The following is a 115,343-nucleotide window of genomic DNA, read 5'->3' on the forward strand; positions in this document are numbered from 1 at the left end:
TTATTCACATTGATTGGAAGCATTGTCCTCCTTATCATGTCGTGTCAGCCAACGAAACCAGCACCTGAAACGCAATTTGATAAAGTGGAATAAGATTGTCATAACCCTAGGTTTAACCTAGGGTTATTTTTAAATTGAATTTTCAGAAATTAGTGATAAAATAGAGAGGAATAAGGCTTAAAAGGAGGAATCTTATGACTTCACTATCAACAGATTTCACAGATAAACTATTTGCAGACTATGAGGCCAATGCCAAATACAGTGCTATCGAAAATGCTGTAACTCACAATGGCTTGCTCAAATCCATCGAAACACGTCAATCAGAAGTTGAAAATGACCATGTTTTCTCAATCGATTTGACTAAGGATGAGGTGTCTAACCAGAAAGCTTCAGGACGTTGCTGGATGTTTGCGGCTCTTAATACTTTCCGTCACAAATTAATCTCAGACTTCAAATTGGAAAGTTTCGAGCTTTCTCAAGCCCACACCTTCTTCTGGGACAAGTATGAAAAATCAAACTGGTTCTTGGAACAAATCATTGCTACAGCAGGTCAAGAGATTGGCAGTCGTAAGGTTAAATTCCTTTTGGATACCCCTCAACAAGATGGTGGACAATGGGATATGGTCGTATCACTTTTTGAAAAATATGGTGTTGTACCAAAATCAGTTTATCCAGAATCTGTAGCTTCAAGCAATAGTCGTGAGCTTAATCAATACCTCAATAAGCTTCTTCGTCAAGATGCTCAAATTTTGCGTGATTTGATTGCTGGAGGTGCTGATCAAGCTGCTGTTCAAACTAAGAAGGAAGAGCTTCTTCAAGAAATCTTCAACTATCTTGCCATGATTCTTGGTTTACCACCACGTCAGTTTGATTTTGCCTACCGAGATAAAGATGACAACTATCAATCTGAGAAAAATATCACACCACAAGCTTTCTTTGAAAAATATGTGGGTCTAAAACTCAGCGACTATGTGTCAGTTATCAACGCTCCAACAGCTGATAAACCTTACGGAAAATCTTATACTGTTGAGATGTTGGGTAATGTTGTAGGTGCGCCAAGTGTTCGTTATATTAACCTTCCAATGGATCGTTTCAAAGAGCTTGCCATTGCACAGATGAAGGCTGGAGAGACTGTTTGGTTTGGTTCAGATGTTGGTCAAGTCTCAGACCGTCAAAAAGGTATTCTTGCAACTAATGTTTACGACTTTACAGCTAGCATGGATATTAACTTGACTCAAGACAAGGCAGGACGTTTGGACTACAGTGAATCTCTCATGACTCACGCCATGGTTTTGACTGGGGTTGATTTGGATGCCGATGGCAAACCTGTTAAATGGAAGGTTGAAAACTCTTGGGGAGACAAGGTCGGACAAAAAGGTTACTTTGTCGCTTCTGATGCCTGGATGGATGAATACACTTATCAAATCGTTGTCCGTAAAGACTTCCTCACAGCTGAAGAATTAGCAGCCTATGAAGCAGAGCCACAAGTACTTGCTCCTTGGGATCCAATGGGAGCCCTTGCTTCAAAATAAGACAATATATGAAACCACTGGAAAATGATGCCAGTGGTTTTTCATAGCTTCTTTAAAATTTATCTGTAAAAAAAGAGTTATCCATTCGGATAACCCTTTTTAGTTCTTATTCTTCTGCTGTAGCAGTGTTTGAATTTGAATGTTCAGAGCCATTAGAAGCTGATGTCGATGGATTTGTTGAAGCATCAGGCCCGTACTGTTGACTATCTTGTGAACTTGATGAGTCACTGCTTTGGCTTGAGTCTAAACTTGATGATGAGCTAGATGTTCCAAGTGATCCTGTGTAAACATTTGATGTTGAAGAACCAGTAAGGAAGACATAGCTACCATTATTATAAACACCGCTAGGCATATCGAAATCTTCAGAACCCGCACCATACATCTGGTTAAGGTAGCCACTTGTTACACCGTAGATTTGTTTAGCAATGTCAAGGTCTGAATCATGAAGTGGTGTTTTACGGTTTTTGTAACCTGTCCAAATCGCCATTGAATACTTAGTATTGTAACCAACGAAAGTTTCATCTGGAACCATAAGATAAGCATAGACGCCACTTTCTTTTTGTACCTTGTAGTATTCATCGTCACCATAGTTAGATGTACCAGTCTTACCAGCATTGAATGTACCAGGGACATAAGCTTCAGTCGCTGTACCACCTGTCATTACTTGTTTCAACATGCTTGACATCATGTAAGCTGTTTGTGGCGACATGGCCTCGACACCTTTAGAATCAAATGATTTTGTTGAACCGTCTTCAAATTTGATTGATTTAATGTAAGATGGTTTATAGTAAGTACCGCCATTTGCAAAGGCTGCATAGGCCGCAGCCATTTTCTCGCTTGATGCACCGTACTTAGGATCTGACGATGTTGTTGAAGATGAGATGGCATTTGAGTAATACATTTCTGGATACTCAATACCCAAATCTTTCAAGAAGGACTGTGCATATTCCAAACCAACAGCCTGAAGAGCTTTAACAGCTGTTACGTTACGTGATTGTTGAATAGCATAGGTCAATGATATACTTCCGTAATATTTACGGTCCCAGTCGTAAATTGGGGTTGAAGAGCCAGGGAAATTATAAGGATTATCGTAAACAGTCGTACCAGTGTTTGTATAAACACCTTTTTCAATAGCGGGAGCGTAGTCAGTGATAGGTTTCATTGTTGAACCCCAGTCACGGTCAGTTTGGACTGCTTGGTTGGTACCAAGGGCAACGTTCTCATCCTGATGGCGTGATCCTAGCTGAGCAACAACACGACCATTAGTAACATCAATAATAGTAGAGGCAACCTGGAAGCTATCATTTGGATAGTAGATATAGTCATCAGTATTATAGACATTCCAAATGTATTTTTGAATATCAGGATTAAGGTTAGTGTAGACGTCGAGACCTGCTGAGTAAATATCAGCATTGGCATCAGTAGATACCTGTTCGATAACTTGTTTGATGTAGTTATCTAGATATGGCTCGTAGCTAGCTTTCTTTGTGAGTGGAAGAAGACCATCTGATATGTCAGTTTCTTTAGCTTGTTCGTACTCTTCTTTAGAAATGTTTTTGTCTTCATACATTTCACTAAGAACAGTGTTACGACGCTTTTTAGCAGCATCCGGATTAGCATAAGGGTCATATTGTGTTGGTGCTTGTGGAATACCGGCAAGAAGAGCTGCTTGGGCAACAGAGAGGTCGCTCAAGTCTTTACCGAAGTAAGATTTAGCTGCAGTCTTCATACCATAGTAACCATTACCCATATAAACCTTGTTAACGTAGAAGGTCAAAATCTCTTGTTTAGTGAATTGACGCTCCATTTGGAGAGACAACCAGATTTCTTGTGACTTACGTTTAAGGGTTTGGTCCGAAGTGTTTGTTGAGAAGTAGGCCAATTTAATCAACTGTTGGTCGAGTGTAGACCCCCCCTGGGTACTACTACGACGAAGGTTATTAACAGCCGCTCCCATGATACGGTAGACGTCAATTCCACGGTGTGTGAAGAAACGTTTATCCTCAATAGAGGTGATGGCATTAACTAGAGTTGTTGGAATTTCATCTGTGGATGCACTCTCACGTTTCTCAGCTCCCAAGTCAGCAATAAGGCTACCATTGGCGTCGTAAATCTTACTTGAGCTTGTTGATTGTAGTTTGTTCTCGGTAAGTTTAGGAACACTGCTAATATAGTAGGCAAAGAGGCTACCACCAGAGATGACACACACTACAAAGAAAGTCAGTAATCCAATAAATCCGTATTTTGCAATACGCCAGCCCAAGCTTTGGTCTGAAGTAGCTGAGCGTTTTCCCTTGCTATAGCGAGAAGAATCTGAACGTTTGGCTTTGATGTTTTTAGCACGTTTAGTCAAACCGCTCAGCGATTCTTTAAAGTTGTTGAAATTAAATTTAGCCATTATGTGTTACCACCTAATAATTTTTCAATGATTTCTAAATAAGGAACTTGAGGATAAGCTGCTTCTGCAATTGCATAGCCTCTTTTTTTGATATAATCAAGAGGCATTGATTTCGTCCCCTTATCAATTTGATAAAAAGCGATTAAGTCTTTGGCAGGCAGAAGGTAGGTTTCCTTAAGCGTCGAGAAGTGAAGTAGCACGAAGCAGATCCCATCTTGACTGATGACCTGAGACATGTGCTCAATTTGATGCGCATGAAAGTTTTTCATAGGCATGGCTGTCTTTTGTCGTGTCTCTTTGGCTTCAAAATCAATGTAATATCCCTTGTAAACACCAGAGTAGTCGGTAGTAGAGGCTTGTCTAAAGTAAGCTTCCACAATCTTTGCTCGTGAGCGTTTGGGATAATCGACTTTGACAATTTGAACAGGAGTGGGTTTTTTATGAATAACGGCTAAACCACGCGACAAATAGTAATCATTAGTCGCGTTAATAGCAGATTCAAAGCTCATCCCCCGATTGGCAAAGTCAACTCTATTTGATTTTTTAGGACGTACTTGTGCTTTCTTACGAGATATCTGATGGGGATAGTTTACCATTTCTTTCCCTTCTTCTTTATAAGATATGCATAAAGACTATTTTATTATACCATAAAATGAACGAGGAAAACAATAAATGACATCACTACTGGTAACTGGTTATAAGAGCTTTGAACTCGGTATTTTTAAAGACAAGGACCCTAAAGTAACCATTATCAAGAAAGCAATTAAACGTGATTTTAAGCGTTTCTTGGATGATGGTGTGGATTGGATGATTTTTACCGGCAACCTCGGTTTTGAATTTTGGGCACTAGAAGTGGCTAAAGAACTTCAGAAAGAGTATCCTTTGAAGTTAGCGACACTCTTCCCTTTTGAAACGCACGGTCAGAATTGGAATGAAGCGAATCAAACAAAACTAGCAGCCTTTAAGCAGGTTGATTTTGTCAAGTATAGCTTTCCCGCTTACCAATCTCCAGCACAGTTTAAACAATTTAATCAGTTTCTCATTGACAATACAGATCAGGCTTATTTATTTTATGAACCTGAAAATGAAACAAATCTGAAATATTTTTACGGTATGATGATAGAAGAAAGGGATTATCCCGTATCTCGACTGACTTTTGATGACCTCAATGAGGTCATGTCGGAATAGGATATAATTGAGTTTTAAACTTGCATTTTTATCTTTTTTTCTGTATCATAAAAATATTAGACAGTAAAGTATTAGTAAGTTAGATAAGACAAGTATTGGAGAATAAAAATGGCTAAGATTAATTTAACGCCCAAGAAAATCTACGAACAAGAATTTAAAACAAGCATGCGTGGATACGATAAAAAAGAAGTTGATGAGTTTTTAGATGATGTAATCAAAGATTACGGTGTCTATATTGCTCTAGTTAAGGAATTGCAAGAAGAAAATGCAAAACTTAAGGCTAAAGCTTCATCAGCTCCTGCAAGTCGCCCAGCATACGCAAGTGCGACAAGTGAGCCATCACGTGCGAATGCCAATGTTGCTTCGGCTTCAAACTATGATATCTTAAAACGTATCAGTCGTTTGGAAAAAGAGGTCTTTGGAAAACAAATCGTCGAATAAAACTGGTTTGTGCAATTTTTGGATAATCGCATGGTTGCTAGTCTTCCATGAGGAAAGTCCATGCTAGCACTGGCTGTGATGCCAGTAGTGTTTGTGCTAGGTGAATTAATAAGCCTAGGGACTTGATTTTCAAGTTACGGCGAGTGAACTGGCTAAGTCTTCGGATAGGTTTTAGTAGCTCTGAAAGTGCCACAGTGACGGAGTTTTTAGGGAAACCTAAAAAGTGGAACGCGGTAAACCCCTCAAGCTAGCAACCCAAACTTTGGTAGGGGCATGGGATGGCTGGAAACGAACGGACCATCCTGACTGCTTTGCAGTAGACAGATGATTATCGAAGGAAGTGGTACCTAGTCACTTCTGGAACAAAACATGGCTTATAGAAAATTGCATATAGGTGAGGCTGGGACACATGTCTCAGCCTTCTTTTAGCAAGAATTCTCTCTTTTACAATTATATCTAAAGAAAAGAGTGGGAAAATAAGCCGTCAGTTAAGAAAGTTTGTACTCGTAACAATGAGATAAAAGGATGACAATGAAAGAAACATTTACATTAGTAGCAACTGCTGCAGCAGGTCTTGAAGCTGTGGTTGGACGTGAATTGCGTGAGTTAGGTTATGACACTCAGGTTGAAAATGGTAAGGTGCGTTTCCAAGGCGGTGTTCGTGCAATAGCTGAAACTAACCTTTGGTTGAGAGCAGCAGACCGTATCAAGATTGTAGTGGGGGAATTTCCAGCACGTACCTTTGAGGAACTCTTTCAGGGAGTTTTTGCCTTAGACTGGGAAAATTATCTTCCGCTAGGTGCAAAGTTCCCAATTTCTAAAGCTAAATGTGTTAAATCAAAGCTTCATAATGAGCCATCTGTTCAGGCGATTTCCAAAAAAGCTGTTGTTAAGAAATTGCAGAAGTATTTCCACCGTCCAGAAGGAGTGCCTCTTCAAGAAACAGGAGCAGAATTTAAGGTTGAAGTTTCTATTTTAAAGGATAAGGCTACGGTTTTGATTGATACCACAGGTGCTAGTCTCTTTAAGCGTGGCTATCGTACTGATAAAGGTGGGGCACCTATTAAGGAAAATATGGCGGCTGCTATCCTTGAACTTAGTAACTGGTATCCGGATAAACCGTTGATTGACCCGACTTGTGGTTCAGGGACCTTCTGTATTGAGGCTGCAATGATTGGTATGAACATTGCGCCAGGATTTAATCGTGATTTTGCCTTTGAAGCATGGAATTGGGTGGATAAAGATTTAGTACAGTCGGTACGTGATGAAGCAGATAGCAAGGCAAACTATGATGTTGAATTAGACATTATGGGTTGTGATATTGATGGCCGTATGGTTGAGATTGCAAAAGCTAATGCTCGTGAGGCAGGTCTTGAAGATGTTATTAAATTGAAACAAATGCGTTTACAGGACCTGAAAACAGATAAAATCAATGGTGTCATTATTTCAAACCCTCCTTATGGTGAACGTTTGTTGGATGACAAGGCTGTGGATATCTTGTATAATGAAATGGGTCAAACTTTTGCGCCACTTAAAACTTGGAGCAAGTTTATCTTGACCAGCGATGAACAATTTGAAAGCAAGTACGGTATGAAAGCCGATAAAAAACGTAAGCTTTATAACGGTACACTCCGTGTTGATTTGTATCAATATTTTGGTGAACGTGTTCGCCGTTCTGAGGCTAGAAAGGTAAATTAAACGTGTCAGAAGATAAAACACAAAATGGCTATGAAGGTAGCCAAGAGCTAGATTTCCAAGATGCCAAGGAAATGACAGTCGGTGAGGCTGTCCGCAAAGAAGCTGAGATTAATGCTGGTGTAACAGAAACAGATAGCATTTTGGATAAGTATATCAAGCAACACCGTGAAGAAGTTGCCTCACAAAAATTTTCAAAGAAAATTGAAGCTGACGGCGATACATCACCTTTGGATGCTTTTATTCAAAAGCAACGTCAGGAGTTTGCGGATTCAGGTTTGATTAGCCAATCAATGGCTAATGAGTCAATCAACTCAACAACAGCTACTGAAGAAGTAACACCGGTCACATTTGGTTTTGGTGCTACAGATAACAAAGCTGATGAAACTCAATCTCATATTGACAAGCAGTTGCCGAATGCTCCTGTTGAACCTGAGGTTATTGCAGAACCAGAAAGTCAAAGTTCTGAAGTTATCATTACGTCAACGAATGCTGATCGTTTCATCACGTCAGAAACAGAAAAATTTGACCTTGGTGATGCACTTGCTGATTCCTCTACTTTAACTAATCATCCAGCCTATAACGATGCATTGGTCGATAATATTGATGATAACAATCCTTTGATTGCTAACATTGATGATCCAGAACCACAAAATCCTGTTGTCGCCAATATTGATGATACTGAGCCACAAGCTTCAAACCCTTTGTTGGATGATGTTACTATCTCAGACACTATCGATTTGGCGGCTATTGCATCAACAGTGGCAGGGGTAACTGGAGTAAAAGCTGATGAAGAAAAGACAACACCAAAAGTGTCTATGGCAGTTAATCACCCATCTGCAGAAGACAGAATCTCTTCAGAATCTATTTCGCCATCGCATAAGAGTGCCTTTGATGGTGACATTCCAGTTTACCGCCGTAAAGGTGTTGTTATCGGTGCTCTAGCAGTTCTTGCTTTAGCTATTATTGGTGGTAGCTATGCTCTTTATAAGGGAACACATAGCCAATCGGCAAAAACAACAAGCACAGCTTCTTCAGCAGTGACGTCATCATCAAGCAAGGACACGGCAGCTGCTGATAATAAGGCCTTCGAAGAAATGTATAAGAATTTCTTCACAGATGACGAGCAAACAAAACTCGCTAATGATCAATTTGGTAAGCTATCAGATTTGGAAAAACTGCTCAAGAAATTGGAGAAAACCAAGTATTATGATGCAGCTAAGAAAAAATATGATAATTTGAAGAAGCAAATTGAAGCTGTACAAAAGATTAACAGTCAGTTTGAGTCAGATGCTCTTGTAGATGGTAGCTATAATGCCTCTATCGCTGTTAAATCCGATGCTAACTTTAATAATCTTCCAGAAAGTGTAACAACAACTGGGAATGCGAGTCTTGATAGCACTATTCAAGAAGCTATTAAGGGTGGTAAGACTCAGCTTGAAGAAAAAGCTAAGGCTGCGAGCGCAACATCTGCAGCGACAGCTGCTGATAGCGCCAATACTGCTAGTCCTGCTGCACCTTCAGGTGATAACACGTCTGGAGCAGCTTCTAATAGTGGTGGTTCGGCTGCATCAAATACTTCTGGAGCGCAAAATGGATCAGCTAACTCAGGTTCAACTGGTGCGACTGGAGGAACTACTGGTGGTTCGGCTGCAGCTTCAACAGTTGTAACACGCGGAATCACAAATTATAACCCATCAATCCTTCAACGTGACCGCTCACGTGTGCCTTATAATGCAAACGTAGTAGCAGATACAAGTAACCCAGCTTGGATTTGGGCTGACGGTGTTCTTGATAAGATTATCGAAACATCACACTCACGTGGTTACTTCTCAGGAGATAACTTCATCCTTGAGCCAGTTAACATCATCAATGGTAATGGTTACTACAACTTGTACCTTCCAGATGGAACTTACCTCTTCAGTATCAACTGTAAGACAGGTTACTATGTTGGTAATGGTTCAGGTCACTCAGATAAACTGGATTATTAATAATAATCTGCGACACTCCTTAGGGAGTGTTTTTTGTTTTATCTTGGTGAAGGCCTAGTTTATAAGGATTTTGTGCTATAATAGAGGGATAAGATAGGGGTGAATACTATGGCAAAATTGATGCCGGGTAGAGTCCGTAATGAGGGTATTGAACTTTTTGAAAAGGATCTCATTACCATTCATCAGGTCTCAGAAACTCAGTTGGATACAACAGTTGACCAACATCATTTAATTTATGCACTCAATGATTCTGAAATCACGTGTGACTGTGATTATTTTGCTCAAAAAGGCTATTGTCCCCATTTGGCAGCGGTTGAGTATTATCTAAAAAACGATAAAGAAGGCCAGCGCCTCTTGGCAGAACTGGAAGAGGAACAAGAGTCTTCTCAGGGCCAAGAGCGATGTCACTCTTTTGGTGGTTTATTTTTAGAAGGCCTTTCCCTGAATGAAGATGATACCGTTAGATATAGCTTGATGGTAGAGGGAGAGGAATCTACCTTTGGCTCAGAGATTTGGTGGAGTATACGTTTACGTCGTTTACCAGATGAACGTTCTTATGTTATTCGAGATATTCCTGCCTTCCTCAAACTTGTGGAGGCTGAAGGTTATTATCAGATAGGTAAGAACTACTATGAACCCCTATCGCTTATTCAATTTGACCAGGCTTCACAGGAATTTTTAGACTTCCTAGGACGGATGATTCCAGATGAAGCCAAGACTAATTTAGACTTTATTTTACCGAATAATGCACGTCACCTTTGTCTCCCTTACGGTTTTTTTGAGGAAGGTTTGAGACGGATGCAAGATTTGGATGGCTTTAGGTTTGAATGGGAAGGAACCGAATATCGCCAACTTTTGGTCGAGGATTTGACTGCTGATGCTCATCTCTTCTCGTTTGATATTTGTGTCGAGCCCAAGATGATTGAATTGACTGTCGCTGAGAAGAATAGTCAGGCCTTTTTTAATAATCGTATTCTCTTTTATCAAGGTGTTTTTTATCGTCTGAATAGAAAACAACAAAAACTTTTGGTTGGCTTACGCTCTCTTCCAATCGGAAGCGATTTGAATAAGCACGTCAGCTTTAATCTCGATGAACAAGCCATCTTGGCTGCTAGTCTTTTTGATTTTAAGACTATGGGGCCAGTTAAGGCACCAAAAGCTTTTAATATCAAGGATTTTACACCGAGATTTCACTTTGATCTGAAAGGTGACAGTGAGATTATTCTTACATTAGCCTTTGATTTTGATGGTTTCTTGGTACATGATCGCCAAGAGTTGAGTCATTTAGGATTTACCAGTAACTATCGTCATGAGCAGGCAGTTTTTCGTTTGATGTCTAAGCATGGATTCATCCCTGATTTTCAGTCATCTAAACGATTAAGTAGCAGTCAAGAGCTCTATGATTTCTTTACAAATACTCTATCAGATTTTGAAAATGCAGGAACGGTTCTGATTGGACAGGAGTTACGTGACTTACGGGTTGAGCAGAGTCCACAGGTTCAGGTAGAGCGTCAGGGAAATTTATTAGATATTTCCTTTGATTTTTCAAGTCTTGACGACGAAGATGTGGATCATGCTTTAGCAGCCTTGATGGAAAGCTCGCCCTATTTTATCAATCGTAGTGGTCAGTTGATTGTTTTTGACGAAGCGACGCATCGTATTAGTGAGAGTCTCAAAACTCTGAGAGCTCGTTACTCAGGAAAAGGTCACCTAGAACTCAATCAATTAACTGCCTATCAATTGATGGATGCTCTTTCAGAAAGTGATTCTGTTCGTTTTTCAAAAGATTTCCAACTCTTAACGCAACATTTGAGTAAGCCAGAGACCTTTGATTTGCCAACCTATAAGGTAGAAGCTGGCCTTCGTCCCTACCAGGAAAGAGGTGTTCAGTGGCTATCGATGTTGCATCACTATGGTTTTGGCGGTATCTTGGCCGATGATATGGGGTTGGGGAAAACTTTGCAAACTATTGCCTATCTCTCTGCACATTTAGAAGAAGGACAACGAGTTTTGGTTTTGTCACCATCAAGCCTGATTTACAATTGGCAGGATGAGTTTAAAAAGTTTGCCCCTCAGTTAGATGTAGCGGTTTCTTATGGACTCAAGCCAAAACGTGATGACATCATTGCTGAAGACCACCAGATTATTATTACAAGCTACGCTTCCTTCCGTCAGGATTTTGATGCTTACAAGGCTGGCAAATATGACTATCTCATTCTCGATGAGGCTCAGGTCATGAAGAATACACAGACAAAGATTGCCCAATATCTACGTGATTTTTCTGTTCCACATTGCTTAGCACTATCTGGAACGCCTATTGAAAATCATTTGTTGGAGATTTGGTCTATTTTCCAGATTATTCTACCAGGACTTTTACCAGCTAAGAAAACGTTTCTTAAGTTAACACCTAAGGAAGTGGCTAGGTATATTTCTCCCTTTATTCTAAGACGTAAAAAAGAGGAGGTCCTTCCTGATCTCCCAGATTTGATTGAAATCACTCACCAAAGTGAATTGTCAGATGCTCAAAAGGCTATCTATTTAGCACAATTGCAACAGATGCAACAAGGATTAATTTCGGCAAGTGATCAGGAAATCAACCGTCGTAAGGTGGAAATCTTGTCAGGAATTACCCGCTTACGACAAATCTGTGATACCCCAGCTCTCTTTATGGACTATGCGGGAGATAGCGGAAAATTAGATAGCCTTAGAGAGTTGCTTAGCCAAATTAAGGAGTCAGACCATCGTGTCCTTATCTTTTCACAATTTCGTGGGATGTTAGATATTACAGAGGGGCTCTTACAAGAATTAGGAATTTCCTCATATAAGCTAACAGGGTCAACACCATCTGATAGTCGTCAGGAGATGACCAGAGCCTTCAATCAAGGAAGTCGAGATGCCTTTTTGATTTCTCTGAAAGCAGGAGGAGTGGGACTGAATCTAACTGGTGCTGATACGGTTATTCTGATTGACCTTTGGTGGAATCCAGCGGTAGAAATGCAGGCTATTAGTCGTGCGCATCGTATAGGTCAGGAACAAAATGTCGAAGTTTACCGTTTGATTACAAGAGGGACTATTGAAGAGAAAATTCTTGAGCTTCAAGAAGGCAAGAAAAACCTGGTAACAACCGTCTTGGATGGCAATGAAAGCCGTGCCAGCATGACCGTTGAGGATATTAAAGAAATTCTTGGTATTGCAATATCTTAATTTGTTATATTTGATATTGGAATACTAAGAGGTGAAAATGCTACTAGGCAAATCTTTTGAATTAGGTTATAATAGAATATTGCAAGACGTATCTTCCCATTCCCGATTATTTATATTAAGATACGCATCATCTCGAAAATGAAAGGAAGTCTTTTATGCATCGCCAAAGACGACAATTTCCGCTGATTCCAGACGGGGAACCTTGCTTGCAAGAACCGGTCTCTATGCGCCTATACGAAAATGAAGATTTAATCACAAATATCCGTGGCCCTTACCAAGATAAGGACTACAATGATTTGTTGCCGAACTATGATTTCTTGTCAGCTAAGCCTAGCAATCGTAAGCAGGCTCCAAAACGAGTGGAGACACAAGAAGCTGGCATGACTTATGCTGAGGAAGCCCGTGAAAAGGCTAAGCGTGATGTACGTGAGAAACGCCAAAAATTCCTCCGCCAAGAAGTTCAACAAACCAAACATACTAATAGCCGTCAACTGACTGCTAAGCCTAAGGTAGAAGCTAAACCAAGCTTTGAGGCCACTGTTGAGCCAGCTGCTGTAACAACGGATAAAGGACCAGTGACAGCCTCTATCTTGGGAGCTCCTGTAAGTGCTATCAAGCGAACTTTAGCACCTAATGGGAAGCACTCAAAGATCCATCACTTGGCAAATCGTCTGCAACAAGATTCTTACATCTTGGCAGAAGTGGCTCCAACCTATCAACAGCCTAGTAACCCATCTCGTAAGAACGTCAAGAAAAATAGCTATGACTTCTTGAAACGTAGCCAGGTTTATAATTACCCAGAACGTCAAACTTACCGTGAACACCGAGTTGCTCAAGAATTAAATTTGACGCATTTAGAAGACGCAAACTAATCGCAGTGCGATTGTAAGGAGAAACTATGTCAAAAACTTATCATTTTATTGGAATTAAAGGATCTGGTATGTCAGCTTTGGCTTTGATGCTCCACCAAATGGGACACAAGGTTCAAGGTTCAGATGTGGAAAAATATTACTTCACTCAACGTGGTCTTGAGCAAGCAGGTATCCCTATTCTTCCCTTCGATGAAAAAAACATCACAGAAGATGTTGAATTGATTGCTGGAAATGCCTTTCGTGAAGATAATAACGTTGAAGTTGCTTATGCGATTAAAAATGGCTACAGCTTTAAGCGTTACCACGAGTTCTTGGGTCACTTCATGGATCAATTCACTAGCTTTGGTGTGGCAGGTGCACATGGTAAGACTTCTACAACAGGTCTCTTGTCACATGTTATGAAAAATATCACAGACACGTCATATCTTATTGGTGACGGAACTGGACGAGGTTCTGCTAATGCGCAATACTTTGTCTTTGAGTCTGATGAATATGAACGTCATTTCATGCCATACCACCCAGCATACTCAATCATCACTAACATTGACTTTGACCATCCTGATTACTTTACAAGTATCGATGATGTGTTCTCTGCCTTTGATGATTATGCTAAGCAAGTGCAAAAAGGACTCTTTGTTTACGGTGAGGATCCACACCTTCGTAAGATTACAGCCAATGCGCCAATCTATTACTATGGTTTCGAAGAAAATGATGACTTTATAGCAACAGACATTGTGCGTACAACGACAGGGTCTAATTTCAAGGTGAAACATGATGGACAAATCCTTGGAGAATTCCATGTGCCAGCCTATGGTCGTCACAATATCTTGAATGCAACTGCGGTTATTGGGAACCTCTATGTAGCTGGTTTTGACATGGACTTGGTTGCGGAACACCTTAAAACTTTCTCAGGTGTTAAACGCCGTTTCACAGAGAAAATTATCAGTGGTACTGTTGTCATCGATGACTTTGCCCACCATCCAACTGAAATTATTGCAACGCTTGATGCAGCACGTCAAAAGTACCCATCTAAAGAGATTGTTGCTATTTTCCAACCACATACCTTCACACGTACCATCGCCCTTCTTGATGAATTTGCTGAAGCTTTGAGTGAAGCAGATGCTGTTTATTTGGCGCAAATTTACGGTTCAGCGCGTGAGGTTGACCATGGTGATGTTAAGGTTGAAGATCTTGCTGCTAAGATCAATAAACCTGCCAAAGTGGTTACAGTTGAAAATGTCTCACCTCTCCTTGACCATGACAATGCTGTTTATGTCTTTATGGGAGCTGGGGACATCCAACTTTACGAACGCTCGTTCGAAGAGCTCCTAGCAAGCTTGCAAACACACATGTAATATATTAAGGGCTGTAGCGATTTCGCTCAGCTCTTTCTCTTAATAGAAAGGAATTTGATATGCTTATTCGACATGCCCGAGAGGATGATTGGGCTGATGTTGTTCGTATCGAACAAGAAAATTTTTCGCCTGAAGAGGCTGCAACTCCAGAGGCTATTGCAGAGCGTTTAGAGACGATTTGTGATACCTTTCTAATTGCTGAAATTGATGGCGTTGTAGCTGGTTACATCGAAGGACCTGTGATTGCGGAACGTTATCTCACAGATGACCTGTTCCATAAAGTGGCTCCTAATGCTAGTCAAGGAGGTTTTATTGCAGTGACTAGTTTGTCTATCTCCAAAGACTTTAAAGGGCAAGGTATTGGAACAGCCTTGATTGCAGCGCTTAAAGATCTGGCTATTGCTCAAAAACGCCAAGGTATTAGTTTGACTTGTCATGATTACTTGATTGCTTACTATGAGATCAATGGTTTCACTGATGAGGGAGAATCGGAATCAAATCATGGTGGAAGCTCTTGGTATAATATGGTCTGGGAGAACCCAGAAACCCATTGATTTCAGTGTTACGTTACTGTGACAAAGGACCAATTGATTTGCATTAACTGACTTTTTAAGATATAATGGCGTTTGTTACTATAGAGGAGGTATGCCTTGACGGACAAGTTTAATGAACACTCGGAAGCTTCTGAAGATAGCCTAAGCTTCAAAGATCAGATTCTCCGAGACTTACAAGAAGCGACACGGCTCCGTTCTCTTCGTGAGGAGGAGCATAATAAAAGTGCAACTATGCCCGAGACACCACTTTCAACGTCAGCTGAGAGCGCTACAACTCGTAGTGATTCAGTGTCTAATAAAGTAAGTAACCAAGATTTTAGTTCACATTCTGTTTCTCACAGTGCCTTTGCTAAATCTATGACTTCTGAGACAGCCCGAGATTCTCAACAAGATAGTCTTAGCTTGTTTTCAGATTCTCAAGCGGAGTCTTTAGTATCTGATGCTCATTCAAACCTAGCGTCTATTCCTAAAGAGCCAATTGAGGAGGAGAAAAAGGTAAATATTCCTCAGGAGACTGAAACGTCGAAACGTCGTTTTAAACGTCCAGTTTGGGAAACTAGCCTTAACGAAGCATCTGAAGAGGAGTATATTCCTGCAGATGTTGCCAAGGAGCTCATTGAAGCTAAGTCTAACGAAGCTATTTATACAGACCCTAAAGAATTGGAGGCCAAATTGACCTCAGAACGTCAAAAAGAAGCATTCTTGCAGGAACATCATGCAACAAGTGACCAAGCGTCGCAAGAAAAGGTTCAATCAGAGCTAGTAGCTGATGGTAATGAGGATGATGAGAGTATTTCTCTAGAACCCTCTGGAAAACCTAAGAAAAAGAAAGGCAAGAAAGTGAAGAAGAAAAAGTCTTCGCCAAAAGATGGTAAACAGGCTGACATTGTCGACGAAGAGCCGATTTCACGTTCTAACCGAAATCACAAACGCAATAAAAATAACCGTCGTGCTGGTAAAATTGCAAGAAACATTATCATCTTCTTGCTACTTATCTTGTCAGTAGCTACATTCTTTGGTTATCGCTATGTTAGTGATGCTGTTGGCGCAAAAGATGTTAATTCAACTAAGTTTGTTAGTGTTGAAATTCCTGAAAATTCAGGTAGCAGTTATATCGGCCAACTCTTGGAATCAGCTGGTGTTATTAAGTCTGGTAAGGTCTTTAATTACTATACCAAGTTTAAAAACATCTCAAATCTGAAAAGTGGTTACTACAACCTTCAGGCTAGCATGACCATGGATGAAATTATTGAGGCACTTCAGAAAAAAGGTAGTGATAAACCTCAGGAGCCATCTCTTGGTACGGTCTTAGTCAAAGAAGGATATACCATCGATCAAATTGCCAAGGCAGTTGAGGTTAATTCGTCAGCTAAAAAAGGCAAAAAAACATCAACTGGACTTAAGGCGAAAGATTTCTTGAAATTGATGAAGGATGATGCTTTCATTACTAAGATGAAAGCGAAGTACCCAACCTTGTTGGCAAACCTTCCAAATGCTACGGATGCTAAGTATGTCCTAGAGGGTTATCTGTTCCCAGCAACTTATAACATTCATGATGATACGACGGTGGAGTCTTTGGCAGAGGAAATGTTGTCAACGATGGATACCTACCTATCACCTTACTATGCGACGATTTCATCTAGTGGACACAATGTTAATGAGATTTTGACCCTAGCTTCTCTTGTTGAAAAAGAAGGAGCTACAGATGACGACCGTAAAAATATTGCGAGCGTCTTCTATAATCGTCTAAACTCAGACATGGCTCTACAAAGTAATATCGCAGTTCTTTATGCTCTTGGAAAACTTGGTCAGGAAACGACCTTGAAAGAAGATGCAACTATTGACACAAACATTGACTCCCCTTATAATGATTATGTTCATAAGGGGTTGATGCCAGGTCCTGTGGACAGTCCTAGTCTGTCTGCGATTGAAGCGGTTATCAATCCATCATCTACCAAGTACATGTACTTTGTGGCAGATGTAACCACTGGTAATGTCTATTTTGCTGAAAGCTATGAAGAGCATCAGCATAATGTTGAAACTTACATTAACAGCAAACTAAAAGATAAATAGTCTGATTGGCTAGTTAAAATCAAGCAAACGAATAGTGATTCTAACGATACAGCCAACGGCTCAAAAAATAGAAAAGAGAAAAAAATGGCAGAAAAAACATATGTAATGACACAAGCAGAGAAAGAACAACTTGAAGCGGAATTGGAGGAGTACAAACTCGTCCGTCGTCCAGAAGTTGTAGAACGTATTAAGATTGCACGTTCTTATGGTGACCTTTCAGAAAACTCTGAGTATGAAGCAGCCAAAGACGAGCAAGCCTTTGTTGAAGGACAAATTCAAATTCTTGAAACAAAAATTCGTTATGCAGAAATCGTTGATAGTGATGCTGTTGCTAATGACGAGGTTGCAATTGGTAAAACTGTTGTTGTTCAAGAAGTTGGTACAAACGACAAAGATACTTATCATATCGTTGGTGCAGCCGGTGCTGACATCTTTTCAGGTAAGATTTCAAATGAAAGCCCAATTGCTCAAGCCTTGATTGGTAAGAAAGTTGGCGACAAAGTCGCTATCGAATCACCAGCAGGTAGCTACTCTGTAGAAATCCTTAGTGTAGAAAAAACAGCCTAAGTGACTGTTGGCATTAAGGTGTCCAATATTTGAAACTAGTGGGAGTGAGACAAAACAGTTGTTCTGTCGCACTCCCTTTTTGGTTGCCGGCGCTATTAGGAGTTAGGCTAGTCTGAATTAATCTATAAGAAAAGCACTCTTGGTATTTGCCAAGAGTGCTTTGTAGCTTATTTACGATTTTGCTTACCGGCGTTACGGTTTTTCTTTGGTTTACTTGCAATTGCTTGAGTATTTTTTGGTGTTACATCTTTACGCTTGATTGGTGTAGTACGAGGTGCTTTTGGAGGGTTCTTTTTGAACTCTTCAGCAACTTTTTCTTTCAAGCGAGGTTTGATGATGTAGTTGGTAATCAACTGTTGGATAATAGAGAAGATACCACCAACGAACCAGTAGAGGATTACGGCTGCAGGTGAGCTGATACCAAAGAAAATCATCATGATCGGCATACTGTACATCGTCGCTGCCATTTGTTTACGTTGCTCTTCAGGAACTTGTTGAATAGACAACCAAGATTGGAAGTAGTAAAGAGCTGCGATGATGATAATCAATGGGAAGTCACGGTGACCAAGGTTAAACCAGAGGAAGTTATCTTGAAGTACACCAGGAGTGTAACGTGCTGCGTAGTAGAGTGCTGAGAAGAATGGGAACTGAATTAATAGAGGAAGACAGCCGACACCACCCATCAAGCTTAGACCGTTTTCACGCTGAGCTTGCATGAGTTCAGACTGGGCAGCCATTTTTTCTTCTTGAGTTTCAGCGTTACGCAAACGTTCGTTGATTGGTTCCAAGATAGGCGCAAGGTATTCACGTTTTGCTGATTGGTAGGCTGCGCTACGAGATTGGTGAAGACCAAGTGGCAAGATAATCAAACGAACAATGATGGTAACAAAGATAATACCAAGACCAAAGCCGAGACCAAGATTATCTGCGAAGTAGGTGATGACGTGGCTCATAGGGCGACCAAGGAGGTTCCAGACCCAACCAGTAGGATTACCAGACTTATCAAGGCTCACACATCCTGATAGGAAGAGTAGCATGCTGGCAGCAAGCCCCATCAGGGCTAGACGTTTTTGATTTTTATTCACAATATCATTCCTTTTGTTTTTTAGTTATACTTGTCTATTTTACCTTTTTTTAAGGAAGAGAACAAGCTAAAAACGGTGGCTTCCTCTTAATTAGCCATCCGAAAATCGCTGTAATTTGAGAAGTTTGCCATGGTCACATCGACATAGGTTACTTTAGACCATTTTGAAGGTCCTTTTCGAACTTCTTGAATAAATTTAGCTAACTTAGCAGGATTTTCTGACTGAGCTAGGATTTCAACAGTTCCGTCGTCATTATTCCAAACCCGACCGTATATATCTCCAATATCTAGTGCTAGAGCATAGGTTGAATAACGAAAACCAACACCTTGGACTCTTCCTGAGACTAATAATCTTACTTTTTGCATGGTCCACGACCTCCTTTTGAAAGCTCTTTCCTTTAGTATAATCCTTGCTATAAAGTCGGTCAAGTCCAAGATTTATCAAGGAATTTCTGCTATAATGAGTGTATGGAAATCATTCAATCAAAGCAAAATGCTAGCATTAAATCTGCTAGAAAATTATTGCAGCGCAAGCACCGTAAAACTAGCTATCTTTTAGAAGGATGGCATCTTTTTGAGGAAGCAAAGGCAAGTGGTGCCGATATTCTTCAAGTTTTCGTGCTTGAGGAAATGGCTAATCGTGTGGCTAATATGGATAAGGTGAAGTTGGTTAGTCCAGAGGTGCTCAAGGAGCTCTGTGAAACCCAGACCCCCCAAGGGATTGTGGCAGAAGTTGCTAAACAATCTCAAGCCTTGCCAGAATCTCTCTCAGGGAAGTATCTTCTCTTGGAGGATGTTCAGGATCCTGGCAATGTAGGAACAATGATTCGCACAGCGGATGCCGCAGGTTATGACGGAGTCTTTTTGTCAGATAAATCAGCTGATATTTATAATCAGAAGACCTTGCGTTCTATGCAGGGAAGTCATTTCCATCTTCCAATCTATCGTGGACCTATTCTTGACATGGTTGAGGCTTGCAAAAAGCAAGGGGTACCTGTTTTGGCAACGACTCTCTCAGATATTTCTGTTGACTATAAAGCAGTTAAGACAGATGGCAATTTTGCCTTAGTGATGGGAAATGAAGGTCAGGGAATTAGTCAGGAAATGGCTGAGTCTGCTGATCAACTCGTACATATTAGCATGCCAGGTCAGGCGGAGAGTTTGAATGTTGCTGTTGCAGCAGGAATTCTCATGTTTAGTCTCTAGGTCTCAAGGATGATTTTAGGAGAAAACAACTGACTTTTAAAGTAATTTTAAGCACTAGTGGTATAATGAAGAAGCATTAGAAACATTAATGAGGTATTATTATGAAACGACCAGAAGATGATAAAGAATTCATGGAAGTTGTGGGACATTTGATTTCACACCCACGTTTTCAAAAATTGGATGGGATTGTACAGCACCATCATTCGACACGTTTAGAACACTCGGTTAATGTTAGTTACACCAGCTATAAGATTGCTAAAAAATTTGGCTGGGATGCCAAGAGTACTGCTCGAGGCGGTCTCTTACATGATTTTTTCTATTATGATTGGCGAGTGACTAAATTTAATAAGAGTCATGCTTGGGTACACCCACGTATTGCTGTTCGTAATGCCAGAAAGCTTGTAAATCTAAACAAAAAAGAAGAGGATATTATCCTCAAGCATATGTGGGGAGCAACGATTGCACCGCCGAAGTATAAGGAATCTTATATTGTTACGATGGTGGATAAGTATTGGGCGGTTAAAGAAGCGGCGACACCCTTACGAAACCGAATTAAAAATCGTAAGTTTTTCCGTCGTAAGACCCTACAAAGCCACCACCAATAATTCATTATTTTTAGGAGATAACTATGGAATCAAATGCAATTTATACGACTAGTGATGCGGGCTTAAGCCGCTTTTTCGGAAAGATTTATGGCCTTGTCGGTATAGGAGTGGGACTTTCAGCAGTCATTTCTTATCTGATGCTCTTTCCTCTCTCACATGTTTTTGTCAATATTCTCATGAATTATTCTTGGGTTTACATGGCAGCCCTCTTTTTAGAGTTTGGTTTGGTCTTTTTGGCTAGCGGTGCTGCACGAAGAAATACACCTGCGGCCCTACCTCTATTTTTGGTTTACTCCGCTTTGAATGGATTTACACTTAGTTTTATCATCGTTCAATATACGCAAGCCATAGTTTTTCAAGCCTTCCTTAGCACTGCCATTGTTTTCTTTATCATGGCCCTTATCGGAGTTAGTATTAAGCGAGATCTATCAGGCATGGCTAAATTCCTTATGGCAGTCTTGATTGGGATTATTGTGGCTAGCTTGATTAATATTTTCTTTGCAAGTAGCATGATGAGTTTTGTGATTAGTATTGTATCAATTCTTATTTTCTCTGGTTTAATTGCCTACGATAACCAGTTGATTAAAAAGGTTTACTACGGTGCCAATGGTCAGGTTACAGATGGATGGGCAGTATCTATGGCGCTTAGTCTTTACTTGGATTTCATTAACTTATTCTTGAATATCTTGCGACTCTTTGCTAGACGTAATTAGTAAAAAAATCAGCCATCTGGCTGATTTTTTTTAATGTCTAATAGTTTTTTGTAAGTGTCCCTTGCTGACCTGTGTAAGCGTAGAAGAGTGGGTAGTAATCCCATTTTCCGACATAGCTATCTTTATCTGGGAAGGCCCACTTGTCGTCTTTTTTAGTAAGCTCGACTGAGTAATTATCAAAGATATTTGTTCCTTCTGTCTTTGGTGCTGATGGACTTACTTCTTTGATTGAATTCGGTAGGTAAGTTTCCATGTAGTATTGTCTTGTTAGTTGGTCGACATTTCCAGCGTTAGCACCATTGCTTTGTAGGTAGTTTTTAAGGTCATCTGTGAGATTTGGGTGATTAGCACCATAGGCATCGTCTGCAGCTTTCATACTGATAGTTGACATGCTGACGTTAAACTCTGCTTTATCTTTAGCGACGATAATGTTATCAACAGTGTAGCTACCGCGTTCACGGTTAGCAGTTTGGACCCAACCAAAAACTTTTGGAATTTCATCACCGGTTGGTTTGATGTTATCAGTTGCATCATAGCTGTATTGAAGGCTATCTGAGAAATATTGGTTAAGTTCTCCCTTAGCTTTATCCAAGTCGTTAGAAACAAATTTACTGTAGTCTTTGCTTTCACCACCTAGAAGAACTGCGTTGAAATAAGCATCAACAGCCTTTTTAACATTGGTCGTTGTTTTACCATCGAAATCTTTTAGGTTAGTAGAAACCGTTTGACCTTCTGTTTTTTCATCTTTTGATTCAAAGTAGAGTTTGTAGCTTTCGTCATTGCTAACTTCGAAAAAGAGGGAGACAGTCTTGTAGTCGTCAGCTTCAATTTTTCCAAAATCATCTGTAGCATCTTCTACATTTTTGTTTTTATTGAAGAGAGTAGGTAGGTCACTCTTGTCGAGCTTGCTTGCTGTGACTTTCTTACCATCCTTATCTTTGAGGTAGAATTGTTTAGCAGACGTTTTGAGTTCGTTTTCCATATCTTCTGAGGTATTCTCGAGTTTGAATGAGACTTCAACCAAGGTTTGGTCATCCTTGAGTTTGAGATCGCTTCCGGACATGTAGACAATATCGTTAACAGAAAGCTTGGCATCGAGTTTTGGCTTGGCACATGCCGATAATGTCAAGACTGCTGCTAGAGCAAGTGCCCCAGAATAAAGATATTTTTTCATAAATAATCCCCCATTATTTTATTTAGGTTATATGACTATTGTATCATGAAATATGCCTTGAGATTATTAGAAAATTGGGTTTCAAGCCTTTTCTTATGCTATAATAGGGTTACTATTGTAAAAAAATGGAGAATAAAATGACAAAAACACCTTTTATTACAGCTGATAAACTTGAAAAAATCACTGCAGAATTTCCGACCCCTTTCCATCTTTATGATGAAAAGGGCATTCGTGAAACAGCACGTGCAGTTAATGCAGCCTTTTCGTGGAATCCAGGTTTTAAGGAATTCTTTGCTGTAAAAGCAACACCTAATCCAGCAATCCTCAAAATCTTGAAGGAAGAAGGGTGTGGTGTCGATTGTGCGACCGATACAGAGCTTGTCATGAGTAAGAAAATTGGTTTTGATAGTAGTGCCATTAGCTTTACGTCTAATGATACACGTGCAGAAGAGTTTGTTTACGCTCGTGATATTAATGCGACAATTAACCTTGATGCTTACGAAGATATCTTTTTCTTGGAAGAGGCTGCAGGACTTCCTGAAACCCTTTCTTTGCGCTTTAACCCAGGGGGCGTCTTCTCTCTCGGTACTGATATCATGGATCATCCTGAAGAATCAAAATTTGGGATGACTAAGGAACAGCTCTTCAAAGGCTATGCCTACCTTAAAGAAAAAGGAGTGAAATCATTCGGCTTGCATGCTTTCTTAGCGTCAAATACAGTAACGAATGAGTATTACCCAACCTTGGCTGCTCAACTGTTTGAATTGGCGGTAGAAATCAAGAATGAACTTGGTGTTAGTCTTGACTTTATCAACTTATCAGGTGGTGTTGGAGTGGACTACACACCAGCCAATAAACAAAATGATATTGCCGTTATCGGTGAAGGGGTTCATGCTAAATTTGATGAAATCCTTGTTCCGAATGGTCTTGGACATATCAGTATTTACACTGAACTTGGGCGTTTCATGACAGCACCTCATGGCCTTGTCGTGACTAAGGTTCTTCATATTAAGGACACTTATCGTCGCTATGTTGGTGTAGATGCTTCTGCGGTTAACTTGCTTCGTCCAGCTATGTACGATGCCTACCACCACATAACGAATATGACTAATCCAGATGGTGACATTCAAGTAGTTGATGTGACAGGTTCACTTTGTGAAAATAATGATAAGTTTGCTAAGAACCGTGAATTGCCAGAAGCTCGTATTGGAGATACATTGGTTATCCACGACACAGGTGCTCATGGTTTCTCAATGGGTTACAACTATAATGGACGTCTTCGTTCTGCAGAAATTCTCTACCAAGAAGATGGCACAGCTCGTATGATTCGTCGTGCAGAGACGATGAATGATTACTTTGCCACTCTTGATGGTTTTGATTTTGATATTTAACAAAAAATAAGCTAGGCCTTAAAGACTCTAGCTTATTTTACTTTAATGATGACAGCTTCAAGAATGATATCGGCTAACTCCTCAGGGGATTCGATACAGCCTTCTTTGAGCCATAGTGTTAAAATGGTAACAATGGTGCTAACATAAACTTCCAATGAATATTTAGCAGGGATATGATAGCTTTGTTCCATGAGTTCTGTAACATTTTCAATATCAGAGTTAAGGATAGTCTCGATAATGAATTCACGAATCATCTCATTGATGTTTGGAATGTGTGTCATCAAGGTGAGACAGAGTTTTTGATTTTCCTTAAGATATCGTAGCATTTCAGTGACAACACCTTCTTGGTAGGTCATGTCTTCCTGAAGAATACTTGAGATTTTATCTAAAATCTTTGAGAAGGTTGTTTCAACCAAATCTTCCTTATTTGAATAGTAGTAGTAGAAGGTCGGTCTGCTGAGATTTGCCTTCTTGATGATATCTGTGATGCTGATTTGTTCGAGTGAACTCTCCTCTAAGAGTTCAATAAATGCGTTGACAATTTTTCGTTCGGAAATAGTTGCTTCCTTGAGCATAAATAAACCCCTTTATATAAACATAATAATAATTCCACAACCTATATAATAACCTATTTTTGTTCTAGAAATCTTACAAGTCCTTTACAGTTGTAAGTGAAAAATACTGAAAGTCTCATTTTATCGGTATTTTAAACGAAAAAACTATTTTTCTAGGCGTTTTTCAGAATCAACGTCTTATTTGTCAGTAGGGGCCATTTTTGCTATAATATAAGGTAAATCAACGTTATAGGAGAAATGAATTTATGAACACCGTCCTTTGGATTATTCTTGTTTTTGTAGCCCTTTTGGGTGGTTTTTATGGAGGCGCTTACTTTGCCCGCAAACAAATGGAGAAAGAATTGGCTGAAAATCCTCGTTTGAATGTGGACGCTGTTCGTACCATGATGTCAGCTGCGGGTCAAAAACCAAATGAAGCAAAAGTGCGTCAAACATATAACCAAATTATCAAACAACAAAAACAAGCACTTGCAGATAGCAAGAAAAAGAAAAAATAATGGTGGGGAGCTGGGACGTGAATCTCAGCTTTTTACATGTAACCTAGGGGATAAGGAGGTAAGATGGATAATCGACCTATAGGATTTTTAGATTCTGGTGTCGGAGGACTGACGGTGGTACGTGAACTTAAACGTCAGTTGCCTCACGAGTCTATTGTTTATATTGGTGACTCTGCTAGGGCACCGTATGGTCCTAGACCAGCAGAACAAATCAGACAGTATACCTGGCAGTTGGTTAAATTCCTTCTGACCAAAGATGTAAAGATGATTGTTATTGCCTGTAATACGGCAACGGCAGTAGTTTGGGAGGAAATCAAAGGAGCCTTAGATATCCCAGTGCTAGGTGTGGTTTTGCCTGGTTCTAGTGCGGCTATTAAGTCTAGCCAATCGGGTCATATTGGTGTCATTGGGACTCCAATGACGATTGCCTCTAACATCTATGAACAAAAAATTAAGCATTTGGCACCACAAATGAATGTCTTGAGTTTATCTTGTCCTCGCTTTGCCCCTATTGTTGAATCCAATGAAATTAACTCAAGTGTGGCTAAAAAAATTGTTTATGAAAGCATGGCACCTTTAGTCGGTAAGGTAGATACCTTGGTTTTGGGTTGCACCCATTACCCACTTTTACGTCCCATCATCCAAAATGTTATGGGGCCAAGTGTCAAGCTAATTGATAGCGGAGCGGAAACAGTTCGTGATGTTTCTGTTTTGCTCAATTATTTTGAGATTAATCGCAGCCGTGAAGTCGAAGACAAGACGGAAGAATATTACACCACGGCTAGTGTGCTTGGTTTTAAAGAAATCGCAGAACAATGGCTGGGTGAAGAAGTTGCTGTCCAACATGTCGATTTGGGCAAGGAGTTAGAAAATGACTAAATCAATTTTTGAATATAAAGACGAACAAGACTGGTATTTGGCTAGTTTTGGAAGCTACAATCACTTGACTTGTTTTGGTGGTGATGAGGCCTACGAGCAATTTGTTGACTTTTTCCAAGCTTTGACTAACGTTTTGGCTGTTAGTGGCTTTCAGTTACATATTGCGAAATATTCTTCAGACCTTCGCTTGGTATCCTTTATTTTGGATTGCTTGAAAGAGGAAACTGGTCGTGACCTAGCCGTTACGCAACATCAAGGGGCTTTGGTAGTTAGTGAAGCAGATAAGCTTGTCTATGTGCATGTGCCTAGAGAAGGTGTTGCCTTGAGTGATTTCTTTGGTTCTGATAATAAATCAGACTTTGGTGATGTCCTATTGATTGCGACACGCAATGAAGGAAAAACCAAGGAATTTCGTAAACTATTTGGAAAACTAGGCATTAAGGTAGAGAATCTTAATGATTATCCAGATCTTCCTGAAGTTGCCGAAACGGGTATGACCTTTGAAGAAAATGCACGCTTGAAGGCGGAAACCATTTCTGAATTAACTGGTAAAATGGTCCTCTCAGATGACTCTGGTTTGCAGGTAGATGTTCTTGGAGGTTTACCAGGAGTTTGGTCTGCGCGCTTTGCTGGTCCTGATGCTACGGATGATGAAAATAATGCTAAATTATTACACGAGCTGGCTATGGTGCTTGATGATAGCAAACGTACTGCGAACTTCCATACAACCCTAGTTGTTGCAGCCCCTGGACGTGATAGTTTGGTTGTTGATGCCGACTGGAAGGGTTATATTGGCCGAGAACCGAAAGGTGACAATGGTTTTGGTTATGATCCACTCTTTTTAGTTGGTAATACGGGTAAAACGGCAGCAGAGCTTTCTGCAGAAGAGAAAAATGAACAATCTCACCGTGGACAAGCTGTTAAGAAACTTATGGAGGTCTTCCCAGCATGGCAGAACAAACAATAATCGTAATGAGCGACTCCCATGGAGAACGTGACATTGTAGTAGATATAAAAAATCGTTATCAGGGGAAGGTAGATGCTATTTTCCATAACGGAGATTCTGAGTTAGAATCAAGTGATCCTGTCTGGGAAGGTATCCATGTGGTTCGTGGCAACTGTGATTATGATTCAGGTTATCCAGAACGTTTGGTCGTAAAACTTGGTGATGTGATTATTGCACAAACACATGGTCATCTTTATGGCATTAATTTTACCTGGGACAAGTTAGATCTTTGGGCGCAACAAGAGGATGCAGATATTTGCCTCTATGGCCACTTGCATGCGGCAGCAGCTTGGCGAAATGGTAAGACAGTGTTTATCAACCCAGGATCTGTTTCACAGCCACGTGGACCTATCCATGAGAAACTTTATGCTAAGGTGATTATAAACAGTTCAAAAATTCGTGTAGAATATTACACACGTGACCATGAACTTTATTCAGAACTTACACAGGAATTTGAACGATGATTGCTAAAGAATTTGAAGATTTTTTGTTGGCTCATTTAGATAATTATTTAATTCCATCAGATCAGGTTGCTATTTTTATTGATAGTCACAACGCTGATCATGTGGTCTTGCTTTTGACAAGCAATGGTTATTCGCGCGTTCCCGTTTTGACTAAGGATAAGCACTATCTTGGGACCATATCTTTGACAGATATTAAGCGTTATCAAGATGAACATAACTTGCAAGAGTGGGAGATGGTTAACCGTGATATCGGACCGATGACATCAGATGTCGTGGAAACAGTGGAAGATAATGCCAATCTAAATGAGGTAATGCATAAGCTAGTTAATAATCCTTTCCTTCCTGTGGTTGACAGCCAAGGTATTTTCAAAGGAATTATCACACGAAAATCGATTCTAAAGGCGGTTAATAGCCTCTTACATGACTTTACACATGACTATATCATCATTCCAAAAACAACTGACAACTCAGATCACTGATTTTCTGGCTACTAAGGTCATTTCGGAGAGTTCAAAGCAAGCTTATGCTTATGATCTTAAGCAGTTTGCAACGTCGATTTCAGGACAAATTGATCAAACCAGTCTCAAGCTCTATGAAAACCAACTGAAGGAATGGAAGCCATCCGTACAAAAGCGTAAGCGCTCTGCGGTCAATCAATTTTTGCTATACCTCTATCAAAAGGGTGAATTAGAGAAATTTTTCAAACTATCAGAGACGGTTACAATACCTTCTCAGGAGGATAAGTTGCGAATACTGGATTTTTCATCGCTTTATGAGGGGCGTGAAGGGGTTGGTAAGCTGGCTTGTCTGCTGATTCTAGAGTTGGGACTCTTACCTTCAGAGATTTTGGAGTTGGACTGGGCCGATATTGACTTGGATTTTGGTGTTGTAACTGTGGCCAAGGGAAGCACTAAGCGTGTTCTCAGACTTGAAGCAGATGTGAAGCAGTATTTGTTGGCTATTAAAGATGCGAACAGCCAGGGCTTGCTTTTGGGTAAGCTCTATACTCGACAATGGCTGTATAAGCAAATCCAGACTTATGTTAGTGACTGTGGTTTATCGAATGTAACCGCTCAAGTCTTGCGTCAGCAATTTATTCTTAGACAGATTGAAAAGGGAACGGGCGCCTTTGAACTTGCTCGTTTACTGGGACTAAAAAGTCCAGTGACCTTGGAGAAATACTACAAAACCTAATGGATATTAAGTTAAAAGATTTTGAGGGGCCACTGGATTTGTTGCTCCATCTGGTTTCTAAGTATGAGGTAGATATTTACGATGTTCCCATTGTTGAGGTTATCGAGCAATACTTGGCTTATTTAGCAACCTTGCAAGCCATGAAGCTTGAAGTTGCAGGGGAATATATGCTTATGGCTAGTCAGCTCATGCTGATTAAGAGTCGTAAGCTTCTGCCCACAGTGGTGGAAGCTGAGCCTGAAGCAGATGATCCAGAACTAGAGCTCTTGAGTCAATTGGAAGAATATGCACGCTTCAAAGCAGCTAGTCAAGAGTTGGCTAAGCAGCATGAAGTACGAGCTCAGTATTTTTCAAAACCAAAAGTTGAATTGGTTTATGAAGATGTGACGCTGAATCAGGATAAGACTATTCAAGACATTTTCTTGGCTTTTTCAAAAATCATGGCTGAAAAGCAAGAAGAAATTCGTCGAAACCACACAACCATTGCGCGTGACGATTATAAAATTGAAGACATGATGCTGATTATTGAGGAAGCATTTGGCTCAAAAAATGAGCTGTATCTGGATGAACTTTTCACGGATGCTAAGGATATGAATCAAGTAATCACCCTCTTTTTGGCAACTCTTGAATTGATTAAGGTACATCGCATATCAGTACATCAGGAAACAATTTTTGGTACAATCACACTAAGAAAGGAATGGACGAATGAGTAGTCACTTAGCACGATTAGAAGCTTTACTTTTTGTGGCAGGTGAAGATGGTCTTAGTCTACGTACTATGGCACAGCTTTTGGAAATGCCAGTGACGGGTCTGACCCAGTCCTTGGAGAAATTGCAAGCCAAGTACGCGGCAGATGAGGATTCAGCTCTTTGTTTATTGGAATCGTCAAATACCTATAAGCTGGTGACTAAGCCAGATTTTGCAAGTCTCCTTCGTGACTATTCTAAAACGCCTATTAACCAGAGTCTATCACGAGCGAGTCTTGAGGTCCTCTCTATAGTTGCTTATAAACAGCCTATTACACGTGCTGAAGTCGATGACATTAGAGGTGTTAATTCTAGTGGTGCTATTGCTAAACTTCAGGCCTTTGATCTCATTCAAGAGGCTGGTAAAAAAGATGCTGTCGGTCGTCCTAACCTATATGCGACTACTGATTATTTCCTAGACTTTATGGGGATTAATAGTTTAGAGGAACTTGTTGCTATTGATCAACTAGAACTTGAAGAGCAAGAAACGAGTCTCTTTAGGGAAGATGCTCCAGAGGAGCTTGAGGACTTGGACAATTAAGAGTAAACCTTGTTGAAACTAATCATTAAAAATAAAGAAACATAGCAGAGATGCTAGGTAGAAAGGATACAGCTTAAGCTGTAGAAAAAAATGCGAATTAATAAATATATTGCCCACGCTGGTGTGGCCAGCCGTCGTAAGGCTGAGGAACTGATTAAAGAAGGTCGTGTGACCCTAAATGGGAAGACCGTTACGGAATTGGCAACTATTGTCAAAAACGGTGATGTCGTTGAGGTAAATGGTAGCCCAATTTATAATGAAGAGAAGGTCTATTATCTTCTTAATAAGCCACGAGGGGTTATTTCTTCGGTATCTGATGAGAAAAATCGTAAGACGGTGATTGACCTCATGCCCCACGTTAAGGAACGTATCTATCCTGTTGGTCGTCTTGACTGGGATACGACTGGCCTACTTATTTTGACTAATGATGGTGACTTTACCGATAAAATGATTCACCCACGTAATGAGATTGACAAGGTTTATTTGGCGCGTGTCAAAGGTATTGCGACTAAGGAGAACCTTCGTCCTTTGACTCGTGGAGTGGTCATTGATGGCAAGAAAACCAAGCCAGCACGTTACAATATTATCAAAGTTGACCATGAAAAGAATCGTTCAGTTGTTGAATTGACAATTCATGAAGGGCGTAACCACCAGGTTAAGAAAATGTTTGAATCAGTGGGCTTGCTCGTTGATAAGTTGTCTCGTACACGTTTTGGGACTCTTGATTTGACAGGGCTTCGTCCAGGTGAATCACGCCGTCTAAATAAGAAAGAAATCAGTCAGCTTCATAACGCTGCTGTCAATAAGGTCAAATAATGAAAAGATTTCTGATTGCCTTGGTCAGGGCTTATCAGAGATGGATTTCTCCCCTATTTCCACCGTCTTGTCGTTTTCGTCCAACTTGTTCGGTTTATATGATCCAAGCAATAGAAAAGCATGGCTTAAAGGGAGTTCTTATGGGAATTGCCCGTATCTTAAGATGTCACCCCCTATCAGAGACTGGAGATGATCCGGTGCCAGATTATTTTAGTCTAAAACGTAATAAAACTCCTTTGGATAAATGAATCCAAAGGAGTTTTTCTATGCTTAAGTTTTTGACCAAGTTTTTGGTAGGAAGAGGAGTAATAAAGGATAGATTTCCAAACGTCCTGCAATCATAGCAAATCCCATGATAAGCTTAGATAAAGGACTGAAAATAGCAAAGCTATCACTCGTTCCAAGTAATGGTCCAATGTTGTTAAAGGTTGAAGCAGCAGCACTTGTCACAATCAAGAGGTCTTGATTATCCAGTGACAAAACAGTGACTAAACTTAGTATAATGAGTACATATACAGCTAGGTATTTGAGAACACTGTGCTGCGTTTCTTTATCGAGAACACTTCCATTAATATGAAGTGACAGGATACGATTAGGATAGAGGCTAGCCAGAGTCTGATTTCGTGCAATCTTAGCAATAATCATAGCACGGATAACCTTGAAACCACCAGCTGTAGAACCTGCTGACCCTCCGATAAACATCAGGAGGAGTAGGATATACTGAGAAAAGAGTGGCCATTTGGTAATATCTGTCAGACCAAAACCGGTTGTTGTGATGATAGTTGACACTTCGAAAAATGAGTATTTGAAAGAGTCAGCCAAATTGTGGTAGATTCCAAAAATATTGAGGATAATTAAACCAGTTGAAATAGCCACAATCGCAAAGTAGGTACGTAGTTCTTCATCTTGGAAGAAAAACTTGATTTTGCGAAGGAGGATATAGAAATAAAGGTTGAAGTTAACCCCAAAGAGTAGGGTACCAACAGTAACCACATAGGTAATCAGATCGCTGTGGTAGTGGGCGATAGAGTCATTATAGACAGCAAATCCCCCAGTACCTGCGCCCCCCATAGCAGTGATGATACTATCAAAGATTGGCATACCGCAAAGCCAGAGAATAACAGCAAAAATAACGAACATGGTTAAATAGATGATGTAAAGAATTTGAGCTGTATTTTTGAGCTTGGCCACGACCTTACCAAAAACTGGACCAGGCACCTCTGCACGCATAACCTCATGGTGACCATTTTTACTGTTGTTCATGATGGCTAGGGCAAAGACCAATACCCCCATCCCTCCAATCAAGTGGGCGAAGCTTCGCCAGAAGAGGAGGGAGTGGGTAAGTACTCCAGTATCTGTGAGAATAGTAGCCCCTGTGGTTGTAAAACCAGAGCTCATCTCGAAGAAGGCATCAATGACACTTGGAATCTGTCCAGCAAAGACGAAGGGCAATCCTCCAAAGAAGGACCAGAGCACCCAACAGAGGGCTACAATAAGCATCCCTTCTTTGGTGTAAATATGGTAGTTCTTCGGTTTAAAGAGAGTACCAAGTACTCCGAGAAAGAGGAGAATCCCCATCGTACCCAAGATGCTGGCAAATACTTTGGCATCTTCTTGATAAATGAGGGCAACGATAAGTGGTACAACCAAGAGAGCAGCCTCAATAAGTAGGAGCTTGGCAATAAGAAAACGGACAATAGATCGATTCATGGCAGCTTACCTCTTCAACAAGTCGTAAATATGAGTTACATTTTGTAAGAGTGTAACGACCACGATTTTATCCCCAATAGCGAGTCTGTCTTCTCCCTTTGGGAAAATAGATTTTCCATTGCGGATAATAGCAGCGATAAGGACACCATTAGCAAATTCAAGCTCAGAAAGTTTCTTCCCGGCGATTTTGTTGTTTTCCTTAATTTGGAATTGCAAGGTTTCGATACGACCATTAGCCACATGGTGAAGGGCATCGAGACTAGAGTCTTTAGCATTATAACGCCCACGGACAAAGTGCATTACAGTGTCAACGGCAATACTCTTAGGTGTGACAATTGTTGTTGTCTCACGTGTATCGATAATCTCTAAAAGACTAGTACGGTTGACTTTAGTAATATTCTTGTGAATACCAAGGCTTTCGAGGAACATAGAGGTGATGATATTTTCTTCATCTACTCCAGTTAGGGTAGCTACGGCATCATAACTGGCTGCACTTTCCTCGAGAAGAAGGTCTTTAGCAGTACCATCACCTAAGATAACAGAAACTTCAGGGAAGACTTGACTAAAGGTTTGCGCACGGTCCATTTTTTGCTCAATCAATTTGACCTTAATACGATTGTTTTTCAAGATATTGAGCAAGTAGTAGGAGATACGTCCAGCACCAATCAACAAAAGTTTTTTGATACTTTTTGGCTTGATGTAACTGTGGAAAAGCGCCATATCAACACGTTTACCAGTGACATAAATCTTATCCCCAATTTGCATGGTAGCATTCCCATCTGGAATGATGAGCTCACCTTGACGGTCAATCGTACAAACTAGAATATTGCCGAATTTCTTACGGAATTGTTCCATTGTCATACCAGACAATTGGCTATTTTCAGTGACTTTAAATGCCATAAGAATAACGCGTCCATTAGCAAAAGTCTCAACTGATAGGGCGTTTGGAAATTCAACTGTATTGGCAATATAGCGAGCTGTTAAAAGTTCAGGATTAACTACTAATGAGAATCCAAGAAAGTTCTTGTCTTTGAAATAAGCATTTGAGTATTCTGGGTTACGCACACGAACAATAGTTTCCTTGGCACCCATTTGTTTAGCCAGAACGGCTGAAATCATGTTTACTTCATCTTTATCAGTCATCGCGATAAAGACATCGCAGTTGTTAACCTCAGCTTGCTCCAGAATTTTAAAATTAGCCCCATTTCCAGCAAAGCCCATAACATCATAACGTTTGCTGAGGCGTTTGAGGACCTCTTCTTTTTCTTCAATTAAAATAACATCGTGCTTCTCTTCAACAAGAGAACGGCAGAGTGCGGTACCGACTTTACCGGCACCTACGACAATAATACGCATGAGTTACCTCCAAATAATCATTACTATGATACTCTATTTTAGCGGAAAAATCATCCTTTTCAGCTAGCTTTATCAACTATTCCTATTTAAGTGAATAAAGGTAAAATTTTTCTTTAAATAGTCTTGACTTTTAGACTAGAAGTGCTAAAATATATTCAAAGATTCGTTATTTTAAATCTAACCTGTCATGATTTAAGCTAATGAACGTCCACAACCATGTCGTCTGCTGAGCTTGACTCCGGGCGACATGGTATTTTTTATGTCTAGGAGAATTGAGATGTCACGTAATCATATTGTCTTGTTTGAACCTCGTATTCCACAAAACACCGGAAATATAGCACGTACCTGTGCAGCGACTAATAGCCCTCTTCATATCATCCGTCCTATGGGCTTTCCAATTGATGACAAGAAAATGAAACGTGCAGGTCTAGACTACTGGGATAAGCTTGACATCACTTATTATGATAATTTGGCAGATTTCATGTCCAAAAATCAAGATGGTCGTTTGCATCTAGTCACCAAGTTTGCGGATAAGACTTATTCAGAAGAGGCCTATGATGATGGTGAGGACCACTATTTTATGTTTGGTCGTGAGGATACAGGCCTACCTGAAGATTTTATGCGTGAGCATCCTGAAAAAGCTATTCGTATTCCGATGAATGATGAACATGTGCGTAGTCTAAATGTGTCCAACACTGTTTGTATGATTGTTTACGAAGCACTTCGTCAGCAACAGTTTGAGGGCTTGGAGCTGAGTCATCGTTATCAGCATGACAAGTTAAAATAGAGGTCTATTTTCTCTTATAAGAGTATCTATAGTCATTGACTATCAACAGATTAGAAATCCATAATTTGAGAACCTTGTCACCAAGGTTTTTTTATGTTATTCTTAAAAGGTCTTCAGGGCAGGGTGAAACTCCCGACCGGCGGTGATTCTATAGATAAGTCCGCGAGCGCAAGCTGATGAGGTGTGATTCCTCAACCGACAGTACAGTCTGGATGGAAGAAGACCAGTCTTTTTGCGTAGGCTTTTTTGGCATAGGCAAATCCATTGGGAACTTCTTTCAAATTGTTAAAATTTGGAGGAATTTTTTTATGACAAACACACGTAAATTGGCTTACATTGCCATTTTATCCGCAGTTTCATTCTTGTTGCTTTATTTTTCATTTCCATTGATTCCAGCAGCAGACTTTTTGAAGGTTGATTTTTCAATCCTTCCTGTTCTGATTGCCTTGGTTATCTTTGATTTTAAGAGTGCCATTGGTGTTCTCTTGCTTCGTTCATTGTTGAAGCTTTTGCTAAACAATGGTGGTCCAGGATCAATGATTGGACTTCCTATGAATTTCGTTGCTATAGGAGTCTTTGTTTGGGGCCTAAGCTATTTTTGGAAGAAAAATCAAACAAGCAAGAATTATATTTTTGGTTCTGTTGTAGGAACTGTCTTGCTTACAGTTGCTATGGTTATTCTTAACTATATTTATGCAGTACCACTCTATGCTAAATTTGCCAACTTTGATATTGCGCAATTCATAGGTCTCTATAAATATCTTTTCGCTATGGTAGTACCTTTCAATTTACTTCAAGGATTGATTTTTGCGGTAGCCTTTGCTCTGATTTATGCTCCACTTAAGTCTATTCTAGTAAAATTATAAATATGAAACACAAACACACACATTATATTTATGCTTCTTTTGCCTTATTGTTATTTGTTGCTCTCGGTTACATGGTTAAGTTCTACCCTGAAGCCTTGACAGGATTTGATAGCAACATTCAAACTTGGGTTCGAGGAGACTTACCGGCAGGACTGACACGCTTTTTTAAAACGATTACCATACTTGGAAATACGCCCGTACAGGCTATTATTGCAATCGTAGCAGTAATCTGGCTTTATCTACGTCAGTATAAAGCAGAAGCTATCTTTGTAGGTGCCAGTGGGCTTCTCGCTAGTATCTTGATTGTAAGTTTAAAGTATATTTATCAGCGTCAACGCCCATCAATTACGCATTTAGTGCATGCTAGTGGTTATTCTTTCCCTAGTGGTCATTCTTTGGGAACTTTTATGATTCTTGGAGCAATTGCCATTGTTCTTGCTCAGCGTTTGGCGAAAAAAGAATCTAAAATAGCAGTTTATGGTATTACTGGGCTTCTGATTTTCCTTGTTGGACTTTCGCGTATTTATGTGGGTGTTCATTATCTAACAGATGTTTTAGCTGGCTTTACCTTAGCCTTTGGGTTGATTAATGCTATCTATCCAACTTATGACCGCATTCGCTTTGAATGGCGATTCCAAAGTAAACAGAAATAAAACAAACATGTAGTTTTTGAACTGCATGTTTTTTTGATGCAAAGGAAGGGTCTTCTTATATAAAATGTATAAAAATAGCTTTTTTTGACTATTATTCTGTTAAAATCATATTAACTGTATATTAATTGTATTATAATTATGATATAATATTTTTAAACTTTTGAATAAAGGAGAGTCTCTTGAACATAAAAGACAGCATTGGACTAAGAATCAAAACTGAGCGTGAACGTCAGCAGATGTCACGTGAAGTACTATGTTTAGATGGTGCGGAGTTGACTGTTCGCCAGTTAATTCGCATTGAAAAAGGGGAATCTCTCCCGTCTTTAGATAGACTATCTTACATCGCAAAACGTCTAGGAAAAAATATGGCCGATTTATTGGATCATGACAATATTACCATTCCTGACGAATATTATGAGATGAAGAATCGTTTGATTAAGTTTCCAACGTACAGAAATCCAGAAAGAATAAAGGCTAAACTTGCCTTAATTGAGGAAGTCTATGAGAAATTCTTTGAACTTCTGCCAGAAGAAGAGTTGTTAACTCTAGATATTTTGGAAAATATTTTGAGTTTTACTAATTGGGAGGAGAGCCCAAAGGTTGAAGAAATATATGAAGACTTGTTTGAACAAGTCAAAAGGAAGAAGAAATTCTCAACTAACGATTTATTAGTTATTGACTATTATTTCTTCCATCTCTATGGAAGAAAACAGTTTGACAAAAAACTTTTTGAAAGGATTGTAAAGAGAGTATTAAATCAGGAAATTTGGACAGACGATGTCTATAATATTGTTTTATTTAATGATTTGATGGCTATCGCTGCTTTGAAGATTTTTCACAATTCCTTTTCAGACTTCTTAACAGTTGTGGATAAAGCATTAGCCGTTATAGAAAAATCACAATTCTATAGCTATAAACCTAGTGTTTTTGTTCTCAAAGCTAAATATGAACTTCTGCATAAGGGAAATAAGAAAAAGGCTGCAGAGAATTACGATAAGGCCATAATGTTTGCTTCCGTTTTAGAAGACTCGGTTTTAGAAGAAAGTATAAAAGCAGGGAAAGCGGCAGATGGTTTATAGAAATGGTGGTGACATAAATGTCACTACTTTTTTAATGGTTAAATGTTTACTATAGAAACATAAATAACAGTTAAAAGGAGTTTTATTTTGAAAAAGCTAAATTTATTTACACTATTCTCACTACTTATCACTATCTTGCCTTATTTCACAGGTTGTCTTTAATAAGGAGTCACCATGTCAAAATATCCATATATTTCACAGGTTGATCAGCGTGATTGTGGTGTCGCTGCCTTGGCCATGATTCTTAAACACTATGGTTCATCTTATAGTTTAGCTTATTTGCGGGAGTTGGCTCAGACTTCTCGTGAAGGCACTTCTGCGCTTGGTTTGGTTAAAGCGGCCAAGCAGTTGGGCCTTGAAACTCAGGCTATTCGTGCGGATTTAGACTTGTTTAAACAAGAAAGCCTATCTTATCCTTTTATTGCACATGTGGTTAAAGAAGGTGGATTGCAACATTATTATACGGTGTTTGGTCAAATCAAGGGGAAGCTTGTTATTGGTGATCCAGATCCTAGCAAGAAGGTCATTAAAATGCCCTTAGAGGAGTTTGCCAAAGAGTGGACGGGAGTTGCTCTCTTTTTTGTTCCAGGAGAAACTTACACTAAATACAAAGAAGATGTGCCTGGGCTTCTTTCATTTTTACCAATTTTGTTTCGTCGTAAGGGTTTGATTGCAGTTATTGTCTTGTTAAGTTTTCTAGTGACCCTTGTTAATATTATTGGTTCTTATTATTTGCAATCTATTATTGACCGCTTGATTCCTCAGGAGGCCTACACTCTTCTAACCATGATTTCGCTAGGCCTATGTATCTCTTATCTAGCTCAACAAGTATTTACTTTTTTCAAAGATTATCTTCTACATCGATTGGGGAATTACTTGTCCATTGCTGTCATTCTTCCTTATATTAAGCATGTCTTTTCCTTACCTATTAGTTTCTTTAGTTCACGTCGTACTGGTGAAATAACGTCACGTTTTGGCGATGCTAACACTATTATCGATGCTCTAGCTTCAACGATTTTATCGATTTTCCTAGATGTGACCATTGTGATGACTCTAGCTGTGGCTCTTATTTTACAAAATCAGTCACTTTTTGTGATGACTCTCACGGTAGTGCCTCTTTATGTTTTAATCATTTTGGCCTTCTATAAGCTTTTTGAAAAGGAAAATTATCAATTGATGGAGGCAAATAGTCAGGTCAATACCGCTGTTATTGATGATTTGCGAGGCATTGAAACCTTAAAATCCTTGAGAGTTGAAGAGAGACGCTATCAGGAAATTGAGGTGAAATTCCATGACTATTTGAAGAAGTCTTTGTCTAAGGCCAAGTGGCAATTAACGCAAGATGGTTTAAAGACAGGGGTTCAGTTAGTTTCCAATGTCTTTATCCTCTGGTATGGGGCACAATTGGTCATGGAAGGGCAATTATCTGCAGGTCAGTTGATTACTTATAATATGTTGCTGAATTATTTTACAACTCCTTTAATTAATATTATCAATCTCCAATCCAAAATTCAGCAAGCCAAAGTAGCCAATAATCGTCTTCAAGAAGTTTATGTTGTGGATAAGGAAGAAAAAGGAAAACTTAAAGAGTTATCCTTTAAACAACTTGCTCTTAAGGGTGTCAGTCACCGTTTTAGTTATCAGCAAGAGACGCTTAGTAAGATTGATTTAACGATTCATAAGGGTGAGAAAATTGCCCTCATGGGTAAAAGTGGATCTGGGAAAACGACCTTAGCGAAAATGTTGTCGGGTTATTACACAAAATCTAGTGGTCATGTAACCCTAGATAAAGATGCTATTGGCCATGCGGAGCTGCGGCAAATGGTGACTTACGTTCCCCAGCAGACCTATGTGTTTACTGGAACCATTTTAGAAAATCTGCTGTTAGGATTTGAAGGAGAAGTTGACGAGAAAGAGCTTCTTAAGGTTTGCCAACAAGCTGATATCTTAGAGGATATTCAAAAAATGCCACTAGGTTTTCAGACCCAAGTATCTGAGGATGGTGGTCTATCTGGTGGTCAAAAACAACGCTTGGCGATAGCGAGGGCCCTCTTGTCCCAGCAGCCTATCTTGATTTTTGACGAAGCTACCAGTGGTCTCGATAGTGATACTGAAAGCAGGGTCATGGCTAATCTTACTAAGATTAAACGAACAATGATTTTTATTGCTCACCGCAATAGTGTCCGTCAACATGTCAGTCGTGTGGTGACCATGGTGAGTGGCCAGATTGAGTCGGACAGTCCTAATTTCAATCCATTCCAGTTTATTTAAAATAATCTTCCTATTATATATGTGTAAAACTTAAGAAGTCTAAATATTCACATCTTGCACCTATCTCCTTAATATAGTATACTGGTAGCATACTATTAAGAGGTGTAAACATGTTAGAGGCATATAAAAATTTTTGGTTAGGCTATCTCGATTTTTATGGTCGTACAAAACGATCAGACTATTGGTGGGTTGTCTTGATTAATGGAGTTATTGGTACTCTTATTTTCCTACTGATGGACTTACTTGGGGAAACAAGAGCTTTTGGCTTTGTATTGATAGCTTTCATTCTATTTATAGCAGCAACGGCGCTTCCTACCATTTCTATGCAGATTCGTCGTCTACGTGATGCCAATTTCAATGTTGCGTGGATTGTATTAAAAGCGACACCACTACTGGTAGTGCTTTGGGTGATGTATGCCTTTCCTACAAGAAATTCAAAATAACTCCAATATAAAAAGAGTGAAACTAGTTAATCTAGTTTCACTCTTTTTTTCTTATAAAATAAAGCTACCTAAGAGGCTAACGAGGGTGAAGCTGATAGTTGCATAAAATATAGCGAGACGAGTTGCCTGAATAGGTTTATAAAGTCGAATTAGCGTTAGGACACACCAAATAAAGAGTACTGTGACAAACCAACCTGACAGTAAGCGACGTGGCGTCACACCATAGAGTGCCATATAAACGCCAAAGAGTTTCCAGCCAGCGATAAGGGCAAAGAGGCTAGCAAAAGTAAAGAGTAAGGTGCATAACAAACGAAGCCCCTTGTGGGTGAAGAAATTTTCTTTAGAAAAAATGTAAAGTCCAGCTAGGATTCCTAAGTTGAGGGTAGAAACTCGAACCAATTGCCAGAAGCCTTGAACCGCAATATGTGAGGCTTGATGAGCTGGAATGCTGGCTTGGTTGAGAGAAAGGAGTTCTCCCATTTGACTAGTGGCAGTTAATATGAATAGGGCATAAGTGAAGCAGAGGCTTCCGAGTACGATATAAGCTGCTACTTTTGGGAAAAGACGGGTCTTTTTGAGACTAGCTTCAAGTTGATTTTGACTGAGTGGCTTATCCTTGGCTAAATAGACTGCAGCAAGTTGGGCAAAAAGTCCCAAAGCTAGGGGAATACTAGAAAGCAAACGGAAGATGATTAGGCCACTGTTTTTGAAGTGAATATTGAAGTTAAACAAAGTAGCAAGTGTTTGGAAAACTTGTTTCCAAAGTTGTCCGAAAGCAGGTAAGACCTGACTAAGCTGACTAGCAGCGAATACAGTTAGTACCAAGGCAATCATGATACTAATGAGAATCATCCATTTGTGGTTCTTGATTACGTGTTTTTCTTCTTCGGAGAGTTCTTGTTTAGGTGCTGTTTTATATAGGAGTGTCCAGGCTCCGATAAAGAAATATTTTAGCGGGAAGATGTAGCTGGTGTATATGAGGTCTAGCCAAACCGTAATTCCCAAACGCTCTTGACTACTTTGTCCAGTGCGTGCCATTAAGTAAAGGAGGAGACTCGCATGAAGGCAAAGAATCTGAGCGCTCCCCCAGTTGTCGTGCAGGCCCCAGAGACTAATTTGCATGCCTTGGAGTAGACTAGTGACCATAAATATTCCCGATTCAAGTCGTATTCCCTTTGCTTTTCCACCTAATAGGCGACAGCCCAGCTCAATCGTACTGATCAAGACAAGGGTTGCTGGAAAGGCAAAGGAAAAATAGGCGAGAAAAAATATTATGCTCACATTGAATGATAGATTGCACGGGCTATATTGTCAGAAACAGTCAAATGCTAAAGACAGTTTTTTATAGATTAACTGTTTATTTATCTGGGATTAAGCAAAGGACTCCTATTGAGAATTACAAAATGTAATGTCATTTTTTGACACCGCATGTTAGTCAAGCTAACATGTAAATGTTGCAAAATTTCTGAAAATTCGTTGACATGTGTTGTTAAAGTAGTATGATATTAACATAAAAAAACTTAGGAGGTTCTTATGTTAGGTGTCATCCTACTCTATGTTGGTATGGTTTTGATGAGTAATGGACTCCATCGTTTAGAGGGTATTCCTGATAAATCAAATGTTGTCATGAATATCTTTACGGGTGGTTTGGGTTTGATTCTCAACATTATTGTCATTGCTTACGGAGCTTGTACAGGGCAAGGCGCTGAATGGTTTTATGGTAGCGCCACTGGTCTTTTATTTGCATTCACCTATCTTTACTCGGCTATCAATACGATTTTCGATTTTGATCAACGTTTGTATGGGTGGTTTAGTTTATTTGTGGCAATTAATACGCTACCAGCAGGGATTCTTTGCTTAACATCTGGATATGGTGGTAATGCTTGGTATGGTATTATTTGGTTCTTGTGGGGTATTCTATGGCTAACTGCCTTTATTGAAATTAACCTTAAGAAGAACCTAGGAAAATTTGTCCCTTACCTAGCTATTTTTGAAGGAATTGTAACAGCTTGGATTCCAGGGCTTTTGATGCTTTGGGGCAAGTGGTAAGCATTGATTTAAGGAGGAAAAACGATGCAATTGACAATGCGTGAGCAGGAAAAAATGATGATTAGCCTTGCGGCTATGATTGCTCAACGACGTAAAGATAAAGGAATCAAATTGAATCATCCAGAAGCGGTTGCTTTGATTACAGACTATGTGCTTGAAGGTGCAAGAGAAGGTAAAACTGTTGCCCAATTGATGGATGAAGCTCGCAATCTTTTAACACGTGAAGATGTTATGGAAGGTATTGCGGAAATGATTCCAATGATTCAAGTTGAAGCTACTTTTACGGACAGTACAAAACTGGTTACTGTTCATGATCCTATTCAGTAAGGAGAAATGTAATGATTCCAGGTGAATACCATGTGGCGAGTGAGCCAATTGATTATAACGGTGGTTACGAAGCCATTAGTCTTGAAGTGAAAAATGTGGGTGACCGGGCTGCCCAAGTGGGCTCTCACTACCATTTTTATGAAGCAAACGAAGCTGGTCTTCAATTTGATCGTGAAAAGGCGCGAGGCAAACGTCTAGATATTCCAGCAGGTACAGCCATTCGTTTTGAGCCAGGTGAAACGAAAACAGTACAACTTATTGACTTTGGAGGGAAACGTCGTATTTTTGGTTTCAATAACAAGGTCAATGGTTTCTTAGACTAGAAAGAGGACAAATCGATGAGTTTTAAAATGGATCGTGAAGAGTATGCTCAACACTACGGACCAACTGTAGGTGATAGCGTACGTCTTGGAGATACCAATCTTTTTGCAGCCATTGAAAAAGACTTTACTGTTTATGGACAGGAATCTAAGTTTGGTGGCGGTAAAGTTTTGCGTGATGGTATGGGTGTTAGTGCTACGGAAACACGTGACAATCCATCAGTTGTTGACACCATTATTACAGGTGCAACCATCATTGACTATACAGGTATTATTAAAGCAGATATCGGTATTCGTGATGGTAAGATTGTTGCTATCGGTCGCGGTGGTAACCCAGATACAATGGACAATGTGGACTTTGTTGTGGGTGCTAGTACAGAAGCCATTGCCGCTGAAGGTTTGATTGTGACTGCTGGTGGTATTGACCTTCACGTGCACTATATTTCTGCCGATCTTCCTGAATTTGGTTTGGATAACGGGATTACTACCCTCTTTGGTGGTGGTACTGGTCCTGCTGACGGAAGTAATGCAACAACTTGTACACCAGGTAAATTCCATATTACTCGTATGTTGCAAGCTGTTGATGATATGCCTGCTAACTTTGGTTTCCTTGCTAAAGGTGTTGGTTCTGAGACTGAAGTGGTTGAAGAGCAAATTAAAGCTGGTGCAGCAGGAATTAAGACACACGAGGACTGGGGTGCGACTTACGCAGGTATTGATAATTCCCTTAAAGTTGCGGATAAATACGATGTTTCTTTTGCGGTCCACACTGACTCTTTGAATGAAGGTGGATTTATGGAAAATACGTTGGAATCCTTCCAAGGTCGTACCGTTCATACCTTCCACACCGAAGGTTCAGGTGGTGGACATGCTCCAGATATCATGGTTTTTGCTGGTAAGGAAAATATTTTACCATCATCAACTAACCCAACTAACCCATACACTACAAATGCTATTGGTGAGTTGTTAGATATGGTTATGGTTTGCCACCACTTGGATCCAAAAATCCCAGAAGACGTCTCTTTTGCTGAATCACGTGTACGTAAACAAACTGTGGCTGCAGAAGACGTTCTTCATGATATGGGTGCCCTTAGTATCATGACTTCAGATGCCATGGCTATGGGACGTGTCGGTGAAGTAGCAATGCGTTGTTGGCAACTAGCTGATAAGATGAAAGCTCAGCGTGGTCCACTTGAAGGGGATTCAGAATTTAACGATAATAACCGTATCAAACGTTACGTGGCTAAATATACAATTAACCCTGCCATCACTAACGGTATTGCAGACTATATCGGTTCTGTAGAAGTTGGTAAATTTGCAGATTTGGTTATCTGGGAACCAGCACAATTTGGTGCAAAACCTAAGTTGGTACTTAAGGGTGGTATGTTAACTTATGGTGTTATGGGTGACGCTGGTTCAAGTCTTCCAACACCTCAACCACGTATCATGCGTAAATTATATGGTGCTTACGGTCAAGCGGTTCATGAAACAAATCTTACATTTGTCTCTCAATATGCTTATGATCACGGTATCAAAGAAGAAATTGGTTTGAATAAGATTGTTCTTCCGGTTAAGAATACACGTAACTTGACTAAGCGTGATATGAAACTTAATGATTACGCTCCAAAAACAATCCGTATTGACCCACAGACCTTTGATGTCTTTATTGATGATGAATTAGTTACTTGTGAACCAATCCATACGACATCATTGTCTCAACGCTATTTCTTGTTCTAAGAAAGAGTGTCAGATAAATGAGGCTGGAATTTTTCCTCCAACCTCTTTTGTATTTTATGGCGAAAACGTTTTTAGTGCTTTCTTAAAGTGCTTGACTTTGATGCAATTTTTAAATGTAATAGGAAAGGAAAAAGTATGATTTTTACAAAAGTAGATGCTCTTGTTAAAGATATTGATGTTGATAAATATCATATTGAAACAGTCATTCTTTCAAGTGACGATCTTAATAAAAAAATTATTCGTGTGAAAAGCGACCACGGCAATGAATTTGGTATTCGTCTTGATAAGGGGCAAAAATTGCAAAATGGCTCTGCCTTTTTCATTGATGACCATCATGTTTTGGCGATTGGTGTTGAATCACAGGATTTGATTGTCATTTCTCCTAAAGATATGGATGAAATGGGAATTACAGCTCACATTCTTGGGAATACTCATAAACCAATTGAGGTGAAAGATGCCAAGATTTATTTGGAAGTTGACCCTGTTGTAGAGCAAGTATTGACTCAAAAAGACATTGCCTACACGATTGAGGAAGTGGTCCTTGACAAACCCCTTCGTCACGTGAATTTGACTGCCCATGAACATTAATCCTTTTGCTAACGTGTCTTTGCGAGACTATCTTGAAATTGTTCAAATTGTTGATTCAACCTTTCCAATTGGATCATTTAACCACTCTTTTGGGATGGAAAATTATCTGCGTGAAGACACTGTAACAGATGATAAGGGCTATGAGGAATGGCAAGAGGCTTATTTAGATAGCCAATTTAAGTATGGTGAAGGACTTGTGATTAAGCTAGTCTATGATGCCATGGCTTCTGATGATTTGGCTCAAGTTTGGCAATATGATAAGACTTTGACTGTTTCGACGCAAGCGCGTGAAACCAGACAAGGAACGAAGATGATTGCTAAGCAAATGTTGCGCCTGATTCAAAGGCTACATGCTATTCCAGTATTAGATGACTATCAGTCCAAAATACGTAAGGGTGAGGTTTATGGCAATCCTGCCATTGTCTTTGCGCTTTATGTCTTCAACAAGGGGATTGGTTGCAGTGAGGCCATAGCACTTTATGGCTATAGCGTTATCTCGACTATGGTTCAAAATGCTGTTCGTGCCATTCCGCTTGGACAATTTGCTGGACAAGAGATCGTTTTACGTAGCTTTTCACAATTAGAACATATAACACAAGCCATTCAAGAACTTGATGCGTCCTACCTTGGGGCCAATACACCTGGTCTTGAATTAGCTCAGATGAAACATGAAACTCAGGTGTTCCGCCTATTCATGTCCTAAAATATCAACAAGGTTGAGAGGAAAAAAACAATGACAAAACGTACTGTAATTATTGGAGTTGGTGGACCTGTTGGTTCAGGGAAGACTCTTTTGCTTGAACGTCTCACACGACGTATGTCTGACCTAAATTTAGCGGTTATTACCAACGATATTTATACCAAAGAAGACGCCCTTTTCTTGGCGAAAAATTCAAGCCTAGATGAAGACCGTATCATTGGTGTAGAAACTGGTGGATGTCCTCATACTGCGATTCGTGAGGATGCTTCTATGAACTTTGAAGCGATTGAAACCCTTCAAGAACGCTTCAATCATGATTTGGATGTTATTTTCCTTGAAAGTGGTGGAGACAACTTGGCTGCGACATTTAGCCCTGACTTGGTTGATTTCACTATTTATATTATTGACGTTGCTCAGGGTGAAAAAATCCCTCGTAAGGCTGGTCAAGGGATGATTAAGAGTGACCTCTTCTTGATTAACAAGACTGACCTTGCACCTTATGTTGGAGCTAACCTCGACCGTATGCGTGAAGATACCCTTCATTTCCGTAACGAGAATTCTTTCATTTTCACAAATCTGAATAATGAAGACAATGTTAAGGAAGTGGAAGAATGGATTCGTAAGAATTTCCTACTAGAGGACTTGTAAGATGACACAAGCATACGATGGCTTTGTCCATCTTGGATTTTCAAACCGAAATGGTCGTACAATTTCCCACAAGAAATACCAAGAAGGTAACTCTCGAGTATCAGCGGATAATTCAGATGCCAATGGTGTTCCTTACTATTTCCTAATTAATATGGGTGGGGGCTTTGTCGAGGGTGAGCAGTATCAAGTGACCATTGATGTTAATAAAGATGCTCATGCCTTGGTAACAACCCAAACACCTACCTATGTTTACAAGTGTGAAAGAGGACAGTTGACGCAACAACATACGTCCATCACACTTGAAGAAAATAGCTATTTGGAGTACATGGCTGATGAAGTCATTCCCTATTTGAGATCACGCTATTTCCAAACAAGTCGTATTGATATGGATAAGTCTGCCCACTTGATTTATTCAGATGGTGTGACGGCAGGTTGGTCTCACGAGGATTTGCCGTTTCAATACCATTATTTTCGTAATTTGACACAAATCTACCAAGATAATGAGCTTGTTTATAGCGATCAGACCCTCTTAGAGCCTCAGAAACAAGATATGTTTAAGCTTGGTTATTTTGAAGGCTGGCGTAATTATAATAGTTTGGTAATGGTGTCACCAAATATTGACGAGGCTTTTGTTAAGGCTTTGCAGAAGCACTTAGAAGATCTGAATTTAGAGTCTGATTTTGCTATTTCATCCTTAGATATCCCAGGTCTGGTGTTGCGTATCTTAGGAAAAACTGCTGAGGATAATCGTCGCGTCATTTATGCCTGTGCAGACTATTTTAGACAAGAAATACATGGATTAACCCCTTTGAATTTGAGAAAAAATGATATGAGGAGATAAAAAATGCATATTCCTGAAAACTACCTAAGCCCTACGACTTGTGCGGCAATGGGGGCAGTTATGTTGCCTATTTGGTATAAGGCCGTCAAGGAGGTAAAGGTTAAAGTTGATACTGATAAAAAAACGATTCCTATGTTGGGAATCGGGACTTCCTTGTCCTTTCTTATCATGATGTTTAATCTTCCAGCTCCGGGTGGAACTAGTGCCCATGCTGTTGGGGCAGTACTAATTGCTATATTGTTAGGACCTTGGGCTTCCTGTTTAGCAGTTAGTGTAGCCCTGGCTATGCAGGCCTTGCTCTTTGGTGACGGTGGAATCTTGGCCTTTGGTGCTAACGCCTTTTGTATGGCAGTTGTTATGCCATTTGTAGGTTATGCTGTTTATAAACTCTTGAATAAGTGGACAAAGAACAGGATAATTGCCAGCTTTTTTGGAGGTTATATTGGGATTGTAGCTGCAGCTCTGACTGTTGCAGTTTTACTAGGAATTCAGCCTATTCTCTTTAAAGATAGTAGTGGTAATCCGCTTTACAACCCATACCCTTTGAGAGTGACACTTCCAGTAATGGGCTTGACTCACCTCCTCATCGGTCTGGTAGAAGGATTCTTCACAGCTGGTGTTCAAGAATTCATTGAACGTTTGAATATTGATAATACTCAGGAACTAACGACTAAAAAACTACGTCCTTTATTGCTCTTTATCCTAGCCTTGATTATCCTAACACCACTTGGTTTATTGGCGACGGGAACAGCTTTTGCGGAATGGGATGTCAAAGAGTTGGTAGAAAAATTGGCTCATTATCATGTGGAAGCCCAAGCGCCAAAAGGAATGTTGAATGGTTTCTCATTCAATGCCCTCTTCCCAGATTATAGTATTGCAGGTATTCCAGAAGTCTTGGGTTATATTCTGAGCGCTGCTTCTGCTGTTTTGATCTTCTTCATCCTCTATCGCTTGATTTTCGGTAGAAAGGTTGAAAAATGATTCTGCCAGAATGGATGTCGGAAGAACGCCCGGTAGTCACTAAAGTCGGTAGAAATAACTTTCTTATCCGGAATCGTCACCATCTGGAAGCTCTGCTTCAAAAGTTTGAAACGCATCCTTTAAAAGTGACATCAGTCTTTCATCCAACAGCTAAGGTTTTACTTCTCTTTTTCCTACTTATTTCAGTGGGAATTAGCCGAAATCTCACAGTTTTGTGGATTCTAGCCTTGTTTTTAGGAGCTGGAGTGGCTTTTCTACCACATTCTGTTTTAGTAAGAACCTTGAAAAAGACTGTAGTGTTGTTGATTTTTCCTTTAGTTCTTTATCTACCGCATCTCTTACTTAGCGGAGGTCAATCGCTCTTTCTTTTTAGACTTCCTTTGATTGCCGTAGCCATTGCTTATTATTCAGAGACGAGTACAATAAGTGAGATGTTAGCGGCATTAAAAGGGTTGCATTTTCCTGATCTTGTTCTGCTCCAGTTAGATATCACCATAAAATATATTGATGTCTTTGGAAAACAATTGATGGATTTGCTCAAAGGGATTGAAGCGCGAAGTTTTGGTGGCAATCATCGTTTCCGGATTGGAAGTAATATCTGGGGAATTTTATACCTTAAAGCCATACGCTATGGTGAGGAACTGACTCAAGCCATGGAAGCACGTTGCTTTGTTGGTGAGTATGTCAAGTCATCACAGTCATTCACATGGAAAGACTGGCTGGCCTTGATAAGTCTAGTAGCAGTGATTTTAGGACAGATTCTGTTAGGAGGATGAGATGTTTCAATTGAATCAAGTGGCCTGTGCCTATGAACAAAAAAAGGTCTTTACTGGTCTTGATTTGGAGATTAGACAAGGACAATATGTGATGTTGATGGGAGAAAACGGGACTGGGAAATCAAGTCTTATCAGTTTATTAACTGGTTTCAAGCAGGCAGAATCTGGACGCATTCTTTTCTTAGGGAAGGACCTCAAAGAATGGCTGAAGGACAAACGTCAAAAACGGGATTTTTATAGTCGCCTCGGAATCCTCTTTCAGGATGTGGATAGTCAGTTATTTAATAGTACTGTCTATGATGAGATTGCTTTTGGTCCTCGCCAGCTAGGTCTAACCGAAAAAGAAGTCTCACAGCGCGTTCAAGACACGCTATCCCTGCTTAAAATTGACGATTTAAGAGATCGCGTTCCCTATCAACTGTCTGGTGGAGAAAAGAAGAAAGTGGCTTTTGCCAGTATCATGGTAACTAATCCAGATGTGTATATTCTTGATGAACCCTTCAATAATCTTTCTAAAGAATATGAAGAATTTTTTAGGGAACTTCTACATGACCTTCATTCAGCTGGAAAAACTATTATCATGTCTGCTCACCACTTCAAGCACCTTCATCATGAAAAGGCTGATGTTCTTCTTTTCGAAGATGGCAAAGCTGATTTCTTTCCTGCCCAGGAAGTGCTCAGTAACCAGCAAGTAGTTGAGCGTTTGTCACATTATTAATAAGGATAAGTAGGAAATCGTTCTAGGTTTCCTACTTTTTTCTTTGTCAAACAATTGATATTTTTAGGTGATAGTATTTTCTTATCACCTTGATTATGTTTAAGTATTAGTTAAGCTTAGTGAATTCTGTTACAATAATAACAATCAATCTCAAAGGAGAGTATTATGAAACTTAAAAAAATTCTTGGAATTACGGGTGTAGCCATTGCTTCAGTAGCTTTGCTTGCTGCATGTTCATCTAAATCATCAAAAGAAGCATCTAAATCTTCAGGTGCTAAAGAAACAATTAACTTTGCCACTGTTGGGACAACAGCACCGTTCTCATATGAAGAAAACGGTGAATTGACTGGTTACGATGTGGAAGTGGCTAAAGCAGTCTTTAAAGACTCTGACAAATATGAAGTGAAATTCCAAAAAACAGAATGGTCTTCAGTCTTCACAGGTCTTGACTCAGCTAAATACCAAATGGCTGGGAACAATATCTCTTATTCAGAAGAACGTGACCAAAAATATCTCTTCTCATATCCAATTGGTACCACACCAGCTGTTTTGACTGTTCCAAAAGATAGTAATATTAAGAAATATGATGATATTGCTGGACACTCAACGCAGGTTGTTCAAGGAACATCGACAGCTACTCAATTGACAGAGTTTAATGATAAACATTCAGACAAGCCAGTTGAACTTAACTACACAAATGAAAATATTACACAAATGTTGACAAGTTTGAATGAAGGTAAGTACGACTTCAAGATTTTTGATGCACCAACTGTTAATGCAATTATCAAAAATAATAAGTTGAGCAACTTGAAGACGATTGAACTTAAATCTGATCAACAACCATATATCTACTTCTTGTTCGCAGATAACCAAAAAGATCTTCAAAAATTTGTAAACAAACGTTTGGAAGAACTCCAAAAAGATGGTACTTTGGCTAAGTTGGCTGAAAAATTCCTTGGAAACAAAGATTATATTCCAACTAAAGACGCTTTGAAAGTTCCAAGCAAAAAATAAGAAAGGAGCTGGGAATAATTCTCAGCTTTTTCATATAATTAAAATCTAGGACATGTTATAGTTAAAAACTATAGATATATACAATTATAAACAATTTGCTACAATTCTTATCCTATGGGATAATAATTTTACACTTAAAACAATTAAAGGGAGTTCGTTATGAAACTTAAAAAAATTCTTGGAATTACAGGATTGGCAGTCGCTTCAACAGTAGCTTTGGCTGCTTGTGGTGCTGGCGGTAACAAATCAGCTAAGGATGATAAAACTTTGACAGTTGGTGTCATGACTTTGGATGACACTACTGAGCCGTTGTGGGATAAAGTCAAAGAATTGGCTAAAGACAAGGGTGTTACTATCGAGTTGAAAGAGTTCACAGACTACAACCAACCAAATGAAGCCCTTAAAAACGGCGAAATCGATGTTAATGCTTTTCAACACATTTATTTCTTGAACAACTGGAACAAAGAAAATAAGGGTGATGTTGTTGCGGCAGCTGACACACTTCTTAGCCCAATCCACCTTTTCTCAGGTACTGAAAACGGAAAAGCTAAGTATAAAGATGTTAAAGAGCTTCCAGATGGAGCTACTATCTCAGTACCTAACGATGGTACAAACGAAAGCCGTGCGTTGACACTCCTTCAAACAGCTGGTTTGATTAAGTTGGATGTTAAAGATGGTGAATTGGCAACTATCAAGAACATTTCTGAAAATCCAAAGAAACTGGATATCAAAGAAATCGCAGCTGAACAAGCTGCCCAAACTCTTTCATCTGTAGATGCAGCAGTTGTTAACAACTCATACGCACAACAACAAAATGTTGACTATGACACAACCCTCTTCCAAGAAGATCCAAGCCAAGATTTGAAAGATTGGGTCAATATCATTGCAGCTAATAAAGATTGGGAAAAATCAAATAAAGCTGATGCTATCAAGACTTTGATTAAAGCCTACCAAAATGATGAAGTAGCGCAAATCATCTATGATGCATCTAACAAGGTTGACCTTCCAGCATGGAAAGGTGCCCCAACACAAGATCAATTGAAAGCTAATTCAAAGAAATAAGCTAAGGACAGAGGGCGTGTGAGAGCACGCCGTTTTGTCGTGTATGAAGGAGACGATTTGATGGCATTTTCAAGTGAAGAAGAGCAGTTACGAAAATTTCGTAACGATGAAATTGCTCAGCACTATTTTGAAGTTTTGCGGACTTTGATTTCTAAAAAATCTATTTTTGCTCAAAATATTGGTCTCTATGATGTAGCTGCTTACCTTGGTGAGATTTTCTCTGGTGTTGGCGCAGAGGTGACAATTGACGAGACCCATACGGCACCTTTTGTCTTGGCGAAATTCAAGAGTCCAAATCCAGATGCGAAAACAATTATTTTCTATCAACACTATGATACTGTTCCTGCGGACAATGATCAGCCATGGACCGATGAACCTTTCCGTCTGACTGTTCGAAAGGGATATATGTATGGTCGTGGTGTCGATGATGATAAGGGGCATATTACAGCTCGTCTGACAGCCCTTCGTAAGTATATTCGTGAGGTCGGAGATCTTCCTGTAAATATTACGTTTATGATGGAAGGTGCTGAAGAATCTGCATCAACAGACCTTGAAAAATATTTAGAAAAATACCGAGATGATCTTCTTCCAGCAGACCTATTGGTTTGGGAGCAAGGGAACCGAAATAGTAAAGGTCAATTGGAAATCACAGGTGGGAACAAGGGGATTATTACCTTTGACTTGTCTGTCGAGAGTGCTGATGTTGATATCCACTCTAAATTTGGTGCAGTGATTGAATCGGCGTCATGGTACTTGCTCAATGCTATCTCAAGCATGAGAGATGATCAGGGACGTATCCTTATCGACGGCATCTATGAAAAGATTGTCCAACCAAACGAACGAGAGATGAATCTTATCGAAACTTATGCCATTGAAAATGCAGACAGTCTTCGTAGGATTTACGGCTTAAAACTACCCATTTTAGAAAGTGACCGCCGAGCGTTCTTAAAAACTTACTATTTTGAGCCTGCTCTTTCTATTGAGGGAATTTCAACAGGTTATCAGGGGCAAGGGGTTAAGACCATCTTACCAGCTCAAGCCAGAGCTAAGATGGAGATGCGTTTGGTCCCTGGCTTGACACCTGAGTACGTTTTGGAGTGTATTAAGGCTCACCTCAAAAAAGAAGGATTTGACCGTATCAAGGTAACCTTCACTCTTGGTGAAGAAAGTTATCGAAGTGATATGTCTGATCCAGCTATTGTCAATGTTATTGAGTTAGCAAAAGGCTTTTATGAAGAAGGTGTCGCGGTCCTTCCAACAGCAGCAGGTACGGGGCCTATGCATATGATTTATCAGGCTTTGGGTGTTCCTATGGCAGCCTTTGGTATAGGGAATGCTAACAGTCGTGACCATGGTGGGGATGAAAATGTTAGTCTAGCAGATTACTACACCCACATTGAACTAATTAAGGAGTTAATTGCAAGTTATGAGTAATGTCATTATTGATTTGAAAAATATTGATATCACCTTTACGCAGAAACGCCGCACTATTCAAGCGGTTAAGGATGTGTCTATCCAGATTGAGAAAGGTGATATTTACGGAATTGTTGGTTATTCAGGGGCTGGTAAATCTACCCTTGTGCGTGCTATCAATCTTTTGCAAGTGCCTACAGCTGGTAAAATCACTATCGGTAAAGATGTGACTTTTCAGGACGGTCAGGTCCAATTGACGACAAAAGAATTGCGCCAGAAACGTCAAACGATTGGGATGATTTTCCAACACTTTAACCTTATGGCTCAAAAGACGGCTTATGAAAATGTAGCTTTTGCTCTTCGTCATTCTAAACTAAGCAATGAAGAGAAAGACAAAAAAATTCGTGGTCTTTTGGAATTGGTTGATTTGGCTGATCGTGCCGAAAACTATCCTGCACAGTTGTCAGGTGGTCAAAAACAACGTGTAGCGATTGCCCGTGCCTTGGCTAATGATCCTGAAATCTTGATTTCAGATGAGTCTACCTCAGCTCTTGACCCAAAAACAACTAAGCAGATTCTTTCACTTTTGCAGGATTTGAATAAAAAGCTTGGTTTGACAGTAGTTATGATCACCCACGAAATGCAAATTGTTAAAGACATTTGTAACCGTGTGGCTGTTATGCAAAATGGTCAACTTTTGGAAGAGGGCAGTGTTCTTGATATCTTCTCAAATCCACAAGAAGATTTGACACAAGAATTTATTGAAACTGCTGCAGGGATTGAAGATGCCTTGGCTAAGATTAATGCACAACCCGTAGTGAAAAACTTACCAGGCTCAGCCCTTCTTGTTCAACTTAAATATGCTGGTTCTTCAACAGATGAGCCACTCTTGACTGAAATTTTCAAAGATTACGGAGTTTCAAGTAACATCCTTTACGGTAACCTTGAGATTCTAGGTGATACACCTGTTGGTGAATTGGTCGTTGTATTGGATGGTGAGGCAGATAAGGTTCTTGCTGCTCAAAAAGCGATTGAAAATGCAGGTGTCAGCTTGCAAGTACTTAAGAAAGGAGCCCAATAATGGCAGATTGGATTCAACAAAACTTTCCAGATATTTATCGTATCGGTATGCAGGGGGTTAACTCTTGGCCAGACGCCATCTATGCGACTCTCTACATGACGGTTATTTCCTTCATCATTGGGGGACTTCTTGGTCTTGTTATGGGGCTCTTCTTGGTATTGACAGGTCCTCGTGGAGTTATTGAAAATAAATTTGTTTTCCAAATCTTGGATAAAATCACTTCAATCTTCCGTGCCATTCCTTTCATCATCCTCTTGGCGATTTTGAAAGGCTTCACTTACTTTATCGTAGGGACTAACCTTGGTATGACAGCTGCCTTGGTTCCATTGTCAGCTGCAACCTTCCCATTTTTTGCTCGTCAGGTACAGGTGGTACTTGCAGATCTTGACCGTGGCGTTATTGAAGCAGCACAAGCTAGTGGTGCGACACTTTGGGATACGATTAAGGTTTACCTTGGTGAAGGTCTACCTGAGTTGGTCCGTGTATCAACCGTAACTCTGATTTCCCTAGTCGGTGAAACTGCAATGGCCGGTGCTATCGGTGCAGGTGGTCTTGGTTACATCGCCATCTACTATGGATATAACCGTTCTAGTACATCAGTTACCATTTTGGCAACTTTCTTGATTTTGATTTTGATTTTCCTTATCCAATTCTTGGGTGATTTCTTGACCCGTAAATTGAGTCATAAATAGGATTTGAGAGCCTGTTTGCCACAGGCTTTTCTCATGCCTTGACGATTTCAGATATTTATCATAGTATGGAAGCTATCGAATGCTTTATGGTTGGCTAACCATAAAAAAGGAGTTAATGAGTTATGAAACGTTTTATTTCAACTTGGAATAGGACCAGTCTAATCAAGCGTATTGCCATTGGTGTGGTAATTGGTGCTGTACTTGGTTTGCTTGTTCCTAAGTTTACGGTTATTGGTCTCTTAGGAGACATGTTTGTTGGTGGCTTGAAGGCAATTGCTCCACTTTTGGTCTTTGCCTTGGTTGCCAACGCCCTTTCCCAAACGCGAGAAGGTCAACAAAGTAATATGAAAACAGTTATTGTTCTTTATCTCTTTGGGACCTTTGCGGCTGCTTTGACGGCTGTTATTTCTCACTATATTTTTCCAATTTCTCTGAAGTTGGGAGCAGCTGCAGCGACTAAAGCGACAGCACCTCAAGGTGTGGGAGAAGTCTTTAAAGATTTATTGCTTAAGATGGTAGATAACCCTGTCAATGCCTTGGCTCAAGCCAATTATATTGGGGTTTTGGTATGGGCAGTTGTCTTTGGTTTTGCCATGCGAACAGCTAGCAATCACACGAAGGATTTGCTTAATACCTTGGCAGAAGTGACTTCACAAATCGTTCGTTGGATTATCAACTTGGCCCCATTTGGTATCCTTGGTCTTGTCTTTAATACTATTTCTGAGAATGGTGTTGGTGTTTTGGCAGATTATGGTGTCCTAATCCTTGTTTTAGTGGGAACAATGGCCTTTGTTGCCTTGGTTGTTAATCCAATCATTGCTTTTGTGATGATGGGCAAAAATCCTTTCCCACTGGTTTTCCGTTGTTTGAAAGACTCTGGGATTACAGCCTTCTTTACTCGCTCATCAGCAGCCAATATTCCAGTTAACCTTCAACTTTGTAAGGATCTTGGTTTGAATCCTGATACCTATTCGGTTTCTATCCCTTTGGGGTCAACTATTAATATGGCTGGAGCAGCCGTGACAATCAATGTCTTAACGCTTGCTGCAGTAACGACTTTGGGGATTCAGGTCGACTTTGCGACAGCACTCATTCTTAGTGTGGTTTCAGCTATTTCTGCTTGTGGTGCCTCAGGTATTGCTGGAGGCTCCCTCCTATTAGTGCCAGTAGCATGTAGCCTCTTTGGTATCTCAAATGATTTGGCCATGCAAGTTGTCGGTGTCGGCTTTATCGTAGGTGTCATCCAAGACTCTTGTGAAACAGCCCTTAACTCTTCAACAGATGTTCTCTTTACAGCAGTAGCAGAAAAGAGCCGTTGGAAGAAAGCATAGCTAATTGTATAAGGTCGGCCTATTTGGCTGGCTTTTTGATTTTAGAGAAAACATAGTCAAAGACTATAGCTAGCTCAAGAATCTATCATCTTTAAAAAGCCCTTAAAATATGGTAAAATAAACCGTTCAAAGAGAAAAGGTAAAACATTTATGACTAATAATTTATTGGTGCTTCAATCAGACTTTGGTTTGGTTGACGGTGCTGTTTCGGCCATGATTGGTGTGGCCCTTCAGGAAGAACCTAGTTTGGGAGTTCATCACCTGACACATGATATTACTCCCTATAACACTTTTGAGGCTTCCTATCGTCTGTTTCAGACCGTTGAATACTGGCCTGAGGGGACAACCTTTGTTTCGGTAGTTGATCCGGGTGTAGGTTCCTCACGTAAAAGTGTGGTTGCCTTAACAAAGACGGGGCAATATATCGTCACACCAGATAACGGGACACTTTCTTATATCAAGAAGGTTGTTGGTATCGAGGCTGTTCGTGAGATTTCCGAGGTTGAGAATCGTCGTAGTAATACAGAGCTTTCCTATACCTTCCATGGTCGTGATGTTTATGCCTATACAGGTGCCAAATTAGCTTCTGGTCATATCAGTTTTGAAGAAGTTGGTCCTGAGTTACCTGTGGATAAAATTCTAGAACTTCCAGTGGTTGAAACCATCATAGAGGATAATTTGGTTCGTGGGGCGATTGACATTTTGGATGTCCGTTTCGGCTCTCTGTGGACCTCTATCACACGTGATGACTTTTACGCCTTGGAACCAAACTTTGGTGATCGATTCGAAGTAACCATCTTTAACAATGATATGTTGGTCTACCAAAACCAAGTTACCTATGGGAAATCTTTTGCGGATGTTCGTATCGGTCAGCCAATTATTTATATCAATTCCCTCTATCGTGTTGGCTTAGCCATTAACCAAGGGTCTTTTGCCAAGGCCTATAATGTTGGTGTAGGGTCTAACTGGCACATTGAAATTAAACGTTTAGGAGATTAAAGTAAGATTATGAAAAATAATTCAATTCGTACAGTAGTTGCGACAGGTATTGGTGCAGCACTCTTTATTATCATTGGTATGTTTGTTAATATCCCTATTTTTGGGAATACTAGCATCCAACTCCAGTATGCTGTTCAAGCCCTATTCTCAGTGATTTTTGGGCCTATCACAGGTTTCTTTATGGGCTTTATTGGGCATGCACTTAAAGATGGCATCCAATACGGAAATATCTCATGGGCTTGGGTACTTGCAAGTGCTATTACAGGACTTGTAATTGGTCTATTCAACAAAAAATATGATGTGACAACTGGCAAGTTTTCTTTGATGAGTATGATTTGGTTTAACCTAGCACAAGCATTGGCCCTTCTTATTGCCTATGGTATCGTTACCCCTATTGGTGATAGACTTCAATTTGCACAAGCCTGGTCATACCTTTATGCACAAAGTTTTGTAGCTGGCGTAGCTAACTTTATTACAATTGCAATTGGAGGAACCCTCCTTCTTGCAATCTATGCTAGCTCACGTACACAATCTGGTAGTCTTACAAAGGACTAGCATAAATCATAGGAGAGTGGGACTGTCAGTTTGTTTTGATACCTCCTCTCTTTTTTAGTAGAAACATGGATAAATACATTAGTTTTAATCAGTTTACATTTCAATATGATGCACAAGCAGAAGCGACGCTTAAAGATATCAGCTTTGATATTGCCAAGGGCGAGAAAGTCCTCATCTTAGGTCCTTCTGGTAGTGGAAAGTCGACTCTAGCTCAGTGTCTCAATGGTATCATACCTAATATTCATAAAGGACAGGCACAAGGCCAGGTAAGGATAGATGGTCAGGATATTTTCAAGCAATCTATCTATGATAAGTCACAGTTGGTATCGACGGTATTGCAGGATCCAGATGGTCAGTTTATTGGCCTAACAGTAGCCGAGGATTTGGCTTTTGCCTTGGAGAATGATTGTGCTGATCAAAGTGAGATGAAAGATAAGGTAGCCCTTTGGGCTGAGCGTCTAGACTTGACCTCCCTTTTGAATCACCGCCCTCAAGATTTATCAGGTGGCCAAAAGCAACGAGTCAGTTTGGCTGGTGTCTTGATTGATGAGAGTCCTATTCTTTTATTTGATGAGCCTCTGGCAAATTTAGATCCTAAATCAGGACAGGAAACCATTGATCTCATTGATAAGATCCACAAGGAGGTGGGAGCTACGACGATTATTATTGAACATCGCCTAGAAGATGTTCTTTATCGTCCCGTTGACCGCATTTTACTGGTCAATGAAGGAGAGCTCCTCTTTAATGGTAGCCCAGATGAGCTTTTATCGAGCAAACTCTTGCTAGAAAATGGGATTCGCGAACCTCTATATGTGACGGTTTTACGTCAGTTGGGATTTGACACAAGGAGTGCACAAAATCTTAGTCAATTGGATGCTTTAGACTTATCTGACCTTGCTCTGCCAGACAGAGTTTTGAAGGATAAAAGAGACAGTTCGAGTGATTCTATTTTGAAAGTTGAGGGGCTTAGTGTTTCCTATGGAGATAATCCAGCAATTATAGAGGATCTGTCCTTTAGCTTGAAAAAAGGTGAGCGACTAGCGATTGTCGGTAAAAATGGGGCTGGGAAGTCGACGCTTGCCAAGGCTCTATGCGGTTTTGTCCCTAGTCAAGGGAAATTAACTTACGAGGGTCAGGATATTAGTCAGGATAGCATCGCCGAGCGTTCAGAACGTATAGGCTTTGTTTTGCAAAACCCAAATCAGATGATTAGCCAAACTATGATTTTTGATGAGGTCGCTCTTGGTTTGCGTTTGCGAGGTATTGAAGAGGCTGAGGTTGAAGAGCGTGTTCATGAGGTCTTGAAGACTTGTGGTCTCTATAGTTTTCGTAAATGGCCCATTTCTGCGCTTTCCTTTGGTCAGAAAAAGCGCGTGACCATTGCATCTATCTTGGTTTTGAAACCTGAAATCATTATCTTGGATGAGCCAACAGCTGGTCAAGATTACAAGACTTACACAGATATCATGACTTTCTTGGACAGTCTTCAGAAGCAAGGTCATACGATTGTGATGATTACTCATGACATGCAGCTCATGTTGGAATATAGCGATCGTTGTCTCGTTGTGGTTGAGGGTAAAGTCATTGCAGACGGCAACCCTGTTACAATTCTTAATCAGAAGGGTTTACTAGAGTCAGCCAATCTCAAGCAGACATCTCTTTATACTTTGGGTCAGAAATTGTCAAGTGATCCAGTAGAAGTAACCCAGTATTATATCGAAAAAGGAGGCCCTAATGTCTAATCGTTTAATTGGTTATCAGTCAGGTCAAGGTTTCCTCTATGATTTGTCTGGGGCAAGTAAGATGCTTTTCTTTATCTTGGTTTCAGTTGCCTGTATGGCAACCTATGACCCCCGCTTTATCCTAGCAGTAGGCTTACTTTCCATTTATCTCTTTTATTTGGCTAAGATTCGTTGGCGAGATATTTCTTTTGTTGTTAAGATTATTGGATCCATTGCTCTCTTTAATTTACTTATGGTCTACCTTTTCGCACCTGGTTATGGTGAAGAAATTTACGGGGCAAAGACAGTTCTTATTGAAGGCTGGGGACGTTTCTATCTGACCAGTCAGGAGCTTTTTTACCTTGCAAATCTATTGCTTAAATATTTTTCAACGGTTCCTCTTGCCATCCTATTTCTCATGACTACCCATCCAAGTCAGTTTGCGGCTAGTCTTAATCAGATTGGAATTCCTTATAAATTTGCCTATTCCGTTAGTTTAACCTTGCGTTATATTCCAGATGTCCAAGAAGAATTCTTTACGATTCGTAAGGCTCAGGAGGCTCGTGGTTTGGATTTGTCGCAAAAGGCGGGACTGGTCAAACGTATTCGTGGGAATCTCCAAATTGTTCTTCCTCTAATTTTTTCATCTCTCGAACGAATTGATACCATATCGACAGCTATGGAGCTACGTCGATTTGGTCGCTATAAAAAACGTACCTGGTATGTGCATAAATCTTTGATGAAACAAGATTACCTTGTCATCGTGTCAGCTATTCTTTTATTGGGAATTAGTATAGGATTAATCTTCCTCAATCATGGTCGTTTTTACAATCCGTGGGGATGATATTCTTGGTTTTTAGTAAAAGTATGCTATTAAGCACAACTAAAAACGTTCCAGTCTTGTCCATATGAACGAGATTGGAACGTTTTTGTTATTTCAAATATCCTAAATAATCAAATTTTTCTAGTGTTCGATTGTCAGCGACAACTAGGATGATTCCTTCATCAGGTAGTTTCTTACTTGGGTCAAAGTGAGTGTTTAACTTGCCACTTTTCTCATCTCTAAAACCAATAACATTGACGTTATAATTTTGTCTTAGATTTAAAGTATGCAAGGACTTTCCAGCCCATTCACTAGGAATTTTAAGTTCAATTAAAGCTACGTCATCCTCTAAATGAAAAACATTTGATATGTTATAGCGGAGGATATTTGAAGCCAATTCTTTTGCTGTGCTACGTTCAGGAGTGATGACCCAGTTAGCACCCATTCCGTAAAGGACTTCCTCATAATTGTTATTCGTAGCTTTGGCAATAATATTCTTAATACCAAGTTTTTTGCACTGCAAGAGCGCTAGCGCAGATGATTCTAGGTGTTCTCCAGTTGCAATAATGACTGAGTCGCAAGTATCGATACCAGCAGAACGTAGAAATTCAATGTCAGTAATGTCGCCAACAGCAGCCTTGGTCACCTGATCAGCAAGGGAATCAATTGTTGTAGCATTATTATCTAAGGCAATAACATCTTGTCCAAAAGAAGAGAGTTCGGTTGCAATAGTTTGTCCAAAGATTCCCAGACCGAGGACCCCAATAATTTGTGTTTTCATATACAATCCTTTCAGAATATTGTCAATTAATAAAATAGTTTAGCCGACTGAAATGTCAGTTGGGGCATAAGAGATATGTTTTTCTTTTTTGGTCATCAAGCTCAAGAGAACAGTGATAGGTCCGACACGGCCAATGAACATCAGAGCCATGATAACGAGGCGTCCTAGGGTATTTAGATTAGGGGTCAAATCCATTGAAACACCAACGGTAGCAATGGCTGACACACTCTCAAAAAGTAGGCCTAGTGGAGAGAGTGTAGGATTAGTTTCCAGCAAAATAACATAGCCGACAAAGAGCATCGTTAGGAAAAAGAGTATAACTGTGAATGCTTGCAAAATGGTTTTGTTAGATATAATACGGTTTCGAAAAACCACGCTCGAGTTACCAGATAGCTCTGACTTAAAAAGTAGGAACATGATAGAGGCAGTTGTCACCTTGATACCACCCGCAGTTCCTCCAGGACCACCCCCAATAATCATTTGAATCATAAAAAGAAGATTTGTGGAGAAATCGGCATTGGTATAGGAAATAGTTGCAAAGCCAGCGGTACGCATGGTTACAGTCTGAAAGAAACTTACCAGAAGTTGTTGCCAGACAGTGAGAGTACCGATTGTCTTAGAGTTATCCATTTCCAGTAACCAAGCAAGTAGTGTTCCTCCTAATAGGAGACAACCTGTACTTATAAGCACAAGACGGCTTTGATTACTGAAAGGTCTCCAAGCTAATTTCCAATTCCTTGGACGATCTTTAATATAACGCCTTATTAGTTGAATCAAATCAATCCAAACTGCAAATCCCAAGCTTCCAGACATGATGAGAAAAGCTACAGCAAGGTTAATGGTTGGATTGGTTGCATAATCCTGTAAACTGTTAGAACCTAAGTTATCAAATCCAGCATTACAAAAAGCAGAGACAGCTAGAAAGAGACTATTAAAAATGCCATGACCAAGTCCAAAACGAGGAATAAAGTCAGTCATAATCACGAGTGCTGCTAAAGCTTCGATAGAAAAAGTTATTTTATAGACCTTAAAAAGATAAGCCTTCAAATCTTTTTGGTTATCCCTACTAAGTGCGGATTGAAGGAGATCTTGATCGCTCAGTCCTAATTTATTTTTAAGGGTATAGGTACTAAAGGCTATAAGAGAGACTAGTCCAAGTCCTCCCGTCTGCATGAGAAGCATAGAGAGAATTTGACCAAGACCATTGTATGCCTTACTGACCGGGACAACAGAAAGTCCAGTTACACAGACCATTGACACAGTATTGAAGAGATGGTCTAGGTAGCTTGTTTCTGGACTGTTAGCATAGTGGCTTATGGGAAGGCTAAGTAAAATACTCCCCACTATAATGACAAAGACAAAGCTGAGCACAAGCTTTTGCGTGACAGAAAGACGATTTATCAATGAAAACCTCCGAGTTATCATAAGAATAAATAATAATCCAAGGAGCAAGAAGCATCCTTGGATAAATGTTATAACGGCTTCTTGTTAGGCATCCCAGCACGACGTGGGTACTTATTTGGGGTTTCTTTTTTCTTATCGACAATGGTGATATTACGTCCATCCCCATTTGGCAATTTATAGTTCTCATTGAGAATAGGTTTGGCAAAAAGCAAGTTCAAGGCATTTTTAGCATCGGCTAGCTCTTCGTCAGCTGCTGCAGCTTTAAGTGCAATAAGTTGTCCACCCACCTTTAAGAAAGGAATGGTCAATTCTGAGAGAACCTGCATGCGTGCAACAGCACGGGCAGTTACAATATCAAACTGAGCACGGAAGCCCTTGTCTTGTCCAAAATCCTCTGCACGTCCATGATAGAAGTGAACACCGCTGAGCTCAAGTTCATCGGCCAAGAGATTAAGGAAATTGATGCGTTTATTAAGAGAGTCAATGATAGTCACATCAAGTTCAGGACAAAGGATTTTCATAGGGAGACTTGGAAATCCAGCTCCAGCTCCGATATCGAGAAGTCGAATAGTCTGATTTTTAATATGTCCTTGGAGAACAGGAGCTAGGGAATCGTAGAAATGTTTGAGGTAGACCTCGTCTCTTTCTGTGATTGCAGTAAGATTGATCTTTTCGTTCCATTCTACCAAGAGCTCAAAGTAGCGTTGGAATTGGTCTTTTTGTTTTTGGCTGAGATCGAACCCTAGTTCTTTCAAAGCCTTGTAAAAATCTTCAGGTGTCATTTTATATTCCTTTTATCTAGTTTCAATGCTCTTATTTTACCATAATTAAGAGCTTTCATCTAACGCTATAAGACAGATGGAAACTAGGTCTGAATAAGTTTCTCATTAGCTGTGAAAAAAGTTCTAAGTTTAAGAAATATGTAATATTAAAGGTGTTATTTTTTCTTAAAAATTTGATATAATACTAATTAAGTCTAAAATCATAATCATGCTCTCTAATGAAAAGTGAATGTGGGGGATTATGGTCTTGTGGATTGAAAATAGATCCCTATGGGGAAATTTAATTTGAGGATTAAAAATGATTTATCTTTCAGAAGTTAGAAAGTCTCCAGAAGGGCTCGCCTTTAACGAAGCACCTTCTTTGTTGGAGTCTATTAAAGAACGCTATGATCAAGTTTTAAATCTTGAACAGATTCAAGCAAGTGGGCATGTAGCCTATGACAATGGTTTGTACCTTTTGGATTATCAACTTAGCTATGATATTACCTTGCCATCTAGCCGTTCACTTGAACCTGTGACCCTTAGTTTTAACTATCCGGTTTCAGAAACCTTTATACAAGAGGCAGATGCTGCTCTGCAAAAAGAATTAGTCGAAGAAAATCTAGTTCTTATCTTGGATGGGGATACTATTAATCTTGATGAGAGTATTCTAGATAATATTCTTCTTAATATTCCTTTGAGAGTACTAACACCTGAGGAAGAATCAGGACAAATTTCGCTCTCTGGGAATGACTGGGAAGTCTTGTCAGAAGAGGATTTTGCCGCTCTTCAACAGGAGAAAAAAGAGGCAAGTAATCCCTTTGCCCAATTGAACGGTCTCTTTGATGAAAATTAATTCAAAAAAACAAACTAAAAATGTTTGACAATTTTAAAAATCTGTATTATTATATCATTAGAAGTTAATTTTCGGATTTATTCATTGGGTAAATCTACAGACTTTTTAAGGGAAATGGAAGTCAAAAAATTTTAAGAAAGTGGTAAATACTTATTATGAGCAAACGCATTTTGATTGTTGAAGATGAGAAAAACCTTGCTCGTTTTGTCTCTCTTGAACTTCAACACGAAGGATACGACGTTGTGACAGCAGACAACGGACGCGAAGGACTTGAAATGGCACTCGAGAAAGATTTCGATCTTATTCTCTTGGACCTTATGTTGCCTGAGATGGACGGTTTTGAAGTAACACGTCGTCTCCAACAAGAAAAAGATACTTATATTATGATGATGACAGCTCGCGATTCAATCATGGACATTGTTGCTGGTTTGGACCGCGGTGCTGATGACTATATTGTAAAACCATTTGCGATTGAAGAATTGTTGGCACGTATCCGTGCAACCTTCCGTCGCCAAGATATCGAATCTGCTAAGAATGCACCAGCAAAAGCATCAACTTATCGTGATTTGAAATTGGATGTTCAAAACCGTACAGTTGTTCGTGGTGATGAAGCAATTCCATTGACAAAACGTGAGTTTGATTTGTTGAACACACTTTTGAGCAATATGAACCAAGTGATGACCCGTGAGGAACTCTTGCTTCAAGTTTGGAAATATGATGACGCCATCGAAACAAACGTGGTAGATGTTTATATTCGTTATTTGCGTGGAAAAATCGACGTTCCAGGTAAGGAATCATATATTCAAACAGTACGAGGAATGGGTTACGTTATCCGTGAAAAATGAGTAAATTACAAGATAAATTATTTGGTAAAGTAACCATTAGAAAAAAGTTGACCATGACAACTGCTGTGGTCTTCTTTCTTGTATTGTCGTTGTTCACTCTGGTTGTTATTTTTTCAGCTAATACGCTTCTTTTGCAACGTGAACGTCAAAATGTAAACACTACAATCGCAAAAGTTGTTACTTACATCGAAAAGGATTGGGATTCGGATGAAGAATTAAGTCCAGAACCGCTCTTAGCGGCTCTTTATTCGCCTAAAAATATCTATGCATCAATTATTAATGGCGTACTTTCTGAAAAGCACTCTTTGGATGGTCAAGTTGCAATTTCTAATAAATTATATTCAAATCAGTCAGTTTTTGTGTATGACAAAAAAGGAACCTTTATCTTTACTTCTGAGGAGAATACAGATTCGCCTCCCGGTATGTCCGAGGTAAACAAACTGAAGTCAGTATCCTATAAAGGAAAGCGTGGTTTCTTACTACAAGTTCCAATTTACGGTAAGGATAAAAAGACCATCGTTGGCTATGCCCAGATTTTCCATGATTTGGAATTCTACTATGCTCTTAAAGAGCGTTTGGTTTTCTTGTTGATTTTCCTAGAAGTGGGGATGACTGTCCTAGTTATCGCAGCAACTGTAGTTGTCTTGACATCTATTCTTCGTCCGATGAGACAGTTGCACGAAACGATGGGAGTTATTACCGATTCGCCAAGTGATTTGGAACTTCGTTCTAAGATTGAAAGTCACGATGAAATTGGTGATTTGGCGGTTAACTTTAACCGCATGATGGATAAAATTCAAGAAAATAATCAGATGCAGATGCGTTTCTTGAGTGACGTCAGTCATGAATTGCGTACGCCGATTGCGGTTATCAAGGGGCATATGGACCTCTTGCAACGTTGGGGTAAAAATGACCCTGAGATTCTTGAAGAAAGTCTTGAGGCTGCAAGTCACGAGGCCAACCGTATGACGATTATGATTAATGATATGTTGGATTCTATCCGTGTCAAAGGATCATTTGAAAATCATAGAAACGATACTTGTGATTTGAATTCTTCAATCCGTACGGTTATTGGGAACTTCCGTGTCTTGCATGAAGATTATCAATTTTATCTCAATGATTTCGAAAGTTCAGAGCGTCTAGCACAGATTTATAGTCAGCACTTTGAACAGGCGATCACCATTTTGATTGATAATGCGGTCAAGTATTCGCCTGTCAATAAGGAAATACAGGTTACTATTAAAGCATTGGAAGATGAAATGTTGGTACAAGTGCAAGATAACGGTGAGGGGATTTCAAAAGAAGATATCAATCATATTTTTGAACGTTTCTATCGTTCAGATAAGGCACGTAACCGTACAACAACTCAATCTGGTGTTGGTATTGGTTTGTCAATCCTTTATCAAATTGTGGAAGCTTATCGCTGCCGTATTGATGTTAGTTCTGAACTTGGTGTTGGAACACGTTTCGACCTTTACATTCCATTTGCAGATCGAGAAACGACGATACCTCAACTTGAGCTTTAAATCAATTTATAAGAGACTTAGAGTGATTCTTGGTCATGAGCACGCCTCGTTTAGGGCGTGCTTTTTATGTGTTTTTATGGTAAAATAGAGTACCGAATTTCAAAGATTGGTGGTGAAGTGCATGCGTTGTCCAAAATGTCAACATAATAAATCTAGTGTTATCGATAGCCGTCAGGCAGAGGATGGGAATACTATTCGTCGTCGTCGTGAGTGTGATTCTTGTCATGCTCGTTTTACAACATTTGAGCGTGTGGAAGAGGTTCCACTTTTGGTTGTCAAAAAAGACGGTACTCGTGAACAATTCTCTCGCGACAAGATTTTCAATGGTATCTTGATGAGTGCTCAGAAGCGTCCGGTTTCTAGTGAGGATATCGAAAATGCCATCACCCGTATTGAGCAAAACATTCGCCGTAACCATGATGGAGAGGTTGAGAGTGATGTCATTGGGAATTTAGTGATGAAAGAACTCGCTGACCTTGATGAAATTACTTATGTACGTTTTGCCAGTGTCTACCGTTCTTTCAAAGATGTTGATGAGATTGAAGAGTTGCTTCAAGAAATCACCAAGACTGTACGTGCGAAAAAAGAGTCTAAAAAATGAGACCTATTGAAGAATTTGTTTATGTTGGCAATCAGGTTATCGTTCCCGATCAGGCAAGTCTGATGCGTTGCTACTATCCCATTATTGGGGGTGAGGGATACGCTCTCTACCAGTATTTCGTGGCTTTTTATGACAATGGGAATCACCGCCATAAGTTTGCGGCTATTCTGAACCACCTTAACTTTGGAATGCAGCCCCTTCAGGAAGCACTGGCGGTTCTGACAGCAGTAGATCTTTTGGCCCTTTACCAGTCCCCTCAAGGGTTTTATGTTATAGAGCTTAAGTCTCCCTTATCAATTGAACAGTTTTTAAAACATGCCGTTTATAGTTCACTTCTCGAGCAAAAGATTAGTGAACCAGCAGTAGATGCTTTGAAACCTGCAGGTCTACAAGGCTTGCAAGATTTATCTAAACGTTTTTCGGATGTCTTTACCGATGAGCGTTTGGCTCAAAAGTCTGTGTCTGAAATCAAGCCCAAAAATTCATTTGATTTAAGCAGTTTCAGGAATCGTATGCAGGCTGATGGTCTTGTATTTACAGATGAAAAGACAGATGTGCCAGAAATCTATAAATTGTCTGAAACTCATGGCATGAACTGGTATGATACCTATCTCTTAGCGAAAAAGACAGCCGTGAACCACCAGATTATTGTCAAGCGTATGCAGGTGCAATTAGAGCAGGCTCAAGCTCAAACATTGGGTGGTGATTCTGCTTTGACGGAGACGGAGAAAAAGATTCTTAAAGCGGTTAGGTCCGAAAAGCCTATAGATTACTTGCAAAGTGCTAAAGGCCCAAGCGGGACTGTGACTAATTCTGAGAAGCAGATTCTCACGGATTTGGCACAAAGAGGCTTTATGGATGAGGTCATTAACCTCATGGTTGCCTATAGTTTGGGACGGACACGTTCAACGAATGTGAATCGAGAGTATATCTCTAAACTTGCCAACGATTTTGCCTTTAAGAACATCGTCACTGCTGAACAGGGGCTTTTAGCTTTGCGTAGTGGTTATGACAAGAAATCACAGCAAGCAAAAGCTGATTCTAAGAAGAAAACAAATGTGCCGAGCTGGAGTAATCCAGATTATGATAATCAAACCAGTCAGGCTGATCAGACCAAGTTGGATGAAATTAGACGTCGAGCTTTGGCAAAACTAGAAAAAGGAAAGGAGTAGCCTATGGAAAGAGTTGGACAAACCCTAAACCGAGCAGGGCATCATGGGTCTGGCAATGCAACAGATTTAACGAAGCAAATTTTGGCAGATCCAAGAGTGGCTAGCTTTATTCAAGAGCATAGCCTAAGCCAGGATGAAATCAAGCGTAGTCTTCCTAAGTTTAATCAATTCCTGGTGGAATGCCGTAAGGTCAAAGAAGGTGATGCCTCGTATATTGCCAAGGGGTATGAACCGATTCTGACCATGAATGAAGGCTACGCTGATGTAACCTATAAGGAGACGCGTCAGCTCAAAGAGCAACAAGAACAGCAGGCTATTGCTAAACGGATTAATTTGGTGAGTCTGCCTCAGTCTTATCGTAAGATTACCTTTGCGGACATTGCTCTAGATGATGTGGCTCGTGTTGATACCTTTGAGAGTCTCGTGGATTTTGTGGCGAATTACCCTAGTCCAGACCAGAAAGGCCTCTATATCTACGGAGACATGGGGGTTGGAAAATCCTTCATGTTGGCTGCTATGGCTCATGAACTTTCAGAGACTAAGAAGGTTGCTACGACCATTATTCATTACCCATCTTTTACTATTGATGTTAAAAATGGAATCAAGGATGGTTCTGTCAAGGAACAAATTGATGCTGTCAAACAGGCGGAAGTTTTGGTTCTAGATGATATCGGTGCAGAACAATTCTCTTCTTGGATTAGGGATGATGTTTTGCAAGTTATCCTCCAGCATCGCATGATTGAGGAGCTGCCTACCTTCTTTACGTCTAACTATAGTTTTGCGGATTTAGAAGCAAAGCTATCCAATGGACGTCAAGGAGATGAGACTTGGCAGGCCAAACGTGTGATGGAGCGTATCCGTTTTCTTGCCAAAGAGGTTCACTTGAAGGGTGTTAATCGCCGTTAGGGTGATCCTAATAATGATAAAGAATAAGAGAGTTTGCTTTCCTTGGTGGAAGTGAGACTGCTAATTGAAGAAAGGAATCCCTATTTAATCAGGGACTTAAACATATGACATTACCTACAGTTGCTATCGTGGGTCGCCCAAACGTTGGGAAATCGACCCTATTTAACCGAATTGCGGGTGAACGTATCTCTATCGTCGAAGACGTTGAAGGGGTAACACGTGACCGTATTTATACCTCTGCTGAATGGCTTAATCGCCAGTTTAGCTTGATTGATACTGGTGGTATCGATGATGTTGATGCACCATTTATGGAACAAATTAAGCACCAAGCTGACATTGCCATGACTGAAGCTGACGTTATTGTCTTTGTCGTTTCCGGTAAGGAAGGCGTGACAGATGCGGACGAGTACGTTGCTCGTATTCTCTATAAGACCAACAAGCCAGTTATTTTGGCGGTAAATAAAGTGGATAACCCTGAGATGCGTGCAGATATCTATGATTTTTATTCTCTTGGACTTGGTGATCCTTACCCAGTTTCATCTGTTCACGGTATTGGTACAGGGGATGTTCTCGATGCTATCGTTGAAAACCTTCCAACAGAAGTTGAAGAAGAAAATCCAGATATCATTCGTTTTAGTTTGATTGGACGTCCAAACGTCGGAAAATCAAGCTTGATTAACGCCATTTTGGGCGAGGACCGAGTGATTGCTAGTCCGATTGCTGGTACGACTCGAGATGCCATTGATACAAACTTTGTGGACAGTGAAGGTCAAGAGTATACCATGATTGACACCGCTGGTATGCGTAAATCTGGTAAGGTTTATGAAAATACGGAGAAATACTCTGTCATGCGTTCAATGCGTGCCATTGACCGTTCTGATATCGTCCTTATGGTTATCAATGCCGAAGAAGGTATCCGTGAGTATGACAAGCGTATCGCTGGTTTTGCCCATGAAGCTGGTAAAGGAATTATCATCGTAGTTAACAAATGGGATACGATTAAGAAAGACAATCATACCGTTGCTAACTGGGAAGCAGATATCCGTGATCAGTTCCAATTCTTGAGCTATGCACCAATTATCTTTGTATCGGCTGAGACGAAACAACGTCTTAACAAGTTGCCAGAGATGATTAAACGCATCAGTGAGAGTCAAAATCGTCGTATTTCATCAGCTGTTTTGAATGATGTTATCATGGATGCCATTGCCATCAACCCAACACCGACTGACAAAGGAAAACGCCTTAAGATTTTCTACGGCACACAAGTTTCGGTTAAACCACCAACATTTGTTATCTTTGTCAATGAAGAAGAGCTTATGCACTTCTCATACATGCGTTTCTTGGAAAATCAAATTCGTCAAGCCTTTGGTTTTGAGGGAACACCAATTCATTTGATTGCTCGTAAACGTAAATAAAAAAGAGACCAACCAGAATAGAATCTTTATGGGTTGGTCTTTTATCATTGTAAGGAGAAAACGATGTTAGAAAATGTTCAAGCTTATTTGTCAAAACAGGGAGTTAAGTATATCAAACCTGAAAAAGCCGGTCCACATATGGAAGAGATGGAAGACCTCAAGGCACTTGGTCAAGTAGCTCGTAAGGAGATGCAGACTTTAGCAAAACTTCTAGAGGAGCGTTTGGCACCCTTTAAGATGGATCGTGTCAGTAATTGGGCCAATCAAGCACAAATATGTCGTCCGCACTTTTGGTGCTATTACAGGGCCCCTGAGGATAGTTTAGACGATGTTGCTATGGCGATTCGACTTTATGGTCAGTCTGAAAAATGGGGGATTTCAGTAGAAGTTAGCTTTGTCGAACGTAAAAAATCAGATACTACTTTAGCTAAGCAACATAAGGTCCTAGACTTACCGATTGCACCCTCTCTATACTATTTTGCCCAGGAAAATGGTGTCAGTCATCGTGTGGAAGGAACTGAAGAAAATCGTCAGATGCTTAAAGAAGCAGTTAGAGATGGTCGTGTTCGTAAGGTGTTGGTCAAATATGATGTCCCTGTGACTGCTAGTGAAACAATGGAAGAGTTGGTAGAAGAACTCGCTGATGGATTCTATAAGTTGAAACCATACTACGAGGAAGCTAATCAAAACTAAAAAAATCTCCAGTTTTTTCTGGAGATTTCTCTTATTTATTTTGGTGCAATCACTTCAGCACCGCCCATGTAAGGACGAAGAACTTCAGGGATAGTTACTGAACCATCTTCGTTTTGGTAGTTTTCAAGGATAGCGGCTACTGTACGTCCAACAGCAAGTCCTGAACCGTTAAGAGTGTGAAGAAGTTTTACTTTACCATCGGCTTCGTCACGGTAACGGATTTGTGCACGACGGGCTTGGAAATCTTCTGTGTTTGAACATGAAGAAATTTCGCGGTAAGTATTTTGTGCTGGAATCCAAACTTCCAAGTCGTAAGTTTTCGCAGCTGAGAATCCCATATCGCCAGTACACAAAGTGATGACACGGTATGGCAAGTTAAGTTTTTGAAGAATATTTTCAGCGTTAACTACCATTTTTTCCAACTCATCATATGAGTCCTCAGGTTTTGAGAATTTGACCATTTCAACCTTGTGGAATTGGTGAAGACGAATCAAACCACGTGTATCACGACCAGCTGAACCAGCTTCTGAACGGAATGAAGGGCTCATAGCTGTGAAGTAGATTGGCAATTCTTTACCGTCAAGGATTTCACCACGGTAGTAGTTTGTCAAAGGAACTTCAGCTGTTGGGATAAGGACGTAGTCAGTACCGTCAAGCTCGAAAGTATCTTCCTTGAATTTTGGATATTGACCAGTACCGAACATTGAGTCGTGGTTAACCATGTAAGGTGTGATCATCTCAGTGTAACCTTCTTTAGCGTGCTCATCCAACATGAAGTTGTAGATCGCACGTTCCAATTTTGCTCCAAGGCCTTTGTAGAAGAGGAAGCGAGAACCAGTGACTTTAGCACCACGTTCCCAATCTAGGATACCAAGGTCTTCCCCAAGATCCCAGTGAGCTTTAACTTCAAAATCAAAGTCACGAGGTGTTCCCCAACGACGAACTTCTACGTTCTCGTCTTCGTCAGCACCTACTGGAACAGAGTCATTTGGTGTGTTTGGAAGTGTCACAACGATGGCATTAAGCTTCTCATCGATAGCAGCAAGTTCTGCATCAATTTCCTTAATTTCTGCAGAGACTTTTTGCATTGCTGCGATTTGTTCGGAAGCATCTTCTTTGTTACGCTTAGCTTGAGCGATACCATCTGAAGCAATGTTACGTTGAGCTTTGAGTTCTTCAGATTTGATAAGAAGTTCGCGACGTTTAACATCAAGCTCTTTGAGTTCATTTAAAGTTTCAGCAGCGACACCACGTGTAGCTAATTTTTCGGCAAGGGCATCGAAGTCGTTACGAATACGTTTTACATCTAACATAAGTTCCTCCAAAAAGTAAAACACTCCAGTGAAAGTGTTGGAGTGACATAGGCCACGGTTCCATCCAACTTCACAGGAGTGCACTTGTTTATGTTTTTAATTATTAGAAACGGTAGAATTTCGTAGGTTAACCCTACCTGCTCGCAGCAACCGCAGGCTTTCTGTAAGAGTCTAGCTAGTACTTATCCGTCTGTTATATTATACAAAAATTATGATTTTTTGGCAAATAAACCTTTGAGTCGAGCGCCAATAGTTTGAATAAGAGTTGGTAGCTTGACGACTTTTTCATTGCCAAGATGTTCCCTAGCAATCTTTAGAATCTTACCAGAATCTTTAGAAGCAAAGAGGAATTTGCTCTTATCTGTCAACACTTCAAAGTGACGGCTAATTCTCTTTCCTGATACATTCGCACCGATTTGTGTGATGCTAGTCCATGGAATTTGAATGTATTGCTCGACATTGACATCTGGGTAAAATTCAAGAGCCACATCTCCGATTAGAAATTTACCGACTTTCCCTCCGATAGCCATGTAGGAAACGCCTGTTGTATGCAGTTCAACTGTTTTGTTTAGTGATTGTGCCATATCTATCTCGCTTTTTGATTGTAGTACTTTTATTATAGCATAAGAAAAGAGTTCAGCTTTGCTAAACTCTTACTCTTTTTTACATGATTCCGAAGAAGCTTGCAACAATACCAACTACAAAGAGTCCGATGATGATTGTGATTGGTGAAACTTTCTTCTTAAGCAACCACATACATGCAAAAGTAAGGAGAAGTCCCATCAAACCTGGAATCAATGAATCCAATTGTTTTTGGAGGGTATCAACTTGAATCTTATCGAAGCTAAGTTTGTCATTAACTTGGCCGAGGATAGTCTTAAGTTGGTCACCGCTAACATTGCCTTTAGGCCATTCGATATAGGCACCTTTAGACAAAACTTTACCTGGAAGGTTTACAGTGAAGACGATAGATACCCAACGTTCAACAAGGACAGCCAAGATGAACATACCAAGGATTGATGCCCCTTTAGTAATATCTTTCAAGATACCACCAGACATGTCTTTAGTGATTTCTGAACCTGCTTTGTAACCAAGTTCTTGAGTGTACCACAAGAAGGCCATACGGATAAGGTTCCAACCGATGAAGAAGATAAGTGGACCAGCGATGTTACCAGCTTGTGCCAATGATGCACCAAGGGCACCAAGGATAGGACGAACTGTGAACCAGAAAACAGGGTCACCGATACCGGCAAGAGGTCCCATCATACCGATTTTAACCCCTTGGATAGCAGCATCTTCGATGTCAGTACCGTTAGCTTTTTCTTCTTCAAGAGCCAAGGTAACACCCATGATAGGAGCAGCTACGTAAGGGTGGGTATTGAAGAATTCCAAGTGACGTTTAAGAGCTGCGGCTTGGTCTTCTTTGTTAGTATAGAGTTTTTTAATAGCAGGAATGAGTGAGTAAGCCCAACCCAAGTTTTGCATACGTTCATAGTTCCATGAACCTTGCAAGAATTGTGAGCGCCACCAAACCTTTTTACGATCCGCTTGAGATAATTGAATTTTTTCAGCCATGAGAGCACCCCTTCCTAGTAGTCTTCCAAGATATCGCCGATTGGGTCGCCAGAACCAGATGAAGTTCCGCCACCATTTCCGCCACCTTGTTTAGAAAGGTTGAGGTAGATGAAGGCAATAGCGACACCGATAGCACCAAGAGCGATAAGTGTCAATTGGCTAATAGCAGCAAAAGCAAAACCGATGGCGAAGAATGGCCAAACTTCACGAGTTGCCATCATGTTGATAACCATGGCGTAACCAACGGCTACGACCATACCACCACCGACAACCATACCGTGGTTGAGCCAGTCAGGCATCAATCCAAGGGCATGTTGAACAGATTGTGCTGGGATAGCAAGAAGAAGGGCAGCTGGCACAGCGATACGCAAACCTTGAAGAAGGAGGGCGAGGTAGTGTGCACGTTCAACACCAGCGATGTTTCCGCTTTCTGCAGCTTTATCTGCAGCGTGAACAAGGGCAACAGATGCTGTACGAACAAGCATAGTTAGGAAGAGACCGGCAACTGCAAGTGGGATAGCTGTTGCAGTCGCAACACCGATACCTTCAGTTGTGAAGTTACCACCTTTAACCAAAATAATGGCAGCAGCAACAGAGGCAAGGGCAGCGTCAGGAGCGACAGCGGCACCGATATTAGCCCAAGCAAGGGCAATCATTTGAAGAGAACCACCAAGCATGATACCTGCAGTGAGGTTACCTGTAGCAGCACCGATGAGGGTACATGCAACAAGTGGTTGGTGGAATTGGAATTGGTCAAGGATACCTTCAAGACCAGCAAGGAAGGCAACAACTACGACCAAAATTGCAGAAATAATTGACATATCTGACATGGTAATAATTCCTTTTCTATTGAGTTGTGATTAGCTGAGAGTATCAACTAATTTATCCGAATGAAGGTTATTGAACGTTAGCTTTTTTGATAAGGTCGAACAAATCTTTCTTAGAATCATTTGGTACCTTACGGACGTCGAATTCAACGCCAAGGTCACGCAATTTTTCGAAGCAAGCAACATCATCTTTGTCCATAGACAAAACGTTGTTAACCATTGTTTTACCAGTTGAGTGAGCCATAGAACCAACATTAAGTTCTTTGATTGGTACGCCACCTTCGATAGCACGAAGTGCGTCTTGAACAGTTTCGAACAAGATAAGCGCGTGTGTGTTACCAAAGCGAGGGTCCTTAGAAGCATCAATCAATTTTTGAATTGGAACAACGTTTGCTTTAACACCATTTGGTGCTGCTTGTTTGATCAATTCTTTACGAAGCTCATCTTTAGCAACGTCATCTGAAGCAACAATGATACGGTCTGCTTTAGAAGCAGGTGTCCAGTTAGTTGCTACCTGACCATGCAGGAGACGTGTGTCCAAACGTGCCAAGTTAATCTTGAGTTTACCATCTCCGATAACTGTCCCTTCTGGGATAGCTCCTTGAGGTGCAGCAGCTTCTACAGGAGCTGCTGTTGTTTCCTCAGCTGGATTAAGCTCCTCTGGAAGTGCTTTGATACCACCCTTAGCTTCCTTGATGATATTAGCAGCAACTTGCTCTGCAGTAGCGTTAGCATCCATCATACGTTCAGTGTATGCTTGGATAAGCATTGGCAAGTTAAGTCCTGTGATGATAGCAATCTTGCGATCTGGATTTTCTCCAGCAATTCGGCTAGCTTGGTTAAATGGTGAACCAGACCAAAGGTCAGCCAAAACAAGAATTTCATCATCAGCATCGAATTGTGCAATAGCGTCGTTGAAGTGAGCGTACAAATCATCAGGACCTTCACTTGGCATGAAAGTTACGACTTGAACTTTCTCTTGGTCTCCAAAAATCATAGAGCCTGATTGGTGGATCCCTTCAGCGAACTTACCATGGCTGGCAATAATAATACCGATACCCATTCGTGTTCTCCTCCTTATAAATTATTTTTTCCTAGGCTTAAAAAGACTATCTCCGATTTTTATCAAGACGCTAAAAAAAGCGTCTCTCAATCTTTTTAAACATAAGAAATCAAGAACGATTATATTCTAAAACGCTTTCAAGAAAATGTCAATAGCTAGTGAGATAAAATTTCAAAAGAAGTCAAACTCTTTCAAAAATGAGCAAAATATTATAAAAAGATTGCCCAATCATTAGATTAGACAATCTTTTTATAATATTCGGAGATTATTTCTTCTTGACAATGAGTCGGAAAAGATTTTTAAAGCCTTGTTTGAGGACAGCGATAAAGCTAGGTGCTTTTCTTAAACTTTCTCGAGGAATTCTTTTTTGAATTTCTTTCAAAGTTATTCGGCTTTTTCGACTGGCAAAACGGAAACGTCCATTTTGCTTAGTGCGGATTTCAAAGCGTGGGATGAATTTACCACCGAAGTAGACATCGGCAATCACATAAGTGATTTCATCCCAAGGAATTTGAACGTAGTCTTGCAACTTCGTATCATTGTAAAATTCGAAGGCCTTATCTCCGACCATGATATTTCCGTAAATAGGCCCTTCACGAAACCAAGTTCCCTTAGTTGTGTGAGCCATTTCGGTATTGAGCGATTTAACCATACCTTGCTCCGATTAGAGTAGACCAATAATGTGGAGCACAATAGCTAGGACAAAGATACCCAAGATGATAACGATTGGAGAAACTTTTCTCTTAAGAAGGTACATACAGAGGAAAGTCAAACCAAGGGCAGCAAGACCAGGAATCAATTGGTTCAAGTTATCTTGCAAGGTTGTCACTTTGTTAACGTCAAGAGAGCGACCGGCAGCTTGTTGATGGAAGGCTTCTTTAACACCGGCAATACCTTTTGGAAGTTTATCCCAATCGATATAAGCACCTTCTTGTTGTTTAACAGTAGAGACAACTGGTGTGAAGGTGATACTTACCCAACGTTGGATAAGAGAACCGATAACGAACATCCCCATCATTGATGCGCCACGAGTTACTTGTTGAAGAAGGTTACCAGATACGTCGTCTGTAATCGCAGCACCAGCTCTATAACCGAACTCTTGAGTGTACCATTTAACGGCAGCGACCATAGCATTCCAAAGTACGAAGAAGACGATAGGTCCCAAGATGTTACCTGAAACAGCCAAACCTGCTCCTAATGAAAGGAAGATTGGGCGAAGGGTAAACCAGAAGAGAGGGTCACCGGCACCTGCAAGAGGTCCCATCATACCAACCTTAACCCCTGAGATAGCGGCATCATCGATGTCCGCCCCGTTAGCACGTTCTTCTTCCAAGGCAAGTGTAACCCCAAAGATTGGGTTAGCCATGAAAGGTTGTGTATTGAAGAATTCCAAGTGACGTTTAAGAGCAGCTACACGGTCTTCTTTTGTTTGATAAAGTTTTTTGATTGCAGGAATAAGGGTGTAAGCCACACCACCATTTTGCATACGTTCATAGTTGAATGAAGCTAAAAGAAAGTATGAGCGCAAGAAAGCTTTGAAACGATCTGCTTTTGTTAATTTAATTTTTGAATCAGCCATTTTCTTTCCTCCTAATTAAAAGTCTTCCAGAATTTCACCGAGGGGATCACCTGATCCTCCATCATTTGAAGAACCATTTGAACCACTAGCTTCAAGTGCAAGGTACATAACGGCAAGACAGAGGCCGATGATACCCAAGCTAATCAAGGTCAATTCTTTGAGGGCAGCCAAAGCAAAACCAAGGAAGAAGAATGGCCAAACTTCGCGACTAGACATCATGTTGATAACCATGGCATAACCAACGGCTACAACCATACCACCACCGATTGTCATACCTGATGTTAACCATTCAGGCATAGATTCAAGACCAGATTGTACAAGGTGTGCAGGAATCAAGAGCAAGAGGAGGGCAGGGATAGCAACACGGAGACCTTGGAGGGACATACCGATAAAGTGCCATCTTTCAATACCAGCGATATCAGCATCTTCAGCACGACTATCCATAATGTGAGCGATGAAGACTGTAGCAGTACGGACAAACATTGTCAAGGCAAGACCGGCAACAGCCAAAGGCACCGCAAGGGCGATGGCAGGGCCAATCCCTTTAGCTCCTTGACCACCCAAGATAAGGATGATTGTAGAAGCTACAGCGGCAAGTGAGGCATCTGGTGCCATGGCAGCACCAACGTTAGCCCATCCCATAGTGATCAACTGTAAGCTACCACCCAACATTACGCCGAGTTCGAGATGACCAGTAACAAGACCGATTAGGGAACAAGCCACAACTGGCTGGTATGTTTCGATTTGGTCGTTAACTGAGCTACAACCGATAATGAAAGCAACAATTACGACTAAAATAATTTGTACTAAACTCATTTATGCATCCTCCAAAATTATTTCTTCTCTGCTAATTTAGTTTCAGCTGACTTAATCAAGGCATCAACGTTTGCTGGGCTATCACTTGGTACCCCACGAACATCAAATTTGACACCCAATGATTGCAACTCTTTGATAGCATCCACATCTGTTTGGTCAAATGAAAGAGCTTTAGTAACATTGACTTTTCCTTCTTTATAAGCTGAAGAACCAAGGTTGATTTCTTTAACATCAACACCTGCTTTAACAGCAGCAAGAGCATCTTCAACAGATTCAAAGAGAAGCATAGCACGTGTATCACCAAAACGTGGGTCATTGTTTGCTTTAACCATGTTTTTAATTGGGATAACGTGAACTTGAACACCAGATGGAGCGGCTTGTTTAATCATGTTTGTACGAAGTTTATCATGACAAACAGTGTCTGAAACAACGATGATACGGTCTGGGTGAGTTGAGTGAGTCCAACCAGTCGCAACCTGACCGTGGAGGAGACGTGTGTCAACACGAGCCAAAACGTATTTGATTTTTCCATCACCAAGTACTGTTCCTTCAGGAATGGTACCCTTAGGAATAGAAGGTTTAGCGTCTGCTGGTTTAGTGTCTTCTTCAGGAATAAGGCCTTCTGGAAGGACTTTAACGCCTTCTTTTGTTTCCTTATAAATGTTAGCGACAATCTCTTCAACCCCAGCATCAGGAGCTACCATACGTTCCGTATATGCTTGGATAAGCATTGGTAAGTTGAGTCCTGTCACGATAACCATCTTGCGATCAGGATTTTCTTCCTTAATTCGGCTTGCCTGGTTAAATGGTGATCCAGACCAAAGGTCTGCAAGGACTAGAATTTCGTCGTCAGCGTCAAATTGAGCAATGGCATCTTTGAAGTGAGCGTACAAGTCGTCAGGACCTTCATTTGGCATGAAAGTAACCACTTGAACTTTCTCTTGTTCACCAAAAATCATAGAACCTGATTGGTGAATACCTTCAGCGAATTTACCATGGCTAGCAATAATAATACCGATACCCATTAGTGTTCTTCCTCCTTTTATATATTGTTTCTTAGGAATAGAAAAATGATTATTGGTATTAGCATCGATCAGTATGAAATGACAACAATATTTTTTTAGTCCCTCGAAAATTAGAACACTCTAATTATAGGACGTTACCATGAATTTGTCAATGGTTTTCGTAACAAAAGTGTCATATAATTGAAAAAAAACATCAAATTATTGCAAATATACTTTTTTTTCAGACAATAAGTGTTAAATATAGTTTTAAGCTATATCTAACTAGAGGAAATAGGATTAAGAAAAAATGAGATAAAAGCTTGTAATAGCTGGTGTTGACTGCTATAATTTCTTCAATTAACTATTTAAGGTTAAATCTATAAGAAAAGAGGGCCTCCTTATGTCAGATTTACTAAGTATCTATAATGAATTGCAATCTAAGAAATGGGTTGACTTGACCCACAAAATTAATGCGGAAAGTCCACATTTCCCAGCCCTTCCTGCTTTGAAACAAGAAGATCTTTTCACATTAAAAGATGGTTTCCATGTTCAAAAATTTACAGTGGTTGGTCAATACGGAACGCATATTGATGCACCGATTCACTTTGTAGAAGGTGGTCGTTGGTTGGATGAGATTGCCCTCAAAGATCTTCTTTTACCACTCTATGTTATCGACAAGTCTAAAGAAGTTGCTGCGAATCCAAACTTTATCTTGAGCAAACAAGATATCTTAGACTTTGAAGCAGAGCATGGAAAAATTACTGAAGGGGCCTTTGTCGCTTTTCGTAGTGATTGGTCGAAGCGTTGGCCAGATCAAGATGCTATGCGCAACCTTGATGAAAATGGGGTTCAGCAAAGTCCAGGTTGGAGCCGCGAAGCTCTAGAATTCTTGATTCATGAACGCCATGTTAAGGCTGTCGGTCATGAGACTTTTGATACAGATGCTGGTATTCCAGCAGCAGAACATGGCTTGGTTAACGAATACTACCTCTTGGAACAAAACATTTATCAGGTGGAAGTCTTGAATCAATTGGATCAAGTTCCAGCCGTTGGTGCTTTGATTTCGATTGCATTTCCTCACTGGGACAAGGCGACAGGCTCCCCAGTGCGTGCAGTGGCTATTTTACCTTAATCATAAGAAAAAACACCGAAGAAATTTTCGGTGTCTTTTGTTATTTATAAAAAGAGTTCCTGGAGTTTGCGAGCAACGCCATCCTCTTCATTAGTCCACTCAATTTGTTCGTTAGCGTGGGGGAGAAGGACAGAGCTAGCATTCTTCATGGCATAACCAGTTTTAGCAAGTTCCAACATCTCTGTGTCGTTGTGTTCGTCTCCAAAAGCAATCAGATCATCCGTTGATTTGCGCATGGCCTTAAGTAAGTAGTTTAGGGCGTAGGCCTTGTTTATGCCTTTAGGCGAAAATTCCAAGATATTAAGCGGGCCACCCCAAGAATCAACTTCAATTTCTTCCTTGAAGTCCTTCTTGATGTCATCGGCAAGTTGGTACTTATCCTCATGACGAGTTTGCATAAGGAGAGCGTTAGGGTTGCGCGTGATTTTAGTTGGTTCTAAACGCATAGCCTCAATAATTTTATCAACACCAAAGAGTTGTGGTTGAATACGCTCTGGGTGATTCATAGTGATATAGAAGTGTTTTCGATATTCACTAGCCAGAAAATCCATCTCTAATTCATCATGGCGTTGTAAGAGGCTAATCAGATATTTCTTATCTAATTTAACCGAATGCTCATAAGCCCAGTCTTGGTCTGGAAGATTGGTCAAAGAGCCGTTAAAGGTGATGAGTGGTGTTTCTAACCCTAGTGTTTTGTAATGGTCAATAGCCATACGATAAGGACGACCTGTAGCAATAACGACTTGGTGTCCTTTGTTTTGTACGTCTTTAATCGTTTTTTGTGTAAATTCTGAAATAGTTCCATCTGGGCGCAAGAGCGTTCCATCAAGATCTAGTGCAATCAATTTTTTTGTCATGTTCCTATTATAGCAAAAATCTGTCCTTTGTTGGTGATTAAGAAAGAGCTTTCTAAGAACGTTCGGTTTTTCATAAGAAAAGTCTCAGGAAATAAACCTTGCACCGTCAAATAATTTCAGGTAGAATAGTAATGTTGCATTCTACGTGAGAATGTTCCGAAATTATTCGGATTTTGACAATATTTTTTATTAAGGAGTCTAAACTTTCATGGAAAAGTTTTTCAAATTGAAAGAACATGGTACTGACGTCCGTACAGAAGTGACTGCCGGATTGACAACTTTCTTTGCCATGTCTTACATCCTCTTTGTTAACCCAGCGATGTTGGCTCAGACAGGAATGCCTGCACAAGGTGTTTTCTTAGCAACAATTATTGGTGCGGTTGCAGGGACGTTGATGATGGCATTTTATGCTAACCTACCATACGCCCAAGCGCCTGGTATGGGGCTTAATGCCTTCTTCACCTACACAGTGGTTTTTTCTTTGGGTTACACTTGGCAAGAGGCCTTAGCAATGGTCTTTCTATGTGGTGTTATTTCATTGATCATCACAGTAACTAAAGTACGTAAGATGATTATTGAGTCTATTCCAACAGCTCTCAAATCTGCTATTTCAGCAGGTATCGGTGTTTTCCTTGCCTATGTTGGGATTAAAAATGCTGGTTTCTTGAAATTCTCAATTAATCCACATACCTACACTGTAGCAGGCAAAGGTGCTGACATGGCCAAGGCTTCAATTACAGCTTCATCGTCAGCTACACCAGGTTTGGTTGCTTTCAATAACCCAACTGTAATTGTAGGTTTGATTGGTCTTGCGATTGCGATTTTCTTTATTGTTAAAGGTATTCGTGGTGGTGTTCTTCTTTCAATCCTCGTAACGACTATCATTGCTATCTTTGCTGGTGTCGTTGATCTTGGAAGCATTGACTGGCACGCAGCTAGCTTGACATCATCTATTAAGGATCTTGGTCAGGTCTTTGGTGCAGCGCTTGGATCTAAGGGATTGGGATCACTCTTTGCAGATGTTTCTCGTTTGCCTGGTGTCTTTATGGCTATTCTTGCCTTTTCATTGACTGATATCTTCGATACTATCGGTACCTTGATTGGTACTGGTGAGAAGGTTGGTATCATTGCTTCAACAGGTGATAACAACGAATCAAAAGCTCTTGACCGTGCTCTTTACTCTGACCTTGTTGGTACAAGTATTGGTGCCATTGCAGGGACTTCAAACGTTACAACTTACGTTGAATCTGCAGCAGGTATTGGTGCTGGTGGACGTACTGGTTTGACAGCTCTTGTGGTTGCTGTACTCTTTGCCATTTCTAGTTTCTTTAGTCCAGTGGTGTCAATCGTTCCTAATGCTGCCACAGCGCCTATCCTTATTATTGTAGGTGTTATGATGCTCTCTAACCTTAAGAGTGTCGATTGGGAAGACTTGTCTGAAGCTATTCCTGCCTTCTTCACTTCTGTTTTCATGGGATTCTCATATAGCATTACCTATGGTATCGCAGCTGGTTTCCTTACTTATACTTTGGTCAAAATCGTCAAAGGTCAAGCTAAGGATGTCCACTTTATTATGTGGATTTTGGATATCTTGTTTATCCTTAACTTCATCAGTATGGCTGTGTTCTAAAGCTTGAAAGTAAAAAGTCTGTACATTTGTCAGGCTTTTTCTTTTGCGATTTTTATCTGGAGGAATGTGAGAGAGTTACTATTGGTTAACTTTTGAAACTATAGTAAGTTTTACAAAAACATTTCTAATCTATGAGTGATTGATGTGGTTAAAATAAATTGAAGATTAAAATACACATCTTAACTTCTTACTTAAATGATTCAATATTTATAAGTTTCTACTGTATTTTTACAGTGGATTCTAGTCCATATTTTTATTTTTTGATATAATGAAAACATGATTTACAGTCAAAATGAAGAAGAATTGATTAGTATCGGCCAAAAGCTAGGTCGACTGCTCGATTCTGGAGATATAATTGTTCTCTCAGGTGATCTGGGAGCTGGCAAAACAACCTTAACTAAGGGAATTGCCAAAGGTTTGGATATTTCACAGATGATAAAGAGTCCAACCTATACTATTGTAAGGGAGTATGAGGGGCGACTGCCACTCTATCATTTAGATGTCTACCGCATTGGTGATGATCCAGATTCTATTGATTTAGATGATTTTCTGTATGGTGAAGGTGTGACAATCATCGAGTGGGGTGAGCTCCTAGACGAGAGTCTGTTAGGGGATTATCTCCTAATTTCGATATCTCATCATGGAGATGGACGTCAGTTGCTTATTGAATCTTTCGGTCCTAGAAGTAAGGAGATTCAGGAGGAAATGGTAAATGGCTGAGCAAGAATTAGTCATTGAGGAAGCTCAAAGAGAGGATGCTGCCTCTCTAGCTTGTTTACTAGAGACTGTAGCCTTGGAATCGGATTTTCTAGCACAAGATGATAGAAGTTCTATACTGAGTGCTGAACAGTTAGCCACTTATATTGAAGGTCATCAGCATAGGCTTAATGAGATTTGTTTGGTGGCGAAATTGGGTCATGAGGTCATTGGTGTTTGTAATGTTACCTCTGATCAAGATACTAAGACTAGTCATATTGGCGATGTATTTATTGCGGTTTCTAAACCCTACTGGGGGAATGGTGTTGGCCAGTTTCTTATGGAAACAATGATTGACTGGACAGATCATACCCCAGCTATCCGCCGCTTAGAGTTGACAGTTCAAGCACGTAATGAACGTGCGGTTCATCTCTATCAAAAATTTGGATTTGACATTGAAGGCACTAAGAAACGTGGTGCAAGAACTAAAAATGGAGAATTTCTAGATGTTTACCTTATGGCTAAACTCATAGATTAGGAAAAAACATGAAACTTGGACGAAAAATTTTATTGATGTTGTTGGCGATTTTTGCAACGACAGTAGTAGCTGCTGGTATTTACCTAACGACAACTTATAATTACGCCACAGGCGAATTGTCAAAAACGTTTAGGGCTTCTAAAGCAACTTCGGGGAATAGTAAGGCTATTCAACAGACTAAGCCTATAACTATTCTCTTGATGGGGGTAGATACAGGATCCAAAGAACGTAAGGAAACCTGGGAAGGAAACTCTGATACCATGATTTTGGTAACAGTGAACCCTAAGACTAAGAAAACAACCATGACCAGTTTGGAACGTGACCTTTTGACAGATATTGAGGGGTCGGGTGAAGCAAAACTAAATTCAGCATATGCTGAAGGTGGTGCTGACTTGGCTATTTCAACCATTCAAAAGGTTTTGGATATTGATATTGACTATTATGCACTGATTAATATGCAGGGTATGATTGATCTGGTAGATGCTGTTGGTGGTATTGAGGTAACGAATCATTTTGATTTTCCAATTTCGATTGCAGAAAATGAACCTGAATTTCAGGCAAAAGTTGAGCCCGGAACCCATAAAATCAATGGTGAGCAAGCTTTAGTCTATTCACGTATGCGTTATGATGACCCTGATGGTGACTATGGTCGACAAAAACGTCAACGTGAGGTTATTCAAAAAGTTGTAGCTAAGCTCTTGAAGATGGACTCTATTGGTTCTTACAAGAAAATTTTATCGGCTGTAAGTTCTAATGTTCAGACAAGTATCGATCTTGGTGATACCAATACTTTGCGTAGCTTGATGGGTTATAGTGATGCCCTTAAAAATATTAAATCATACCAATTGGCCGGTTCGGATGCCATGATCAATGGAGGAAGCTATCAAGTAGCCTCCACTGAGGATATTCTTAAGGTGCAAAATCGTATCAAGAAGGAAGTTGGTAAGAAAAAAGTCTCTGAATCTAATCTTAAGACTAGTTTGGTTCTCTATGGTTCTGGTAGCTCTAACTATGGCTCAGATGATTTTGTTAATTCCAAAGGAAACGTGGCTTCGAGTGAAGTATCTTCAAATTATGAGGCCTGGCCATCTGAGGCAGCAGGTGGTGGATCGGTAAGTACCTACAATGGAGGCACTACCTATAGCAATAACTATAGTGAAAACACAGGTAATTATGTTCAGGAACAAGGTACGACAACCCCTACATACAATAATAATGGATCGGGTGTGACTACTTACAGCACTGTTCCAGCGGCGCAATAAATAAGGTTGGGTGATTCCCAACCTTTTTGCTTTGAAATGATATGGTTATTCCTTGCAATGGCTTTTGAGCTATGCTATAATATAGGAAAATAACGAAAGAGAGGCGGAGTAGAAACTTCGTCTCTTGTGTGTGTAAGGAGGTCATAATGTCGCAAAAAATTATTGATCTCGTGACGGCAGTCGTAGCTCCAGCTATTCCTGAGCCATACGAACTGGTCGATATCGAGTACGAAAAGCTTGGCGGTGACTATGTCTTGTCAGTTTTGATTGATAAGCCAGGAGGTATTACTGTAGAAGATACTGCAGACTTGACTGAAATTATCAGTCCCCTCTTGGATACTATTCAGCCTGATCCTTTCCCGGATCAATACATGCTGGAAGTTTCTAGTCCAGGGTTAGAGCGTCCCTTAAAAACCAAAGAAGCTTTGACAAATGCTGTTGGTCAATATATCAATGTTAGTCTTTACAAGGCTATTGATAAGATCAAGATTTTCCAAGGTGACTTGGTGGCCTTTGATGGGGAAACCCTAACAATTGATTACCTTGATAAGACTCGCCATAAAACTGTTGAGATTCCCTATCAAACAGTTGCTAAAGCTCGTTTGGCAGTCAAACTCTAAAACTCTTAGTGTAAATAAAGAAAGGATGCCAGTTTTAGCCTTTAGAGGCTAAAACAACAAAGAATATGAGCAAAGAAATGCTAGAAGCCTTCCGTGTCTTGGAAGAAGAAAAACACATTAACAAGGAAGATATCATCGATGCTGTGGTTGAATCGCTTAAGTCAGCCTACAAGCGTCGTTATGGTCAGTCAGAATCAGCTGTAGTTGAATTCAATGAAAAAACAGGTGATTTTCAAGTTTATACTGTTCGTGAAGTTGTAGATGAAGTCTTTGATAGTCGTTTGGAAATTAGCTTGAAAGATGCCCTTGCTATCAGCTCTGCCTACGAGCTTGGTGACAAGATTCGTTTTGAAGAGTCAGTCGATGAATTTGGCCGTGTCGCAGCGCAATCTGCCAAACAAACCATTATGGAAAAGATGCGCAAGCAGATGCGTGAAATCACTTATAATGATTATAAGCAACATGAAGGTGAAATCATGCAAGGAACAGTTGAACGCTTTGACCAACGTTTCATTTATGTCAATCTTGGAACACTTGAAGCTCAATTGTCACGCCAAGACCAAATTCCTGGTGAAAGCTTTAAGTCACACGACGTCATCGATGTTTATGTTTATAAAGTTGAAAACAACCCTAAGGGTGTTAACGTCTTTGTAAGTCGTAGCCATCCAGAATTCATCAAACGTATCATGGAACAAGAAATTCCTGAAGTATTTGATGGAACTGTAGAAATCATGAGCGTGTCTCGTGAAGCTGGTGATCGTACCAAAGTTGCTGTTCGTAGTCATAACCCTAACGTTGATGCTATTGGTACTATCGTTGGTCGTGGTGGAAGCAACATCAAGAAAGTTGTCAGCCGTTTCCACCCAACACGTTTGGATGCTAAGACAGGAATTGAAGTTCCTGTTGAGGAAAATATTGATGTTATTCAATGGGTTGAAGATCCAGCTGAATTTATCTACAATGCTATTGCACCGGCTGAAGTGGACTATGTTCTCTTTGACGAAGATGATAGCAAACGTGCGACAGTAGTTGTACCAGATAACAAATTATCTCTTGCAATTGGTCGTCGTGGACAAAACGTTCGTTTGGCAGCTCATTTGACTGGTTACCGTATTGACATCAAGTCAGCTTCTGAATATGAAGCACTCGAAGCTGAAAAAGCTGAGGCTGCTACTGAGGAAGTTGTTGACGAGATTGTTGCAGAAGATGCTACACCTGTTGAAGTCACAACAGAAGAAGTAACTGAAACAACAGAAGCAGAATAAGAAGAACATAGAGGTGTTTGATGGCTAAAACACGAAAAATACCTTTACGTAAATCAGTTGTCTCAGGAGAAATCATTGATAAACGTGATTTGCTCCGCATTGTAAAAACTAAAGATGGTGAGATTTTCATTGATCCAACAGGAAAGAAAAATGGCCGAGGTGCTTACATTAAATTAGATAATGAAGAAGCTCTCCAAGCTAAAAAGAAACGTGCTTTTAACCATAGTTTCTCCATGGATGTTCCTGAAAGTTTTTATGATGAACTCATTGCTTATGTGGATCACAAGGTCAAAAGAAGAGAGTTAGGTCTTGAATAACACAGAAAAATTGTCAAATATGTTAGGACTGGCACAAAGAGCTGGAAAACTTATTTCTGGCGAAGAACTTGTCATCAAGGCAGTTCAATCAGGGCAGGCGAGACTAGTTTTTCTTGCCAATGATGCTGGTAGTAACGTGACTAAAAAGACGACTGATAAATGTAACTACTATAATATAGAAGTCTCCACAGTGTTTAACGCACTGGAATTAAGCATGGCTATTGGTAAACCAAGAAAAACGGTTGCTGTAGTTGATGCTGGATTTTCAAAGAAAATGAGGACTCTTATGGACTAAAGAATAGGAGGACATCACGTGTCAAAGAAACGATTATATGAAATCGCAAAAGAGGTTGGTGTAGAAAGCAAGGTTGTTGTTGCAAAAGCTCAAGAACTTGGTCTTTCTGTGAAGAGCCACTCCTCATCAGTTGAAGAAGCTGATGCTAATCGTATCACTTCAAGTTTAAAAGGGGGAACAGCTAAGGCTGAAAGCAAGCCAGCTCCTAAAGCGACACCAACTCCTAAAGAGGAAAAGGTAGCGCCTAAGGTTGATAAGGCACCTGTTGCCAAATCAGCTCCAGCTAAAGAAGTATCAAAGGCTGAAGTCAAAGAAGCCCCTGCGACTCCGAAAAAACCACAAAGCCGTAATTTTAAGGCAGAACGTGAAGCACGTGCCAAGGCAGAAGCAGAGCGTCGTCAAAACGGCGGAGGCCGTGACAACCGTAATCGTAACCGAAATCAACAAGGAAACGATCAAGGTAAACGTCAGAATAATGATCGTCGCAACCAAAATGGAAATGGTCAAGGTAACCGTAACAATGGAAACCGCGATAACAATAGTAATCGTGACCGTAATTTCCAAGGTAAACAGCGCAATGATCAAGGTCGAAATAAACGTAACGATGCTGCCCGCAACAATCAGGCAGGTCCACGTATTGACTTTAAAGCGCGTGCAGCAGCCTTGAAAGCAGAGCAAAATGCAGAGTATTCACGTCAAAGTGAAACACGCTTCCGTGAAGAAAAAGCTGCAGAGCAACGCCGTGCGAAAGAGCAGGAAAAGGCAAGAAAAGAAAAACAACAGGCTGAAGTCGCTGCTCAAAAAGCAGTTGCTGAAGCTAAGCCAGCTCCTAAGCCAGCACCGGCTGCTCAACCAGCTCCAGCTGCGCAAGCACAAGATACACGTCGTAAAAAGGCACGTCCAGATAAATCACGTGATAATCGTCGCGAGAATGAAGATGGACCTAAGCAAACAAGAAATAATAAGTGGAATAATCAAAACCAAGTGAGAAATCAACGAAATAGTAACTGGAATAAAAACAAAAATAAAAAAGGTAAAAATAACCGTGGTAATTCAGCTCCAAAACCAGTAACAGAGCGTAAATTCCATGAATTACCAAAAGAATTTGAATATACTGAAGGCATGACGGTTGCAGAAATCGCAAAACGTATTAAACGTGAGCCAGCTGAAATCGTTAAGAAACTCTTCATGATGGGTGTTATGGCAACTCAGAACCAATCTCTTGATGGGGATACTATTGAGTTGTTGATGGTTGACTACGGTATTGAGGCAACCAAGAAAGAAGAAGTCGATAATGCTGATATCGAACGTTTCTTTGTTGACGAAGACTACCTCAATAAAGAGGCTATGGTAGAACGTGCACCAGTTGTTACTATCATGGGACACGTTGACCATGGTAAAACAACCCTTCTTGATACCCTTCGTAACTCACGTGTTGCGACTGGAGAAGCTGGTGGTATCACACAGCATATTGGTGCCTACCAAATTGAAGAGGGTGGTAAGAAAATCACCTTCCTTGATACTCCAGGACACGCGGCCTTTACATCTATGCGTGCCCGTGGTGCTTCTGTTACAGATATTACTATCTTGATTGTAGCTGCGGATGACGGTGTAATGCCACAAACTATTGAAGCCATCAACCACTCTAAGGCTGCTGGTGTTCCAATCATTGTTGCGATTAACAAGATTGATAAACCAGGTGCTAACCCAGAGCGTGTAATCGGTGAATTGGCTGAACATGGCGTTATCTCAACTGCATGGGGTGGTGATAGCGAATTCGTTGAAATTTCAGCGAAGTTTGGTCAAAATATTGAAGAGTTGCTTGAAACAGTTCTTCTTGTGGCTGAAGTGGAAGAACTTAAAGCTGACCCAACAGTTCGTGCCATCGGTACCGTTATTGAAGCGCGTTTGGATAAAGGTAAAGGTGCGGTTGCAACCCTCCTTGTTCAACAAGGTACCTTGCATGTTCAAGACCCAATCGTTGTTGGTAATACCTTCGGTCGTGTCCGTGCTATGACCAATGACCTTGGTCGTCGTATTAAGACTGCAGCACCATCAACACCAGTTTCAATTACTGGTTTGAACGAAGCGCCTATGGCGGGTGACCATTTTGCCGTTTATGAAGACGAAAAAGCAGCTCGTGCAGCCGGTGAAGAACGTGCCAAACGTGCCCTTATGAAACAACGTCAACAAACACATCGTGTTAGTCTTGATAACCTCTTTGATACCCTTAAAGCTGGTGAATTGAAGACTGTTAATGTTATCATCAAGGCTGACGTACAAGGTTCTGTTGAAGCCTTGGCAGCATCACTTCTCAAGATTGATGTTGAGGGTGTTCGTGTTAATGTTGTTCACTCAGCAGTAGGTGCTATCAACGAATCTGATATTACTCTTGCGGAAGCTTCAGATGCTGTTGTTATCGGATTTAACGTTCGTCCTACCCCACAAGCACGTCAACAAGCGGAAACTGATGAAGTTGAAATTCGTCTTCACAGCATCATCTACAAGGTTATCGAAGAAATCGAAGATGCCATGAAAGGGATGCTTGATCCTGAATTTGAAGAAAAAGTCATTGGTGAAGCTATTATCCGTGAAACCTTCAAAGTTTCTAAAGTCGGAACAATCGGTGGGTTCATGGTTACTAGTGGTAAAATCACTCGTGATTCAAGTGCCCGTGTGATTCGTGATGGTGTCGTTATTTTTGATGGTAAATTGGCAAGCTTAAAACACTTTAAAGATGACGTTAAAGAAGTCGGAAACGCTCAAGAGGGTGGTTTGATGATTGAAAACTATAACGATATTAAAGTTGATGACGTTATCGAAGCTTACATTATGGAAGAAATTAAACGTTAATTTTGTTAGCTTTTAAGAAAGCTTACTTAGGAGACAAAGCTAGGTCATCTGGCCTGGCTTTTGTTCCATCATAATAAGAGAGAAAGGATAAGACTATGGGAAATTCATTTCGTGTAGACCGTGTTGGTATGGAAATCAAACGTGAGGTCAATGAAATTCTTCAAAAGAAAGTTCGTGACCCACGCGTGCAAGATGTCACTATCACAGATGTACAGATGCTTGGTGATTTGTCAGCTGCTAAGATTTTTTACACTATTCATTCAACCTTGGCCTCAGATAACCAAAAAGCACAAACTGGTCTTGAAAAGGCTACTGGGACAATCAAGCGTGAACTTGGTAAAAAATTGACTATGTATAAGATTCCGGATTTGACCTTTATTAAAGATGAGTCTATCGAATACGGTAATAAAATTGATGAAATGCTTCGTAATTTGGAGCGTAAAGACTAAGAAAAAATTCCTGTCAGTTATGGCAGGAATTTTGCGTTATAATAGAATAAAAAGGAGGACTTCAATGAAAGTAACGGTCTATTTGGGAGCTAATATGGGTGATAATCCTAGCTTTAAGAAAGCAACGATTGCCTTGGGTCAGTGGATTGCTAAAAATGGGCATACCCTAGTCTATGGTGGCAGTAAGATGGGACTTATGGGAGTTCTTGGTGATACGGTTTTGGAAAATGGTGGACAGGCTCATGGCATTATGCCACAATTCCTCAAAGATAGGGAGATAGCTTATGAGGGGTTAACCTCAATGACAATAGTAGAAACTATGGCAGAACGAAAGACTGCTATGCTAGAGCAAGGAGATCTCTTTATCGCCCTTCCAGGAGGTCTAGGGACACTGGAAGAAATCTCTGAAGCTATTGCAGCTGCTCGAGTCGGTAAGTTGGACAAACCCTGTGTTTTCTTCAATCTCAAGGGCTATTATGATGCTATGAAAACGATGTTAGATACCATGGTTGCTCATGATTTTTTGGAGGCTGAAACTGCAGCAAAATTCCTCTTTACAGATGATTTTTCAGAAATTGAAGCTTTTGTCCAGTCTTATGAACCACCTCAATTGAGACGTTATCGGTAGTGTTGCTTTAATTAAATCTTTACAAATATTTCTTAGCGACTTCAATATCGCCAGCATAGTTATCACGTTTACCATTTACGATCTGGAAGGCATCGGCACCTTTACCAGCGATAACCACAGCGTCTTTGGAGTCTGTAGTCTCAGACATTGCTGTTTTAATAGCTTCCTCTCGATCAACAATGATACGAACCTCGCGACTGATGTGGCTAGCAATTTCCTGACAGATAGCAAGAGGATCTTCCTTGTTAGGATCATCAGCTGTTAGGATGACATCAACATCAGGGTAGGTATTGAGGACATGCCCAAAGTCTTTACGACGACTTTCACCCTTATTTCCAGGAGCTCCTAGAATTAAACTAATACAACCATCTTGATGGCTAGTTACGACTTGTAAGAGCTTATTTAGGCTATCCCCATTGTGAGCATAGTCAACAAATGTCTTAGCTCCATTAGTTTGGATTAGAACCTCCATACGCCCTGGAACAGAGGTTTGAGCGATTCCTTCCTTGATGTCTTGAAGGCTAGCTCCGAGACGTAGGCAGGCCAGACCAGCAGCCATAGCATTATCCTGGTTAAAGTCACCGATAAGTTGGATATCATAGTCACCAGCTAATTTCCCACTTGCCTTAAAGCTAAAACCTGAGCCATGTTTAACAGCATTGTCGGAGTTTTTACCATAGAAGTCATGCTCTTTATCCGCAACTTCCTCAGCGATAAAAGCAAAGTGATCCATACCGCTATTGACGATAACAACTCGACTGTTTTCCAAGAGGAGGCGCTTATGGTAGAAGTAGTCTTCAAAGGTTGGATGTTCAATAGGCCCAATATGGTCTGGGCTGATGTTAAGAAAGACACCTACATCAAAAGTCAGTCCATAGACACGCTTTGTCAGATAGGCTTGACTTGAGACTTCCATAATCAGATGGGTCATACCATTAGCAACAGCTTCAGCCATCATACGGAAAAGGTCCAAACTCTCAGGTGTTGTTAAGGTAGACTTGAAGAAGGTTTTTCCGTCTAGTGTCGTGTTCATGGTTGAAAGCATAGCAGGTTTATGACTTTGCTTGAGAATATTGAAGGCAAAGTAGGCTGCTGTAGTTTTCCCTTTTGTCCCAGTAAAAGCCAGCAATTTAAGCTTGTTTTGAGGGTATTGGTAGAAGGCCTGAGCAACGAGGCTCATAGCCTGCTTGATATCTGATACGATAATGGCAGGAATTCCCACTTGATAATCTTTTTCAGCCACGTAGAAACTCAAGCCAGCTTTGACAGCATTCTCTAAAAATTCAGGCTTGAAGGCAGCTCCTTTGGCAAAGAAGAGGGACGATGGTGTGACATCACGACTATCATAAGAAAGATGATCAAAAGTCACCCCAGTCCATGAATAGTAGTACTTGTCTTGGTCGATAATATCTCTAAAATTATGGTCCTTTTTAAGAACCTCTAGAACTTGTTCAATAGTAATCATAGTTCCTATTTTAGCCTTAATGTTCTTGTTTTACAAGTCACAGCCAAAAGTTTATAATAAACTAGATTATATTTTATTCTCTAGAAAGAAAGTTATGACTGAAACTAAAACTGATACACAGCAGCAGCAGATGCTAAGAGGGACGGCATGGATGACAGCATCCAATATTATCAGCCGTCTATTAGGGGCACTCTACATTATTCCTTGGTATGCTTGGATGGGTAAACAAGGTGACCAAGCCAATGCCCTCTTTGGTCAAGGGTATAATATTTATGCTCTTTTCCTCTTGATTTCAACAGCGGGTATTCCAGTCGCAATTGCCAAACAGGTGTCTAAATACAACACACTTGGAAAGATGGAGACGAGTTTCTTCTTACTCAAGCGTATCTTGTATTACATGATTGGTCTCGGAGTGATCTTTGGCGTTTTCATGTACTTTGCTTCGCCGTGGATGTCTTACCTTTCTGGGGGAGACGAAGATCTGGTTCGCGTCATGCGTAGTCTTTCTTGGGCAGTTGTTATTTTCCCATCGATGTCTGTTTTACGAGGCTTTTTCCAAGGCTTTAACAACATGAAGCCTTATGCCTTGAGTCAGATTGCGGAACAGATTATCCGTGTTATTTGGATGCTGTTGGCTACCTTCTTCATCATGAAAATTGGGACAGGCGATTATGTGACAGCAGTTGTTCAATCGACTTTTGCCGCTTTCATCGGAATGTTGGCTAGTTATGGGGTGCTTTTCTTCTACCTTTGGAAGGAGGGGAAACTCAAGAGTCTTTTTGGCAAGCAGGTTGTTCATCCGGATATCAATCCAACTGCAATTGTTATTGAAACCTTTAAGGAAGCCATTCCTTTCATTATTACTGGATCTGCTATTCAGCTTTTCCAACTGATTGATCAATGGACCTTTATCCGTACTATGGAGAAGTTTACAAGCTATAGTAATAGTCAACTTCAGGTTCTCTATGCTTACTTGTCTTCAAACCCAAGTAAGATTACCATGATTTTGATTGCCGTTGCTCTTTCTATTGCCGGGGTTGGGATTCCACTCTTGACTGAAAATATGGTTAAGAAAGATCTTAAGGGAGCGGCTAAACTGATTATCAATAACCTCCAGTTGCTTTTACTCTTTATTGTTCCTGCCATTATAGGATCAGTGATTTTAGCTAAACCACTTTACACAGTTTTTTACGGGGCACCAGATAGTCAAGCACACCTGCTCTTTGTAGCTAGTCTGATTCAAGTTATTTTCTTGGCCTTGTATAGCGTTTTAGCACCAATGCTTCAGGCAATCTTTGAAACCCGTAAAGCTATCAACTATTTTGCGATTGGGGTTTTAGTTAAGGCAATCCTACAGTTACCATTGATTATTTTCTTAGGAGCCCTTGGCCCTGTTATTTCAACAGCCCTCGGTTTAGGTGTTCCAATTGCTCTCATGTATAATCACCTCCACACTGTTACGCACTTTAGTCGTAAGACAGTGTTTAGAAAAGCCTTGCTCATCTGTATCCTTACGGTACTCATGGCTATTCCAGTTGCAGTCTTCTATTGGTTGTTCCAGTTTGTATTGTCACCAACAAGCCGTATGGGTAGTGTGATTTACTTGGTCATTGGAGGAGGCCTTGGAATCGGTGTCTATGGCGTTCTTGCTCTTGTAACTCGTATGGCTGACCAACTACTTGGTGCCCGAGCTGCGAGTCTGCGTGCTAAATTACATATTAAATAAAATCTAAACCAAGTCATGTGGCTTGGTTTTTTCTTTTCAACATTTTCTGAAAAAGGGGTATAATAGGGGTGAAAAAATGAAATCGTTTTAATGATTTAGAATCGAGGAAAGGATTATGGTTGATTCTAGACAAGAACATATAAAATTAGGGACCTATCCTCCCGAACAAGTTTACCAAGTCTTGCAGACAAGCCCTCAGGGTTTGAGCTCACAAGAGGTTAAGGAGAGGCAGGCGACGTATGGCCCTAACCAATTGAAGGAAAGTAAGAAGGAGCCTATTTGGCTGACCTTTTTCAGACATTTTACTAGTCTTATGGCACTCTTATTGTGGGGTGGTGGCTTTATCGCCATGCTTTCTCATAGTTTAGAGTTGGGGATTGCAATTTGGTTGGTCAATATTATTAATGGTCTCTTTAGCTTTATTCAAGAATATAGGGCGAGTCAGGCTACGGCAGCTCTTAATAAGCTTCTTCCATCCTATGCGCGAGTTCTTCGTGATGGTAAGGAGGATAAGATTCTAGCTCAGGACTTGGTGCCAGGTGACTTGGTTTTCATTGAAGAAGGAGACCGTATTTCTGCAGATGGACGCTTGGTCGCTGTGACAGATTTGCAGGTTAACCAGTCTGCCCTCACTGGTGAGTCTAATCCTATTTATAAGTCAGATCAAGCAGATTTGACTCCCGACAAGACTGAGTTAGAGTATGACAATATGGTGTTTGCGGGGACTACAGTCTCTTCTGGTTCTGGACATTTTATAGTATCTGCTATCGGGATGAAAACTGAGTTTGGACAGATTGCGGATTTGACACAGAATCTTGCTCAGGAAAAGAGTCCCCTTCAGAAGGAATTGGACCATTTGACTAAACAGATTTCAGTTATTGCGGTGTCTGTAGGTCTCTTCTTTATGGTGGCAGCGACTCTATTTGTCCACCAACCTTTGTCTCAAGCCTTTATTTTTGCATTGGGGATGATTGTGGCCTTTATTCCTGAGGGGCTTCTTCCCACAGTTACTCTTTCTCTAGCCATGGCCGTTCAGCGCATGGCTAAGGACCATGCTTTGGTTAAGAAGCTGTCTTCGGTTGAGACGCTAGGAGCAACTTCTGTTATTTGTTCGGATAAAACAGGGACTTTGACGCAAAATGCCATGACGGTTAACCACTTGTGGACTTTGTCAGACAGTTATGAGGTCACTGGGCTAGGTTATGCATCAGAAGGACAGATTGAGCAGGAAGGACGGCCTGTTTCTCTTGAAGAAAATGAGCTTCTTAATCGTTTGGTCCGCTTCTCTCATTTGGCTAGTAATGCTCAAGTTGTGGCTCCTAGTGCTGATAATCCCAATTTTACAATTTTAGGTGATCCAACTGAGGCTTGTCTTAATGTTCTCGCCGAAAAAGCAGGAATTAATTTAAATGACAATCATACTTGGGCCCCTCGCCTCAAGGAGATCCCCTTTGATTCTGATCGTAAACGGATGACAACAGTGCATAAGCTTGAGTCAGGATTGGATGGCAGTCACCATATTTCTATCACCAAAGGTGCTCCGAAAGAAGTGATGGAGCTTTGCTCAGACTATTATGATAATCAAGGAATGATTAAATCATTGACAGCTACTGAGCGTCAGGCTATCCTTGCGGCCAACGACCAGTTTGCCCGAGACGGTTTACGTGTTTTAGCTGTGGCCTATAGACCTTTAGACAGTGAGCATATTGGAGAAGACAAATGGGACATGCAGACCTTGGAGGACAATATGGTCTTTCTAGGCTTGGTTGCCATGAGTGATCCGCCACGTCAGGGTGTGCGTGAAGCCATTGAAAAATGCCATAGAGCTAGTATTCGTATTATCATGGTGACAGGTGATTATGGTTTGACAGCTCTTAGCATTGCTAAGAAAATCGGAATTGTACAAGGAGACGATGCGCGTGTTGTTTCAGGCCTTGAACTAGCTGATATGGATGATAATCAGCTCAAGGAAGCTCTTAAAGGCGAAATCGTTTTTGCTCGTGTAGCACCTGAACAAAAATACCGTGTGGTCAACGCCCTTCAAGAACTTGGCGAAGTTGTCGCTGTTACTGGTGATGGTGTTAATGATGCCCCTGCCCTTAAAAAAGCTGATATCGGTGTAGCTATGGGGCTATCAGGAACTGATGTTGCCAAGGAATCTGCAGATATGATCTTAACAGATGATCATTTTGCTTCTATTGTTCATGCTGTTGAAGAGGGTCGTGCAGTTTATAGAAATATTCAAAAATTCCTGACTTACATTTTTAATTCCAACACACCAGAAGCTGTACCCTCTGCTTTCTTCTTGTTCTCTTTGGGACGTATACCTCTTCCCTTAACGGTTATGCAAATCCTAGCCATCGACCTGGGAACAGATATGATGCCTGCTTTGGGGCTAGGGGTTGAACCGCCTGAAGAGGGCGTTATGGACAGACCACCAAGACGTCTTTCAGATCGCTTGCTCAATCGACAATTATTGATTAAAGCTTTTGTCTGGTATGGACTGATTGAAGCAGCCTTAGCTATGGGGGCTTTCTTCCTTAATTATTGGGTTAATCAAGGTAATTTAAACCATTTGGCCAGCTCAGGTCCTCTCTATCGAGAGGCAACTACCATGACCTTAGGAGCTATTATCTTTACTCAAATTGGTATGGCTATGAATAGTCGTAAAGGTAGAGGGTCTATATTCCAAGTTAAACCATTTGCTAATCGGATTATTAGCTTAGGGATTGTTTTAGAAATTGTCCTCTTTATTATCCTGTCTTACGTGCCTTTCTTCCACACGCTATTTAACACTGCACCCATTGGACTTGATGATTGGCTCTATTTACTTGCTTGTCCGTTTGTTATTATGGCTTTGGAAGAAATCAGATATCGCTTATTTGATAAAAAGTAAGTCAGTGGCATACCTTAGATTGAAGCAAGACTTTTAAATCGTTTTTTAGTGCTTGAAACTATGATGTTTCAGGCACTTTTTGATGCTTGAAAATCTACTTTAGACAATCTCAAAAATTGGCCTTATTTTAAATTAGAGTCAGTATCTATCTGTCTTTTTAGGTTATAGAAATAAACTATAACTAACTATCAAGAATCCGTATGATGAACTTACCATTATTTTCAGAAAATAGTGATAAAATAGAGGTCATAGATATGGAGTATATCCACTTTACCATGTAGAAAGGGCACATTATGACACAAGAATATCAATTAGAAACCATTTTGGCACACGCAGGAATCAATTCGGATGAAGCAACAGGAGCCTTGGCTTCACCAATTCATTTTTCAACAACTTACCAACATCCAGAATTTGGCCATTCTACTGGTTTTGACTATACACGAACTAAAAATCCAACACGCGCAACAGTGGAAAAAACACTTGCAGCTATTGAAAAAGCAGATTATGCTATTGCGACAAGTTCAGGGATGAGCGCCATTGTTTTGGCTTTTGAAATTTTCCCAGTAGGCAGTAAGGTTGTAGCTGCGCGTGATCTTTACGGGGGTTCTTTCCGTTGGTTTAATGACAAGGAAAAAGAAGGTCGTTTCTTTTTTGAATACACAAATACAGAAGATGAGATGATTGCGGCTATTACAGAAAATACCGATATTGTCTACATCGAAACACCGACAAACCCACTTATGATTGAGTTTGATATTGAAAAAGTGGCCAAAATTGCTCATGACAAGGGTGCGGTGGTTATTGTTGATAATACTTTCTATAGCCCAATCTATCAAACCCCGATTACTCAAGGTGCTGATATCGTTGTCCATTCAGCTACTAAATACCTATCAGGGCATAATGATGTTTTGGCTGGTGTTGTTGTGACCAGCAACCAAGAATTCTACGATAAACTTTATTATAACCTCAATACGACTGGTCCTACCTTGTCACCATTTGATAGCTATATGCTCATGCGTGGTCTTAAAACCTTAAAACTTCGAATGGAGGCATCGACAGCCAATGCTCAAGAAGTTGTAGCTTTCTTAGAAAAGTCACCAGCTGTTAAGGAAGTCCTCTATCCAGGCAAGGGTGGTATGATTTCCTTCAAAGTGGCTAATCAAGACAAGATTCCAACCATTATCAATTCCCTAAAAGTCTTTACCTTTGCGGAGAGCCTAGGTGGTGTTGAAAGCTTGATTACCTACCCAACGACACAAACCCACGCAGATATTCCAGGTGATGTGCGTGCTTCCTATGGTTTGACAGACGACTTGCTTCGTCTTTCAATTGGTATTGAAGCAGCACAAGATTTGATTGCTGACTTGGAAAATGCCCTTAGTCTTTAAGGAGTTATCTATGACACGTTATGATTTTACAACACAACCAAATCGCTTGGATCAAAATACCATGAAATGGCACGAAGCCGAAAGTAATCCAGAACTGCTTGAGCTTTGGGTTGCTGATATGGACTTCCTACCTGTTCCTGAGATTAGGGATGCAGTTATCAACTATGCTGAGACACATATTTTTGGTTATCCTTATCCAAGTGAAGAGCTTTACCAGTCAATCATTAATTGGGAAAAAAATCAACACGGTTACGTCGTTGATAAAGAGAGTATTGTTCTCATTGAAGGTGTTGTTCCAGCCATTTCAACAGCTATTCAAGCCTTTACCAAAGAAGGCGACGCTGTTCTCATCAACACACCAGTTTATCCGCCTTTTGCTCGTTCGGTCCGTTTGAATAATCGTCGATTGATTGAAAATAGTCTTGTTAAGGTTAATGGGCATTTCGAAATTGATTTTGAACAATTGGAACGTGATATCGTCGAGAATGATGTTAAACTTTATGTTTTTTGTAGCCCACATAATCCAGGTGGGCGTGTCTGGACCAAAGAGGAATTGACCAAGGTAGCAGATTTGTGTCAGAAACATGGTGTCCTCTTGGTATCTGATGAGATCCACCAAGACTTAGCCCTATATGGGAATAAGCACATCTCTATGAATACCATTTCAGATGCTTACAAGGACTTTACCTTGGTGCTTAGTTCGGCTACTAAAACCTTTAATATTGCTGGTACCAAAAACAGTTTTACTATCATTGAAAATGAAGACTTACGTAAAGCCTTTAAACAAAAGCAGTTGGCAAATAATCAACATGAAATTCCAACCATTGGTTTGATTACAACCCAAGCAGCTCTGACCTATGGGCAACCTTGGTTAGAGGAATTGAAGACTGTCTTTGAAACTAATATTGACCTTTTAACCAAGGAACTTAGTGAAAAGACTAATATCAAAGTCATGAAACCTGAGGGAACTTACTTGGTTTGGCTTGATTTTTCAGCCTATGATCAAGACCATAATGAACTTGGACGTTTGCTTAAAGAAGAAGCCAAGGTAGTGCTAAATGACGGTATTACTTTTGGTTCTGAAGGAGAGAAACATTTCCGCTTTAACGTAGCTACGCCAACTACAGTTGTTGCTGAAGGAGTTAAACGTCTCGTTTCTGTCTTTGGAAAATAATAAAAGTGATGCAAATAGCATCACTTTTATTATTGTTATGAGTGTACATCGTAGATTTTCAAGTTTAATAGTAGATCTTCCTGAGTGGAGAAAACCTTGACATCCTGCTTGCCAGAGGTATTAAATCTGGCTAGAGTGTAGGTTTGGCCATTGGGGAAGAAAATTTCCAAGCTACGATTGTCTGTAATAAGCGTTATAGTGATATTATCAGTTTCCTTATAGAGACTGTCAGCTTTATAACCTTGACCGTTACCTAAGAGTCCATCGTAATAGTAAGAAGAGGCAGTTTGACTACCATCCATGCTGTTGTTCAGTTCAGCAGCATAGGTAGAGACCTGATAGGTACCACTTGTTATTTGGTAGGCGATTTTAACGTAATCAGAGCCTTGCCAGATATCAATGTAGATATAGCCTCCTTCTTTCTTAATATTTGAAAAATGCAGTTGGTAATACCCCGCACTATTTTTTTCAGCAAGGTCAAGAAGGCCATTAGCATTCTGATTGTGACTTTTATCAATCCAAGGTTTTCTATTGTCACTGGTGAGTGGTCTTTGACTCGAAATGTTGCCGTTTTGATTTTTGAGGGTTAATTGTTCATTTTTATAGAGGGGAGCAGACTGAATAATACCGTTCTTATCCAGTTGTAGCTGTCTGGGTGTAGTGTAAAAACCGATAGTTTTTAGAAAATCACTCTTGGCCTCTTGGTCACTGTGAATGCCTGACGTGAAGTAATTCCAATTACCAACCCAGCCAAGACTGATAAGGTTATGATTGCTTTCTTCGATTCGATTGCTTCCAGTGAAGTTAGCGCCATAATAGTCTGAGCCTTGATCTAAGCGTTTTGTTTCTGTATCTGCAATAAATAAGCCGTTACCATCTAAATGCCCTACAGTATAGTAGGTTCCAGTTGTTTCGCCTGAAGCTGTATCCTTAGCTCCAAAAAAGAGAACTTGCTTGTCCTGACCGTCAGTTGTTGTCATTGTTTTGAGAACGGGACACTCGATAGGAGCGTTGTCCTGCCAGTTACGACCCTTAAAAAATGTTTCGGGTAGGATTTTGGAGTCTCCCTTGCTATCTTCTTTGGTCCAGTTGATACCATCTTGAGATTGATAAACACCTAAGGCGTTACCTTCAGCGACATACATGAGTAATTTGTCTTTGAAGTGGAAGACATAAGGATCGCGGAAATCTTTACCGTTATAGGATTGTTCCTTTGTCAATAAAGGTTTACCATCTTTTAGGGAATTAGTAAAGCTAGCTCCCTTGTCATTTGATGCACTAGCATAGATTGCCTGGCTTCCATCATCCATGAGTCCAGTAAAATAGGCGACAGGTTCTTCGTTTTGGATACCAGAAATCCCCTGACTATCTGTGACTACACTACCTGTCCAAGCAGAATGCCACCCCTCTTTAGGGTCACCACCCTTTGCTGGTATAGCAGTCTCTTGTTTACTATAGGTGATAAAATCTTTAGTCGTTGTATGTGTCCAATCTTGACCGTTGGGTCCAAAAGGATCAGTAGCCCCATCCACAGAGTGTAGAAAATAGATATCATAGTAATTTTTTTCTTGATTCCACACGATAGTCTGTAGGTCGTTAGACCATCCTTTATGAGATGCTAGATGAAAGGTTTGACTCACAGAAACCTTATTTGTTTTTTGGGAAGGATTGTTAGCGTTCTCATTTTTTATTATAAAAACAAAAAATAAGATTAAAAAAGCAATAATAAAAATTAGAGAAGGATATTTTGATTCCATATAGTAATATTTCCTGATTAAATTGCATGTTTTTATAGTTATTATTTTAACAAAAAAATAGTTTTTTACAAAAAATATCAATTTGTCATTAAAAAAAGATTGGAATTTAGATAAAAAAATGATAGAATGGAACATGTAAAAACCTAAAAGGAGAGTTTATATGGATATTACAGTTAATTCACAGTCAAATACAGTAGCACCAAAGCAAGCAGAGTGCAAAAAGATGCGTTATAGCATCCGTAAGGTAGCCACAGTAGGGGCAACATCAGCACTCGTTGGTACCTTGGCGTTTTTGGGTGCCACTCAGGTAAAAGCTGATCAAGTTACAGAAACAGCACCAGCGGTAGCTACTGCGACAGCAACACCAGAAACAAGCACAGCATCTCTAACGGTAGCCAGTGAAACAGCAACAAGTGTGGCAACTTCAGAAGCAGTTGAATCTTCAGTTGCACATTCAGAGGTTGCAACTAAACCAGTTACAGAGACACAACCAAGCAACACAACTCCATCAGTAGTTGAAGAAAAGGCGTCTAGCACAGTAGTGACATCTTCATCAGATGCAACAACACCTTCAGCGACTGTTGCTGCAGTTTCTGCTCCGGCTCATACATCAGAGGCTGCAGTAGAAGCACCAACTTCAACAGCAAGCTCAGAAGCAGCTGATACACACACTGAAGTAGACCTTAAAGTTTCTGAAAACAGCGCGGCTAATGCCAACCTTAGTAAACTTAATGGTCGTATCAAGTCTATTGTTGAAGAGAATATGACCTCAGATCAAATCGTTGCCTTGACTGAGGAAGAAATTAAAGCACTTAATAAAGTTGACTTTAGTGATGATGCTATCAAGGGTACAGGTACTAGCTTGACTTACCGTAACTTGAAAGATATCGTTGCTAGCTTCTTGAAGCAAGACAGCAAATTGGCAGTTCCTTACTTTAAAGCAGATACAATCATCAATATGCCTGCCTTCAACACTGTTGATGCCCAAACGATGAAAAAAGAAGAAATCGACGTTTGGGATTCTTGGCCAGTCCAAGATGCTAAGTCAGGTGTAGTTAGCAACTGGAATGGTTACCAGTTGGTTATCTCAATGGCCGGTGCACCAAATAAAAACTCAAACCACATTTACTTGCTCTATAGTAAATATGGAGATAATGACTTTACACATTGGAAAAATGCGGGTCCAATCTTTGGTTATAATGCCCTTGAAGATGACCAACAATGGTCAGGTTCAGCGACGGTAAACTCTGACGGTAGTATCCAACTTTACTACACTAAGAATGATACTAGTGGCGGTAAATTGAACTGGCAACAATTGGCTAGTGCTACACTTAACCTAGCTGTTGAAAACGATGAAGTTGTTATCAAGTCAGTTGAAAATGACCACATTCTCTTTGGTGGGGATAACTATCATTATCAAAGTTATCCAAAATTCATGAGTACTTTCAACGATGACCACAACCACGATGGAAATCCAGACCGTACAGATAACTACTGTCTTCGTGACCCACACATCATTGAAGATAACGGTAGCCGCTACCTTATTTTCGAATCAAATACAGGTGACGAAAACTACCAAGGCGAAAAACAAATTTACAAATGGTCAAACTATGGAGGAGATGACGCCTTTAACCTTAAGTCATTCCTCAATATTGTTAATAATAAACACCTTTACAACCTTGCATCATGGGCAAATGGTTCTATCGGTATCTTGAAACTTGATGATAATGAGAAAAATCCATCTGTAGCTGAACTTTACACACCGCTTGTCACTAGCCACATGGTTACTGATGAAGTAGAACGTCCAAGTGTTGTTAAGATGGGTGGCAAGTATTACCTCTTCACTGCTTCACGTATCAACAAATCTACGGATGCTGAAGGTACTGTAGCAGCGCGTGAAGCTGTCGGTGATGACGTTGTCATGCTTGGATTCGTATCAGACAGCCTCCGAGGAAAATATCGTCCACTTAATGGCTCAGGTGTGGTCTTGACAGCCTCTGTACCAGCTGACTGGCGTACATCTACCTATTCTTACTATGCGGTTCCTGTTGAAGGCTCATCAGATACTCTTTTGGTAACTTCTTACATGACTAACCGTGGTGGAATTGCCGGTGCTGAGAATAAATCAACATGGGCTCCAAGCTTCCTTATCAAGATGAATGCAGATGATACTACAGAAGTTCTTCCTAAGATGACGAATCAAGGTGACTGGATTTGGGATAAATCTAGTGAAAGCTTGGTACACGTAGGCGATCAAAACAGTGCTAAATTGCCAAACGAGGACTTTAATGTAGATTATTATGCGGTATCGGGTTATGGTCTTAAACCACATACTTATCCTACAGTTGATGGTTCAACAGGCGTTTCTGAAGCTCACGGTGTCTTGACTGTAACTGTTAAAGATGGTAAAGACAAGAAGGCAGATAAGCCAGAAACACCAGTAAGTCCAACAGAAGGTAACCATTCTGTTGATGATAAGACTAATAAACCAGGCACTTCTAAACCAGCGGACAATAATCAACCATCAGCTGATAAAGAAGATAAACCAACAAATCCTACGAATCCGGATTCTCCAGCTCGTACTCCTTTCCCAAATTATGGAGACCACTCTAATGATAACAATTCTTCAAATGATCATCATGTAGCGGTCCCTGTGAAACCTTCGACAGGAGATTCTGTGGGTGATCGTCGTCCAGTAGCTCAAGCCGCAGAGATTGCGACACCAGTACCAAAGACTATTGTAGCAACTGGACCAACTGTTCCAACGAATACTGTTAAAGAAGAGTCTGTGACTGAAACAGAAGCTCCAAAACCAGTTAAGTCTGAAGAAAAAGTTCAGTCTCACGGAGTTGATAAAGCTAATGAAGTAACTAAGTCTGATGAGTCAAGTAAAGGCAACAATACTAAAGTTGCTGCCAAACTTGCTACGACTCCTAAGACACCAAGTGATTCAGAAGGTTCAAACAGCAACATTCTTTCAATCTTGGCGACTATCTTTGCAGCAATTGCTAGTCTAGCTCTTCTTGGCTATGGTTTGGTCACAGGAAAGATTCATTTACCTAAAAAATAATCCTTTTCAAAAACGTTTGCAGAAAAGCAAGCGTTTTTTTTGCCTTTTTGATATAATGGAGTGAGTATAAAGCAAAGGAAGAAACTATTATGGGTAAATTTCAAGTTATTTCACATCCACTGATTCAACATAAACTTTCAATCCTCCGTCGTGAGGATACTTCTACTAAGGACTTCCGTGAGCTAGTTAATGAAATTGCTATGCTTATGGGTTACGAAGTATCTCGTGACCTTCCTCTCGAAGAGGTTGAAATTCAAACACCAATTACCAAAACAGTACAAAAACAACTTTCTGGTAAGAAATTAGCGATTGTTCCAATCCTTCGTGCGGGTATTGGTATGGTCGATGGTTTTCTTAGCCTTGTACCAGCAGCTAAAGTTGGTCATATTGGTATGTATCGTGATGAGGAAACTCTTGAGCCGGTTGAGTACTTGGTTAAATTACCAGAAGACATTGATCAACGTCAGATCTTTGTAGTAGACCCAATGCTTGCGACTGGTGGTTCAGCAATCTTGGCAGTAGACTCACTTAAAAAACGTGGCGCTGCTAATATCAAGTTTGTTTGCTTGGTTGCAGCACCAGAAGGTGTCAAAAAATTGCAAGATGCTCACCCAGATATCGATATCTACACAGCATCTTTGGATGAGAAACTTAATGAAAACGGTTATATTGTTCCAGGTCTTGGAGATGCAGGTGACCGTCTCTTTGGTACAAAATAAGTTGAAAAGGGAAAATTTCCCTTTTTTTACTAGATTAATAAGTTTAAAGTGAAATTATTTTAGGGGGGGTTAGCACTCTTTCCAAAAGAGTGCTAAGAATGATGTTTTTTATTTGACCTAATTTGACTAAAATCATATAATAGCATCAAGACAATATTAAAAGGAGGATTCATATGATTCCTGTAGTAATTGAACAAACATCACGCGGTGAGCGTTCTTATGATATTTACTCACGTTTGCTCAAGGATCGTATCATCATGTTAACAGGTCCTGTTGAAGATAATATGGCAAACTCAATTATTGCCCAACTCTTGTTTTTGGATGCTCAAGACAATACAAAAGATATCTATCTTTATGTTAATACACCAGGTGGATCCGTTTCGGCTGGTCTTGCCATTGTTGATACAATGAACTTCATCAAGTCTGATGTTCAGACTATCGTTATGGGGATGGCAGCATCTATGGGAACAGTTATCGCTTCCAGCGGTACCAAAGGTAAACGTTTCATGTTGCCAAATGCAGAGTACATGATTCACCAACCAATGGGCGGTACTGGTGGCGGTACGCAACAAACAGACATGGCTATCGCAGCTGAACACTTGCTCAAGACACGTAATAACTTGGAGCAAATCTTGGCAGATAATTCTGGACAACCAATTGAAAAAGTTCATGCAGACGCTGAACGTGACAATTGGATGAGTGCTCAAGAAACGCTTGAATATGGTTTCATCGATGAAATCATGGCTAATAACCAATTAAAATAAACTGAGCTTGTCTTAAACAAAAGTCAGATGCAAATCGGTTGTATAAGGACCGTTTCATCTGGCTTTTTGTGTTATAATAGAAAACATGTTAATAATCAATGAGGAGTTGCTTGCGATTGATCAAGCTATAGAGTGTCTTGTTTCGTATTTTCTAAAGCTACCTGAGGTAGAGAATTATCGTTTGAAACGCCAGAAATTCGAAAATGACAGAGAACTTCAAGAGCAACTCTTTGCATTTCAAGAATTAAAGGATAGCTATGATGCTGCTAAGGCGTATGAGGCTTTTAGACCAGATGTGAGAGAGTTGAAACGTCAGGTTTTGCGAATGAAGCGCCAAATTGATTTAAACGAGGTGGTTATTGCTTATCGTCACGCAGAGTTCGATTTACAGACTATTTTAGCCAATCTTGGTGAGGAGATTGCCCAAGCCGTTTCAGGTCAGATTTTTATTGATACTGGACTACCTCTTGCCCCCCATAAACCACATCATAAAAAGGGAGACACGAACATAAAGGAGAAGATGAGTCATGATTAAGCGTCAAGGCATTATTGTTTATTTATACTACAATAGAGACTTACGTAAAATTGCCAAGTTTGGGGATGTTGTCTACCATTCTTATAAGATGCGTTATGTGCACCTTTATGTAGATGAGGACAAGGTCGAGGATATTTTGAAAGAGCTCGATGGAATGAAAGCAGTGAAAAAAGTTCTGCCTTCCTACTATTCTGATATTGATATGGACTTTGTAGGTAGTCTGGAACGTTACGACACCTCAGTCCCTGAACCGTTTAAGAACTTTTCTCTTTAATAAGAGAAAAGTTTTTTTCTTTTTAAAGAGTTATTCTTAAAGTAATGGAAACGATTACTGCCGCTAAAGCTTAGTTATGTGTAGTTGACAATTGTCTGATAATTCTGTAAGCTATAAGATGGACTTTTTTAAGAAAATATTAAGGAGAAATCTTATGTCTAAAAAGATCACACTTATTGTGTTAGCCTTTTTTGCTTCCATTTTCTTAGTTGCCTGTGGCAAGTCACCAGATGTGACTGCTAATGCCAATGGTACTAAGATTGGCGATACAATCAAAATTGGTGTTAACATGGAGTTGACAGGTGCCGTTGCAGCCTATGGTAAGGCAGAGCAGAATGGTATTAAGTTGGCTGTTGACGAAATTAACAAAGCTGGTGGCGTCGATGGCAAAAAGCTTGAGCTTGTCACAAAAGATAATAAATCTGAAAATGCTGAAGCTTCAACATCTTCAACGAACTTGGCTATTCAGAATAATGTAAATGCTATCGTTGGTCCAGCGACATCAGGTGCTGTTGCTGCGGCTAGCCTTGTATCACAAAAAACAGGAGTTCCTTTGCTGACACCTTCAGGTACGCAGGACGACCTTACGGTAGATGCTAATGGTACGAAGAAATTCGTTTTCCGTACAACCTTCAAGGATAGTTACCAAGGTAAAGTTTTGGCAGCTTATTCTTACAATAATTTGAATGCTAAGAAAGTAGTTCTCTACTATGATAATGCTTCAGATTATGCCAAAGGTATTGCGGATGAATTCAAGCGTGAATATAAAGGTAAAATCGTTACTGAAGCTACCTTTGCTTCAGGGGACAAGGACTATCAGTCAGCATTGACTAAATTTAAAGACCTTGATTATGATGCTATTGTAATGCCTGGTTACTATACTGAGACTGGTATTATCACTAAACAAGCACGTGACCTTGGAATTGATAAACCAATCCTTGGACCTGACGGATTCAGTGATGCGAAATTTACTGAGCTTGCAGGTAAAAAGAATGCTTCAAACGTCTACTATGTATCAGGATATTCAACAAATGTTGCTCTTTCTGACAAGGCATCAGGATTCATCGAAGCATATAAGAAAGCTTACAACACTGACCCAAATATGTTTGCTGCTCTAGCTTACGATTCTGTTTATATGATTGCAGAAGCATCAAAAGATGCGAAAACATCAGTTGATATTGCTGATAACTTAGCACATTTGAAAAACTTTGTCGGGGTTACTGGTAAAATGACGATTGATAAGGATCATAACCCTATTAAAGCAGCTCTTATGGTTAAAAGAGATAATGGTGAAGAGGTTTCAGCGGAAGCCGTTGAAATTGAAAAATAATCTGTTATCTATACTAAAAATGAACTAGAAAGTTTGGTTAAATATGTTTTTTGAACAACTTCCCCAACAACTAGTCAATGGTATCATCTTGGGTAGTATCTATGCCTTACTTGCCCTTGGATATACCATGGTTTATGGGATTATCAAATTGATTAACTTTGCCCATGGAGACATCTATATGATGGGTGCCTTCGTTGGTTACTATGCGATTAATAGCCTTGGAATGAATTTCTGGGTTGCCCTTGTCTTTGCTATGCTTGTCTGTGCGATTTTAGGGGTTGTCATTGAGTTCTTGGCTTATCGCCCACTCCGTAATTCGACACGTATTTCTGCCTTGATTACGGCTATCGGTGTCTCATTCTTCCTTGAGTACATCATGGTTCTCTTTGTAGGTGCAGATACACGTTCATTCCCTCAAAAGATTGCAATTAAGACTTATCATCTTGGATCAATCTCTGTAACAAATGTGCAATTGCTTATCTTGGTAGTTGCCCTTGTCCTTATGGTTGCTCTTCAATTGATTGTTAAAAAGACTAAGATGGGTAAAGCTATGCGTGCCGTATCTGTAGACAGTGATGCAGCTGAATTGATGGGTATTAATGTTAATAACACTATCAGCTTCACTTTTGCTCTTGGATCATCACTAGCAGGGGCAGCGGGTGTCCTTATTGGTCTTTACTATAACTCTATCGAACCTCTTATGGGTATGACACCAGGTATTAAAGCCTTTGTTGCTGCCGTTCTTGGTGGTATCGGTATTATCCCTGGTGCAGCACTTGGTGGATTTGTTATCGGTATTTTGGAGACATTATCAACTGCAATTGGTTTGTCAAGTTACCGTGATGCCATCGTTTATGGTGTCTTGATCGTTATCCTTTTGGTTCGCCCAGCGGGTATCCTCGGTAAAAATGTGAAAGAGAAGGTGTAAGACATGAAGAAAAATCTAAAAGTAAACCTTATTTGGTTTGGTCTTATCATTGGGCTCTTCCTTATCTTGAAAGGTCTTGAACTTTCAGGTATCATGAACCTTTACTACATCCAAATCTTAATGGGAATTGGGATCTCAATCCTTATGGGACTTGGTACTAACCTGGTTCTTGGTTTCTCAGGACAATTTACACTGGGACAAGCTGGTTTCATGGCAATTGGTGCCTATTCATCAGCTATCATTACTGGTATGATGCCAACATATGACGGTTTCTACCTCTCAATGGTTGTCGGTGTCATCATCGCAGCTATTGTTGCCCTTATCTTTGGTCTACCTACCCTTCGTTTGAAAGGGGACTACCTTGCCATTGCAACTCTTGGTATGGCTGAAATCATCCGTATCATTATCGTTAATGGTGGTGAATTGACTAATGGTGCTGCTGGTTTGACAGGTATCCTTCCTTATACAAGTTGGCCTGTAATTTATTTCTTTGTGGTAATCATTACAATTTTGGTACTTAACTTCTTGCGTTCAGCAACTGGACGTCAAGCAATCACTCTTCGTGAAGATGAAATTGCTGCTGAGTCAATGGGTGTTAATGTCACAAAAATGAAGGTTCTTATCTTTGTTATTGGTGCCATGATTTCAGCGATTGCTGGTTCACTTTATGTCAGCTACATCGGTACAGTCGTGCCAAAAGATTTCACTATCATGAAATCAATTGATTACCTTATCATTGCCGTTCTTGGTGGTCTTGGATCTATCACAGGTACTATCATTGCCGCTGTTGTTCTTGGTATTATCAACATGTTCCTCCAAAACGTTTCAAACCTTCGTATGATTATTTACGCCTTGGCTTTGATTCTTGTAATGCTCTTCCGTCCAGGTGGACTTCTTGGAACAAAAGAACTCTATCTCTCAAAATTCTTCAATAAATCTAAGGAGGGCAAATAATAATGGCACTTCTTGAAGTTAAAAATCTAACTAAAAACTTCGGTGGTTTGACTGCCGTTGGTGATGTTTCAATGGAACTCAATGAAGGTGAGTTGGTTGGGCTTATCGGACCAAATGGTGCTGGTAAAACAACCTTGTTCAACCTTTTGACAGGTGTCTATGAGCCAAGTGAAGGAACGATTACACTTGATGGTACAGTCCTAAACGGTAAAGCACCTTATAAAATCGCTTCACTCGGTTTGTCACGTACATTCCAAAATATCCGTCTTTTCAAAGACATGACTGTGCTTGAAAATGTTCTTGTTGGTTTGTCAAATAAGCAACCTTCAAATTTCTTTGCATCTCTTTTGCGTTTGCCTAAGTACTACTCAAGTGAAGAAGAGTTAAAAGCAAAAGCTATGGAACTCTTGGCTATCTTCAACTTGGATGGTGAGGCAGATACGCTTGCGAAAAACTTAGCTTATGGGCAACAACGTCATTTGGAAATTGTTCGTGCACTTGCAACAGAACCAAAAATTCTTTTCCTTGATGAACCAGCTGCGGGTATGAATCCACAAGAAACAGCTGAATTGACTGCTCATATTCGTCAAATTCAAAAAGACTTTGGTATTACAATCATCTTGATTGAACATGATATGAGTTTGGTCATGGATGTTACTGAGCGTATCTATGTTTTGGAATACGGACGCTTGATTGCAGAAGGAACACCTGATGAAATTAAGAATAACAAACGCGTTATTGAAGCTTACTTGGGAGGTGAAGCATAATGGCTATGTTGAAAGTTGAAAATCTCTCAATTAAATATGGATCTATTGAAGCTGTTAAAAATGTTAGCTTTGAAGTTAATGAAGGTGAAGTTGTAACTCTTATCGGTGCTAACGGTGCAGGTAAAACATCAATTCTCCGTACAATCTCAGGTCTTGTTCGTCCAACTGAGGGAACCATTTCTTATCTCGGAAATGATATTCATAAAACACCTGCACGTAAGATTGTTGCTGAAGGTTTAGCTCAAGTACCTGAGGGACGTCATGTATTTGCAGGATTAACCGTAATGGAAAATCTTGAAATGGGAGCTTTCCTTCATACAAATAAAGAAGAGAACACAGCTCTCTTGAAAAAAGTCTTCCAACGTTTCCCACGCCTAGAAGAACGTAAGAATCAAGATGCAGCGACACTTTCTGGTGGTGAGCAACAAATGCTTGCAATGGGCCGTGCCCTTATGAGTCGTCCAAAACTTTTGCTTTTGGATGAGCCTTCAATGGGACTTGCTCCAATCTTTATTCAGGAAATTTTTGATATTATTGAAGATATTAAGGCACAAGGAACTACAGTTCTTTTGATTGAGCAAAATGCCAATAAGGCTTTGTCAATTGCAGACCGTGGTTACGTTCTTGAAACTGGTAAAGTGGTTCTTTCAGGTACTGGTGAAGAACTTCTTGCATCAGATGAAGTTCGTAAAGCCTATCTTGGAGGATAAGAAAAAGCGCCCGAGGGCGTTTTTCTATCGTCTCATACTGATTGGAAAATACTAATTTTTCAGTAAAATATTGCAATCGGTTACAATTAGTGTGGTATAATACAAGTAAGAAATCATTCGGAGGAAAATGAAATATGGCAGTAAAAGATTTTATGACGAAACGTGTGGTTTATGTCTCACCAGAAACAACAGTTGCAGCAGCTGCAGATATTATGCGTGATAAAGGGTTGCGCCGTTTGCCGGTAATTGAACACGATAAACTTGTTGGGCTTATTACAGAAGGTACAATGGCGGAGGCTTCACCATCAAAAGCAACAAGCTTGTCAATTTATGAAATGAACTATCTCCTTAATAAGACAAAGGTAGGAGATATCATGATTAAGAATGTCCTTACAGTTTCCAAATATGCTAGCCTTGAGGATGCAATCTATATCATGCTTCAAAATAAGGTTGGAGTCCTTCCAGTTGTGGACAATGACCAAATTTCAGGAATTATCACAGATAAAGATGTCTTTCGTGCTTTCTTGGAAATTTCTGGTTATGGTCAAGCGGGAATTCGTATTGGGTTGGAAGTTCCTGATACTCCACGTGTTTTGGAAAAAATTGCGAACCTTATCGCTAGTGAGAATCTCAACATCGAACGTACAATTGTTGCACCTAAAAATGACACCGTACTTCGTGTCGAACTCCAAGTTGAAGGAGAGGTTGGAATTGAACAACTCAAGGAAGTTTTTGTAGAAGCAGGATTCACAGTTACTGAAATTGCAAAGACAGAAGCAAAAGAGTTAGACTAATAAAGAAGATAAAACAAATTCTTTAGACTTCAGTTATCCTAAAAAATAGAAAGTTTGTAGGAACAGTTCAGTGGAAATGAGATTATAATCCTTGCTTTTTCTAGTAATTAATGAACTACAGGCTTGAACTTTATACAATAAAAAAAAGGCTAGAACATATGTTCCAGCTTCTTTTTTATTAGTCTTGAAAATCATAAAGTGTTGTAGAGAGGTAGCGTTCACCATTGTCAGGCAAGAGTGTCAAGACTTTCTTACCTTCACCAAGTTCAGCAGCAACCTTTAGGGCGGCAGCAATAGCAGCACCTGATGAGATACCAGCTAGGAAACCTTCTTGGCTCCCCAATGTACGTGATGTTGCGATAGCTTCATCAGAAGGAATACGCACAACACTGTCATATGATTTTGTATCCAATGTGTCAGGGATGAAACCAGTTGAGATACCTTGAATTTTGTGTGGTCCTGGTTTATCACCATTCAAGACGGCAGATTCGTCAGCTTCAATACCATAAACCTTGATATTTGGATTGGCAGCCTTAAGGGTTTTTGAAACACCTGAAATAGTACCACCAGTACCAATACCAGCAACAAAGGCATCCAAACCTTCTGCACCAAAATCTTCAAGAATCTCTTGACCAGTTGTAGCCGCGTGGACAGCTGGGTTTGATGGGTTGGCAAATTGAAGTGGTACCCAACCGTTGCGTTCAGCAGCAACTTCTTTAGCTTTAGCAATCGCACCCTTCATTCCTTCGCTACCAGGAGTCAATACAAGTTCAGCTCCATAAGCTTGGATGATTTTACGACGTTCAACACTCATTGTGTCAGGCATTACGATAACAACTTTATAGCCTTTAGCAGCACCAACCCAAGCGAGACCAATACCAGTGTTACCTGAAGTTGGTTCAACAATGGTATCACCAGGTTTAATCGTACCAGCTTTTTCAGCATCTTCAATCATACGAAGAGCAATACGGTCTTTAACTGAAGAACCAGGGTTAAAGGCTTCGAGTTTTACGTAAACATCTGCTGATCCTTCTGGAACAATAGAGTTAAGTTTAATAACAGGTGTTTTTCCAACAAGTTCAGTGATTGAGTTGTAAATTGTCATATTTAAAATCCTCTTAATCTTTGATTGATGGTTTTAAGTATACGACGGTAGGCTCAACTTGTAAAATACATCTTCTTTATCACTGTGATAACGTTTAACTATCAGATAGGAATTTCAACGATTTTCTTTCCAGATTTTTCATAATTAACTTTCCCCTGATAGAATTCGGTTAGTTCCTGACCAAGTTTTTCAATATCAGACTTTTCGACAAATAGAGTAGTAGAAACATCTGATAAGAAAGTTGTATCAAATTCTTGGAGTCCTTCTTTTTCAAGAAAGTTGGAGAAAACTTGGTACTGAGAGTAGGTTAACTCTACGGTTAGTCCTGTTAATTCCTTGACTTCGACTCGACCAATTTCTTCAATAGCATGGGCAACGCTACCAGAGTAAGCGCGGATAAGACCACCTGTCCCAAGTTTGATTCCTCCAAAATAACGAGTCACAACTGCTACGACATTAGTAAGTCCTTGTTTTTCTAGAACAGTAAGCATAGGCACACCAGCTGTTCCAGAAGGTTCGCCATCATCACTCGAACGCTTAATTTGACCATCATCACCAACAATCATTGCAGAGCAAGAGTGATTAGCCTTGTGATGCTCTTTCTTAATCTGAGCGATATACTCTCTCCCTTCTTCCTCACTGATAATACGTTTCAAGTGACAAATAAAACGAGATTTTTTTATTTCTTCTTCAACGATTCCATCGTTGGCAATAGTTTTGTAATCCATAAAAAAATTTTATCATAAAAAGATGAATTCAAACATATTTTCGAATAGAAAGATATGGTACCTAAAGAATATTATGGACGGCTATTTACGAAAGAACAGTTGCCAGTGGACTATCACTCAGAGGCTTTTACATTAGAAAGCATGATAAAGGTCGATAAACAACTTAGATGTAAAAGATGTTACAGTCAGATAGAGGAAGATTGGCAATTACCGGAAGGTCAGTATTATTGCAGAGCATGTATTGTCTTTGGCAGAAACCAAGAAGGAAAAGAACTTTA

Annotated in this window: 115 protein-coding genes, 1 other RNA gene and 1 riboswitch (2 of these 117 running past the window's edge); of the genes, 90 read left to right on the forward strand and 26 right to left on the reverse strand. The window is 40.2% G+C overall.

What is annotated here, in order from left to right; translation table 11 throughout:
* Both NST80_RS01325 and pepC read left to right on the forward strand, forming a co-directional pair.
* Window positions 1-93, forward strand: partial view of a DUF805 domain-containing protein gene (locus tag NST80_RS01325; protein WP_002886497.1) — the final stretch only. It extends 351 nt beyond the left edge of the window; only the last 93 of its 444 coding nucleotides appear in the window; its start codon lies off the left edge, out of view; it ends in the stop codon at window positions 91-93.
* 101 nt (window positions 94-194) lie between these two features.
* Window positions 195-1,532 carry an aminopeptidase C gene (pepC, locus tag NST80_RS01330; protein ID WP_002886499.1) on the forward strand — a complete coding sequence of 446 codons (1,338 nt, stop codon included), beginning with the start codon at window positions 195-197 and terminating at the stop codon, window positions 1,530-1,532.
* 106 nt (window positions 1,533-1,638) lie between these two features.
* Here pepC and pbp1a read toward each other — a convergent pair whose 3' ends face one another.
* Window positions 1,639-3,930 carry a penicillin-binding protein PBP1A gene (pbp1a, locus tag NST80_RS01335; RefSeq protein WP_183138089.1) on the reverse strand — a complete coding sequence of 764 codons (2,292 nt, stop codon included), beginning with the start codon at window positions 3,928-3,930 and terminating at the stop codon, window positions 1,639-1,641.
* Window positions 3,930-4,526 carry a Holliday junction resolvase RecU gene (gene recU, locus NST80_RS01340; RefSeq protein WP_045769236.1) on the reverse strand — a complete coding sequence of 199 codons (597 nt, stop codon included), beginning with the start codon at window positions 4,524-4,526 and terminating at the stop codon, window positions 3,930-3,932. The genes pbp1a and recU overlap by 1 nt, the downstream gene beginning before the upstream one ends.
* A 76-nt stretch (window positions 4,527-4,602) precedes the next feature.
* On the opposite strand from recU, the gene NST80_RS01345 reads away from it, so the two are divergent.
* From NST80_RS01345 to greA, 11 genes are all read left to right on the forward strand, one after another.
* Entirely contained in the window at window positions 4,603-5,118 is a 516-nt protein-coding gene (locus tag NST80_RS01345; RefSeq protein ID WP_118172039.1) for a DUF1273 domain-containing protein, read from the forward strand.
* 108 nt (window positions 5,119-5,226) lie between these two features.
* Window positions 5,227-5,559: a cell division regulator GpsB gene (gene gpsB, locus NST80_RS01350; protein WP_045769238.1), complete on the forward strand. Its 333-nt coding sequence runs from the start codon at window positions 5,227-5,229 to the stop codon at window positions 5,557-5,559.
* 14 nt (window positions 5,560-5,573) lie between these two features.
* Window positions 5,574-5,941: RNase P RNA component class B (gene rnpB / locus NST80_RS01355), an RNA gene on the forward strand.
* A 149-nt stretch (window positions 5,942-6,090) separates the two neighbouring features.
* Window positions 6,091-7,257, forward strand: a complete 1,167-nt coding sequence (locus NST80_RS01360; protein WP_041817330.1) for a class I SAM-dependent RNA methyltransferase — start codon at window positions 6,091-6,093, stop codon at window positions 7,255-7,257.
* 2 nt (window positions 7,258-7,259) lie between these two features.
* A complete protein-coding gene (locus NST80_RS01365; RefSeq protein ID WP_118172040.1) occupies window positions 7,260-9,245 on the forward strand; it encodes a cell division site-positioning protein MapZ family protein in 1,986 nt (661 codons plus the stop codon).
* A 108-nt stretch (window positions 9,246-9,353) separates the two neighbouring features.
* Window positions 9,354-12,449, forward strand: a complete 3,096-nt coding sequence (locus tag NST80_RS01370; protein ID WP_118172041.1) for a DEAD/DEAH box helicase — start codon at window positions 9,354-9,356, stop codon at window positions 12,447-12,449.
* A gap of 155 nt (window positions 12,450-12,604) precedes the next feature.
* The gene (locus tag NST80_RS01375) at window positions 12,605-13,321 is read left to right on the forward strand and encodes a hypothetical protein (RefSeq protein ID WP_014633860.1); all 717 of its coding nucleotides are present in this window, start codon (window positions 12,605-12,607) and stop codon (window positions 13,319-13,321) included.
* A 26-nt stretch (window positions 13,322-13,347) separates the two neighbouring features.
* A complete protein-coding gene (gene murC / locus NST80_RS01380; protein WP_022496367.1) occupies window positions 13,348-14,676 on the forward strand; it encodes a UDP-N-acetylmuramate--L-alanine ligase in 1,329 nt (442 codons plus the stop codon).
* A gap of 59 nt (window positions 14,677-14,735) precedes the next feature.
* Window positions 14,736-15,230 carry a GNAT family N-acetyltransferase gene (locus NST80_RS01385; RefSeq protein WP_037610666.1) on the forward strand — a complete coding sequence of 165 codons (495 nt, stop codon included), beginning with the start codon at window positions 14,736-14,738 and terminating at the stop codon, window positions 15,228-15,230.
* Between the two features lie 96 nt (window positions 15,231-15,326).
* Window positions 15,327-17,303, forward strand: coding sequence for an endolytic transglycosylase MltG (gene mltG, locus NST80_RS01390; RefSeq protein WP_104020621.1), 1,977 nt, complete (start codon window positions 15,327-15,329; stop codon window positions 17,301-17,303).
* A gap of 84 nt (window positions 17,304-17,387) precedes the next feature.
* Window positions 17,388-17,870, forward strand: a complete 483-nt coding sequence (gene greA, locus NST80_RS01395; protein ID WP_002883697.1) for a transcription elongation factor GreA — start codon at window positions 17,388-17,390, stop codon at window positions 17,868-17,870.
* 167 nt (window positions 17,871-18,037) lie between these two features.
* Here greA and yidC read toward each other — a convergent pair whose 3' ends face one another.
* Together yidC and NST80_RS01405 are read right to left on the reverse strand one after the other, a co-directional pair.
* Window positions 18,038-18,955, reverse strand: coding sequence for a membrane protein insertase YidC (gene yidC / locus NST80_RS01400; RefSeq protein ID WP_002886520.1), 918 nt, complete (start codon window positions 18,953-18,955; stop codon window positions 18,038-18,040).
* Between the two features lie 86 nt (window positions 18,956-19,041).
* Complete coding sequence (locus NST80_RS01405; protein ID WP_002886522.1) at window positions 19,042-19,320, reverse strand: acylphosphatase; 279 nt, start codon at window positions 19,318-19,320, stop codon at window positions 19,042-19,044.
* A gap of 102 nt (window positions 19,321-19,422) precedes the next feature.
* On the opposite strand from NST80_RS01405, the gene NST80_RS01410 reads away from it, so the two are divergent.
* The 3 genes from NST80_RS01410 (at window position 19,423) to NST80_RS01420 (ending at window position 21,478) form a co-directional block, all read left to right on the forward strand.
* Window positions 19,423-20,160, forward strand: a complete 738-nt coding sequence (locus NST80_RS01410; protein ID WP_183138090.1) for an RNA methyltransferase — start codon at window positions 19,423-19,425, stop codon at window positions 20,158-20,160.
* Between the two features lie 101 nt (window positions 20,161-20,261).
* Entirely contained in the window at window positions 20,262-20,765 is a 504-nt protein-coding gene (locus NST80_RS01415) for an HD domain-containing protein (RefSeq protein WP_002883682.1), read from the forward strand.
* A gap of 23 nt (window positions 20,766-20,788) precedes the next feature.
* Window positions 20,789-21,478: a Bax inhibitor-1/YccA family protein gene (locus NST80_RS01420; RefSeq protein WP_183138091.1), complete on the forward strand. Its 690-nt coding sequence runs from the start codon at window positions 20,789-20,791 to the stop codon at window positions 21,476-21,478.
* Window positions 21,479-21,515: 37 nt separating this feature from the next.
* Here the strand turns inward: NST80_RS01420 and NST80_RS01425 are convergent, their stop codons facing one another.
* Window positions 21,516-22,652 (reverse strand): DUF5105 domain-containing protein, encoded by a 1,137-nt coding sequence (locus NST80_RS01425; protein ID WP_002883688.1) that lies wholly within the window; start codon window positions 22,650-22,652, stop codon window positions 21,516-21,518.
* 137 nt (window positions 22,653-22,789) lie between these two features.
* Here NST80_RS01425 and NST80_RS01430 point away from each other — a divergent pair, with 137 nt between their 5' ends.
* Entirely contained in the window at window positions 22,790-24,043 is a 1,254-nt protein-coding gene (locus tag NST80_RS01430) for a diaminopimelate decarboxylase (RefSeq protein ID WP_002883679.1), read from the forward strand.
* A gap of 32 nt (window positions 24,044-24,075) precedes the next feature.
* Here the strand turns inward: NST80_RS01430 and NST80_RS01435 are convergent, their stop codons facing one another.
* On the reverse strand, window positions 24,076-24,618 hold the full coding sequence (locus NST80_RS01435) for a TetR/AcrR family transcriptional regulator (RefSeq protein WP_002883702.1): 543 nt from the start codon (window positions 24,616-24,618) through the stop codon (window positions 24,076-24,078).
* Between the two features lie 245 nt (window positions 24,619-24,863).
* On the opposite strand from NST80_RS01435, the gene NST80_RS01440 reads away from it, so the two are divergent.
* From NST80_RS01440 to yidD, 10 genes are all read left to right on the forward strand, one after another.
* Entirely contained in the window at window positions 24,864-25,115 is a 252-nt protein-coding gene (locus NST80_RS01440; RefSeq protein ID WP_002883695.1) for a YneF family protein, read from the forward strand.
* Window positions 25,116-25,178: 63 nt separating this feature from the next.
* Entirely contained in the window at window positions 25,179-25,994 is an 816-nt protein-coding gene (gene racE, locus NST80_RS01445) for a glutamate racemase (protein ID WP_183138092.1), read from the forward strand.
* Window positions 25,987-26,961 carry a nucleoside-triphosphate diphosphatase gene (locus NST80_RS01450; RefSeq protein WP_183138093.1) on the forward strand — a complete coding sequence of 325 codons (975 nt, stop codon included), beginning with the start codon at window positions 25,987-25,989 and terminating at the stop codon, window positions 26,959-26,961. Before racE ends, NST80_RS01450 begins: the two co-directional genes overlap by 8 nt.
* Window positions 26,943-27,464: a metallophosphoesterase gene (locus NST80_RS01455; protein ID WP_002886530.1), complete on the forward strand. Its 522-nt coding sequence runs from the start codon at window positions 26,943-26,945 to the stop codon at window positions 27,462-27,464. The genes NST80_RS01450 and NST80_RS01455 overlap by 19 nt, the downstream gene beginning before the upstream one ends.
* Complete coding sequence (gene cbpB, locus NST80_RS01460; protein ID WP_002883680.1) at window positions 27,461-27,943, forward strand: cyclic-di-AMP-binding protein CbpB; 483 nt, start codon at window positions 27,461-27,463, stop codon at window positions 27,941-27,943. The genes NST80_RS01455 and cbpB overlap by 4 nt, the downstream gene beginning before the upstream one ends.
* Entirely contained in the window at window positions 27,897-28,658 is a 762-nt protein-coding gene (xerD, locus tag NST80_RS01465) for a site-specific tyrosine recombinase XerD (protein ID WP_183138094.1), read from the forward strand. Before cbpB ends, xerD begins: the two co-directional genes overlap by 47 nt.
* The gene (locus NST80_RS01470; RefSeq protein ID WP_049529105.1) at window positions 28,658-29,371 is read left to right on the forward strand and encodes a segregation/condensation protein A; all 714 of its coding nucleotides are present in this window, start codon (window positions 28,658-28,660) and stop codon (window positions 29,369-29,371) included. The genes xerD and NST80_RS01470 overlap by 1 nt, the downstream gene beginning before the upstream one ends.
* Window positions 29,364-29,945 carry an SMC-Scp complex subunit ScpB gene (gene scpB / locus NST80_RS01475; protein ID WP_049529104.1) on the forward strand — a complete coding sequence of 194 codons (582 nt, stop codon included), beginning with the start codon at window positions 29,364-29,366 and terminating at the stop codon, window positions 29,943-29,945. Before NST80_RS01470 ends, scpB begins: the two co-directional genes overlap by 8 nt.
* A 90-nt stretch (window positions 29,946-30,035) precedes the next feature.
* Window positions 30,036-30,761, forward strand: a complete 726-nt coding sequence (locus tag NST80_RS01480; protein ID WP_049529103.1) for a pseudouridine synthase — start codon at window positions 30,036-30,038, stop codon at window positions 30,759-30,761.
* Window positions 30,761-31,009 (forward strand): membrane protein insertion efficiency factor YidD, encoded by a 249-nt coding sequence (gene yidD, locus NST80_RS01485; RefSeq protein ID WP_013990033.1) that lies wholly within the window; start codon window positions 30,761-30,763, stop codon window positions 31,007-31,009. Before NST80_RS01480 ends, yidD begins: the two co-directional genes overlap by 1 nt.
* A gap of 22 nt (window positions 31,010-31,031) precedes the next feature.
* Here the strand turns inward: yidD and NST80_RS01490 are convergent, their stop codons facing one another.
* Complete coding sequence (locus NST80_RS01490) at window positions 31,032-32,471, reverse strand: TrkH family potassium uptake protein (protein WP_022496358.1); 1,440 nt, start codon at window positions 32,469-32,471, stop codon at window positions 31,032-31,034.
* Between the two features lie 6 nt (window positions 32,472-32,477).
* Window positions 32,478-33,827, reverse strand: coding sequence for a Trk system potassium transporter TrkA (gene trkA, locus NST80_RS01495; RefSeq protein WP_118185134.1), 1,350 nt, complete (start codon window positions 33,825-33,827; stop codon window positions 32,478-32,480).
* A gap of 277 nt (window positions 33,828-34,104) precedes the next feature.
* On the opposite strand from trkA, the gene NST80_RS01500 reads away from it, so the two are divergent.
* The 6 genes from NST80_RS01500 to NST80_RS01525 all read left to right on the forward strand — a co-directional run bounded on the left by NST80_RS01500 (window position 34,105) and on the right by NST80_RS01525 (window position 39,926).
* Window positions 34,105-34,614 carry a tRNA (cytidine(34)-2'-O)-methyltransferase gene (locus tag NST80_RS01500; RefSeq protein WP_049529100.1) on the forward strand — a complete coding sequence of 170 codons (510 nt, stop codon included), beginning with the start codon at window positions 34,105-34,107 and terminating at the stop codon, window positions 34,612-34,614.
* Between the two features lie 105 nt (window positions 34,615-34,719).
* Window positions 34,720-34,842, forward strand: a riboswitch (FMN riboswitch).
* A gap of 80 nt (window positions 34,843-34,922) precedes the next feature.
* Window positions 34,923-35,480 carry an ECF transporter S component gene (locus NST80_RS01505; RefSeq protein ID WP_118185136.1) on the forward strand — a complete coding sequence of 186 codons (558 nt, stop codon included), beginning with the start codon at window positions 34,923-34,925 and terminating at the stop codon, window positions 35,478-35,480.
* 2 nt (window positions 35,481-35,482) lie between these two features.
* Window positions 35,483-36,133, forward strand: a complete 651-nt coding sequence (locus NST80_RS01510; RefSeq protein ID WP_045001950.1) for a phosphatase PAP2 family protein — start codon at window positions 35,483-35,485, stop codon at window positions 36,131-36,133.
* 179 nt (window positions 36,134-36,312) lie between these two features.
* A complete protein-coding gene (locus NST80_RS01515) occupies window positions 36,313-37,212 on the forward strand; it encodes a helix-turn-helix transcriptional regulator (protein ID WP_070579027.1) in 900 nt (299 codons plus the stop codon).
* Window positions 37,213-37,386: 174 nt separating this feature from the next.
* On the forward strand, window positions 37,387-39,483 hold the full coding sequence (locus NST80_RS01520; RefSeq protein WP_183138096.1) for a peptide cleavage/export ABC transporter: 2,097 nt from the start codon (window positions 37,387-37,389) through the stop codon (window positions 39,481-39,483).
* Window positions 39,484-39,593: 110 nt separating this feature from the next.
* Window positions 39,594-39,926, forward strand: a complete 333-nt coding sequence (locus NST80_RS01525; protein WP_118172049.1) for a DUF805 domain-containing protein — start codon at window positions 39,594-39,596, stop codon at window positions 39,924-39,926.
* Window positions 39,927-39,977: 51 nt separating this feature from the next.
* Here NST80_RS01525 and NST80_RS01530 read toward each other — a convergent pair whose 3' ends face one another.
* Window positions 39,978-41,072: a DUF4173 domain-containing protein gene (locus tag NST80_RS01530; RefSeq protein ID WP_259666646.1), complete on the reverse strand. Its 1,095-nt coding sequence runs from the start codon at window positions 41,070-41,072 to the stop codon at window positions 39,978-39,980.
* 387 nt (window positions 41,073-41,459) lie between these two features.
* On the opposite strand from NST80_RS01530, the gene NST80_RS01535 reads away from it, so the two are divergent.
* The 21 genes from NST80_RS01535 (at window position 41,460) to NST80_RS01635 (ending at window position 60,323) form a co-directional block, all read left to right on the forward strand.
* Complete coding sequence (locus NST80_RS01535; RefSeq protein ID WP_002886548.1) at window positions 41,460-41,975, forward strand: AmiS/UreI family transporter; 516 nt, start codon at window positions 41,460-41,462, stop codon at window positions 41,973-41,975.
* A gap of 24 nt (window positions 41,976-41,999) precedes the next feature.
* Entirely contained in the window at window positions 42,000-42,302 is a 303-nt protein-coding gene (locus tag NST80_RS01540; RefSeq protein WP_002886558.1) for an urease subunit gamma, read from the forward strand.
* Window positions 42,303-42,313: 11 nt separating this feature from the next.
* Window positions 42,314-42,625 carry an urease subunit beta gene (locus tag NST80_RS01545; protein WP_002886559.1) on the forward strand — a complete coding sequence of 104 codons (312 nt, stop codon included), beginning with the start codon at window positions 42,314-42,316 and terminating at the stop codon, window positions 42,623-42,625.
* A gap of 15 nt (window positions 42,626-42,640) precedes the next feature.
* Window positions 42,641-44,359 carry an urease subunit alpha gene (gene ureC, locus NST80_RS01550; protein WP_002886560.1) on the forward strand — a complete coding sequence of 573 codons (1,719 nt, stop codon included), beginning with the start codon at window positions 42,641-42,643 and terminating at the stop codon, window positions 44,357-44,359.
* Window positions 44,360-44,494: 135 nt separating this feature from the next.
* A complete protein-coding gene (gene ureE / locus NST80_RS01555; protein ID WP_008535851.1) occupies window positions 44,495-44,947 on the forward strand; it encodes an urease accessory protein UreE in 453 nt (150 codons plus the stop codon).
* Window positions 44,937-45,650 carry an urease accessory protein UreF gene (locus NST80_RS01560; protein ID WP_045768779.1) on the forward strand — a complete coding sequence of 238 codons (714 nt, stop codon included), beginning with the start codon at window positions 44,937-44,939 and terminating at the stop codon, window positions 45,648-45,650. Before ureE ends, NST80_RS01560 begins: the two co-directional genes overlap by 11 nt.
* A gap of 30 nt (window positions 45,651-45,680) precedes the next feature.
* Window positions 45,681-46,295: an urease accessory protein UreG gene (gene ureG, locus NST80_RS01565; protein WP_183138097.1), complete on the forward strand. Its 615-nt coding sequence runs from the start codon at window positions 45,681-45,683 to the stop codon at window positions 46,293-46,295.
* A 1-nt stretch (window position 46,296) separates the two neighbouring features.
* A complete protein-coding gene (locus tag NST80_RS01570) occupies window positions 46,297-47,136 on the forward strand; it encodes an urease accessory protein UreD (protein WP_070847107.1) in 840 nt (279 codons plus the stop codon).
* A gap of 3 nt (window positions 47,137-47,139) precedes the next feature.
* Window positions 47,140-48,117 (forward strand): cobalt transporter CbiM, encoded by a 978-nt coding sequence (gene cbiM / locus NST80_RS01575; protein ID WP_342504621.1) that lies wholly within the window; start codon window positions 47,140-47,142, stop codon window positions 48,115-48,117.
* Window positions 48,114-48,893 carry an energy-coupling factor transporter transmembrane component T gene (locus tag NST80_RS01580; protein WP_049529067.1) on the forward strand — a complete coding sequence of 260 codons (780 nt, stop codon included), beginning with the start codon at window positions 48,114-48,116 and terminating at the stop codon, window positions 48,891-48,893. The genes cbiM and NST80_RS01580 overlap by 4 nt, the downstream gene beginning before the upstream one ends.
* Window position 48,894: 1 nt before the next feature.
* Complete coding sequence (locus NST80_RS01585) at window positions 48,895-49,611, forward strand: ABC transporter ATP-binding protein (protein ID WP_049529066.1); 717 nt, start codon at window positions 48,895-48,897, stop codon at window positions 49,609-49,611.
* A 165-nt stretch (window positions 49,612-49,776) separates the two neighbouring features.
* Window positions 49,777-50,625, forward strand: a complete 849-nt coding sequence (locus NST80_RS01590; RefSeq protein ID WP_014633606.1) for an amino acid ABC transporter substrate-binding protein — start codon at window positions 49,777-49,779, stop codon at window positions 50,623-50,625.
* 159 nt (window positions 50,626-50,784) lie between these two features.
* Complete coding sequence (locus tag NST80_RS01595; protein WP_013990049.1) at window positions 50,785-51,687, forward strand: MetQ/NlpA family ABC transporter substrate-binding protein; 903 nt, start codon at window positions 50,785-50,787, stop codon at window positions 51,685-51,687.
* Window positions 51,688-51,747: 60 nt separating this feature from the next.
* Window positions 51,748-53,121 carry a M20/M25/M40 family metallo-hydrolase gene (locus tag NST80_RS01600; protein WP_037597417.1) on the forward strand — a complete coding sequence of 458 codons (1,374 nt, stop codon included), beginning with the start codon at window positions 51,748-51,750 and terminating at the stop codon, window positions 53,119-53,121.
* Window positions 53,114-54,181, forward strand: coding sequence for a methionine ABC transporter ATP-binding protein (locus NST80_RS01605; protein ID WP_073949306.1), 1,068 nt, complete (start codon window positions 53,114-53,116; stop codon window positions 54,179-54,181). Before NST80_RS01600 ends, NST80_RS01605 begins: the two co-directional genes overlap by 8 nt.
* Entirely contained in the window at window positions 54,181-54,873 is a 693-nt protein-coding gene (locus NST80_RS01610) for a methionine ABC transporter permease (protein WP_002883771.1), read from the forward strand. Before NST80_RS01605 ends, NST80_RS01610 begins: the two co-directional genes overlap by 1 nt.
* A gap of 122 nt (window positions 54,874-54,995) precedes the next feature.
* Window positions 54,996-56,204: a serine/threonine transporter SstT gene (sstT, locus tag NST80_RS01615; protein ID WP_118172058.1), complete on the forward strand. Its 1,209-nt coding sequence runs from the start codon at window positions 54,996-54,998 to the stop codon at window positions 56,202-56,204.
* Between the two features lie 150 nt (window positions 56,205-56,354).
* Entirely contained in the window at window positions 56,355-57,203 is an 849-nt protein-coding gene (locus NST80_RS01620) for an SAM-dependent chlorinase/fluorinase (protein ID WP_002883782.1), read from the forward strand.
* A gap of 9 nt (window positions 57,204-57,212) precedes the next feature.
* Window positions 57,213-57,758 (forward strand): ECF-type riboflavin transporter substrate-binding protein, encoded by a 546-nt coding sequence (locus NST80_RS01625; RefSeq protein ID WP_002883774.1) that lies wholly within the window; start codon window positions 57,213-57,215, stop codon window positions 57,756-57,758.
* Window positions 57,759-57,823: 65 nt separating this feature from the next.
* A complete protein-coding gene (locus NST80_RS01630) occupies window positions 57,824-59,500 on the forward strand; it encodes a DUF3744 domain-containing protein (RefSeq protein ID WP_118172059.1) in 1,677 nt (558 codons plus the stop codon).
* Window positions 59,493-60,323, forward strand: coding sequence for an energy-coupling factor transporter transmembrane component T (locus NST80_RS01635; RefSeq protein WP_002886584.1), 831 nt, complete (start codon window positions 59,493-59,495; stop codon window positions 60,321-60,323). Before NST80_RS01630 ends, NST80_RS01635 begins: the two co-directional genes overlap by 8 nt.
* Window positions 60,324-60,411: 88 nt before the next feature.
* Here NST80_RS01635 and NST80_RS01640 read toward each other — a convergent pair whose 3' ends face one another.
* The 3 genes from NST80_RS01640 to rsmG form a co-directional block, all read right to left on the reverse strand.
* Complete coding sequence (locus NST80_RS01640; protein ID WP_014633599.1) at window positions 60,412-61,083, reverse strand: TrkA family potassium uptake protein; 672 nt, start codon at window positions 61,081-61,083, stop codon at window positions 60,412-60,414.
* 39 nt (window positions 61,084-61,122) lie between these two features.
* Entirely contained in the window at window positions 61,123-62,487 is a 1,365-nt protein-coding gene (locus tag NST80_RS01645) for a potassium transporter TrkG (protein WP_118172060.1), read from the reverse strand.
* Between the two features lie 68 nt (window positions 62,488-62,555).
* The gene (gene rsmG / locus NST80_RS01650) at window positions 62,556-63,269 is read right to left on the reverse strand and encodes a 16S rRNA (guanine(527)-N(7))-methyltransferase RsmG (protein ID WP_049529060.1); all 714 of its coding nucleotides are present in this window, start codon (window positions 63,267-63,269) and stop codon (window positions 62,556-62,558) included.
* 298 nt (window positions 63,270-63,567) lie between these two features.
* Here rsmG and NST80_RS01655 point away from each other — a divergent pair, with 298 nt between their 5' ends.
* The 8 genes from NST80_RS01655 (at window position 63,568) to NST80_RS01690 (ending at window position 71,262) form a co-directional block, all read left to right on the forward strand.
* The gene (locus NST80_RS01655; protein WP_070579518.1) at window positions 63,568-64,104 is read left to right on the forward strand and encodes a YceD family protein; all 537 of its coding nucleotides are present in this window, start codon (window positions 63,568-63,570) and stop codon (window positions 64,102-64,104) included.
* A gap of 155 nt (window positions 64,105-64,259) precedes the next feature.
* Window positions 64,260-64,949, forward strand: a complete 690-nt coding sequence (locus NST80_RS01660; RefSeq protein ID WP_002886589.1) for a response regulator transcription factor — start codon at window positions 64,260-64,262, stop codon at window positions 64,947-64,949.
* The gene (locus NST80_RS01665; protein WP_013990062.1) at window positions 64,946-66,475 is read left to right on the forward strand and encodes a HAMP domain-containing histidine kinase; all 1,530 of its coding nucleotides are present in this window, start codon (window positions 64,946-64,948) and stop codon (window positions 66,473-66,475) included. The genes NST80_RS01660 and NST80_RS01665 overlap by 4 nt, the downstream gene beginning before the upstream one ends.
* A 121-nt stretch (window positions 66,476-66,596) precedes the next feature.
* Window positions 66,597-67,076, forward strand: a complete 480-nt coding sequence (gene nrdR / locus NST80_RS01670; RefSeq protein ID WP_002886592.1) for a transcriptional regulator NrdR — start codon at window positions 66,597-66,599, stop codon at window positions 67,074-67,076.
* Window positions 67,073-68,248, forward strand: a complete 1,176-nt coding sequence (locus tag NST80_RS01675) for a DnaD domain protein (protein WP_118172061.1) — start codon at window positions 67,073-67,075, stop codon at window positions 68,246-68,248. Before nrdR ends, NST80_RS01675 begins: the two co-directional genes overlap by 4 nt.
* A 3-nt stretch (window positions 68,249-68,251) precedes the next feature.
* On the forward strand, window positions 68,252-69,154 hold the full coding sequence (dnaI, locus tag NST80_RS01680) for a primosomal protein DnaI (protein ID WP_013990064.1): 903 nt from the start codon (window positions 68,252-68,254) through the stop codon (window positions 69,152-69,154).
* A 104-nt stretch (window positions 69,155-69,258) separates the two neighbouring features.
* The gene (gene der, locus NST80_RS01685) at window positions 69,259-70,569 is read left to right on the forward strand and encodes a ribosome biogenesis GTPase Der (RefSeq protein ID WP_002886596.1); all 1,311 of its coding nucleotides are present in this window, start codon (window positions 69,259-69,261) and stop codon (window positions 70,567-70,569) included.
* 63 nt (window positions 70,570-70,632) lie between these two features.
* Complete coding sequence (locus tag NST80_RS01690; protein ID WP_118172062.1) at window positions 70,633-71,262, forward strand: ribonuclease P; 630 nt, start codon at window positions 70,633-70,635, stop codon at window positions 71,260-71,262.
* Window positions 71,263-71,297: 35 nt separating this feature from the next.
* Here the strand turns inward: NST80_RS01690 and serS are convergent, their stop codons facing one another.
* From serS to NST80_RS01735, 9 genes are all read right to left on the reverse strand, one after another.
* Window positions 71,298-72,575 carry a serine--tRNA ligase gene (gene serS / locus NST80_RS01695; RefSeq protein WP_073686616.1) on the reverse strand — a complete coding sequence of 426 codons (1,278 nt, stop codon included), beginning with the start codon at window positions 72,573-72,575 and terminating at the stop codon, window positions 71,298-71,300.
* A 209-nt stretch (window positions 72,576-72,784) separates the two neighbouring features.
* On the reverse strand, window positions 72,785-73,159 hold the full coding sequence (locus NST80_RS01700; RefSeq protein WP_002883765.1) for a DUF956 family protein: 375 nt from the start codon (window positions 73,157-73,159) through the stop codon (window positions 72,785-72,787).
* A 79-nt stretch (window positions 73,160-73,238) separates the two neighbouring features.
* Complete coding sequence (locus tag NST80_RS01705; protein WP_002883717.1) at window positions 73,239-74,150, reverse strand: PTS system mannose/fructose/sorbose family transporter subunit IID; 912 nt, start codon at window positions 74,148-74,150, stop codon at window positions 73,239-73,241.
* A gap of 14 nt (window positions 74,151-74,164) precedes the next feature.
* Entirely contained in the window at window positions 74,165-74,980 is an 816-nt protein-coding gene (locus NST80_RS01710) for a PTS mannose/fructose/sorbose transporter subunit IIC (protein ID WP_038675304.1), read from the reverse strand.
* A 67-nt stretch (window positions 74,981-75,047) separates the two neighbouring features.
* Window positions 75,048-76,040 (reverse strand): PTS sugar transporter subunit IIB, encoded by a 993-nt coding sequence (locus NST80_RS01715; RefSeq protein ID WP_002883770.1) that lies wholly within the window; start codon window positions 76,038-76,040, stop codon window positions 75,048-75,050.
* Between the two features lie 265 nt (window positions 76,041-76,305).
* Window positions 76,306-76,692, reverse strand: a complete 387-nt coding sequence (locus NST80_RS01720; RefSeq protein ID WP_013990069.1) for a DUF956 family protein — start codon at window positions 76,690-76,692, stop codon at window positions 76,306-76,308.
* Between the two features lie 12 nt (window positions 76,693-76,704).
* Entirely contained in the window at window positions 76,705-77,619 is a 915-nt protein-coding gene (locus tag NST80_RS01725) for a PTS system mannose/fructose/sorbose family transporter subunit IID (RefSeq protein WP_045768766.1), read from the reverse strand.
* A gap of 15 nt (window positions 77,620-77,634) precedes the next feature.
* Window positions 77,635-78,435, reverse strand: coding sequence for a PTS mannose/fructose/sorbose transporter subunit IIC (locus tag NST80_RS01730; RefSeq protein WP_021145048.1), 801 nt, complete (start codon window positions 78,433-78,435; stop codon window positions 77,635-77,637).
* A 17-nt stretch (window positions 78,436-78,452) separates the two neighbouring features.
* A complete protein-coding gene (locus NST80_RS01735) occupies window positions 78,453-79,460 on the reverse strand; it encodes a PTS sugar transporter subunit IIB (RefSeq protein ID WP_002889985.1) in 1,008 nt (335 codons plus the stop codon).
* Window positions 79,461-79,839: 379 nt separating this feature from the next.
* Between NST80_RS01735 and NST80_RS01740 the strand changes: the two genes are divergently transcribed.
* Entirely contained in the window at window positions 79,840-80,571 is a 732-nt protein-coding gene (locus tag NST80_RS01740) for a cyclase family protein (protein WP_045768765.1), read from the forward strand.
* Window positions 80,572-80,615: 44 nt separating this feature from the next.
* Here NST80_RS01740 and NST80_RS01745 read toward each other — a convergent pair whose 3' ends face one another.
* A complete protein-coding gene (locus NST80_RS01745) occupies window positions 80,616-81,428 on the reverse strand; it encodes a Cof-type HAD-IIB family hydrolase (protein WP_014633589.1) in 813 nt (270 codons plus the stop codon).
* 208 nt (window positions 81,429-81,636) lie between these two features.
* On the opposite strand from NST80_RS01745, the gene NST80_RS01750 reads away from it, so the two are divergent.
* The 11 genes from NST80_RS01750 to NST80_RS01800 all read left to right on the forward strand — a co-directional run bounded on the left by NST80_RS01750 (window position 81,637) and on the right by NST80_RS01800 (window position 91,981).
* A complete protein-coding gene (locus NST80_RS01750; RefSeq protein ID WP_002886611.1) occupies window positions 81,637-83,058 on the forward strand; it encodes an NCS2 family permease in 1,422 nt (473 codons plus the stop codon).
* Window positions 83,059-83,334: 276 nt separating this feature from the next.
* Window positions 83,335-83,778, forward strand: coding sequence for a tRNA (adenosine(37)-N6)-threonylcarbamoyltransferase complex ATPase subunit type 1 TsaE (tsaE, locus tag NST80_RS01755; protein WP_002886612.1), 444 nt, complete (start codon window positions 83,335-83,337; stop codon window positions 83,776-83,778).
* Window positions 83,771-84,292, forward strand: coding sequence for a GNAT family N-acetyltransferase (locus tag NST80_RS01760; protein ID WP_002886613.1), 522 nt, complete (start codon window positions 83,771-83,773; stop codon window positions 84,290-84,292). The genes tsaE and NST80_RS01760 overlap by 8 nt, the downstream gene beginning before the upstream one ends.
* 8 nt (window positions 84,293-84,300) lie before the next feature.
* The gene (locus tag NST80_RS01765; protein ID WP_002886614.1) at window positions 84,301-85,554 is read left to right on the forward strand and encodes an LCP family protein; all 1,254 of its coding nucleotides are present in this window, start codon (window positions 84,301-84,303) and stop codon (window positions 85,552-85,554) included.
* Window positions 85,555-85,700: 146 nt separating this feature from the next.
* Window positions 85,701-86,174, forward strand: coding sequence for a ribosome maturation factor RimP (gene rimP, locus NST80_RS01770; protein WP_002883745.1), 474 nt, complete (start codon window positions 85,701-85,703; stop codon window positions 86,172-86,174).
* 65 nt (window positions 86,175-86,239) lie between these two features.
* Window positions 86,240-87,439: a transcription termination factor NusA gene (gene nusA / locus NST80_RS01775; protein WP_002886615.1), complete on the forward strand. Its 1,200-nt coding sequence runs from the start codon at window positions 86,240-86,242 to the stop codon at window positions 87,437-87,439.
* A 20-nt stretch (window positions 87,440-87,459) separates the two neighbouring features.
* Complete coding sequence (locus NST80_RS01780; RefSeq protein WP_002883779.1) at window positions 87,460-87,756, forward strand: YlxR family protein; 297 nt, start codon at window positions 87,460-87,462, stop codon at window positions 87,754-87,756.
* Window positions 87,749-88,051: a YlxQ-related RNA-binding protein gene (locus tag NST80_RS01785; RefSeq protein ID WP_002883776.1), complete on the forward strand. Its 303-nt coding sequence runs from the start codon at window positions 87,749-87,751 to the stop codon at window positions 88,049-88,051. Before NST80_RS01780 ends, NST80_RS01785 begins: the two co-directional genes overlap by 8 nt.
* A gap of 18 nt (window positions 88,052-88,069) precedes the next feature.
* A complete protein-coding gene (infB, locus tag NST80_RS01790; protein ID WP_183138099.1) occupies window positions 88,070-90,904 on the forward strand; it encodes a translation initiation factor IF-2 in 2,835 nt (944 codons plus the stop codon).
* A gap of 95 nt (window positions 90,905-90,999) precedes the next feature.
* Window positions 91,000-91,353: a 30S ribosome-binding factor RbfA gene (rbfA, locus tag NST80_RS01795; RefSeq protein ID WP_002883798.1), complete on the forward strand. Its 354-nt coding sequence runs from the start codon at window positions 91,000-91,002 to the stop codon at window positions 91,351-91,353.
* Between the two features lie 64 nt (window positions 91,354-91,417).
* Entirely contained in the window at window positions 91,418-91,981 is a 564-nt protein-coding gene (locus tag NST80_RS01800; RefSeq protein ID WP_045768762.1) for a TIGR00730 family Rossman fold protein, read from the forward strand.
* A gap of 19 nt (window positions 91,982-92,000) precedes the next feature.
* Here NST80_RS01800 and NST80_RS01805 read toward each other — a convergent pair whose 3' ends face one another.
* Window positions 92,001-93,446 (reverse strand): UDP-N-acetylmuramoyl-L-alanyl-D-glutamate--L-lysine ligase, encoded by a 1,446-nt coding sequence (locus tag NST80_RS01805; protein ID WP_045768761.1) that lies wholly within the window; start codon window positions 93,444-93,446, stop codon window positions 92,001-92,003.
* Between the two features lie 94 nt (window positions 93,447-93,540).
* On the opposite strand from NST80_RS01805, the gene NST80_RS01810 reads away from it, so the two are divergent.
* From NST80_RS01810 to NST80_RS01825, 4 genes are all read left to right on the forward strand, one after another.
* Window positions 93,541-95,172: a polysaccharide biosynthesis protein gene (locus tag NST80_RS01810; RefSeq protein ID WP_342504622.1), complete on the forward strand. Its 1,632-nt coding sequence runs from the start codon at window positions 93,541-93,543 to the stop codon at window positions 95,170-95,172.
* A gap of 115 nt (window positions 95,173-95,287) precedes the next feature.
* On the forward strand, window positions 95,288-98,068 hold the full coding sequence (locus tag NST80_RS01815; RefSeq protein ID WP_073949268.1) for a cation-transporting P-type ATPase: 2,781 nt from the start codon (window positions 95,288-95,290) through the stop codon (window positions 98,066-98,068).
* Between the two features lie 293 nt (window positions 98,069-98,361).
* On the forward strand, window positions 98,362-99,456 hold the full coding sequence (locus tag NST80_RS01820; protein ID WP_073949266.1) for a cystathionine gamma-synthase: 1,095 nt from the start codon (window positions 98,362-98,364) through the stop codon (window positions 99,454-99,456).
* A gap of 10 nt (window positions 99,457-99,466) precedes the next feature.
* The gene (locus NST80_RS01825; RefSeq protein ID WP_021151464.1) at window positions 99,467-100,630 is read left to right on the forward strand and encodes a MalY/PatB family protein; all 1,164 of its coding nucleotides are present in this window, start codon (window positions 99,467-99,469) and stop codon (window positions 100,628-100,630) included.
* 35 nt (window positions 100,631-100,665) lie between these two features.
* Here NST80_RS01825 and NST80_RS01830 read toward each other — a convergent pair whose 3' ends face one another.
* Entirely contained in the window at window positions 100,666-102,387 is a 1,722-nt protein-coding gene (locus NST80_RS01830) for a glycoside hydrolase family 32 protein (protein WP_342504623.1), read from the reverse strand.
* Between the two features lie 160 nt (window positions 102,388-102,547).
* On the opposite strand from NST80_RS01830, the gene NST80_RS01835 reads away from it, so the two are divergent.
* From NST80_RS01835 to NST80_RS01885, 11 genes are all read left to right on the forward strand, one after another.
* Complete coding sequence (locus NST80_RS01835) at window positions 102,548-105,457, forward strand: glycoside hydrolase family 68 protein (RefSeq protein ID WP_049529423.1); 2,910 nt, start codon at window positions 102,548-102,550, stop codon at window positions 105,455-105,457.
* Window positions 105,458-105,546: 89 nt separating this feature from the next.
* Window positions 105,547-106,176 carry a uracil phosphoribosyltransferase gene (gene upp / locus NST80_RS01840; protein ID WP_002883819.1) on the forward strand — a complete coding sequence of 210 codons (630 nt, stop codon included), beginning with the start codon at window positions 105,547-105,549 and terminating at the stop codon, window positions 106,174-106,176.
* A 173-nt stretch (window positions 106,177-106,349) separates the two neighbouring features.
* A complete protein-coding gene (gene clpP, locus NST80_RS01845) occupies window positions 106,350-106,940 on the forward strand; it encodes an ATP-dependent Clp protease proteolytic subunit ClpP (RefSeq protein ID WP_045768756.1) in 591 nt (196 codons plus the stop codon).
* A gap of 85 nt (window positions 106,941-107,025) precedes the next feature.
* Window positions 107,026-107,475 carry a YlbF family regulator gene (locus tag NST80_RS01850; RefSeq protein WP_049529424.1) on the forward strand — a complete coding sequence of 150 codons (450 nt, stop codon included), beginning with the start codon at window positions 107,026-107,028 and terminating at the stop codon, window positions 107,473-107,475.
* Window positions 107,468-107,749, forward strand: coding sequence for a YlbG family protein (locus tag NST80_RS01855; protein ID WP_002890011.1), 282 nt, complete (start codon window positions 107,468-107,470; stop codon window positions 107,747-107,749). Before NST80_RS01850 ends, NST80_RS01855 begins: the two co-directional genes overlap by 8 nt.
* 154 nt (window positions 107,750-107,903) lie before the next feature.
* Window positions 107,904-109,079, forward strand: a complete 1,176-nt coding sequence (locus tag NST80_RS01860) for an ABC transporter substrate-binding protein (RefSeq protein ID WP_048790259.1) — start codon at window positions 107,904-107,906, stop codon at window positions 109,077-109,079.
* Window positions 109,080-109,122: 43 nt separating this feature from the next.
* On the forward strand, window positions 109,123-110,007 hold the full coding sequence (locus NST80_RS01865) for a branched-chain amino acid ABC transporter permease (protein WP_002883743.1): 885 nt from the start codon (window positions 109,123-109,125) through the stop codon (window positions 110,005-110,007).
* 3 nt (window positions 110,008-110,010) lie between these two features.
* Window positions 110,011-110,961 (forward strand): branched-chain amino acid ABC transporter permease, encoded by a 951-nt coding sequence (locus NST80_RS01870; protein ID WP_002883720.1) that lies wholly within the window; start codon window positions 110,011-110,013, stop codon window positions 110,959-110,961.
* Window positions 110,962-110,963: 2 nt separating this feature from the next.
* Window positions 110,964-111,728, forward strand: coding sequence for an ABC transporter ATP-binding protein (locus tag NST80_RS01875; protein ID WP_045771733.1), 765 nt, complete (start codon window positions 110,964-110,966; stop codon window positions 111,726-111,728).
* Window positions 111,728-112,438 carry an ABC transporter ATP-binding protein gene (locus NST80_RS01880; protein ID WP_014633927.1) on the forward strand — a complete coding sequence of 237 codons (711 nt, stop codon included), beginning with the start codon at window positions 111,728-111,730 and terminating at the stop codon, window positions 112,436-112,438. The genes NST80_RS01875 and NST80_RS01880 overlap by 1 nt, the downstream gene beginning before the upstream one ends.
* A gap of 134 nt (window positions 112,439-112,572) precedes the next feature.
* Window positions 112,573-113,232 (forward strand): CBS and ACT domain-containing protein, encoded by a 660-nt coding sequence (locus NST80_RS01885; RefSeq protein WP_045771734.1) that lies wholly within the window; start codon window positions 112,573-112,575, stop codon window positions 113,230-113,232.
* 178 nt (window positions 113,233-113,410) lie between these two features.
* Here NST80_RS01885 and cysK read toward each other — a convergent pair whose 3' ends face one another.
* Complete coding sequence (cysK, locus tag NST80_RS01890; protein ID WP_002883742.1) at window positions 113,411-114,337, reverse strand: cysteine synthase A; 927 nt, start codon at window positions 114,335-114,337, stop codon at window positions 113,411-113,413.
* A gap of 101 nt (window positions 114,338-114,438) precedes the next feature.
* Entirely contained in the window at window positions 114,439-115,065 is a 627-nt protein-coding gene (locus NST80_RS01895) for a YigZ family protein (protein ID WP_002886637.1), read from the reverse strand.
* 54 nt (window positions 115,066-115,119) lie between these two features.
* On the opposite strand from NST80_RS01895, the gene NST80_RS01900 reads away from it, so the two are divergent.
* On the forward strand, window positions 115,120-115,343 hold the 5' end (the start) of the coding sequence (locus NST80_RS01900; protein ID WP_002886638.1) for a DEAD/DEAH box helicase. It continues 1,096 nt past the right edge of the window; only the first 224 of its 1,320 coding nucleotides appear in the window; it begins with the start codon at window positions 115,120-115,122; the stop codon falls past the right edge of the window.

Origin of the sequence: Streptococcus sp. FSL K6-1323, assembly GCF_038630745.1 — a bacterium.
GTDB classification, from domain to species: Bacteria; Bacillota; Bacilli; order Lactobacillales; family Streptococcaceae; genus Streptococcus; species Streptococcus salivarius_D.

Bases quoted from the DNA above. Each gene is read 5' to 3' on its own strand.
- pepC (WP_002886499.1), top strand. From the start codon at position 195: ATGACTTCACTATCAACAGATTTCACAGATAAACTATTTGCAGACTAT.
- pbp1a (WP_183138089.1), bottom strand. From the start codon at position 3,930: ATGGCTAAATTTAATTTCAACAACTTTAAAGAATCGCTGAGCGGTTTG.
- recU (WP_045769236.1), bottom strand. From the start codon at position 4,526: ATGGTAAACTATCCCCATCAGATATCTCGTAAGAAAGCACAAGTACGT.
- NST80_RS01345 (WP_118172039.1), top strand. From the start codon at position 4,603: ATGACATCACTACTGGTAACTGGTTATAAGAGCTTTGAACTCGGTATT.
- gpsB (WP_045769238.1), top strand. From the start codon at position 5,227: ATGGCTAAGATTAATTTAACGCCCAAGAAAATCTACGAACAAGAATTT.
- NST80_RS01360 (WP_041817330.1), top strand. From the start codon at position 6,091: ATGAAAGAAACATTTACATTAGTAGCAACTGCTGCAGCAGGTCTTGAA.
- NST80_RS01370 (WP_118172041.1), top strand. From the start codon at position 9,354: ATGGCAAAATTGATGCCGGGTAGAGTCCGTAATGAGGGTATTGAACTT.
- NST80_RS01375 (WP_014633860.1), top strand. From the start codon at position 12,605: ATGCATCGCCAAAGACGACAATTTCCGCTGATTCCAGACGGGGAACCT.
- murC (WP_022496367.1), top strand. From the start codon at position 13,348: ATGTCAAAAACTTATCATTTTATTGGAATTAAAGGATCTGGTATGTCA.
- NST80_RS01385 (WP_037610666.1), top strand. From the start codon at position 14,736: ATGCTTATTCGACATGCCCGAGAGGATGATTGGGCTGATGTTGTTCGT.
- greA (WP_002883697.1), top strand. From the start codon at position 17,388: ATGGCAGAAAAAACATATGTAATGACACAAGCAGAGAAAGAACAACTT.
- NST80_RS01405 (WP_002886522.1), bottom strand. From the start codon at position 19,320: ATGCAAAAAGTAAGATTATTAGTCTCAGGAAGAGTCCAAGGTGTTGGT.
- NST80_RS01410 (WP_183138090.1), top strand. From the start codon at position 19,423: ATGGAAATCATTCAATCAAAGCAAAATGCTAGCATTAAATCTGCTAGA.
- NST80_RS01415 (WP_002883682.1), top strand. From the start codon at position 20,262: ATGAAACGACCAGAAGATGATAAAGAATTCATGGAAGTTGTGGGACAT.
- NST80_RS01420 (WP_183138091.1), top strand. From the start codon at position 20,789: ATGGAATCAAATGCAATTTATACGACTAGTGATGCGGGCTTAAGCCGC.
- NST80_RS01425 (WP_002883688.1), bottom strand. From the start codon at position 22,652: ATGAAAAAATATCTTTATTCTGGGGCACTTGCTCTAGCAGCAGTCTTG.
- NST80_RS01430 (WP_002883679.1), top strand. From the start codon at position 22,790: ATGACAAAAACACCTTTTATTACAGCTGATAAACTTGAAAAAATCACT.
- NST80_RS01435 (WP_002883702.1), bottom strand. From the start codon at position 24,618: ATGCTCAAGGAAGCAACTATTTCCGAACGAAAAATTGTCAACGCATTT.
- NST80_RS01440 (WP_002883695.1), top strand. From the start codon at position 24,864: ATGAACACCGTCCTTTGGATTATTCTTGTTTTTGTAGCCCTTTTGGGT.
- racE (WP_183138092.1), top strand. From the start codon at position 25,179: ATGGATAATCGACCTATAGGATTTTTAGATTCTGGTGTCGGAGGACTG.
- NST80_RS01450 (WP_183138093.1), top strand. From the start codon at position 25,987: ATGACTAAATCAATTTTTGAATATAAAGACGAACAAGACTGGTATTTG.
- NST80_RS01455 (WP_002886530.1), top strand. From the start codon at position 26,943: ATGGCAGAACAAACAATAATCGTAATGAGCGACTCCCATGGAGAACGT.
- cbpB (WP_002883680.1), top strand. From the start codon at position 27,461: ATGATTGCTAAAGAATTTGAAGATTTTTTGTTGGCTCATTTAGATAAT.
- xerD (WP_183138094.1), top strand. From the start codon at position 27,897: ATGACTATATCATCATTCCAAAAACAACTGACAACTCAGATCACTGAT.
- NST80_RS01470 (WP_049529105.1), top strand. From the start codon at position 28,658: ATGGATATTAAGTTAAAAGATTTTGAGGGGCCACTGGATTTGTTGCTC.
- scpB (WP_049529104.1), top strand. From the start codon at position 29,364: ATGAGTAGTCACTTAGCACGATTAGAAGCTTTACTTTTTGTGGCAGGT.
- NST80_RS01480 (WP_049529103.1), top strand. From the start codon at position 30,036: ATGCGAATTAATAAATATATTGCCCACGCTGGTGTGGCCAGCCGTCGT.
- yidD (WP_013990033.1), top strand. From the start codon at position 30,761: ATGAAAAGATTTCTGATTGCCTTGGTCAGGGCTTATCAGAGATGGATT.
- NST80_RS01490 (WP_022496358.1), bottom strand. From the start codon at position 32,471: ATGAATCGATCTATTGTCCGTTTTCTTATTGCCAAGCTCCTACTTATT.
- trkA (WP_118185134.1), bottom strand. From the start codon at position 33,827: ATGCGTATTATTGTCGTAGGTGCCGGTAAAGTCGGTACCGCACTCTGC.
- NST80_RS01500 (WP_049529100.1), top strand. From the start codon at position 34,105: ATGTCACGTAATCATATTGTCTTGTTTGAACCTCGTATTCCACAAAAC.
- NST80_RS01505 (WP_118185136.1), top strand. From the start codon at position 34,923: ATGACAAACACACGTAAATTGGCTTACATTGCCATTTTATCCGCAGTT.
- NST80_RS01510 (WP_045001950.1), top strand. From the start codon at position 35,483: ATGAAACACAAACACACACATTATATTTATGCTTCTTTTGCCTTATTG.
- NST80_RS01520 (WP_183138096.1), top strand. From the start codon at position 37,387: ATGTCAAAATATCCATATATTTCACAGGTTGATCAGCGTGATTGTGGT.
- NST80_RS01525 (WP_118172049.1), top strand. From the start codon at position 39,594: ATGTTAGAGGCATATAAAAATTTTTGGTTAGGCTATCTCGATTTTTAT.
- NST80_RS01530 (WP_259666646.1), bottom strand. From the start codon at position 41,072: ATGGTCACTAGTCTACTCCAAGGCATGCAAATTAGTCTCTGGGGCCTG.
- NST80_RS01535 (WP_002886548.1), top strand. From the start codon at position 41,460: ATGTTAGGTGTCATCCTACTCTATGTTGGTATGGTTTTGATGAGTAAT.
- NST80_RS01540 (WP_002886558.1), top strand. From the start codon at position 42,000: ATGCAATTGACAATGCGTGAGCAGGAAAAAATGATGATTAGCCTTGCG.
- NST80_RS01545 (WP_002886559.1), top strand. From the start codon at position 42,314: ATGATTCCAGGTGAATACCATGTGGCGAGTGAGCCAATTGATTATAAC.
- ureC (WP_002886560.1), top strand. From the start codon at position 42,641: ATGAGTTTTAAAATGGATCGTGAAGAGTATGCTCAACACTACGGACCA.
- ureE (WP_008535851.1), top strand. From the start codon at position 44,495: ATGATTTTTACAAAAGTAGATGCTCTTGTTAAAGATATTGATGTTGAT.
- NST80_RS01560 (WP_045768779.1), top strand. From the start codon at position 44,937: ATGAACATTAATCCTTTTGCTAACGTGTCTTTGCGAGACTATCTTGAA.
- ureG (WP_183138097.1), top strand. From the start codon at position 45,681: ATGACAAAACGTACTGTAATTATTGGAGTTGGTGGACCTGTTGGTTCA.
- NST80_RS01570 (WP_070847107.1), top strand. From the start codon at position 46,297: ATGACACAAGCATACGATGGCTTTGTCCATCTTGGATTTTCAAACCGA.
- cbiM (WP_342504621.1), top strand. From the start codon at position 47,140: ATGCATATTCCTGAAAACTACCTAAGCCCTACGACTTGTGCGGCAATG.
- NST80_RS01580 (WP_049529067.1), top strand. From the start codon at position 48,114: ATGATTCTGCCAGAATGGATGTCGGAAGAACGCCCGGTAGTCACTAAA.
- NST80_RS01585 (WP_049529066.1), top strand. From the start codon at position 48,895: ATGTTTCAATTGAATCAAGTGGCCTGTGCCTATGAACAAAAAAAGGTC.
- NST80_RS01590 (WP_014633606.1), top strand. From the start codon at position 49,777: ATGAAACTTAAAAAAATTCTTGGAATTACGGGTGTAGCCATTGCTTCA.
- NST80_RS01595 (WP_013990049.1), top strand. From the start codon at position 50,785: ATGAAACTTAAAAAAATTCTTGGAATTACAGGATTGGCAGTCGCTTCA.
- NST80_RS01600 (WP_037597417.1), top strand. From the start codon at position 51,748: ATGGCATTTTCAAGTGAAGAAGAGCAGTTACGAAAATTTCGTAACGAT.
- NST80_RS01605 (WP_073949306.1), top strand. From the start codon at position 53,114: ATGAGTAATGTCATTATTGATTTGAAAAATATTGATATCACCTTTACG.
- NST80_RS01610 (WP_002883771.1), top strand. From the start codon at position 54,181: ATGGCAGATTGGATTCAACAAAACTTTCCAGATATTTATCGTATCGGT.
- sstT (WP_118172058.1), top strand. From the start codon at position 54,996: ATGAAACGTTTTATTTCAACTTGGAATAGGACCAGTCTAATCAAGCGT.
- NST80_RS01620 (WP_002883782.1), top strand. From the start codon at position 56,355: ATGACTAATAATTTATTGGTGCTTCAATCAGACTTTGGTTTGGTTGAC.
- NST80_RS01625 (WP_002883774.1), top strand. From the start codon at position 57,213: ATGAAAAATAATTCAATTCGTACAGTAGTTGCGACAGGTATTGGTGCA.
- NST80_RS01630 (WP_118172059.1), top strand. From the start codon at position 57,824: ATGGATAAATACATTAGTTTTAATCAGTTTACATTTCAATATGATGCA.
- NST80_RS01635 (WP_002886584.1), top strand. From the start codon at position 59,493: ATGTCTAATCGTTTAATTGGTTATCAGTCAGGTCAAGGTTTCCTCTAT.
- NST80_RS01640 (WP_014633599.1), bottom strand. From the start codon at position 61,083: ATGAAAACACAAATTATTGGGGTCCTCGGTCTGGGAATCTTTGGACAA.
- rsmG (WP_049529060.1), bottom strand. From the start codon at position 63,269: ATGACACCTGAAGATTTTTACAAGGCTTTGAAAGAACTAGGGTTCGAT.
- NST80_RS01655 (WP_070579518.1), top strand. From the start codon at position 63,568: ATGATTTATCTTTCAGAAGTTAGAAAGTCTCCAGAAGGGCTCGCCTTT.
- NST80_RS01660 (WP_002886589.1), top strand. From the start codon at position 64,260: ATGAGCAAACGCATTTTGATTGTTGAAGATGAGAAAAACCTTGCTCGT.
- NST80_RS01665 (WP_013990062.1), top strand. From the start codon at position 64,946: ATGAGTAAATTACAAGATAAATTATTTGGTAAAGTAACCATTAGAAAA.
- nrdR (WP_002886592.1), top strand. From the start codon at position 66,597: ATGCGTTGTCCAAAATGTCAACATAATAAATCTAGTGTTATCGATAGC.
- NST80_RS01675 (WP_118172061.1), top strand. From the start codon at position 67,073: ATGAGACCTATTGAAGAATTTGTTTATGTTGGCAATCAGGTTATCGTT.
- dnaI (WP_013990064.1), top strand. From the start codon at position 68,252: ATGGAAAGAGTTGGACAAACCCTAAACCGAGCAGGGCATCATGGGTCT.
- der (WP_002886596.1), top strand. From the start codon at position 69,259: ATGACATTACCTACAGTTGCTATCGTGGGTCGCCCAAACGTTGGGAAA.
- NST80_RS01690 (WP_118172062.1), top strand. From the start codon at position 70,633: ATGTTAGAAAATGTTCAAGCTTATTTGTCAAAACAGGGAGTTAAGTAT.
- serS (WP_073686616.1), bottom strand. From the start codon at position 72,575: ATGTTAGATGTAAAACGTATTCGTAACGACTTCGATGCCCTTGCCGAA.
- NST80_RS01700 (WP_002883765.1), bottom strand. From the start codon at position 73,159: ATGGCACAATCACTAAACAAAACAGTTGAACTGCATACAACAGGCGTT.
- NST80_RS01705 (WP_002883717.1), bottom strand. From the start codon at position 74,150: ATGGCTGAAAAAATTCAATTATCTCAAGCGGATCGTAAAAAGGTTTGG.
- NST80_RS01710 (WP_038675304.1), bottom strand. From the start codon at position 74,980: ATGTCAGATATGTCAATTATTTCTGCAATTTTGGTCGTAGTTGTTGCC.
- NST80_RS01715 (WP_002883770.1), bottom strand. From the start codon at position 76,040: ATGGGTATCGGTATTATTATTGCCAGCCATGGTAAGTTCGCTGAAGGG.
- NST80_RS01720 (WP_013990069.1), bottom strand. From the start codon at position 76,692: ATGGTTAAATCGCTCAATACCGAAATGGCTCACACAACTAAGGGAACT.
- NST80_RS01725 (WP_045768766.1), bottom strand. From the start codon at position 77,619: ATGGCTGATTCAAAAATTAAATTAACAAAAGCAGATCGTTTCAAAGCT.
- NST80_RS01730 (WP_021145048.1), bottom strand. From the start codon at position 78,435: ATGAGTTTAGTACAAATTATTTTAGTCGTAATTGTTGCTTTCATTATC.
- NST80_RS01735 (WP_002889985.1), bottom strand. From the start codon at position 79,460: ATGGGTATCGGTATTATTATTGCTAGCCATGGTAAATTCGCTGAAGGT.
- NST80_RS01740 (WP_045768765.1), top strand. From the start codon at position 79,840: ATGTCAGATTTACTAAGTATCTATAATGAATTGCAATCTAAGAAATGG.
- NST80_RS01745 (WP_014633589.1), bottom strand. From the start codon at position 81,428: ATGACAAAAAAATTGATTGCACTAGATCTTGATGGAACGCTCTTGCGC.
- NST80_RS01750 (WP_002886611.1), top strand. From the start codon at position 81,637: ATGGAAAAGTTTTTCAAATTGAAAGAACATGGTACTGACGTCCGTACA.
- tsaE (WP_002886612.1), top strand. From the start codon at position 83,335: ATGATTTACAGTCAAAATGAAGAAGAATTGATTAGTATCGGCCAAAAG.
- NST80_RS01760 (WP_002886613.1), top strand. From the start codon at position 83,771: ATGGCTGAGCAAGAATTAGTCATTGAGGAAGCTCAAAGAGAGGATGCT.
- NST80_RS01765 (WP_002886614.1), top strand. From the start codon at position 84,301: ATGAAACTTGGACGAAAAATTTTATTGATGTTGTTGGCGATTTTTGCA.
- rimP (WP_002883745.1), top strand. From the start codon at position 85,701: ATGTCGCAAAAAATTATTGATCTCGTGACGGCAGTCGTAGCTCCAGCT.
- nusA (WP_002886615.1), top strand. From the start codon at position 86,240: ATGAGCAAAGAAATGCTAGAAGCCTTCCGTGTCTTGGAAGAAGAAAAA.
- NST80_RS01780 (WP_002883779.1), top strand. From the start codon at position 87,460: ATGGCTAAAACACGAAAAATACCTTTACGTAAATCAGTTGTCTCAGGA.
- rbfA (WP_002883798.1), top strand. From the start codon at position 91,000: ATGGGAAATTCATTTCGTGTAGACCGTGTTGGTATGGAAATCAAACGT.
- NST80_RS01800 (WP_045768762.1), top strand. From the start codon at position 91,418: ATGAAAGTAACGGTCTATTTGGGAGCTAATATGGGTGATAATCCTAGC.
- NST80_RS01805 (WP_045768761.1), bottom strand. From the start codon at position 93,446: ATGATTACTATTGAACAAGTTCTAGAGGTTCTTAAAAAGGACCATAAT.
- NST80_RS01810 (WP_342504622.1), top strand. From the start codon at position 93,541: ATGACTGAAACTAAAACTGATACACAGCAGCAGCAGATGCTAAGAGGG.
- NST80_RS01815 (WP_073949268.1), top strand. From the start codon at position 95,288: ATGGTTGATTCTAGACAAGAACATATAAAATTAGGGACCTATCCTCCC.
- NST80_RS01820 (WP_073949266.1), top strand. From the start codon at position 98,362: ATGACACAAGAATATCAATTAGAAACCATTTTGGCACACGCAGGAATC.
- NST80_RS01825 (WP_021151464.1), top strand. From the start codon at position 99,467: ATGACACGTTATGATTTTACAACACAACCAAATCGCTTGGATCAAAAT.
- NST80_RS01830 (WP_342504623.1), bottom strand. From the start codon at position 102,387: ATGGAATCAAAATATCCTTCTCTAATTTTTATTATTGCTTTTTTAATC.
- NST80_RS01835 (WP_049529423.1), top strand. From the start codon at position 102,548: ATGGATATTACAGTTAATTCACAGTCAAATACAGTAGCACCAAAGCAA.
- upp (WP_002883819.1), top strand. From the start codon at position 105,547: ATGGGTAAATTTCAAGTTATTTCACATCCACTGATTCAACATAAACTT.
- clpP (WP_045768756.1), top strand. From the start codon at position 106,350: ATGATTCCTGTAGTAATTGAACAAACATCACGCGGTGAGCGTTCTTAT.
- NST80_RS01850 (WP_049529424.1), top strand. From the start codon at position 107,026: ATGTTAATAATCAATGAGGAGTTGCTTGCGATTGATCAAGCTATAGAG.
- NST80_RS01855 (WP_002890011.1), top strand. From the start codon at position 107,468: ATGATTAAGCGTCAAGGCATTATTGTTTATTTATACTACAATAGAGAC.
- NST80_RS01860 (WP_048790259.1), top strand. From the start codon at position 107,904: ATGTCTAAAAAGATCACACTTATTGTGTTAGCCTTTTTTGCTTCCATT.
- NST80_RS01865 (WP_002883743.1), top strand. From the start codon at position 109,123: ATGTTTTTTGAACAACTTCCCCAACAACTAGTCAATGGTATCATCTTG.
- NST80_RS01870 (WP_002883720.1), top strand. From the start codon at position 110,011: ATGAAGAAAAATCTAAAAGTAAACCTTATTTGGTTTGGTCTTATCATT.
- NST80_RS01875 (WP_045771733.1), top strand. From the start codon at position 110,964: ATGGCACTTCTTGAAGTTAAAAATCTAACTAAAAACTTCGGTGGTTTG.
- NST80_RS01880 (WP_014633927.1), top strand. From the start codon at position 111,728: ATGGCTATGTTGAAAGTTGAAAATCTCTCAATTAAATATGGATCTATT.
- NST80_RS01885 (WP_045771734.1), top strand. From the start codon at position 112,573: ATGGCAGTAAAAGATTTTATGACGAAACGTGTGGTTTATGTCTCACCA.
- cysK (WP_002883742.1), bottom strand. From the start codon at position 114,337: ATGACAATTTACAACTCAATCACTGAACTTGTTGGAAAAACACCTGTT.
- NST80_RS01895 (WP_002886637.1), bottom strand. From the start codon at position 115,065: ATGGATTACAAAACTATTGCCAACGATGGAATCGTTGAAGAAGAAATA.